Consider the following 115,343-nt stretch of genomic DNA (forward strand, 5'->3'; position numbering starts at 1 on the left):
GCGGCGTTCCCCACCAGAGAGTGCCATGCCCACGCTGTCGCGAATGTGAGTGATGTGAAATTCTTCCAGTAGTTCTTCGAGCTTCGCCTCACGATCCGCTTTGGAAAGCGCTTTGCGGGTTTCCAGGATAGCCATGATGTTGTCGCGCACGGTCAGTTTGCGAAAGACCGATGCCTCCTGTGGCAAGTAGCCGATGCCTTTTTGAGCGCGCCCGTGCATAGGCAGGGGGGTAATGTCGTTGTTGTCGATGGTGACGCGGCCGTGGTCAGCGGGAACCAGCCCGACGATCATGTAAAAACAGGTGGTTTTACCGGCACCGTTGGGGCCCAGCAATCCGACGATTTCACCGGAACGAATCTCCAGAGAAACATCCAGAACCACTTTTTTTTGCTTGTAGCTTTTGGCCAGATTGCTGGCCCTGAGAACTGCCATCAGAACTTTCCCGTTATTGACCTGAACTGCGAGGCTGAATCACCATTTCTACGCGGCCTGAGCTTGTGCCCTCAGGATTGCCGCCTTCTGCTGTAACCACTCGATTCACGGTGTCGTAGTGAATGATGTCGCCCCGGAACGTACTGCCACCTTGTTCGATCAAGGCCTCTCGTTCAAAGGTTAACTGGCTGTCTTTGGCAGACCAAGTGATGTTCAGCGCTTCGGCATTAATGACCGCCGTTTGGTCTTGGGACGGTTGGCGGTATACGGCGGGAGAGCCGCTCGCTTCAATTCGACTAAGGCCTTGTGGGCTGCGATAAAGCACAACCCGTTCCGCATCCAGTTGTACGTTACCTTGCACCAATTCCACGGCTCCGGTGTAGATGGCCGTTCCGGCACTGTCATCCAATCGCGCTGAGTTGGCGCTGACTTTGATGGGCTCGTCAGAGTTCAACGTGAAGGCGGCTGCTGGGGTGGCAACAAATGCGGCTGCCAGAACCAGCGGAAAAAGAAGTCGGTTACCTGATGGGATCATAATGCCCTTCCACTTGGGAATTGAGTTCCAGAATGCGGTCGTCCAGCCAGGCTTTCATGCCTGTAGCTTTGGTGGTTCCGTGTGGTTCAGTGATGATCACCGGTTGGTCGGTGTACACGGTACCTTCGGTGTTGTTCAGGGTCAGTTCGTCGGTTTCAAACGTGGTCTCGGAGCCTTGAAGCTGACGGTGAATCACGACGTTGCCGTTCAGGTTCACCAAGTCATCATTTTGCAGAAGGCTACCTTGATCCGCTTCAACATTCCACGGCACCGGATCGCCTTCACCGTGCAGGGTAGCGCGGGGCTGCTCCATGACAGCAAGATTTCGGCTCTCGAACTGCTCAATGCGCGGGCTGGTCATGCGGATTTTCGGGCTGCCCTCTGTGTCCCAGGTCCGGTAATCGGCCTGAATGATGAAACCGTCCGGTTCGGCCGGGCCCCGCAGTTCCTCCGCTTTTTCTTGACCGCCGGGCGGCTCGTCACTTTGCCACATCAGAAATAAGGTGGCTGCAATCGTGCCGCCCAATGCCAGTGTCCGGGCCCAGGCTTTACCTTTTCCGGGGCTGAACAGTCGGGCGATCACGATTTTACGCTCATATAAGGTTTCAGGGTTGCGGCGAGCCGGTCTTGCGACCAGAGAATCAGGTCGCAGGCTTCTCGCACCGCACCGCTGCCACCAGCCACTGTAGTGCAATAGTCCGCATGTTGTCTGACCAGCCAGTAACCGTTTGGTACGGTGATGCTAAGGCCGGCGAATTGCAGTGCCGGGAGGTCTGGTAAGTCGTCGCCCATGTAAGCGATTTGTTCTGGCGAGATGTCCATGTTGGCCACCAGCTCCTGCAGGGCAACCTTCTTGTCTTCCCGCCCTTGCATCAGGTGGCTGATGCCCAAATCGTTCATGCGTTTTTCGGTTAAAGGCGAGCGCCTGCCGGTGATGACGGCAACCGTGATGCCTGAGTTCATCAGTTGCTTCAGCCCCAAGCCATCGAGAATGTTAAAGGTTTTTAGTTCGTCCCCGCTTGCGCTGAAGTAAAGCTTTCCGTCACTCATAATGCCGTCCACATCAAACGCAATGAGCTTGATAGCAGCGGCTTTTGTAAGGATCTCGTCGCTCCAGTGCTGGCGAAGGGGTGGGGTTAGTTCTGGCATTAGATAACCCCCGCCCGCAACAAATCGTGCATGTTGATGGCGCCAACCAGGTTGCCTTCGGTGTCGGTCACCGGGAGGGCGTTGATTTTCAGCTCTTCCATGATGTTCAGCGCATCGGCTGCCAATTGGTCGGCCTGAATGGTTTTGCCGTTGCGCGTCATCACCTGATCGATGTTGGTGGTGTGCACGTCGACGGATTTATCCAGCGTTCGGCGCAGGTCGCCGTCGGTAAAGATTCCGGTTAATTCGCCAGAGCCGTTGACCACGGTGGTCATACCCAGGCCTTTGCGGGTTATCTCCAAAAGAGCGCCGCTGAGGGTGGTGTTTTCAAATACCCGTGGCACTTTGTCGCCTGCGTGCATGATGTCGGAAACGCGTAGCAGTAAACGACGCCCCAATCGGCCGCCCGGATGTGAGAAGGCAAAGTCTTCTGCGCTGAACCCGCGAGCTTCCAGCAGTGCAACGGCTAACGCATCGCCCATAACCAGAGTGGCGGTGGTGCTGGACGTGGGGGCCAGCCCAAGCGGGCAGGCTTCAATGGCAACGCTCACGTCGAGGTTGGCTGCGGCTTCTTTCGCCAATAATGAATCCGGATTGCCCGTCATGCTGATCAGAGGCGCGCCCATTCTTCGAATTAAAGGTAGAATGGTGACAACTTCGCTGGTGCTACCGCTATTGGAAATGGCGATAACCACGTCCTGCGGGGTGATCATGCCCAGATCGCCGTGACTGGCTTCGCCCGGATGTACGAAAAATGAGGGTGTGCCGGTGCTGGCCAATGTGGCAGCAATCTTGTTGCCGATGTGGCCCGATTTGCCCATGCCCGTCACCACAACACGGCCTTTGCAGGCCATAATGATGTCGCAGGCGCGGGTGAAGTCGCCGTTGATACGGTGCTCCAGTGCTTCGATGGCATCCCGTTCAATCTGGATGGCCCGAACGGCGGAGTTGCGGTAATCCCGGGAACTTGAAGTGTTTGAATCTGTCATCTCGGCTGGCTTTGCTCGGTCGGTCTGTGAACCCGGCCCTGTTATCGGGACGGACGACTATGGCAGAAAGTATATCACTGATACCCGGTAGGGCTGCCAATGTTCAGGGGATCTGAACGTTGCGATCAGTACATTTTAATAACCTGAGATTGAGGTCCGGCGACGCTTATCTTAATGTAGGCGCTCCTCGAAAAGGATCAATTATGGAGTCATCTGCATACATTTCGCTAAAGGATGTGGTGTTTTCCCGCTCCGGACGGCGCATTTTTGATGGTATTACTCTCGATATTCCGGAGGGTAAGATCACCGCCATTATGGGGCCTAGCGGGACCGGTAAGACTACGTTGCTTCGAGTTATCGGTGGCCAACTAAAGCCAGACTCGGGCCAAGTTACCGTGGCGGGGCATGAGGTTCCGAAGCTAAAGCGGAAGGCGTTATATCGTCTGCGAGAAAAGATGGGCATGCTCTTTCAGAGTGGCGCCTTGTTTACGGATATCAGTGTGTTCGAGAACGTTGCCTTCCCGTTGCGCGTGCACACCTCCTTGCCGGAAGACATGATTCGCGACATCGTATTGATGAAGTTGGAGGCGGTCGGGTTGCGTGGTGCCCGCGATTTGATGCCTTCTGAGCTTTCAGGCGGCATGACTCGGCGTGTGGCGCTGGCGCGAAGCATTGCGCTGGATCCCGAATTGATCATGTACGACGAACCCTTTGCGGGGCAGGACCCAATCGCCATGGGGGTGTTGGTCAAGTTGATCCGCGATCTTAATAGCTCAATGGGATTGACCAGCGTGCTGGTGTCCCACGATGTGCCGGAATCTCTGAGTATCTGCCACTATGCGTGCATCATTGCTGACGGCAAAGTGATTGGCACGGGCACACCTGACGAATTGCGCAATCACCCTTCTGAGCTCGTTCGGCAGTTCCTGAGCGGTCAGCCAGACGGCCCGGTACCCTTCCATTATCCGACTAGTAATCCCGTTGATGATTTTGGTATCAAGGGGGTGTCGATATGATGGATTACGTAGCGGGCTTCGGCCGAAGAAGTCTGGGAGTAGTGGGTTCTTTAGGGCGTGCGACACAGTTCCTGTTTGGCGTGCTGGTGGGGGTGCCCAAGCCTGCAACCGGCTTCCCGCTTTTGATGAAGCAACTTTATTCCGTAGGTGTGCTTTCGCTGGCGATCGTCGTGGTATCGGGCTTGTTCATAGGCATGGTGTTGGCACTGCAAGGCTACACCATCCTCAGCGACTACGGCTCAGAAGCTGCGATAGGGCAGATGATTGCATTAACCTTGGTGCGAGAGTTGGGGCCGGTGGTTACGGCGCTCTTGTTTGCGGGGCGTGCAGGTTCAGCGCTGACCGCGGAAATCGGGTTGATGAAAGCGACCGAGCAATTGTCCAGTATGGAAATGATGGGCGTTGATCCTTTGCGCCGTGTCATAGCGCCCCGTCTGTGGGCCGGATTTATTGCGATGCCAATACTGGCGATGATCTTCTCGGTGGTTGGTATTTGGGGTGGCATGCTGGTTGGCGTGGATTGGCTGGGTGTTTTTGAAGGCTCTTTCTGGGGCAACATGCAGTCATCGGTCGATTTTCTGGACGATGTGCTGAATGGCGTTATTAAAACTGTGGTGTTCGGCTTTGTGTGTGCTTGGATAGCCGTTTATCAAGGGTACGACTGTGTGCCAACGTCTGCAGGTATCAGTACTGCGACGACCAAAACAGTTGTGTATTCATCACTGGCAGTGCTCGGCCTCGATTTCGTGCTGACCGCTGTTATGTTTGGCGATTTCTAATAAGGATTCTAGGGCCCTGTTATGGTGCAAAGAACAACGGAAATAGTGGTAGGTTTCTTCATGATCGCGGGGTTGGCAGCCCTGCTGTTTTTGGCGTTGCAAGTGAGCGGATTGTCGCCCAAGTCGGCCTCTTCGACCTACACGATCTACGCTAACTTTAACGATGTCGGTGGGTTAACGCCCCGCGGTAAAGTGTCGATGGCGGGTGTGACCGTGGGTTCCATCGAGGCCATCAACCTGAATAAGGACACGTTTCAGGCGAAAGTAACCATGGCCATTCGTTCGGATGTCGATACCATTCCGGCAGACAGCGCAGCGGTTATTCGCACGTCCGGCCTGTTGGGTGAGCAGTACATCGATATTTCTATTGGTGGAGACATGGAGTCGTTGAACGCGGGTGACACATTTTATTCCACCCAGTCTGCAATGAATCTGGAACGATTGATCAGCAACTTTGCCTCTGGCCGCTGATGTCGAATAGGACAGGAGTTTAAAATGTTAATGTTCAAGCGAAAGCTGTTTGTTGTCTTTGCTCTGTTGATGATGGTTGCTGGTCAGGCATGGGCGGGTGTCGAGGAAGATCTGGAACAATATGTCAGCGATAATACCCAAATGTTGGTGCAGAAGCTGAACACTGAGAAAGGCCTGTTTGAAAGAGATCCCGACGCTTTTTACCAGAGCATGGATGATGCCCTGACGGATTTTGTGGATTTTCGCCGGATCGCAGCGCGGGTGATGGGGCGCTATGCTCGCCAGACCACTCGTGAGCAGCGTGACGAGTTTGTTACCAAGTTCAAGCGTAGCTTGTTTGATACCTATGCTAAAGCATTGGTAACCGCAGATGATTTCAAGATCGAGGTGAAGGAGGCGGAGATTCTGCCGCAAAACGAGAACCGGGCATCGGTACAGTTGTTGGTGATTACCGCATCGGGTAACCGTTACCCCGTGACTTACTCCATGTATAAAAACAACGGCGAACGTTGGTTGATGGAAAATGTCATTGTTGAGGGCGTTAACATCGGTTTGGCCTTCCGTGACCGCTTTGCCCAGGAAATGGAAGAGAGTCGCGGGCAGGTTCAGGTTGTCATTGATGGCTGGACCGACTCGGTGAAATCGTTGAAGCTGGAAGAAGACGTTAACCCCTCATGAGCAGCTCCCGCCCGGACGTTAGTCTTGATGGCTCAGTGTTGAGCGTTGCCGGCAAGGTAGATGTGAACAGTGTTCTAGAACTCCGCAAACAGGGTGAGAAGCTTGTGAGTGGTGCTCAGGGTTCATTGACGGTTAACCTTGCCCAACTGCAAACCGCTCACAGCGTGGTACTTTCCATGTTGATGTGCTGGCAACGGTTGGCGCAAACAAAGCAGGTGGCACTCTCGTTTGAGGGTGCCAGTGAACGTTTACAGTCTCTGGCGGCATTGAGTAATTTAGATGCTCATCTGCCGGGATTTTCCCCACATAGCTGACCGCCGCTCGGGAATTGGTTACAATTCCGCTCCTGATTTTAATAAAGCTGAGGATTTTCTATGGACGCCGCCCAGGTTACCGAACTTGTCAAAGAAGCCCTGCCTGATTGTGAGGTTCAGGTACAAGTCGATGGCAACCACTATATGGTCGTTGCAGTGGGTGACGTATTCGAAGGCCTGCCTACCATTAAAAGACAGCAGATGATTAACAAGGTACTGTTCCAGCACATCATGGACGGCACCATTCACGCTCTTCACCCGAAAGCCTTTACTCCAAGCGAGTGGGCTGCGCGTCAGGCCAACGGCTAAACAGAATAGGACTACTATTGTGGATAAACTTCTGATCCGAGGCCGAAAGCCTCTGGATGGCGAGATTCGGATTTCCGGCGCCAAAAACGCAGCTTTGCCGATTTTGGCATCGACGCTGTTGGCCTCTGAGCCAGTGACCGTTGGCAACTTGCCGCATTTGAACGACGTCACCACCATGATCGAGTTGCTTGGCCGAATGGGTGTCGAGCTGCTGATTGATGAGAAAATGAGTGTTGAAGTACACGCCAACACCATCGAGCACTACCACGCACCTTACGAGCTGGTAAAAACCATGCGCGCCTCGATCTTGGTGCTGGGACCGCTGGTTGCACACTTTGGCGAAGCTCAGGTGTCTTTGCCCGGTGGTTGTGCCATTGGTACGCGCCCGGTCAACCTGCACATTCACGGCCTTGAGCTGATGGGTGCAGACATCAAGGTTGAAAATGGTTACATCCACGCAAAAACCAATGGCCGCCTAAAGGGCGCGCACATCTTCATGGATACCGTCACCGTAACTGGTACGGAGAACCTGTTGATGGCGGCTACCTTGGCTGACGGAAAAACCATCCTTGAAAACGCGGCCCGCGAGCCAGAAGTCGTGGATTTGGCTGAATGCCTGATTGCTATGGGTGCAGACATCAAAGGCCACGGCACGGCAACGATTGAAATCAATGGTGTTGAGCGTCTGCACGGTTGTCACCACGATGTTCAGCCTGATCGCATCGAAACCGGCACCTATCTGGTGGCAGCTGCTGCCACTGGTGGTCGGGTGAAGCTGAAAGACACTCGCGCTGACATTCTGGAAGCGGTGCTGCTGAAGCTGGAAGAAGCGGGTGCGCACATCACCACAGGTGAAGACTGGATTGAGCTGGACATGAAGGGGAAGCGTCCGAAGGCGGTGAGTATTCGTACCGCGCCTTACCCAGCTTTTCCCACCGACATGCAGGCCCAGTTTGCGGCGATGAATGCGGTCGCGGAAGGCACCGGTACCATCGTGGAAACGGTGTTTGAAAACCGTTTTATGCACCTGCAGGAATTGATCCGCATGGGTGCCGATATCACGTTGGAAGGTAACGCGGCCATCATCAAGGGTGTGGATCATTTGACCGGCGCGCCGGTTATGGCCACTGACCTTCGTGCTTCGGCCAGCCTGGTGATTGCTGGTTTGGTTGCTGAAGGCGACACCATCGTAGATCGCATTTATCACATCGACCGCGGTTACGAATGTATTGAAGAGAAGTTGCAGCTGTTGGGCGGAAGCATTCGCCGTTTGCCAGCGTAATCAAACACCAACGGGAACCCGGAAAGACCCATGACAGATTCCATCACCATCGCCTTGTCGAAGGGACGAATTCTCGAAGAGACTCTGCCACTGTTGGCAGAAGCCGGTATTGAGCTGGTAGACGACGTGAAAAAGTCCCGCAAGCTGGTGTTCCCCACCACGGACCCCAATGTGCGTGTGCTGATCCTTCGTGCAACGGATGTGCCTACGTATGTCCAGTATGGTGGCGCAGACCTTGGCGTAACCGGCAAGGATGTGCTGATGGAACATGGCGGGGAAGGGTTGTACGAGCCGCTGGATTTGAATATTTCCCGTTGTCGGCTGATGACGGCCGGTAAGGTAGGCGAGCAGCCGCCGGCCGGGCGTATTCGTGTGGCGACGAAGTTTGTGAATATCGCTCGCCGTTATTATGCGGCGCAGGGTCGTCAGGCGGATATCATCAAGCTTTATGGTGCGATGGAGTTGGCTCCGATTTTGAATCTGGCCGATGAGATTGTGGATATCGTGGATACTGGTAATACGCTGAAGGCGAATGGCCTTGAGGCGCGGGAGTTGATTGACGATATCAGTACGCGTTTGGTGGTTAATCGGGCGTCGATGAAGATGCAGCATGGGAAGATCAATCCGATCATCGAGATGATGGCGGCTGCTGTGGATCGTCGTCGCGGTTCTTCAGAGTAAGGTTTTTTTACTTTGGGTGGGCAGCCATTGGGGCGGCCCTTCCAAAAACCGCTACGAGCACATCCATGTGCGCTTCTCTCCGGCCATCCATGGCCTACGACATTTTTGGAAGGGCCACCCCAATGGCTGCTTCCGGCTTCTGAGTAGGGATGCCTCTCTACTTAATAATTTCAATCCAAAGCAGGATTTGAGTTATGACCGATAAGATCACCAGACTTAACACCACCCAAGGCGACTTTGACCGTGCGCTGGCCAAACTGTTGGCGTGGGATGACAGTGTGGATCATCAGGTGAATGAGTCGGTACGTCATATCTTGCATGAGGTGAAAACCCGTGGCGATGCGGCGGTTTTGGAGTTTACCGAGAAGTTTGACCGTCTGAAGGTTGGTTCCATGGCTGAGCTGGAGATGGGGCAAGATCGCTTGCAGGCAGCTTTGGCGACGATTCCGCAAGACCAGCGTGAAGCGCTTGAGAAGGCGGCGGAGCGGGTTCGGGATTATCACGAACGGCAGGCTCAGCAGTCCTGGCAGTATCAGGATGAAGACGGAACGGTTCTGGGCCAGAAGGTAACGCCACTGGACCGCGCTGGTTTGTACGTGCCGGGTGGTAAGGCTGCGTATCCGTCGTCTGTATTGATGAACGCGATTCCGGCCAAGGTGGCGGGTGTCGGCGAGTTGATTATGGTGGTTCCTACACCGGATGGTGTGGTGAACGATATGGTGCTGGCCGCAGCCGCGATTGCCGGTGTTGACCGAGTTTTTGCTCTCGGTGGCGCGCAGGCAGTAGGTGCTTTGGCCTACGGCACGGAAACAGTGCCAGCGGTGGATAAAATTGTTGGGCCGGGCAATATTTTTGTTGCGACCGCCAAGCGTGAAGTGTTCGGCGTTGTCGGTATCGACATGATCGCCGGGCCGTCTGAAATTCTGGTGATCTGCGATGGTAAAACCGATCCCGATTGGATCGCGATGGATTTGTTCTCGCAAGCAGAACACGACGAGCAGGCGCAAAGCATTCTGGTTAGCCCAGATGCAGACTTCCTCGATGCCGTGGAAACGAGTATCAACAAGCTTCTGCCCACCATGGAGCGTGAAGAGATCATTCGCACATCCATGACCGGCCGGGGAGCCTTGATTCAAGTGGCCGATCTGAAAGAAGCCGCGGAAGTGTCGAACCGGATCGCTCCCGAGCATTTGGAGCTATCGGTAGATGACCCGCAAGGGATGTTGGAAGACATCCGCCACGCCGGCGCGATCTTTATGGGGCGTTTCACAGCAGAAGCCCTCGGCGACTATTGCGCCGGCCCGAACCACGTACTGCCCACAAGCGGCACTGCGCGGTTCAGCTCGCCCCTGGGCGTTTACGACTTCCAGAAACGTTCGTCGCTGATCGGTTTTACTCCGGAAGGCGCGGATCGCATGGGGCGTGTGGCCTCTGTTTTGGCGCGCGGCGAAGGGCTGACCGCTCACGCGCGGTCGGCGGAATACCGTATTAAAGACTGAGACGTTGTGCGCAGGGCGGTTTAGGGTTGGGTGCTTGAGAGCATGGCAAGAAGGCCTTTCCAAAAACCGCTCCTTCGGCACATCCCTGTGGCGCTTCTGCTCCGCCATCCATGGCTCCGCACATTTTTGGAAAGGCCTTCTTGCCACACTCTTCCAAAGCTTGTGCACCGCCGCCCTGCATCAGCGTCATCATTGAATTCTTATTACTGCACCAACTCGGAGTGCGTGAATCATGAGTAAATACTGGAGCTCACTAGTCAGCGAGTTACAGCCATATGTGCCAGGTGAGCAGCCCAAAATGGCGAACCTGGTAAAGCTGAACACCAATGAAAACCCTTTCGGGCCATCCCCAAAGGTGATCTCGGCCATTAAATCAGAGCTGAACGACAACCTTCGTCTGTACCCAGACCCCGAAGGCCACGCTCTGAAAGAGGCCATTGCTTCGTACTACACCGATTTCGGCATAGAAGAGAAGCAAGTCTTCGTTGGCAACGGCTCCGACGAAGTGCTGGCTCACATCTTCCAGGGCCTGTTGAAACAGGACAAACCAATCCTGTTCCCGGATATCACCTATAGCTTCTACCCCGTTTACTGCGGTCTGTACAAAGTTGAAAGCAACATCATCCCGTTGACGGAAAACTTTGAAATCAACCCAGAAGACTACAAACGGGACAACGGCGGAGTCATCTTCCCGAACCCGAATGCCCCCACTGGACGCTACATGGGGCTACAGCACGTAGAAGCGATTTTGGAAGCCAATCTGGACAGTGTTGTAGTGGTCGATGAAGCTTACATCGACTTCGGGGGTGAAACCGCTATTCGATTGGTTAACCAATATCCGAATTTGGTCGTATGCCAAACACTGTCTAAGGCTCGCTCGTTGGCTGGCTTACGAGTCGGTTTCGCCGTCGCCAACGCAGAGCTCATTGAAGGATTAAACCGAGTCAAAGACAGCTTCAACTCCTACCCGCTGGATCGCTTGGCGCTGGCTGGGGCCGTCGCTGCATTCGAAGATCGCCAATGGTTTGAAGACTCCTGCAACGGCGTGATTCGCGAGCGTGAGAAGGTTACCAAAGGCTTGGAAAGCCTCGGTTTCGAAGTGCTGCCCTCAAAAGCCAACTTCGTATTTGCCCGCCATCCTGAACACAAAGGCGAAGAAATCGCGGCGAAACTCCGGGAGCAGGGCATCATCGTCCGCCACTTCAACAAATCGCGGATCAGTGAGTTCCTGCGTATATCGATTGGAACCAGCGATCAAAACAACGCGTTGATCAAAGGTTTAGATTTTCTCTAAGCTCGCGAGAAACCTGACCGACAAATCGGCGCGCACCTGAGCTTGAAGTAAGGTGCAGGCGGGGCTTTCCAAAAATTTCGGAGGCCATGGATGGCCGGAGAGAAGCGCACATGGATGTGCTCGTAGCGGTTTTTGGAAAGCCCCGCCTGTTCCTTGCTCCGTACCCAAGCAAATGCGCCGATCCAATTTCAAAAGTCTGAAGGAGAGGGCTAAACAGCATGGCAACCCGCAACCAGATTCTGGCGAAAATAACCGAATGGCTCCAGCCCGAAAACTTCCAAGACTACGCCCCAAACGGCCTGCAAGTTGAAGGCAAAGAAGAGATTCGAACAATCGTCTCAGGCGTAACCGCCTCCCAAGCCCTGATCGACGCCGCTGCAAAACAAAACGCCGACATGATCCTCGTCCACCACGGCTACTTCTGGAAAGGTGAAGACCAAGCTATCCGCGGAATGAAAAAACGCCGCATCAAACAGCTCCTCGACCACGACATCAACCTGGTCGCCTACCACCTGCCACTCGACGACCACCCCGAATACGGTAACAACCGCCAATTGGCCAACGTACTCGGAATCCAAAACCCACGCCCGGTAGGCGGACTAGTCTGGCAAGGCGAACTGGCTGAGCCCATGTCATCAGAAGCTTTCAGCCAGCATATCGGAAGCGTACTAAACCGACAGCCACTCCACGTAGGCGAGGGCGTAGACCTGATCAAAACCGTTGCCTGGTGCACCGGCGGGGCACAAGGGTTCATCACCAAAGCACTCGAACTCGGTGTTGACGCCTACATCAGCGGTGAAATCTCCGAACCAACTACCCACACAGCCCGAGAATCCGGCATCCACTACTACGCCGCCGGCCACCACGCGACTGAACGTTATGGGGCGAAAGCCTTGGGTGAAGCGCTAGCGAAAGAATTTGGAATAGAGCACCAGTTCATCGATTGTGATAATCCGGTGTAGTGGCAGGCTGAGAATGAATGTGACGGGTTGGGGCGGGTAGGCTTTCCAAAAATGTGCGCAGCCATGGATGGCGGAGCAGAAGCGTCACATGGAGGTGCCGAAGGAGCGGTTTTTGGAAAGCCTACCCGCCCCAACCTAACTCCAAAAGAAGTCTTATGTCATATCAAGCAGGCCGCTTCGCATCCTTGGGTAAGCCGAAATCTTCAGCAAGCGTACCCTTCTCCTCAGGATCAGCCTTAGGCGCATAATCCCGTGGTGGCTCAGAAGAGTCAGAATCCGAGTGCTCAATCCGCCCGGACACATCCTGTCCCAACGATTCTGGCCACTCCTCATCATTACACAAGCGATTCGCCCCTCGCGCCATATGATCATTCACATCGCGATAGGCATTATTAAAACGCTCCAACAGCTGCGCCGATTCGAGAAAATGCTCATTCACCTGAGCCTGATAGCGCGTAAACTCACCCCGAAGCTCATCTATCTTCTGCTCAGCCCTCCGCTGACGCAAAGAAGCACCCTGGCCAGAGCGCCCAAAAAGAACCCCAATGATAATACCTACTACCAGCGCGACTACGGCCGCAATAATCAGGTTCGTCATATAACAATCGTCCTAGTCAGTACATGCGAGAGAGCGAAAACCTATAAAAAGAGTATACCCCTCCGAAGCACCAGCGCACATGCCGAAACACTGCGCCAATCGTCGTATTGCTCCACAGCCGAAGTGACGTGGCCAAAAAGCACGAAATAAGCGACAATACCGCGCCCAGAAATTCACCCAGATGGCAGGAAAACCCTGATGACAGAAGCCGTGTCCACCGAAACTGTTGCGAACCTGACTCCTTGGCAACGTTACCAAAAGGATCTCGAACGCCCGGATTTTCACAAGGACCCGGCGCAGGAAGATGCCGTTCGCCGCTTACAAGCACTGTACGACAAACTGGTGGAAGCTGAAAGTGACCGTAGCAAACGCCTAAAAAAATTACGGCGCAAGCTAAAAAAAGGTAAAGAAACACCGGTAAAAGGCCTGTACTTCTGGGGTGGGGTAGGTCGCGGAAAAACTTACCTGATGGACACCTTCTTTGAAGCCTTGCCCTTCGACCGAAAAATGCGTGTGCACTTCCATCGCTTCATGCAGCGAGTACACGCCGAGCTGCGAAAGCTTAAAGGCGAGAAAAACCCACTCGAGCAAGTGGCCAAAACCTTCGCGGGCGAAACCCGGGTTATCTGCTTCGACGAATTCTTTGTATCGGACATCGGTGATGCCATGATCCTGGCTACCCTGATGGAAGAATTGTTCAGTCGCGGCGTTACCCTCGTGTGTACATCGAACATCGTCCCGGACGGACTCTATAAAGATGGACTCCAGCGAGCTCGCTTCCTGCCAGCCATCGCGCTCGTCAAACAACACACCGACGTAGTCAACGTAGACGGCGGAGTGGATTACCGGTTGCGAACACTCGAACAAGCCGAGCTGTATTACTACCCCTTGGATGAAGGCGCGAATACCTGCTTGCGAGAAAGCTTCGACGCGCTGGCTGTTGAGGCCGGTAAACACAGTCACTCAATGGAAATAAACGGTCGTAAAATCCCGGCGCAAGCCCACGCAGACGATGTGGTCTGGTTCGATTTCCTGGACGTTTGCGATGGTCCCCGAAGCCAGAACGATTACATCGAAATGGCGCGTCAGTTCCACGCAATCATCGTCAGCAACGTACCTGTCATGGGCGTAGATAAAGACGACCAGGCCCGCCGCTTCATCAACATGATTGACGAATTCTACGACCGCAACGTCAAACTGATCATCTCCGCCGAAGCTCCGATCACCAAGCTTTACTCCGGTGGAAGCCTGAACTTCGAGTTTGAACGCACTGAATCTCGCTTGCTGGAAATGCAATCCCAGGAATACCTGGAAGCACCCCACAGGCCTTAGTCAAAAACTAGAAAGAACCAAAATAGAGAGGTCACAGCATGAGCCAAGACAACGTCGTAATCGTGAGTGGTGTACGTACCCCCATGGGCGGATTCATGGGCAGTCTTGCCCCGATAACAGCGCCTGAGTTGGGTGCTATCTCCATCGCAGAAGCCGTCAAACGCGCAGGCCTTCAGCCTGCTGACGTGCAAGAAGTCATCATGGGCAATGTACTGCCTGCAGGCCTTAAACAGGGCCCTGCACGCCAAGCCATGCGTAAAGCTGGCCTGCCTGACAGCACGGGCGCCACCACCATCAACAAGCTGTGCGGCTCCGGCATGAAAGCCACCATGTTCGCCCACGACTTGATCAAAGCAGGCACCAACGACATCATGGTTGCCGGCGGCATGGAAAGCATGTCCAACGCTCCACACATCCTGCAAGGTGCCCGCCAAGGCTACCGCATGGGCCCCGGCCCCGCGCCGCAGGATCATATGTTCCTGGACGGCCTCGAAGACGCTGAGACCGGTCGCCTGATGGGGTCCTTCGCACAAGAAGTTGCCGACCAAAAAGGCTACACCCGCGAAGAGATGGACGAATACGCCATCAACTCTCTGAACCGCGCTAAAAAAGCCATCGAAGATGGCGCGTTAAAGGACGAAACCGTCCCGGTCACCGTCAAAACCCGTAAAGGTGAAGTGGTTGTTGCAGACGACGAGCAGCCCCACAACGCCAACATCGAAAAAATCCCAAGCCTGCGTCCGGCCTTTGCCAAAGACGGCACCGTAACCGCCGCCAACGCCTCATCAATCTCAGACGGCGCTTCCGCTCTGGTCCTGATGCGCGAATCAGAAGCCGAAAAACGCGGCCTCAAACCCCTGGCCCGTATCGTTGGCCATACTACCCAATCGCAGCTACCGGCAGAGTTCACCTGTGCACCAGTTGGCGCTATTGAAAAACTGTTTGCCAAAACCGGTTGGAGCAAAGGCGACGTTGACCTGTTCGAAATTAACGAAGCCTTCGCCATGGTCGCCATGATGCCGATCAAAGAGCTGGATTTGGACCCTGAAAAAGTCAACGTCCACGGCGGCGCCTGCGCTCAGGGCCACCCGGTCGGCTCCACAGGCTCACGCCTGCTGGTGACGCTGATGTACGCCCTTCAACGTTACGGCAAAAAGAAAGGTGTCGCGGCCCTGTGCATCGGCGGCGGCGAAGCTACAGCGATGGCTATTGAAATGATCTAATACGCACTTAGTGTCGACTTAGTGCTTCCAGACTCCCCTAAAATAGTTTGGGCGAACAATGCGGAGCCTCCCTTCCGGAAATGTCGTAGGCCAAGGATGGCCGAAGAGAAGCGCACATGGATGTGCTCGTAGCGGTTTTCGGAAGGGAGGTTTTGTATTGTTCGCTTGCACTGTGTCTGGCTGCCTTCTTTAGCTAGTGTCTACCAACCGAATATCCCTCCCAAACTCTCTAAAGAGTTAGCCCAAAACCACCCGCCTCAAAGTGGTTGCATCCCAGAATCTTGTCTATAGTGAGGAGGTGCGAGAAAGACGGCTCACCAAGAGTGACAGCAAAATCATACTTTTGACTGATCAAAGCCGCGAGAAGGCTTAGCTATAGTGCTAGCATCACGGCAATGTCTATACGGCCGAAGAACACCAACCAACAGAATAATCGAGCAGCGACTCAGAACAACAACGGAGTAGCCTTCCAATGACAAGAAAAACTCAACCCTGGCAGCGCTGGACCAAGTTACCACTTGCCGTCGCCATCGCAGCTGGCGTATCCAGCCCGGCTTTTGCTATTTCGTACCCCTTGGGGGATGCCGGGCAAGTCCAATTCAATACCACGCTGTCAGTTGGGGCAACATGGCGTACCGAAGATGCTGACAAGCGACTGCTCGCGCCACACGATGGTCGTGGCACAGCATCCACAAACAACTACGACGACGGTAACCGTAACTTTGACAAAGGCGACATGGTTTCAAACGTCGTCAAAGGCAACAGTGAGCTGTTCCTGGATTACAGCGTAGATTCCGACTACCTCACCCGTGTAGGTGCTTTGGTACGCGGTCGTTATTGGTACGACTTTGAACTCAAAGACGGCGACCGCCGCTACGTCGAGCTGAACGATAAGGCCAAAGACAACGCCTCGGGCGGTGAAATCCTTGATGCTTATGTATTTACCGATTGGTACCTCGGTAACGTGCCCGTCAGTGCCCGCTACGGTAAACAAGTTCTGAGCTGGGGTGAGAGTACCTACATTCAAGGTGGTATCAACACCATCAACCCGGTTGATATCCCCGCTTTCCGTGCACCGGGTTCGCAATTGAAAGATGCGCTTCTGCCGGTGGAAATGTTCTACATGTCAGCCGGTGTCACTGAAAATGTGACCATCGAAGGTTTCGTACAAACCGACTGGAAAAAGATCCGTACAGACGATTGTGGAACCTTCTTCTCAAGCGTCGATTTCGTAGCTGACGGTTGTGGGCCGGTGTTTGTGACGGGTGCGCTTTCTGAAGCTCAGAACCAAGCCAGCGGCCTTGTGATCAACCGTGAAGGCGACGCAGAGCCTGATCCTGAAGATCAGTTTGGTGTGGCCGTGCGTTGGTACGTTCCCGAGTTGAACGATTCCGAGCTGGGCTTCTACTACATCAAGTATCATAGCCGACTGCCATACATTAGTGGACGGACCAATGATCCTTCAAATGGCAAACCGTTCCCGAACTATTTCATTGAATACCCTGAAGCTATTGATTTGTATGGCATCAGTATCAACACTACAACACCCGGAGGCTGGTCGCTTGGCGCGGAATACAGCTACCGCGACAAAATGCCGCTCCAGTGGAACGCATTCGAGCTAATTTACGGTGGCTTGCAGGAAGACTTCAGCCTTCTTTACGCTCGGGATAAAGACAAAATCGCAGCCGAAAATGGCGGCAATACTGACGGGGTTGCGGTATCCGGTAACGACCGTTACGGCGTATCCCAAGCTCAGATGACGCTGATCAAATTCTTCGATCAGGTTATGGGTGCCAGCCGGATGTCGTTGGTGACTGAAATTGGCGCAACTTACATCCACGATCTGCCAGGTAAGGATGAGGCGCGCTATGGCCGCTCGGGCACCTTCGGCCTGGGTGCCACGCCGGGTAGTACTGACTGCGAGAATAACAACCTCAACTCTGACAACTGCACCAACGATGGTTTCGTAACGCCATTCTCCTGGGGTTACCGTGCAAACCTCGCCTGGGAATATTCGAATGCTTTCGCAGGCATCAACTTGACGCCTTCTGTGTTCTGGGCTCATGACGTGAAGGGCTATGCTCCTCAACCGGGTGGCGCTTTCAATGAAGGAAGTAAGTCGATCGGCTTATCACTAACGGGCGTATACCAAAACTCCATCACCGGCAATATCGGCTACACCAATTACTTCGGTGGCAAGCCTTATAACGAGCGAACCGATCGCGACTTCGTAAGCGCGAGCGTTTCCTACTCATTCTGAACCGGACAGATTTTGTTCAAAGAGGTAACTTAAATGAAACTGAACAAGAAACTATTAGCTACAGGTGTTCTGGCCGCAAGCATGTTTGCGGGCCAGGCCTGGGGTGCAGTTTCTGCCGGCGAAGCAGCCAAATTGGGTGACACCTTAACCCCGATGGGTGCTGAAAAAGCTGGTAACGGCGGCGCCATTCCAGCCTGGGACGGCGGCATGACCACACCACCTGCGGGGTACAAGGGCGACGGCATTTATGTCAACCCGTTCCCGGATGAGAAACCTGAATTCGTGATTGATCAAAGCAACGTCGATCAGCACGCAGACAAGCTGTCCCCGGGCCAGGTAGCGATGATTCGTCAATACGCCGATTACAAGATTCCGGTGTACGAAACCCATCGAACGGCGACTTACCCGAAAGACGTTATGGATAAGACGGTCGACAACGCGACTAACGTAGAGCTTATTCAGGATGGTAACGGGCTTGGCAATTATGAAAGCGCCACGCCGTTCCCCATTCCACAGAATGGTGTTGAGGTTATCTGGAACCACATTACCCGCTACCGAGGTGGTTCAGTTGCGCGTAACGTAGGCCAGGCAACGCCTACCGCCGGTGGAGCCTACTCCATCGTTAGGTTCCAGGATGAGATTACCTGGAACAGCGCATTGACGGATTACAAAAAAGGTCAGGATGACAACGTTCTGTTCTACTTTAAGCAGGCTATTACCGGGCCAGCGCGATTGGCGGGTAACGTACTCCTCGTTCATGAAACCATTGACCAGGTAAAAGAGCCGCGTCGAGCTTGGGTTTACAACGCGGGTCAGCGTCGTGTTCGCCGTGCCCCTCAGGTAGCCTACGACGGGCCAGGTACCGCATCTGACGGCATGCGTACCAGTGACAACTTCGACATGTTTAACGGCGCTCCAGACCGTTACAACTGGGAGTTGCTAGGTAAGAAAGAAATGTACATCCCGTACAACTCTTACCAGCTGGTTGATCGCGACCTGAGCTACGACGAAATCATCAAGGCCGGTCACATTAACCAAGATTTGACTCGCTATGAACTGCACCGGGTATGGCACGTTCGCGCCACTCTGAAAGAAGGCGAACGCCACGTATATGCCCAGCGCGATTTCTACATCGATGAAGACACCTGGCAGGCAGCAGTGATTGATCACTACGATGGTCGTGGGGAAATGTGGCGCGTGGCGGAAGCCCACGGCATGCAGTTCTACGATAAAGACGTACCGTGGTACGCCATTGAAGTATTGTATGACTTGCTCTCTGGCCGCTACTTGGCGTTGGGCCTAACCAACGAAGAAAATAATCCGTACACCTTCGGTGCGGAGCGTCACTCACGTGATTACACGCCGGCTGCCTTGCGTAGAGCTGGTACGCGTTGATCACAGATTGATGCAGTAAAAAGGCGAGCCTCTGGCTCGCCTTTTTTTGTTATTAATATTTTCCGGAAATGTGATAGAAATCACGCGGATATATTGCAATGTCGGAAAGGGCCATTTTTTGCCAATGCCCTGCAGTTTAGTTTACCCTCTACCCATAATCTCATACTAAAGGCGACCCCCATGTCGGGCGCCAGCGCTTAAATGCTTAAGCGAATCATGGTTGTACCAGGCGTTGCAAAGTAGCCTGGTTTTGAATGGGGCAGAGCGTGAAACCTTTAAGCGACGGCTGTGCAGCTAACGACGAATTCCAAATTGCCAATGCCGGTGTTCAGCATGGAGAATTGGTTCGTGATCTTCTTGAACATCGGCTACAACTCCCTGCGATCCCAGCTGACCGCCTGCAACGGCCCGGACTGGATCAGGCCATCCGGGAAGCGTTGGCCCCGGGGCATGTGCTTAGTATCGAAGCCCCCGGTGGATACGGAAAAACCCATGCGTTGGTGAGCGCCCTGGTCGATCCTGGCCAAGCGCCTGACCGGGCGTCGATACGCTGGATCTCCTTGAGCGCCGGCGACAATGCGCCTTCTCGATTTCTCTCAGTATTGGCATCAGCGCTAAAGGTTGCTGATATGGGGCAGGGAACCAGCGAGGCCTTTGAGGATCATCTCGCTTTGATGTTGGTGTCGAAGGCCCGGCAAGCGCCTGCGCAACCGGAAGTGTTGGTTCTGGACAATCTGCAACATGTAACCAATCCTGCGGTTATTGGTTTACTTCATTATTTGGTCACGCACATTCCGGGTAATCTGGCGATTGCTTTGGTATCGCGCTTGCCGTTACCGTTTGCCAGCCATACCTTACAGCTCAATGGAACCTACCACCGAATCGGTTCGGAGCGTCTTGAGTTAACGCGAGCTGAAACGTTTGAGTTCTTCCAGAAGGACAACGCAGAAAGCCGGATCACCAGTGTCTCTATAGACCATCTCTATAACCTGACGGAAGGTTGGCTAACACCATTGGCGTTATATCGCCGGGAGCTGGAAATTGCTGAGGAACGCCGTCCTATTCAGGAAAGCCCTTATGTAGAGCGTTTTCTGAAAGATTCTGTATGCCAGCCTCTGACCACAACGCAGGTCAAATCTTTGACAGTCGTCGCAGAACTCGATAGTCACTGTGATGAGCTATTTTACGCAATCGCTGGTCAAGACAGCGGTAATACTTTAGCCCCTTCGCAGGCGGCCGAGCGTGGCTTGCCCATAAAATTGGTGCCAGGGAGGGGCCGGTGGTTCCGCTTCAACCCTTTGTTACAGGCGTTCTTGCAAAGCCATCCGGTGGCCGGGCGTTCAGCTCGTATGCTGCGTGCCAGCCAGTGGTTTGGTCAACGGGAGCAGTTCCCCGAGGCATTGAAATGCGCGGTTCTGGCCGGTGATAACGATGAAGTGGTGCGTATTGCATCGGAAGGTACGGAAGCGCTGCTATTGGGCCAAGACACGGCTTCGTTGCTCATGCTCCGGAAAAACCTGCCAGAGCATCTGCTCGAGCGCAGCGCAAGATTGAGAATTGTCTACGGTTGGGTGCACGCGATCGGCGGACAATTCCGGCAAGCTCGCCAGTTGTTGGAAGGATTTGCGCCGGAAGGTTGGAGAGATCACGAATCACGAATTTTCGCCCTGAAAGCGTTCATTCTGAGAGGCGAGGGATTTGTGCAGCCGGCTCTGGCAATGGCGGACAAAGCGCTCAGTGCCGGTGGTTTATCCGCGCAGGCGCAGTTGGTCACGCATATCGTGCGTTCCAACGCCTTGTGCGCGGCCGGTCGTTTTCAGGAAGCGCGGGAAGCGAACCGCCATGCCTCAAAGCTCGCCAGGGAAGCAGGAGATTCGGGGTCCGAAGCGTTGGCAGTGTATTCGCACGCGCGGATAGAATTGAGCAAGGGCGCATTAGGTCATGCAGAAAACCTGCTGCGCACTGGGTTAGACACCTCACTTCAGGAACTAAGCCGCCCTGCGCGCATCGGTGAAACTCGTCTGCAGTTAAGCTTGGTATTGGTTCTGTGGCACCAGGGCCGGATGAAAGAGGCGGATCGCCTTTTGGTGAATTGCGCGCGTCATGCGGAGCAAACGCGTGATTTAGGCTTGTTGCTTGCCATGGCGCTCAGGGTCTTTATGTGTCGTAGCCAAGGCATGCTGGACCAAGCGTTTGTCTGGATTGGTCGAGCGGAGCGCACCATGCACGCCTGGCAGGTCGATGAGGCACTCTATCTGCCGGTACTTGAAGCACTAAAGGCCAGTTGCTGGTTGGCTTGTGGCCAAACCGACAGCGCCAAACAGGCGATTTCGAAGCTTGAACCCTATCGCCAAGACGGCTGTGTGACAGAGTTGTTTCCTACCATGCCGGGGCTGATGGATTGTCTGCAGGTTCGGGAGGCCATCGCATCCGGTGATCTTGTGCGGGCCAGAGACAATCTCGAAAGCATTCATCAGAGGTATGGCGATTCGCTTCCAGGGGGCTTGCAGCTCCACGTAGGTTTGCTGAATTCGGTGTTGTTGTTGTCCGAAAAAGGCGTACAGGCCGCAAGAAAGCAGTTGGAAGTGGTGGTTGTACAAGCGTCGACTGAGCATTTTATTAGCCCATTCCTGGAGCTTTCCAAAGAGCTGACACCGGTAATGGATAAAGCGTTTTCGTTCTTGCCGAAAAGTGAGTTTACCAAAGCGTTAGGCGAGTTATTTGGTTGTGAGGCGGAACCCTTGGCCGGACAGCTGGCTGAACCCATCAGCGAACGAGAGCAGGGCGTGTTGGAGTTGATTGCCCAAGGGTTGTCGAATCAGGCGATTGCCGACAAGCTGCATATCTCGTTGCATACCGTGAAAACGCATGCCCGTAGAATCAATGCGAAGCTGGATGTGAAGTCCAGAACACAAGCCATCGTGCGAGCCAGAGAGCTGGGGTTGCTTTAAGACCCAGCTCTCAACTAAACGTGTGTCAGGGTTGCTTCTTCAGTTGATCAATCAGGGCATCTTTCTCGGCCCACATACCGCTGATCCAGCGCTGAAACTCCACCCGTTTCTCTCGGTCGCCCTCATAGTCCATGCCCAAGAACTGCGCCGGGACTTCGCGGGTGCGAATGTCTACGATGATTTTCGTGACCCGCCCGCACATATAGTCCCAGATACCGGGGGTGCCGCCGGGATAAACAATGGTCACGTCCAGCATGGTGTGGATCATCTCGCCCATCGCCCCAAATACAAAGGCGGTGCCCCCGGCTTTGGGTTTCAGCAGGTTCTTGTAAGGTGAGTTCTGGCGCTGGTGTTTCTCGGGGGTGAAACGGGTGCCTTCCATGAAGTTAAAAATCGTCACCGGCGTATAACGGAACTTCTCGCACGCCGCTTTGGTGGCTTCAATGTCTTTGCCTTTTAGTTCCGGGCGTTTGGCCAGTTGCGCTTTGGTGTGGCGATGCATGAAGGGAAAATCCAGGGCCCACCAGGCAATGCCCAGCAGGGGCACCCATATCAGTTCTTTTTTCAGAAAGAACTTCAGCAATGGAATTTTGCTGTTAAGTACAAATTGCATGGCAGTGATGTCTGCCCAGCTTTGGTGGTTGCAGGTCACGAAATACCAATGTTCTTTGCTGAGGGCCTGAGCGCCGCGGACATCCCATTCTACTTTGTGGAAAATCCGCACCAAAGTGTTGTTAAAACCGATCCAATACCAAGCGATGCCATTGATCACGATGGTGCAGCCCTTGCGAATCATAGTCACGGGCAAAAGCAGTTTAACGATCGCAAACAGCAGCAAAAACGGCAGAAAAATAACCGTATTCAGAACGATGAGCAGCAGTACCAGAACCCCTTTGAATGGGGCGGGCAGGAAATTAAGCATATCGCAACGTCTCTGTTGGTCCAGGTTACAGGGTTAGTGTTCGGGTGAGACAGCATCACCGGAACCAGGCAAAAGCGCTTGGGCCTTGGGTGCTGTGGCCAGCTCTAGCAGACGATCCGAAGACTGGTCTGCGAGTAGGGCTTGGAACTGTTTGTCGTAGAACCCCAGGTTGTTATAGCGGATCATCGCCCGGATTTCCTTCACGTAGTCTTCGCCGCGCTCCGAATAGCCCAGAAGGCCGGCGGCCATAGCAATTCCCGACAACGGGTGTCCGTTTTGACGCGCCTTTTGGCGCACGTCCCGAACCCGTTGGTAAGTCGGGTGGCGGTTCAGGTTGGTGATATAGGCGCGAATGGAACCATAGGGCGAAACGAACTTGGCGACCTCGTGGCTGGCTCCGGGAACTCTGCTTAGAGGCACCAATCCGCAGCCTTTCGAAAAGCACCACTGCCCAAACAGATTGTTGCCCTGAGTGGCAAAGCGGGACGTCCCCCACGCGGATTCGTTAGCAGCCTGGGCAAGAATGAGTGAGGGCGGTATCACCCCGATACGTTTCTCTAAAAGGGCAAGCTGCGCCTCACTGCCATTGGCCTCATCAATGCGAAGCCGAACTGCGTGATTGGCTAGCCATTTCAATTCCGTGTCGGAAAACTCGGCATTCCCGCGCAGAGATTCAAGATACTGGCGCTCAATTAAAATACGACTGTTGGCCAAAGCAATGCGCGGATACAAAAAGGAAAAGAATGCCGCTTTACGCTCGGTGGTGTCGCGAATGGTGGAGAAATCCGGAAGAGGGGCCGCAGCCCAAGAAGGAAGTTGGGGCAGAGAGCTGAGGGCAATGTCGGCCTCGTCGTCTGATTGCACTCCAAAAGGCGTGTAAAGCGCGCCTGCGCCGGCAAACAGAATCAGCGGAACGCAGAGCAACAATGCGCGAGAAACAGCCGTCATAAATCCCTCTCTATAATCGATATGGAAGGAATTATAACAGGTTATAAGCCTTTTTCCGGCTTAGGGGGCGTCTTGGCCTAATCCGGAATAAGCGTGGCGATCAGCAAACCCGTGCGAGGGCTGGCGGCGGATGCGTCTTTGACGGTAAGAAAAATTTGATCGGCCTCGCCGGTATAGAAGCCCTGCAGCTCAAGCCCGGAAGAGGTAGACACAAGAGCAATACTGCCTCCGGGGGTGGTGGTGTAATTAAACGCCTCAATAATGTCGGAGCCTTCCGGTCTACTGACTTGGCCATTGCTGATTTCATGACTGACATTGAGGCCGGTCGCGGTGAGTTCTGCTTCGGTATTGCTGGTGAAGGTGAGTATGCCGTCATTCACCTGTTGGAGGTCATTAGAACTGGTTGTCACCGCCAAAATAGAGCCTTGAATGCGATAGCCGATATTGGTATGAAGCCCCGTAGTGGGCGCTTTACCGGCGACCAGCAGCCCGTCACCCCAGATGCTGTCATCAAGATTGAACGCCAGCAACGAACCATCCGGTGAAGCTGCGCCTTGGCCGACATCAGGTTTTGTGTAGTCCGTGTCTGGGCAATCAGAGCATAGGCTCAAGCGGCCCATAAAACGGGGGCCGTCACTCAATTTTGAGCGGCGGTTGGCAACCGCAAGTGACGCTGATTCGACACCCGAAGCGGGAGTTGCAGAGCCGTTCGCCGAGCGAGACACGGTAAAGGTGGTGGCACTAATATTGGCGGAAAGCTCATTCTCGGCTGCCGCCCCCGTATTGAACGTCCCTACTCCCGATTCAAAGGCAACCGGGTTGCTGCCGCCGAAGCTGCCCGTGAAGTACACTGCATTAAAATTTCCCTCTGCCTTGGATACATCGAAATCGTCACTTCGCAGCAAGTGCAGCTCGAACGTAGACAGGTAGTGGTTTTCCAGAGTTCCGCTGCGCTTGAGCTGATTTCCTTGCGCGTTCAGAGAAATCGCTTTGCCCGCCGTAAAGTAACTCGCCAGTACCCGGTCAGGACCGGTTTGTGCATCGATGGGGCTCGTAGTGAAGGCGTCAAAATAATACGGGTTTCGGGTCCAGCCAATGGTTTTAGTTTCAGATGGATAGGTAATGGTTTGGTAAAGGGCCCGGCCGGCCAACAACCGAGCCGGCTTGGGGTCATCGACGGAAGACTTGGGAGTGAGTGTCGCCGCGCCGGGCGCACTGGAATGACTGTTTGGCGCCCCAATTGCGGTAATAAACTGATGATCCGGAGAGTGGCTTATGGTTTGCCGGTTATAGGGTATATCCGTTGCCAACGAGGTCACGCTTAAGCCGAACGCATCGAACGTCGTTAACGTTAACGCCGGATAAAGAAACGCGCTTTTATTGTCGGTCAGATCTACTTCCTGAGTGGTACGCAAGCCCCAAAGCCCGGCGGTAGGCGAGCCGTCAGCCTGTAGGGTGCCGCCAAGTTCCAGCCCGAAAAACACCGAATTATAGTCAGCGGAGCTGGCTTTAACGCTGCCAGAGGTGCTTTCATTCAGCAAAGCGTATTCGGCAAGATCATCCACATAGCTTGAGAAATCTACCCGTGCTCTCAGGCGATCAAGCGCCGCAGACAGGTTTGCGCCGCTGGGTATGTCGATCTCGAAATCGTGTACCTGATCGGCCAGCGTTGCCCAAACATATTTGTTCAGGCACAAGCCTCCCCCGGCATCATTCACACAATCCATCACGGTTTGGAAATCGTTGGCTTGATACTTGTCACCGAGAATTTCTTCAACCACAAAGTGCGAGAAGGGATTTACCTTCACATCCCGGTCGGAGTCGGCAGCGAGTGCCTTCATGGTGATGCCGCCGTTGCCATTCCAAGTGGTTTCGATGACAACATCAGGGCCAATAGGAAGCCCATTTTTGAAGCCCACGATGAAGTGACCGTCATCGCCGGTGTCGACGGTGTGCTCAATGTTACCCAGTTTCTGCAAGGAATGGTTGGTTTTGTAAACCTGAATGCGGTCGGGAACTACAATGCGCAGATTTCGGCGCGTGGCTTCACCGTTTGGGGCGTAATTGGCCGGCACTTCCATGGTGACCCGCACTTGGTTTTCCTTCAGGCCCTTCGCATTGCTGGAATCGCCTGTACTACCGGGGCTGAAATCGTCCAGTGCGTTAATGGTGCTACCGAATCGGTTGGGGGTATTGCGTGCGCCATCGATGGCACTGTCACCGCCGCCGCAGGCAGTTACCAATAAAGAAACGGAAAGCAGGGAAGCAAGCTTGAATCTCATGCCGGGGCCTATCCAAGTACAAGGTATTGGAAGAGCCTAACAGGTAAACGGAGGGAGGGGCGTGAAAGGGAGCACGGTTGGGCTACCCGGAGTATTTCGGATAGCCCAACAATAGCCTAAGGCTTAGAAGAAAATCTTCATGCCCGCGAGAATGCCTTCGTCCAGATTAATGTCGGGGTTGCCGGCAACATCCAGCTCGGTGTTCAGGTACCGGTAACCGGCGAACACTTCGGCGTTGCGGATCACGCGATAGCTGGCGCGCAGTTCCAGGCTTGTCATCTCATCGGAATCACCGAACGAGAGAATACTCGGTGCGTAATGCAGGCTGCCGCCAAACGACAGGCCAGGTACGTCTGGAACATTTACGGTCGCGAAGCCACCTACGCCAACGGCACCGCCGTCAAGGTGATCATCATCCCAGCCAATACCACGCAGGCCGATACCCGCAGTTGTTGGCAGGTTACCGAGTGCCGTGCGGCCTTGGGCATGAAAATCGACGTTGCCAATGTGGCGTCCGCCTTCGTGATAGGTGTATCCAGCACCAACTTGCAACTCGTCCTGAGTGCCAAAGAAGTTCACCTGGCCTTTCACCGAGTCAGACGTCAGGCTCAGGTCGAGATCAGAAGCCATAACCGGGGCAGCGGCTAAAGAAAGTGCCAAAGCAGAGATGCGGGTAATCTTCATGTATACACCTTTGTAGCTGTCGTTATTGAATGCAACGCGCCCATTAAATGCTTGCATCCGCAATATTATTGACCGAGCAGGATGTTAACACCTGTTCCAATCAGTACAACTTAAAAGCCTGTAAGCCGGCGGAAAGGCGGAAACTAGTGAAGCTGGCCGTCGTGGCCTTGATCCAGATCTTCAGGCGACACGTTTTCAGCGGGTACGCGGTATTCTTCGTTTGCCCAGGCCCCAAGATCGATTAGTTTACAGCGTTCGGAGCAAAACGGCCGCCAAGCGTTGGCTTCAGACCATTCAACGGACTTTTTACAAGTGGGGCATTCAACGTTCATGGGGATCAATCCGGGCTGTGTGTATGAGCTGCCGGTTATCAGTTATCGGCAGGGGCGTGACAGTATTGTTCCAGCACTGCCCGTAACATTTCAAGGTTGACAGGTTTGGCAACGAACACGTCCATGCCTGCGGCGCGACACAACTCTTCATCTTTTTCCATGGCACTGGCGGTGAGCGCCACCACCGGAACTCGTAACCGATTGTTTTTCTGCTCCCAGGCACGCAGCCTTTTTGTGGCTTCGAATCCGTCCATCTGGGGCATCAGGCAATCCATGAAAATCAGGTCAAACGAATTCTGTTGCCAGAGCGACATCGCCGCCTCGCCATCATTGGCGGCAGTGACCTCGCAGCCCAGTTTTTCAAGAAGCCGCTGGGTAAGAATGCGGTTCACCGGATTGTCTTCAACCAAAAGCACGTTCATGCGACCGCAAGGCAGTTCGTAGCGGGTCGCGCTTGGGTCGGTCAAACCTTTTAGTGAAAATCGCGTGAGGAAGCGCCGTTCCTTCTGTTCGATATCGCTGAATAAGTGGTTAAGAAGCGGGATCAAGTAGGATTCCCGCAAAGCCTTGCTTAAAAATGCATCGGCACCCGCTTGCCGGAAATGCTCGGCATCACCGCGCTGGGGGTTGGATGACAAAATCAAAAGGCGGGTTTCGCGCCACTGAGCGTTGCTGCGAATTTGCCGGCACAGAAGGTCGCAATCCATATCCGGTACAAATCCGTCAAGAATGATGGCATGGAATGGATCGCCGGCATCGCACGCTTGGCGTAATGAGGTAAGGGCTTCGCCGGCGGATTTCACGGCTTCAATCTGCAAATCAAAACGGGACAGCATTTCCAGTGTGATCTTGCGGGACAGCTCGTACGAGTCCACCACAAGAATACGCCGACCACGTACCATGCTCGAGTCGGGTCGGGTGCGCATGGCGCTGTCGCTGACTTCTTGCAGATTCAGTTCAATCCAAAAAGTAGAGCCTTCGCCCAGACGACTCTCAACATCCAGCGCGCCGCCCATCCGATCCACTAATTGCCGGCAAATCGTCAAGCCCAGGCCAGCACCTGGCAACTGCCGAGTAAACCGTTGGCCCAGCTGTATGTAGGGCTCGTACACCAGCGGCAGCTCTTCGGGATTAATGCCTTCGCCAGTGTCTTCGACAGCCAAGCGTAAGCGAACTTTATTATCTTTACGGCCAAGGACCTCAACGCTCACCAAAACGTGACCGGAATCGGTAAACTTGATGGCATTGGCCAACAGGTTAATCAACACCTGTCGAATCCGAACCGGATCGCCCATCACCGCCCACGGCAGGCTCTCATCCACCCGCATTTCCATCGCCAGACCTTTTTCACGGGCTCTGGCACCCAACATGTGTACAAGATCATTCAGGGTTTCGCGAAGATCGAAGGGGATTTCTTCCAGTTCCAGCTTGCCCGCTTCCATGCTGGAAATGTCGAGCAGGTCGTTGAGAATAGACGACAGATTTTCAGACGCATTAATCAGTGTGCTGACGTATTCGGTTTGTTCCTGATCCAGCGGCGTGTCAGCCAGCAAGTGGGCGTAACCGAGTACCGATTGAAGAGGGATGCGCAGCTCGTGGCTGACGTTGGCCAAAAACTGATTTTTGGCTTGGTTTGCACGTACCGCTTCGTCTCGCTCACCGCGGGTTTTTACGGAAATCTGGCGCAGGGAACGGGTGTCTTCCAGAATTTGCAGGCGCATCTTATTAAGCGCTTGCTCCAGCTCCGAAAGCTCATCGGGCTGGGCCGGTTTTTTCCGGCGTAACTCTAACGGAGCCACCAGCGCATCAAGATTGAGCTTAGCCGCATAGTCCGCCATGGTTTCCAGGTGCCGTGAAAGGGCTACTCGTACGATCAACAACAAGCCCAAGGTGCCCAGCATCACAATGATCGATTGATACAACAGATTGACCAGAGCGCTGGCGAGAATTTCCTGATAAATACTTTCAACGGACGAAACTACCGTGAGCTGGCCCACCCGTTGCGGCTCTTTCAAATGGGTGCTTTCGAAGTCTAGAGAAAAGGTTTGGGAAATCGTTCGGCCGACCGGGTTAGTGCCTGAACTGAATTCTTGGTCGGTAGAGGTTTGTATGCGTACGTATTGGATGTGAGGTACGTTGCTCAGGTCGTCGAGGTTAGCCGCAACTTCACTGTAGTTCAGCACCCACAAGTTTGAGCTTAAGGTGCCGGATATGAGATCAACCGCTCGGCTCTGGCTGGATTCCAATCGCGATTTCTGGCGCTCAAACTCGCCGATCATCTGCACGCCCGTGGCCACCAGCGATAATGCAAGGCTGTATAACAGCACCCACCCGAGTAACCTCAGGGCCAATGGGCGCACGCACCAGCGCTTAAAAAACGGGTTTGAAGGCAAGTCACGAATTCCCTGTGTTGACAGCAATTTGACCGTCGGCAGTTTAACAGATGGACAGGACTTCTACACGCGCCTTTCCGGCGTCGGTGACAAAGCGGAAACGCACGTTCAGATCGTACAAGTGCGCGCCATAAATGCGATCTTCATCCCGGCCGCGTCGGAACGAAGGGCGAGGGTCGTAGCTGACGACATCTTCGATCAGACCGCGCAGATCCGGGTAGTCATTGGGGGGCAATGAGGCAAGCTCGGTTTCGGCTGCGGGGCTGATCACCACCTCGACACGGTCCACCGGAGGCGTGTCAGCCCAGCCTAAAGAGGCATCAGGAATGGCATCGGCAAAAGGTAGGTAAGGTTTGATGTCGAGAATGGGTGTGCCATCAATCAAATCGTGATCGCGAATCTTTAACACAAGCCGGCCGTTCTTTTTTTCAAGCCCTTCGTTCCGAACCACAGATAACCCCAAACTGTTGGGCCTAAACGGCGAGCGGCTGGCGAACACGCCGATTTTTTTGTTACCGCCTAAGCGGGGAGGGCGCACCACTGGTCGCCACTCGGCACGCACCGCCTCATGAAACTGAAACGTCAGCCACAAATGGCTGGCGGTTTCTAAACCCCGAAAGGCATCTTCCCGATCAAACGGCGGCTCAATCACCAAATCCGCATGGGCATGGCGGGTGAGCCCCGGTTGGCGTGGTACTCCGAATTTATCTTTGAAGCAGGAGCGTGTGTAGGCGACAGGGGTAAGGGTTAAGGCTTCGGTTGCCGGTTTGCTTTTGTGTCTGGGTCGGGTCATGTCAGTCTCTATCAATGGTGCCGGCAAAGTACATTTCGATACGGAAGATCACAGACGCTTGATCTTTGAAGCTTTTCTCGCGGGGGAATTCTAATGCGGGAATTAGCTCGGCAAACAGCCAGTCTTCATACATCCGATAGCGCCAAGTCACATCGGCAAAGTACGATGTCGTCCGCCATACCGGCTGGCTTTCCCCGAGAATGCCGATTCTGGGCGAGATCACCGAGCGCGAACTGGTGCGCTTGCGCAAACTAAAGAGCTGCGCGGCTTCGAATTTTCGGTCGGTGTGTACCCACTCCAGTTCCGATGACGTGAAGAAGTGCCAGCCGTTCCAAGTGGGGCGATCCGCACCGAACCAAGAGCGGGAGCCCCAGCCGGAAGTGTGGTAGTAATAAACCCGTTGTTTAACCCCGATGCGCCAGTTGTCTGCGGCCCACCAGCGCTTGTCGGCCTCTAGGCGCCAGAACATTTCAGGCGGAAGCCGCAACCGGCCACCTATGTCCATCGACAAATTGATGGCATCGCCTACGTCTGTTAAATACCGCAGTGCACCGGTGGCGTCGGTATCGGTTCGCTCCGGTTCAGTCAGTTGTCGATCCCGTTCGCGCTCACCCAGCGGAACCAGTTCGTCGCTGTCGCTTTCAATAACCAGTCGCAGTTTCTTCTTTGTGGTGGGCAGGTCAAGGCGGAAGCGGACTTCTGGCTTAAATTGTGCCGGGTCGCTGTATTCGGACTCCGCCGCAAAGCCTAACCGAAGATAACTTTCATTGTTTGGCAGCCCATGTTCAGACCCGGACAAGGTGCGGTCGGCCCAGTTACCAATGCCTTGAACCTTGCTGCCGTGTAGGCGTTCCTGATGAATAACCCAGTTGCTGGCACTTAACCACCAGGAATCCACCGGCTCCGCCCAGTACTCGCTGGGCTTTACCGTATAAAATGACGCGGGTAACCGGTAAGGCGATAGCTTATCCGCTAAGGAATCTTCCTGGACGCTAATCGGGCCGGCGCTTTGGACGTGTGAAGAAACGGCCAATAGCGACGGCAGAAGAAAAGCAAAAAATGAGAGGTAACGCAGAGGAAGCCCCTTAACTGAATTCAAGCACCCACTGATTATGCAGCTCGGCAACCTGCCGCTCAACCTCAATCAAAGGCTGGTTGTTATCAATGATCGCGTCTGCCTTAGCATGCCGGTTTTCCCGAGACATCTGGGCCGCCATAATGCGTTCCACCTGCTCGCGGGAATTGCTATCCCGAGCCATAGTGCGTTCCAGCTGAACCGACTCTGGTACATCAATAACGAGGGTTTTGTTCACCAGTTCGTGTTGGTCCGTCTCCAGCAATAATGGCGAAACCAGCAAGGTGTAGGGTAGGCTGTAATCCGCAGGCTGCAGTTGGCGGATAAGTTCATCGCGAATAATCGGGTGCAGCAACGCCTCAAGCCAAGCCCGTTCCTCCGGCTCCGCAAACACCCGTTGCCGTAACCAAGCCCGATCTAGCGCGCCATCGGCCCGCAACACCTCATCGCCAAAGTGCTCAGCAATAGTTTTCAGCGCAGGCATGCCCGGCTCAACCACCTCTCGAGCCACATCATCCGCATCCACCCAGTGCACGCCCAATTCCCCAAACAGCCGCACCACCGTAGACTTCCCGGAACCTATTCCGCCGGTTAAACCAACAATCGCCAAACCTTACTCCTAAACCCCAAGAAACCCATACCAAGCCGAAACAATTTCCGTCCCAAACCACAAACAAATCACCCCGGCCACCGCCAAGTAAGGTCCAAACGGAATCGGCACCTCCCGCCCATGCTTGCGGAACACCATCAAACTGATGCCAACAATCGCCCCAACCAGAGATGACAGCAAAATCACCGCCGGCAACACCTGCCAGCCCAACCAGGCACCCAAGGCTGCAAGCAGTTTAAAATCACCATGCCCCATGCCTTCCTTGCCGGTTAGCAGCTTAAAGAGCCAATAAACCGACCAAAGCGACAAATAACCTGCGACTGCACCCCAAAAGGCGCTTTCGAAATCCGTCAACATACCGAAGTAATTTAGCATTAAGCCTAACCACATCAGCGGGAGCGTGATGCTGTCAGGCAGAAGCTGGGTATCAAAATCGATCACCGTCAGCGCAACCAAGGCCCAGATTAACAGCAGCGCCCATAACGATGCTGGCGTAGGGCCCAGCAAACAAACCGTGATCACCGAAGCGATAGCCGTGAACGCTTCAACCAAAGGGTAGCGGGCCGAGATTCGGGTTTTGCAGGAAGAGCATTTACCGCCGAGCAGCAGCCAGCTGATGACGGGGATGTTTTCCCATGCTCGGATCTTGTGGCTGCAGGATGGGCACGTGGAGGCAGGTTTAGAAAGCGTTATCTGCGTTTCGTTTTTTCGATTTTCCTCCGGTACCTCAAGAAACTCCTCGCACTGACAGTGCCAGTCCTGGTGCATCATTTTTGGCAGGCGCAGGATGACTACGTTTAGGAAGCTGCCGATGCAGAGGGAGACGACGGTGACTGTGGTGTAGAGGAGCCAGGGGGTTGCGAGGAAGGTTTCTAGTGATGGCATTAGGGGCTCTTGGGTGACGATTTTGGTTTGCGAAGAAGTGTGAGTACGGCTATCGACTGCCCTCTCCCTCGGCGGGAAAGGGCAGGCAAGCGTTACAGCGATTTACGTTAAAACGACTTTACTTACCCGACGACCTGACCCATCTGGAAGATTGGCAGGTACATGGCGATAATCAAACCACCGACTAGAACGCCGAGCACTGCCATGATCATGGGTTCCATGAGGGCAGTAAGGTTGTCTACCATGTCGTCTACTACCGCTTCGTAATGCACAGCGACTTTCTCGAGCATCCCATCCAAGTTGCCGGATTCTTCGCCAATCGCTGTTAGCTGAACAGCCATAACGGGGAATACGTTCTGTTGACGCATGGATGTTTGCAGCTGAGTGCCACTTGAAACATCATTTTTTATGGTCATGATCGCGTCCCGATAAACAGCGTTGCCTGTGGCACCTGCTACCGAGTCCAGAGCATCCACTAGGGGAACGCCAGCAGCGAAAGTAGTTGACAGTACTCGGCCAAACTTAGCGACAGCAGATTTATCCAGAATTTCGCCAATAATTGGGAGCTTAAGAACGTACTTATCGACAACGTCCGAAAATTTCTGAGAGCGGCGCTTTGCTTCTTTAAACAAAAATATACTTCCGACGATTCCTAAGAACACCACAAACCACCATGTTTGCATCCACTCCGAAAGCCGGACTACCATTTGTGTAAATACGGGTAGCTCGGCTCCAAACCCCGAGAACAAGCTTTCGAATTGGGGGACCACCTTTATCAGCAGAATAGCTGTGACTACAATCGCTACAACAATAACCGCAATCGGATAGGTCATAGCTTTTTTGACTTTTTTCTTCAAAATTTCGGTTTTTTCAAGATAGGTTGCAATCCGGTCGAGCATAGTTTCAAGAGCGCCTGCCTGCTCCCCGGATTCTACAAGGTTGCAATATAGGTCGTCGAAATATTTTGGGTGCCTGCGCAGTGCCTGAGCAAAGCCGGTGCCGGACGAAATGTCATTCCGGATAGACATCACGAGTTCTTGTAGGCCTTTGTTATCAAGACCATCAGCCACAATGTCAAAGCTTTGCACCAAAGGAACACCTGCCTTCATCATGGTTGCCAGTTGCCGCGTAAGCATAGCGATGTCAAACGGCGTAATCTTCTTGCTGCCGCCGAATAGCGGCTTTGGCTTCTTTTTAACCTTGTCTGGAATAATTCCCTGTTTGCGAAGTTGAGCTTTAACCAAAGCTAAACTAACACCGTTCAACTCGCCCTTGGTTTTGTTGCCCTTACGGTCTTTGCCTTCCCAAACGTACGCTTCCAGCTTTTGCGATTTTTCTGCCATGCTTAATCCTTCGTTACGCGGTTGGCTTCTTCAAGGCTGGTCACGCCCTGAATTACCTTCATCAGGGCAGAATGCCTTAGAGTGCGGAAGCCTTCAGCCTGCGCTTTTTTAGCTATTTGAATTGAACTGGCTTCTTCCATAATCATGCTGGCCAGCTCGTCTGTAATCTTGACCACTTCGTAAATACCGACGCGGCCTTTATACCCACCACTGCATTTATCACAGCCCTTGGGGCGGAACAACGTGAACCCTGTATCAATTTGTTCCTGTGTGAACCCTTCCGCTAAAAGCACGTCTTTCGGCACGTCTGCGGGTTGTTTGCAGCTACATAAGCGTCGGCCCAGGCGCTGAGCGATGATTAAGCTCACAGAGGTGGCGATGTTGAATGCGGGAACACCCATGTTCATCATTCGGGTGAGGGTTTCTGCCGCGCTGTTGGTGTGCAAGGTAGATAAAACCAAGTGTCCTGTTTGAGCGGCTTTGATGGCAATGTTGGCCGTTTCCAAATCCCGGATCTCGCCCACCATGATCACGTCTGGGTCTTGACGCAGGAAGGCGCGCAGCGCTTCCGCAAAGCCTAATCCAACGCGGGTGTTGACGTTAACTTGGTTTATGCCTTCTAGGTTGATCTCGGCTGGGTCTTCCGCAGTCGAAATGTTCCGTTCATTGGTGTTTAGAATATTCAAGCCGGTATACAAAGACACTGTCTTACCCGAACCGGTTGGGCCGGTGACCAAGATCATGCCTTGAGGCTGCTCAAGCGCATCGAGGTACAATTGTTTTTGATCTTCCTCGTAACCAAGCACATCGATGCCCAGCTTCGCTTGGCTCGGATCGAGTATCCGTAATACGATTTTCTCGCCCCAGAGCGTCGGCAGGGTGTTGACTCGAAAATCAATCGCCTTAGTTTTAGACAGCTTCATCTTAATCCGGCCATCCTGCGGCACTCTGCGCTCAGAAATGTCCAGCTGAGCCATGATCTTCACACGTGCAGAAATCTTGGGGGCCAGCTTGATAGATGGCCGAGAGACTTCTTTCAAAATGCCGTCAGTTCGGTAGCGAACCCGATAAGTTTTCTCGTAAGGCTCGAAGTGAATATCAGAAGCGCCGCCTCGAATCGCGTCTAGGAGCATCTTATTAACGTATTTTACGATAGGCGCATCGTCGACTTCTGCAGTCGATACGGCATTATCCTCTTCTGCGTCACCACCCTCGGTTTCAACGCCTTCTAGATCGGCATCGTCAAGATCGCCCATCGATGTGTCATGGGATTCAAGATACTTTTCGATAGCGGTGCGGAGCTTAGCGTCATCGACGAGGACGGCGTCGGTGCTCAAACCGGTGTTGAACTTGATCTCGTCCAACGCCTGGATGTTGGTCGGATCAGAAACTGCGATAAAGAGCCGGTTACCCCTCTTATACAAAGGGAGAGCGTTGTGTTTGTGGATCAGCTTTTCGTCGACCGACTTCTCCGGCATCATCTCTGGGAGGAAAGAATCCAAGTCGAGCACCGAAATGCCAAACTCCATAGCGGCAGAAAAGGCCAGCTTAGAGCTATCAGCTAGATCATTCTGAGTGAGGTAAGTGATGAGGGGAGTGCGATTCTCGGAGGCTTGGATGAAAGCATCTTTCGCGATGTCTTCGTCCATAAGCCCGTCATCAACAAATCGACGGGCCAGGCCCGTAAGCGTTACATTCCGGTTGTTGCTCGCCATAAGTGCTCTGAGGAAAGTCTCGTAAGTGGCTGAATCACGTATTTATGAACAGAGAGTTTAGATGTAGTGGGCAGATTTGGAAAGGTTGCGGGTTCTCAGGTTCGGTATTTGGTTGCGATTGAGCGAGGTGCGTTTTTAGATTGTCCAGGCTTCAATTTTGTCGGCTCGGTGACAAATAATGTCACTCGCAGCCCTTTTTTGGCTAAGGTTGCACTCCGGCCTGCGGTGTGACATGTGTCACACAGGTGCGTTAACTCATTGAGTGGGCGCCGTTTCTATATGTTATCTTGCATTTGGCACGCGCGATGCTTAACTTACTTCAAGCTCAAAGCGGTCACGGGGAATGCTCCACCGTCCCGGAGCTACTAAGAACCAAAAACGACATAGAGGTCGAATTATGCAAAAGATTCAAATGAACAAAGGCCAGCAGGGTTTTACTCTGATTGAATTGATGATCGTTGTTGCGATCATAGGTATTTTGGCTGCGGTGGCGATTCCGGCGTACCAAGACTATACGACCCGCGCAAAGGTGTCCGAGCTTATTTTGGCGGCATCTTCTGCACGCACGAACGTGTCAGAATCGGCGACAGTATTTAGCAGCTTAAGCGCGGTAACAATTGACGACCAAAGTTCAAACTATGTCAAGTCTGTGACCATTGCAAATGCGGTTGCAGATTCGCTTGATGTACAGGTGGCAGCGACAGCAGCTGTCGGTGGTGGTGTCTCTGAAAACGAGCTCATTGTATTGCATGCCGAGCGTCAGAACGGGAAGGTTATTTGGACATGTGGGGGAACAATTGCTTCCAAATATCGTCCTGCTAGCTGTCAAGATTTTGATTCTGCCGATGGCAGCTGATTGATCTGAAATAGTTACAAAGCCTGGGCTTGGATGAGTCCGGGTTTTTTTTTGCCTGACTCTTGAGTGGCCGAGTGTGGGCGCCCCATGGAAAGCTGTCAAACTTGGGTCTAAAGGGTGGTAAATAGTGATGAGTTGGTGGTGTGGGTGTTGATCGCAAATAGATTTGGTTTGATATCAAAACCAAAATTCTTGTTGCGAATCACATGGTGCAATCTAGGCTAGAAAAGGTTCGTTGTCTGAAGGATGTGAATTGCAAGGTCCAACCTGTATGGTGCGCCAGCGACAGCGTGACATTGAGCGGACAGGTATTGCTCGGTACGGTAATATTGGTTAGGCATTGGTTCTATTTGGTCGGGTAACCTTGATTTTACAGAAATCGATGTTTTCGATTAAAACGGAGTTTGTTGCAAATGAGTTCAGCACCCTCCCTATCTGGGCAAGCCCAATGTCGGAGGCTTTTGTATGAGTTTTGGGGTGCATTATGCGCGGAGCTGGAAGTTCACTTGGGGTTGAAGTTCGAGCGAATATTTTTGAGGATGTGGATGGATGATATATTCTGTTCTATTCTTTTTTTTCTTCGGTGTCGCATTTCTGCTTCCAAATCACTATTACCCTTGGGGTTCTTTTTACCTGGAGTTTTCTGCATTTCTAGCTCTTTTGGTCGCACTGTTAGAGCGTGTGCGGAACATAAAGTCAATTTCTGTGCCTTATGTTTTTTTTGTATTTTTATTGTTTTCACTGATTCCTATTGGTCAGTGGGTAGCGGGTTTGATTTTGTTCAAAGGGGATGCGCTGTTAGCTTTATTTTATATTTTTGGATTTTTTTTAGCACTAACCATTGCTGATTCCCATAATAAAAGCATTGGTTGCAAGAAGTATGTAGATGGAGTAGCGCTCGCGTTGGTTTTAATAGGGGGGGGGGGGCACTTGGATTGCTATCATTCAATGGTTATCTTTGTCGTCCAGTATATGGGTCCATAACTTGCCTGCCGGTGCAAGGCCGTATGCTAATCTAGCTCAACCAAATAATTTCTCTTCTCTAATTTGGTTATCACTATTCTCGCTTTATTATATTTATGAACGTAATCGGATTGGCTTAATTGGTCTGTTATTTGGAGGTATTTTCCTGGTTTCTGGTGCCGCTTTAGCTCAATCCCGAACGTCGTGGGTTGTATTTTCGGTTTTGATCGTTGTTGCTTTGATTCATTGGGTAATGTTTCGGCGTTATAAGTGGGAGCGCTTTGTATTTCTTTTGCTTTCGGTAGTGGCTTTCTATTTCGTCAGTTTGGCGCTGATTATTACAAAAAGTTTTTTGTTTGGAGATGGGGGGCAAGTATTGCGTACTGGGTTTGGCGATATCCGTACGGATATGTGGATGTCATTTCTTGTCGCAATCATAGAGCGCCCCTGGATTGGTTACGGTTGGGGGCAAGTCTCGCTCGCTCAGCTTGCTGTTGAAAATATGTACCCTGCTGTAGGGTTAACTCAATACAGTCATAATTTGTTCTTGGACCTATTGATATGGAATGGCATACCTTTAGGATTAACTTTATTTGTGTTGCTAAATCTATTGTGGGGAAAGCTGTTTTTTGTTGCGAGCAGCTCTAAAGGGTTTTATAGTCTTTGTTGTTTTTCAGTTATACTTATACACGGATTGTTGGAATACCCTCACGCATATAGTTACTTTCTGCTTTTGGCTGGTTTTTTTATAGGCATTTCAGCACGTGATAGGATTGACTCTGGTCAACTTAGATTTGCTGATAGAAGATGGCATGCGTTGATTTCCTGCCTTAATGGCTGGGTTGAGAAATGTTTTAAAGTGCCAAAGCATGTCTCGGGTGTTTTTGTGTTTTTGTTTTCAGGCATCCTAGCGATCTCATGGTGGGACTATAGAGTGCTTGAAGAGGATCACCGCCTATTGCGGTTTGAAATAGCGTCAATCGGTACGCTCAAAGCGGAACGAAAAGCTCCCGACGTCGTTATATTTGACCAGTTGCAGAGTTTTATCTGGGTTGCTCGGACGCAAAGCTTTAATGCATTAACGGCAAATGAGCGGGGGAAAATCGAAAATGTAGCGCGGCGCTATGCTCTTCCTATGCCGCTATATAAGTTGGCTAAGCTGAGCATGGCCGAAAACGACCCGGAAAAAGCAGCTAAAGCACTTAAAACGATAAGCTACTTGCACGGAGGGGAAGCCTATAGTTCTGCAGTCAACGCTTTTTATGAAGTTAAAGTGGATTCTGCAGCTGGTCGTTGACGCCTGTGACATATTCAACGAAGCGGCAAATGGTTTCTCGCGGATGATTGCGGTTCGCTCAACCAAACTCCCGCCCCAACCAATCATTAATATCCCCAGACTCATACATCCACCGCTCTTCACCCTGCTCATCCACAATCAACAAACAAGGAACCTTAACCGCTCCACCACCTTTCAACAGTGCCTCGCGGTTTTTCTCATCATGCTGGGCATCCCGCCGTTCAATGTTCAGTCCCAGTCGTGCCATCTCCTTCCGAACCTTGATGCAAAACGGGCAAGCACGGAACTCGTAAAGCGCCAAGTTTTCGGTGGCCTTGTCGACTATAGCTTGTTGCTCGGCCGAGCGTTCGATCGCCTTGGGCGTGCTGAGCTTCTCTGAAAGCAGCATGAACGGCGTTAGAGCCAAGCGGAGAAGGCGGAAAAAAGCTCGGATAATCATTCGCATAATAAAACCTAAACTGTTTGAAATAAGCGTGGTCACGGAAAATAAGGCGGCAAGGATACCACGGCCGTGAAATAAATTGGCGTCAGACCTCTGTCACGTCAAACCTCACCTCGACCATTTTTCTCCAGATAAGCCGATCCAGTGCCGCCTTCGCCTTCCATCTGCACGCTGATCCGCGGCGCTGCCACTTCAATGTAGCGTTCTTCCATCTTCCGCTTCAGCAGCAAGTTGAACGCGCGGGATACATCCCACTGAAACTCGGGCTTGGTGCGCATGCGCATACGTAATACCGGGCAACCTTCTTCGAATGCGTGGATGCCCTGCATTTCCAGTGGCGACCAGATTAGCCAGCGCATATCAGGCTGCAGGCGAAGTTCGTCGGCTGTTTCGTTCATCAGCTGTATGGCATCGTCGATTGGCAATTCCCGGGGGATACGGATCTTAAGCAGCGCAATGCCAAACTGGCGGGACATGTTGTGAATGGAGCTGATTTTGCTAAAGGTAATGTGATGCACCACGCCTTCAAGGTCCCGCAGGCGCACGGTGCGCAAGTTGAAGCCTTCGACGGTGCCCATAAAGCCGTTGATCTGCACGAAATCACCGACCGACATCGAATCTTCCACCACAATAAACAGCCCGGTGATCAAATCCTGAACTAGGGTTTGCGCGCCAAAACCTACCGCAAGGCCGATAATACCGGCACCGGCAAGAAGGGGTGTCACGTCAACGCCGAGGGTAGACAGGCTGACTAAAGTCGCGATGATCAGGATGGTGATCAACAAAGTGTTTCGGGCAATGGGTAGGATGGTCTGTGCCCGGGCGGCGTTGATTCGTTTTTTGCGATCGCCCACGCCTAGGGTGCGTTCTAGCAGTTCGTCGATGAAAATCCACGTTAGTTTCGTGACCAGTAGAACAACGGCTACGCCAAACAGGCTGCTGGTAATGTTTTTGCTGACCGGAGGTTTGCCAGCCAGGCCAAACAACGATAAATCCCAGATTTGCAGAGTCAGTTCGAAAAACACAAACCACGCCGCCGCTTGGCTCAGATTGTACCCAAAACGGACCAGTCTGCGGCTGAAGGTACTTAAAGATCGGTGCTTGGGGCGGTTTTGTTGAATGCCGAGCAGTCCTTGTAAGGCAAGCGTAAGAGCCAGAAGCAGGGCGCAAATCATGGCTTTGCCCAGGGCGGCATCGGCCTCGCCCCCATTGATGAACACTGCGACCACCGAGGCGCTTATCGCGACCAGCAAGGGGATATGCCAGAGCCGGGCCAATAGGGCAATAACTTCCCGTGACACACCTTCGTTTTTGCGTTGGTTGTAGGGGCGGTTACGAATTAGGTGGGTAACGGGGCGCCGGTTACGCACAATCAGGTAGAAACTCATTAACGCCGCAACAACGCTGAATACGAGCGCCAATGCACTGGCCAATTCTGATCCAAGTTGTGCCGTCAGTTCGGTAGTGCTTAAGGCATCTTCAAGGGCGAAAAGTGCGCCAATGATAAACAGCGGCAATAACATACGTCGGCGTAGGATGATGACTGCAGATAGTCGATGGCCATTGGAGAACACGGAAATCATCACGTCGAATAAAGAAGTCAGAATGCGCGCGCAAAGGCCGGTATATGCAAGGATTCTTACCGTGGTTTGTGCGGCCTCAGATAGGCCGAAGGTTGGCAGCCCAGCCAGTAGTGCAATAAAGGTTAGTAACCAGGGTAAAATACGCCGGATAAAATGCACCGCCAGAAGCCAAGGCTTCGGGTTGCGTGGCATTTGCAGGGGCCAATCTCTCCAGACAAAAAACGCTTGGAAAACCCGTGAAAGCCCCCACAATACGGCCAGCCACACGGCCAGTCCTGCTGTTGTTTCTGCCAGCGCGCGAGGAGATGCACTGTTCAGTAATGTTAGGGCGGCGGTGTAGGCATTTTTGAAGTGCGTTTCCCAAATCGAAAGGTAGCTAGGCGGGGTATCGTCTGCGCTGTGTCCCTCATCAAACAAGACGGCAATCGCGCCAAGCAGTCCCTCGTTTTCGAAGGCTTCGTTTTCGTCGGACGCGGATTTTGCTTTCAGTCCTTCTTGAAGGGTCTTGAGCTGTTGCACCAGCGCCGTGCGTTCTTCGTCGTTTTCCAGTGCCTCAATGGTCACATTTAAAGAGGCTTCAAGCTCTTTTGGCGATGCCTCTTCCTTCTTTTCTTGCCCGGAAAAGCCCGGAATGCCAGGCAGAGAAAAAGGGTTTGCCTGGGCCGAAGCGCCAGAAAACAGGAAGCACAGGCTCAGTAAGACAACGAGTAGCCGCAAGTTTTTACCCCTTCAAAATCAGAAAAATGGTTCATCTGGCTGTTTTGGGGTATTACCGTACCACACTGCTTTAAACGCTCCCCCATCTACCTCGCTTTGAAATAAACTCCCGCGGTCTTAAAAACTAGAAACTCAATATCCGGAACCCGTTCTCCTTGTCGTCAAATAGGCGGCAAGCGATTCAATATCCCCGTCAGACAACGCCGTAGCAATCCCAATCATCGGTGTACTGTGCTGCATCGGGTTCATTTGTTTGAACCGATTAAGTGCAATGCCCAGATACTCCGCAGGCTGCCCAGCCAACCTTGGCATATTCTGAAAACCCTGAGCCTTCTGCCCATGACACCCCGCACAACGTGTTTTGAATAAGGATTCACCGGCGTCGATAAGGGCTGGATTCGGGCTTGTGCGGGCTTTTGCCTTCTGCTGGCTGAAATAAACCGCGATATTGATTTGCTCGTCTACGGACAGAGTTTTCGCGAGCTTAGACATGACGTAGTCTTCGCGCGTGCCATTCCCGAATTTTTCAAATTGATCGAAGAGGTACTGCGGGTGTTGCGCCGCTAGATTCGGGATGTAATCGCGTTTGCTATTACCGTCTTTCCCGTGGCAGTAACCGCAAAACCGGATCCGCTCCTGGCCAGCTTCGTAGGCGGCTTGCCGCCCTTGATCATCGGCCATAATAGCTCGTAACTCCGACATGACATCGGTGCTTTCCGCCTGAACCATCGCCGAGAAGCTCATGCCTGCCACAACCAAGAAGTGTCTAATCCGAAGACCAAATATCATACTGCACCCTTTAGCTCGGACTGTAGTCCGGAAAACGATGCAGGTTAGCGTCGACATGAGAGTGGGGTCTTGAGAAAGGTCAATAAAAACGGAATCTAGGACAGGGGCCAAACGCCCTGAGCATCTCGTCACAGAAAATGCACGGGGGTCTGGTTTGGCAAAGTTTGGTAACATGGGCGAATGCTAAGCAGGGAGCGACTGATCATGCACTACAGTTCAATACTACCGGATGTCATCAAAATCGCAGATGAAGCCAGTGAGCGGGTTCTGCACATCTATCAATCCGATTTCAAAGTGCAGTATAAAGAAGATCATTCGCCCATCACGGCGGCAGACATGGCCAGCCATGAAACGATCGTGAAAGGGCTGCGAAGCATCAGTCGCGACATCCCGATTCTTTCGGAAGAAGGCGAGCAAGTGCCTTGGGAAGAACGCAAACACTGGCGTCGGTTCTGGTTGATAGACCCTATCGACGGCACTAAAGAATTCACGCAGCGTAGCAGCGAGTTCACGGTCAACATTGCCTTGATTGAAGACGGCCAGCCCATCATGGGCGTGGTAACGGCCCCTGCATTAAAGGAGACTTATTGGGGTATAAATGGTGAGGGCGCTTTTAAGCGCGACAGAACCGGCCGCACCCATCGCATCCATGTGGCCGAGCCAAAGGGCATCAAGCGAGTGGTAGCCAGCAAAAACCATCTCACCGATGAAACCCGCGCCTTTATCGAAACCCTGGGTGAACACGAAACCGTTCAGGCCGGCAGTTCTCTTAAATTCTGCCGTATCGCCGAAGGCCACGCCGACATCTATCCCCGTATGGGCCTTACCTGCGAATGGGACACCGCCGCTGCACACGCCGTGCTATTGGCTGCCGGCGGCAAAGTACAAACGCTGCATAACACTCCACTGCAGTACGGCAAAGAAGACATCCTCAACCCGCACTTCATCGCGGCAGGTAGTTGGTACTTTTAAAGATTGGATTTTTTATGACTTGGTATGCGCTTCAGCACAAGCCGGCACAGGGTGATCGGGCGGTTCAGCATTTGCAGAATCAAGAGATTGCCTGTTTTTACCCGAAGATCGAGGTGGAGAAAATTAAGGCGGGTAAGCGCGCTAGGAGACTAGAGTCGCTGTTTCCCGGGTATATCTTTGTGAGGTTGGAACAAACCGACCCGATGTGGGCAAAGCTACGCTCCACTCGCGGTGTGCTGCGCATGGTCAGTTTCGCCAACAAGCCGGCGGCGATTGCCGATGAGGTGATCGAGCACATCAAGGCCGGTATGGGCAAGGTTGCAGAGCAGGGCGGTATTAAAGCGGGACAAGCAATAGAGCTAGACGATGGCCCGTTCAAAGGCCTGGGGGCCATCTTTCAGGCTTATGATGGTGAAGAGAGGGCTATCGTGCTGATCAGCTTTATGCAGAAACAGCAGCGGGTGAGTGTGCCGGTGTCGGCGATTCGGTCTTAAGCTACACGTGGCCTAGGGTGCATTTTGAACTCTCAAATATATCGAGGGTCTGACCCCATTTTAGGCCTTTTACAAAAGTTTACGTTGGTAATCCGTTGATAGTTGATAAACAAAAGTAATTGTCACTTGTTTGTTACGCCGCTTCTAGTAGAATTCCCAACCACTTCGGAATAGTATTTTTTCCAGAAACCCGACAGGGATCACGTTAGGGCCTTCCTTTTTGTTTGGCTTTCTTCCCTGCACTGAGAAAGTAAATTTTATGCCCTTAACGCACTGGACTCGGGTCGGTGGGGCGGTAGCGTGCCTGGTCGGCATTGTTACCTCCACCGCCACTTATGCCTCCCCTTGGATCGAACCCGGCGACGCTCGTGCCCGCTTTGCGTTGCAAAAGCTGGCGGACCGCGGCCATTTCGACCGAACTGTATCTACCTGGCCGGTGATGTGGAGCAGTGTAGCGAAAGGCATCAACAGCAGTGTCACCTCCGATGCCACCGCAACAGCCGGTGCCATGGCGTATTTGAACGCCGAACAACAGGCGCAGTTTTCCGGTGGCACCCGGGCCGAAATTACCTTGGCAGGCAGTTCCGGGCAGTCGTTAGTTCAGGGATTTGGCGACAGCCGGCAAGAAGAGGGGCAAGCAACGTTAGATGTTGAATGGCAGGGCGAATACTGGGCCCTCGGCCTATCGCCTTCGGTTGTTGCTAACCCGGCAGACGATGAAGAGCACCGTTACGATGGTAGCTATCTAGCTGCAGCCTTTGGTAACTGGGTGTTTGGCGCCGGCGCTATAGACCGCTGGTGGGGGCCGGGTTGGCAGTCTAGTTTAATTCTTTCTAATAATGCCCGACCGATGCCTGGGGTCTGGCTTAATCGAAAGCGGGATCTCGCGCCCACGACATCGTGGCTGAGCTGGGTTGGCCCTTGGAATGTTACAGTGTTTGCGGGGGAGTTTCAGGATGACCGCACTATCGATAGTGCGAAGCTCATCGGAATGCGGTTTACGTTCCGCCCGGTGCAGGGGTTCGATATTGGTCTTTCCCGGGCCATTATGTTTGGGGGAGAAGGGCGGCCGCAAAACTCGTCTACATTATGGAATGCACTGATTGGCAAAGATAATGGTCAACTAGGTCCCGATAAAGAACCTGGGAATCAGCTGGGAAGCATTGATGTTCGTTATGGATTGCCGGTTGGTGAGCAAGCGTTGGGGGTATACGCCCAGTTGATGGGGGAGGATGAGGCGGGTGCGTTCCCCGCTAGAAAGTCTTGGCTGGTGGGTTCGGATTGGACTACAGGTTTTTTTCAGGCCGATCAGCAATGGTTCTTAGAATACAGTAACACCACCGCAGATGATCTGTTTGGCAGTGCTATGCCAAGCGTAAGCTATGAGCACAGTATATATACAACAGGTTATCGACAGTTCGGCCGTAACTTGGCGAGTAGTTTTGATAGTGATGCCGAATCCGTTACTTTTGGTCTACATCAATTCTTCAGTACTGGCACAAACCTGACAGTTTCCTTAAGCTACGCAAAACTAAACGGGGACGGCGTTGCGCGCGCGGCCTTAAAGGAGAATAAAACTCATTACTTTGTGCCAGCAACAAATCAAGAGGTCGGTATTGTCAATGTCGGCTATGGAGTTGGGTTGTTGGGGGGGACTCTACAGCTGGGTGCAAAGGGCACAACCGAAAAAATAGAGCTGCTGTCAGGTGAGCAAGACCAATGGTCTGCCAGCGCAAGCTGGAAATATCGATTCTAACGTACTAAAAACGGAAGTTGTCCATCGGATGAAATCGTTAATCGTATTCGCATTTGTAGTGAGTCTTGGTGGTTGTGCCATGATTCCAGGGTCTCATATTCCCTCTGGCAATTCGGGTTGGATGGGAGATGAGAAAGATGAGTCTTATGACCTGGACGACATGGTGAACATCTACACCATCACCCCCAAGCTCCTCCAGGAACGAATGGCCAAGCCGGAAACCACCCCCATGTTCAATCACCAGCTGGACATGGAAATCCAAGATTACGACTACACCGTTAACCGGGGCGACATACTCAGCATCACCGTATGGGACCACCCGGAACTCACCATTCCCGCCGGTTCAGACAGAAGCCCGTCTGAAGCAGGCAATTGGGTGCACAGCGATGGCACCATCTTTTACCCCTACGTAGGTGAAATCAAAGTCGCCGGTTTAAAAGTCACCGAAATCCGCGACATCCTGCGTAAAGAACTCGCCAAATACATTGCCTCGCCACAGGTAGACGTTACTGTGGCCTCGTTCCGTTCCAAGCGCGTGTACATGACCGGCGAACTCAAGCAGCCTGGCACCCAGCCCATCACCAACGTACCGCTGACCTTGCTCGAAGCCGTCAGCAACGCCGGCGGCCTGACGGAAGTCGCCGACTGGACCAACGTCACCCTGACTCGCAACGGCGAAACCAATCGTTACTCCCTACGTGATCTGTACCGCCAAGGCGACACCCGCGAAAACATTCTGCTGCGCCCAAACGACATCGTCCACGTGTCCCGCAACGATGCCGCCAAAGTGTTTGTGTTGGGCGAAGTCACCAAACCCACCAGCCTGAACATCGGCCGTTCCGACATTACGCTGGCGGAAGCGCTGGCAGATGCAGGCGGGTTTGCGCAAGCGACGGCCGATGCCAGTGGCGTATTCGTGGTTCGTAAAGCAGCCGAAGACAGCGGCAAAATCGCCGACGTATTCCAGCTGCACGCCCGCAATGCCACCGCCTTGGTGCTGGCCGACCAGTTCACCTTGCAGCCGCGGGACATCGTGTACGTAACCGCAGCGCCGATTGCCCGCTGGAACCGCCTGATCGCGCAAATTGTGCCCACCGCACAGGCTGTCTACTTCTTCTCGCGGGCAGAAGACGAAGTTACTAACAACTAACGCATTATGTTTAATAATATTCTCATCGTATGTGTAGGCAACATATGCCGCAGCCCCATGGCAGAATATCTGCTGCGGGCCAGGCTGCCTGAAGGAAGCAGCAAGCACGTACATTCGGCGGGCATTGGCGCATTGGTCGATAAACCGGCCGACGACACGGCCTTAGAATTGATGCAAGAGCAGGGCATAGACGCCAGCAGTCATCGCGCGCGGCAAGTCACGCAAGACATGCTGGCCAGTGCGGACCTGATAATGGCTATGGAAGAAGGCCACCTGGAACGTGTGCACGAAATCGCCCCGCAAATTCGCGGCCGCGCTTTTCTGTTGTGTAAATGGCAAAACAACCAACCGGTACCAGATCCCTACCGGCAACAGCGCCCCGCCTTCGAACACGCCTACAAACTGATCGACCAAGCCACCGAAAGCTGGCTTAAATACCTGGGTAACTAAATTCAATGACCGACAGCAACAACGCAATCCCGCAAGACGACGAAATAGACCTGCTGGCGCTTATCGGCACCCTGTGGGACGGCAAATGGTGGATCGCCGCCGTCACCCTGGTGTTCACCGCCGTTGGTGTGTTCTACGCATTGATACAGTCCCCGGTCTACCGCGCCAACGCCCTGATTCAGGTAGAAGAAAAACAGGGCGGCTTGCCCGGTATGGAAGATTTAGGCGGGCTTCTGGAAAGCAAATCCAACGCCGAAACTGAAATTCAGCTCATCAAAAGTCGCCGGGTACTAGGCCAAGTTGTTGATAACCTGAATTTGGATATCACCGCCAAACCGGATCACTTCCCCGTGGTAGGTGCCACCTTGGCGCGTCGATTCAACGGAGAACCGGGCGAGCTTGCTGAGCCCAAATGGGGCGAAGGTTATGCCTGGGGCGGTGAGGCCGTCACCATCACCCGTATGGACGTTCCCGGTGGTTCCGGAAGCTTCACCTTGGTCGCAGGAAGTAACAACAACTGGCAACTGTTCAATGAAAACGAAGAATGGGTGTTGGAAGGCCAAGTAGACACACCTGTGGATGCAAACGGCTACGGCCTGATGGTGGCCGAGCTGAATGCACGCCCCGGTACCCGTTTTAACGTGACGAAACGCAGCCAGTACGTGGCCACTATGGACCTGCAACGGGGTGTGTCAGCCTCCGAGAAAGGCAAAGGCTCCGGTATTATCGAGTTGGCCTACGAACACACCAACCCAGCATTGGCTGAGTGGGTATTGGCAAAAGTCGGGCAGAACTACGTGCGCCAAAACGTTGAGCGCGCCAGCGCCGAAGCGGCCCAATCTCTCGAGTTCCTGCGCCGTTCCCTGCCGGAAGTAAAGCGTGAGCTGGAAGTCGCCGAGCAAAAGCTGAACCAATACCAGGTGCAAGAAGAAACCATCGACATCAGCGCCGAAGGCTCCGCGGTATTGGAACAAATCGTCAACCTGGAAACCCAAATCTCCCAACTGGAGTTCCAGCGGGCCGAAATTGAACAACGTTTCCAGCCCACTCACCCACGCTACAAAGCCTGGGCCTCGCAAATGTCCGAACTCAAAGGCCGCCGCGCCGAACTGGACTCCCGAATCGGCCGCCTGCCAGAAACCCAGCAAGAACTGGTGCGCCTGCGCCGAGATGTAGAAGTCGGCAACAAAATCTACCTGCAAATGCTTTCGAACATCCAACAATTGGACATTGCTCGGGCCGGTACCGTAGGCAACGTACGAGTAGTGGATGATGCTGTAGTCAACACCCGAGCCCCGGTTAAACCGAAGCGCGCCTTAATCGCCGCCGTGGCCATGCTGCTAGGCGGCATGATCGGCACCGGTATTGTGCTGGTGCGAGCGATGATCAACCGAGGCATTGAAAACCCGGAAGACATCGAAAAGCTTGGCCTACCTGTATACGCTACAGTGCCTTTGTCTGACACCCAGGACGAAATGGCCAAAAAGAAACGGGGCCGCAAGGAGCATACCTCCGGCTTGCTGGCCGTCGTTAACCCAGCAGACCTGGCCGTCGAAAGCCTACGCAGCCTGCGCACCAGCCTCCACTTCGGCATGATGGACGCACCCAATAACATCCTGATGATCTCGGGCCCCAGCCCCGGTGTGGGCAAAACTTTCGTGTCGGTCAACCTCGCTGCTGTGATGGCCATGGCCAACCAACGGGTATTGCTGGTAGACAGCGACATGCGCCGCGGCTTCTCCCACGATGTGTTCAAGGTAAGCAACCAAAAAGGCCTGTCGGATATGTTGGCCGGCAAAGCCAGCGTAGAAGAAGCCACCGAACACAGCGGCGTAGAAGGCCTGGACTTCGTGAGCCGCGGCACCGTGCCGCCCAACCCGTCTGAACTGCTGATGAGCAAGCGTTTTGACGAATTCCTGAAACAAGCCAGCGCCAATTACGATCTGGTCATCGTAGATACCCCGCCCATCCTGGCCGTAACCGACCCCGCCATCGTCGGCAAACACGCCGGCACCACTATGTTGGTCGCAAGATTTGCAACCAACCCAGCGAAAGAGCTTGAGCTGACCAAGCGGCGGTTTGAGCAAAACGGTATAGAAGTGAAGGGTGTGATCTTTAACGCGGTAGAAAAGAAAGCTTCTAACTACGGCTATGGCGGCTACGGATACTACAACTACGCTTATAAATCCGCGAAGTAAGCGATCCGTTAAGCGGCCCTTATCAGGTTTTATGGCCCTAATATCAAGGGGTTAGCGTTTCGGTTTGCCAGGTTAGGTAATAGCTTTTCCAGCCCTTCTACTGAATTTTCAGTTGAAAACTGTTTCCAGCTTTGGAAATGAAAAGTACACGTTTCCAACATTGGAGAGACCTTTTCCAAGGAATGTGGCTGAATCAGAACAAATGTACGCTGCCAGATTATGAAAGCCGTTTTCGATACTCGGTAATTAAAGCATTAACAAGCACTCAAGCCTTCACCTCAAAAAATTAAACTTGTTTAAAATTGCTTCGAAATGGTTAGTGAAACGTGGATTCACGTTTCACTAACGCCAATGCCATTTCAGCAACCTCATGACGCGCAGTTTGCCCAAGTTGGATCTAGAAAGGCATAGGTTAGTTGCTGCTTGTTAAAGGGGCTGCGGGGCTAGTCAACTGCCTATATGTCGATGGACATTTTTTTGACCCATCTTTCGGCGATTTTCAACCCAGCTCATCGATGATCAACAGGTCATATTTGGACAAGGGGCTGACTCGCTTTTTCAGCTCAACCTTCATCTCGGCCAGCAGGCTTGTTAATTCATCGGCGGCTGCGCCGCTTCCAGGTAGCTTTGCAGTCGTGTGGCGGTCATGCCGGGCCGTTCTGCCACCGTCGTGATTAATGCCAGATCCAAGGGTTCGTGGCGCTTGAGCAGGTTACGGACAGCGGCGAGCTGATCCTTGTAGATCTTGGTCTCGGACCGTTTAAGCTGCTGGCATAACTGATACCCGATCTCATTACCGATCAAGGCATCGATATCGGATTCCAGCATGCTCACGCGCTGGGCATGGTCTCGGTAATGATGAGTGTTCCTGACCACCTTACCCATGTCGGAACACAGCGCATGACTGGCGATGACATCGCCTGTGTTCAGGTCGCTGATGTGGAGTTGGCCGCCAGACTCCAGAAAGCCCACCCGGGCCTGCTGCCAAGCCATGGGTACAGAGTACTTGTCGGCCCGACGTGTCTCTTGGGCCACAGGCTGCACGCAAGCGAGTGACAGGTAAGCTGCCAGGTGCTTTCGCACGTCCTGTTCGAAGCGCTCCCGGGGCCGTTCACCAGTAGTGCCATTGGGGGCGGACATTAGCCACGCTCTCCACATTTTTTACCCTTGCTCTCCGGGTCATAGCCTCCACAGGCATGGCTCCGGAAACCGGCTGTGCTGGCATACTCGTGGAAGCGCTGGTTGAGGGGCAGTTTCCATTACTGCTCGTTAATCACCACCAACTTGGTCTGATCGTAAACGTACTCTTCTGACAGGCCACCGAAGTAACGCAGGGCTTCATCGTGGAACTGGATAAAGGTCTGAGTATCCAGAGGGCGAAAGGCTAGCCCCACGTACATCAACCGCTAGTACGACAGCACGAATACTACAAAATGCAGCGTGCGATCTTCGCCACCGATCAGCACACCGCGTAATTCATCGGGGGCCACCTGGCACTGAACACCTAGCACTGAACACCTAGCACTGAACACCAGGCACGTAGTCCAGAATGGGCTCGTAGTAGCGTTTCTGAGCCGAGGCCAATTCCTTCTTTAGTATCCGCACATAGCTGCAGATGGACTGATCCGAAGCTGGCAATTCGTCAACCTTCGCTTGCTGCTTGCGGGCAATCTTGACGGCGCTGGGCCTGGGAAGCTTCTTGAGCAGGCGCACTAGGTAATCCCGGCGATCGTCGAGGCGCTTAGTGCGTGAGGGATCTTCAATCTGTTCCGAAATCGCGTTCTCATCCATTCGAAGATACTTGCGAGCGGTATTGCGGGACAACCCCGGTTCCTGACTGATGGCGCGGATCGACGATCCTCTACCGTTATCGTGCAGTGCTGTGATCTTGTGTATCACAACCCACTCCTTCACAGACATGCTCCCGGCCATCGATAAAAGCGGGGGACAGTAGCGGGTTCTGTGGCCTGACGGCCACTCGGAGGTGGGTCAAAATTAATGGCCAGTACTAGGTCACTTTAATTGGCGATTAACAAATTCCTCCGCGAACCACCTCAGAAACAACTGAGCTTATGGCGTGAATTCAGATAATAACTGCAGCACTTTGGCGTAACCAGGTAGAGATTGGAGGGCCGTTGCCGGAACCCCCACGGAATTTACCGACCAAAGTGAAGCAGTGATGAAATACCGACAACTAACCCAGACACAACGATATCAGATTTCGGCCTTGCGTGTGGCCAGCAAAAGCCAACGACAAATTGCCGCCACAATCGGTTGCCACAGCAGTACTGTCAGCCGTGAGTTGAGGCGAAACAGTGCGTTAGACTACGATACTGGGTGCGCGCAGCAACAGTCGAATGCCAGGCGCAGGCAAGCTTTTAAATGGCATAGAAGGTTGCAGTGGCTGACTGAGTGAGTCCGCACACAATTAAAGCACTACTGGAGCCCTGAACAGATCTCAGGCTTCATGAACCGCATGAAGACGCCGGTTCGTGACAGTCACCAGTGGATCTATGATCTGATCCATCGTGACCAGCTACGCGGCGGCAACCTCTGGCGCTATTGCCGACACAGAAATAGTCGCGGCCGTAGACGCAAAGCCAAGGATGCCGGCTTAGGCAAAATACCTCATCGCACGGGTATTGAGCACCGCCCGTATGAGCGGCACTCTGGGGCGCTGGGAAGGCGACACAGTGCTTCAGGGTCACAAGCAATCTGGCTTAGTAACTCAGGTCGAGCGCCGGAGTGGCTGCTTACTTGCAGGACGTCTAAGCGAGTTCACAGCCAAGCAAACAGCGCGAACCGTGATTCGTCGTCTGCAGCCGGTTCGGGGCGCGGCTCAAACTTTGACTCTGGATAACGGCAGTGAGTTCTCAGAGCATGAAAACATGGCCCAAACGCTGAACTTGTTCGCCTATTTTTGTGATCCGTATTGTTCGGGTCAGCGAGGCACCAACGAGAACACGAATGGGTTGCTGCGCCAGTACTGCCCGAAAGGGACGAACTTCGCCAAACGGTCACAAACACACATCAATCGAGTGGCTGAGCAGCTGAATAACCGACCCAGGAAACGGCTGGGTTACCGAACAACGGCAGAGGTGTTCTGGGGTGAATATTCCGGGGCACTATAACGGAGCAGTGCAGCGGTTATTGGTTGGATCCACGGGTCTTCAGGACGAGAAACCCACCAAAAAAAATCAAAAACATGACTACAAAAACCCAATATCAACAACTGCTCGAACAACTCCCCCTACAACCCAAAACCTGGCTTATCACCGGGGTTGCGGGCTTCATTGGCTCTAATCTGCTAGAAACCTTATTAAAGCTAAACCAAACCGTCATGGGCCTAGACAACTTCGCCAGCGGCCACCAACACAACCTAGACGAAGTACAAAGCATAGTAAGCACAGAACAATGGAACAACTTTCACTTTATTAAAGGCGACATCCGCCAGCTTGAAGATTGCCAACGTGCCTGTGAAAGCGTGGACTACGTATTACACCAAGCTGCGTTAGGCTCGGTATCACGCTCCATTAACGACCCCATCACCACCAACAGCGCCAACAGCGCCAATATCGACGGCTTTTTAATATGTTAGTGGCCGCCCGCGACGCCAAGGTACAAAGCTTTACCTACGCCGGCAACAGCTCCACCTGCGGCGACCCCCCCTCCCGACCCAAACTCGAAGACAACATCGGCAAACCGCTTTCACCTTATGCGGTAACCAAATACGTGAACGAACTGTACGCCGACGTATCCGCCAGAACCTACGACTTTAACTGCATTGGACCGCGCTACTTTAATGTGCTTGGCAAACGCCAAGACCTACACGGCGCCTATGCGGCCGTTATACCCAAATGGGCACCAGCGATGATGCAAGGCGAGCAAGTATTCATTAATGGCGATGGCGAAACTAGCCGCGACTTCTGCTACATCGCCAACACCTTACAAATGAACCTGATAGCCGCCACCACCAACCCAGACGAAAAAAACCAGGTATACAACTGCGCCGTAGGCAACCGAACGACACTCAATGATTTATACCAAGCCATTAAAGCCGCATTAGAAAACTGGGACGTAAGCGTAACCCCAGAACACGCCGAATACCGAGACTTTAGAGCAGGCGACGTACGCCACAGCCAAGCGGATGTAAGCTACGCACAAGAATTATTAGGCTACGAACCCAGCCATAGAATTAGCCAAGGGATTGATGAAGCGATGTCGTGGTATAAAGACTTTTTGAGTTAGGACAATGGAAGTTCTAATTCCCGGCGGTGCTGGTTTTATTGTTTTTGAAGTTTGGAGTCTTATCAATCGTAATGTTAAATAAAATAACACTAAAATTAAAAGGCAATAGCGATAAGTCTCAGTTGTTAAGAGGCGGCATAGGCGTGTTATCTATTAAAATTACTAGCACAGGTCTAGGCTTGATAAGCTCGATTATATTAACAAGGGCTTTAGGTGTTGAGCAGTTTGGTGTTTACACATATATTTTTGCTCTAATAGCACTTTTAGTTGTACCAGCTCAGTTTGGAATGACAACGCTTATTATTAGGGAAACAGCCAAAGCTGAAGCAAGCAGAGCATGGGGTTTAATGAAAGGCCTTTGGGCATGGACAAATTTAGCATCGGTTGCTATATCAGCAATCATAATAATTTTTTGTATTGCCTATATTAATTTTGCACCTACTTCTAGCGCCTTAGACAAAAATTCTTATCTACTGGCACTCATTTCTATTCCATTTATTGCTTTGAGTAATTTGCGTGGCGCGGCTTTGCAAGGGCTTCGAAAAATTATAAAGGGGCAATTGCCAGAGAATATTATTAGACCGCTGTTTATGATTGCAATGGTGGGTGCTGCTTGGTATTACAGCGATACTGATTTGCAAGCCTTTGATGCTGTTTTATATAGTGTAATTGCTACTGTTATTGCTTTTATAATAGGTGCTGGTTTGCTCATAAAAGAAAAACCCAAAGAAGTCAATCGCCTACAAAGTATGAAATATAAAGCACCAGAATGGTTTAAAAGCATTATTCCATTAAGCCTGCTTGAAGGTGTTTTAATCATTAACAGCCAAACTGACCTTATAATGCTTGGCATGTTTGCAAATCAAACTGAAGTCGGATTATACGTAGTTGCATTCCAAGGGGCGGCTTTAACAACTTTAGGGCTTACAGCGGTAGCATCTATGGCGATGCCATATATGGCAAGGTACCACTCACAAAATAGAATAGACAAACTAGCTTACCTTTCAGTACTGAGCGCCAGAGCTAGCATGCTTTGGGCTTTACCAATATTACTTCTGTTTGTGTTTTTTGGAAAAGAAATACTGCTACTATTTTTCGGGGAAAGCTTTACTGACAGTTATATTATTCTCTTGATACTGACCGGTTCTCAGTTTTTGAATGCTTTTTTTGGAGCGTCTGGCCGAATACTTAATATGGCAGGGTTAGAAAAACTCTCTTTAAAAGCTATGGTTTTAGCAACTGTTATTAACTTGGCATTAAATGCGATCCTCATACCAACCTATGGTGCTACTGGTGCGGCTCTAGCAACTGCAATCTCAATTTTAATTCGCAATATTATATTATGGGCTGTTGTATATAAAATTTTCGGCATTGATTGTACAGCATTTGGTTTGCTGCATAGCAAATCTATATACAGCAATATTGATGATAAGAAGAGTTAAATGAGCATCTAATGAACGAATCAATTATTCAAGAATTTAACAATAAGAGTAAAACTCTATATGTGTTTTTTGGAGGCATTAATGCACGGATTGGCATGCCTCCTTTTGAGTTTTACAATTCTGCTAAGATTATTGAAGAAAGTAAAATGTTTGTTCGAGACTTTTCTCAATCTTGGTATCAAAGCGGCTTAAAAGGCATATCTAACAATGTTTTATCAACAGCAAAGTACATTAAAGCTGTAATTGATGAGTTGCAACCAGAAAATGTTTGCTTTGTAGGTAATAGCATGGGCGGATTTGCAGCAATTATGTTTTCTGAATTAATAGCTTTAAAAGAAAAAAATGTTTCAGTAGTTGCCTTTTCTCCGCAAACATTTATTGCTCCAAAACTAAGGAAGTTACATAGTGACCGTAGATGGCAAAAACAAATAGTTAAAATGCAAATAAAAAACTTACTTAATAAAGAAATGTATTTGGATTTAAATGCACTCCTAAGCATTAACAGAGCACAAAGAGATATTAATATTTACATCGGAAAGGACGATGCATTAGATGTTATTCACGCTAATCATATTGCTAACCACAAAGGTGTAACAGTGCACACTATAGGAGGTGGCGGGCATAATGTTATAAAACAATTAAGAGATACTAATCAGCTACATCAAATAATGGGTATTAATAGGTAATAATTAAATGTATCAAAGCATGTATGGGAAGGTTCAAAACTTTGACGCAGTGGCTGAATTTGATTATTCATTATTTATAGTTTGGGAAGATGCTAAAGAATTCATCGACGACATCAGAGAAAAGTTAAACGAAAGATTTAACCTTTTGCTTGATGCAAGTGTTGAATGGAGCGATAAATATTTCATAGAAAATGCTTGTAGGCTTTATGAAATACCCATTAACGACACCGATAAAGTAAATGTCGACATTTTGAATAAAATTGGAACACCCAAATTCCACCTATTTATGATACAAGACGTGGAGCCACACTATACCTACCTGCCTTCAGTTTCTGGAAAAGTAGAATTATCTAACACGGCTGTAGTAGCAGCAAAATACGAGTTCCGTGAATGGGTCAAAGCAAAGACAGGTAAAAGCTTCTCGATACATTCAACCAACAATATTTCTGAGTTTCACTTCCAAGCTCCCTTACTACTTGGGTTGAACCTCTATGAAAAAATAATAAATAATGAGAAACAGTTAGTTAAAACTCTTCAGAAAGATTTAGAAGGAGCTGGAAGTTGGAATAGCTATAAAGAGTTATTCGATATATTGAATGTGACTACCAACTACCTTGTACAAAGAAGTTTTGAAACCTTACCGTTCAAAAATGAAGAATTGGACATCGACTTTTTAACGGATAGCTACCAGCGTTTAGCATCAGCTATAGGTTGCAAACAAGATAAAAAGCACCCGTATAAAGGAGTCGCTAATATTGAAAATAATCGTATTTCTATTGATATGCGTTATGTAGGTGATAATTACTACAATACGATTTGGTCTGAAAGAATGTTAAGAAGAAAGATAAACTGTAATGGCGTTTTTACTCCTAGAATAGACGATTTCTTTTTTTCCTTACTATTTCACTGCAAAGTACAAAAAGCAAGCGTAAAAGAAAAATATATTACTCAATTGAATGATATTGCCAAGATACTAGACTTTGATTGGTTTAATAAAGGCCTACTTAAGGATGACTTGCAGATTGCAAAATTATTAAACGGTTATTATCGCTCTGAAGGATATTTTTTTGAGCTACCCATTGACCGCGAAGTTTATACTAATAAAAAAATAGCTGTACACCTTCCACAACGTCACCATGGTAAAAAATTATTTAGTTTCAAAAACACGCTTAAATCTATTTTGGTAAAATTTGCACGTAAGGTGTTATCTAATAGTGCCTATAAAAAACTAGTCAGCACATACAAAAAATTTTAATTATTTCTCTCTAAACTAAAATCCCTACTTTAACTATATGAAAAAATCATTGTAACACCACCTTTTTTAAAGTCTATACGCCTTGTCGCACACACGCACGCAAGGTTTAAAATATTTAGGGCTTTAGATAGGAAAGGGTATGTAAGTATTATATGTATCTGAGAATTTTAGAAAATTATATCATGTATAATAATAATGAATAATCAATTAGACCATTTGTTGAGATAGATTTTAGAAATAGATTTACTGGATTAAATTCCAACAAAAAGAAATGAATGATAATGTGAAGTTGTTTTAATTTAAATGGATTTAAGCCCTTAATTATTTGGTAGGAAGTGATGTGAGGAATCTAATTATTAAATTTAAAAGAAATATGCTATTAATTTTTAATAAGGTTGGGCTTGATCTAGCTACGTTTTCTGAAGATTTTATTTATGAAAAATGGCGGTCACCAATAGAGCTGATTTATAAAAGCAATAAAAGAAGGATTTTAATACAGGTTCCGGTTCGCGATATTCGTTTTTTAGGGCCTCATGGCTTTAATGCAGGAGTAAATAGTAATGCGCCGTTTGTCTCAACAGTTAAAGAATATGTAGATGGTACAGCAAAAGATTATAAAAAATCTAGTCTATGTAGCTTTTATTCTACTTTTCAGCCTAAATCAATTTCAAAATATTTATATTTGGATGAGGCAAAAAACGATATACTTAATAAGCTTCCAGCATCTGGGGTTTTTTTACCTTGGGAAGATGAGGATCCAGTTATTAAAATTGATAAAAGAGCCAGACAGGTTGAGGATGATAATAAAGAACATAAAGCAGATTTGATGATTAGTGAGGGAGATCCTTTTTATGGTCCAGTAAGTTTTGAGAAAGGAAAGCTTGAGTATAATAGATTGATTAATGTGTATAAGTCTATTGCTGAGAATGGTTTTAAGGTTGATTTAAAAGGCAACAATAATATCTCTGCAATAATATTAGAAAATAATAATAGATATCGTTATTTTATAACGGCTGGACAGCATAGAATTGCAGCGTTATCTGTATTGAACTATGACTTTATTCCTTTGCAGGTTTTTACAGGGTTAATAGTGCGGCGCAGTGAAGTTAAATTTTGGCCTGGAGTAATAAAAGAATATTTTACTGAATCCGAAGCGTTAACAGTGTTTGATGATATATTCACAGGAAGAGATAGATAGGATTGTAGTTCAAAATTTCGCATTGATAATGCTCTATTTTTATACCAAATAATACTGCGACTACTTAAATTTTTTTAGATTTGTTTTTGAGATTAAGTATGAATGCAAAAAAACATTGTAAAAAAGTGCCTCGTGTACTGCATGTTGTGCCTGGCTTTCGCTCTGGTGGTATTGAATCATTACTTATGAGTTTGTATAGCTGTCTAGATAAAAAAAAACTTCAGTTCGATTTTATGGTCGATACTTATGAAGAGTTACCTGAGTTTGATGAGATTAGGGCGTCGGGTGGGCGAGTATTTCAGATGGGGCGCTATCTTGATTCTCTAGTTGGTTATCATTGTAATCTAAACAAGGTATTTAAAAAATATGGAAATGAATATGTCGCGTTGCATATACATGCTATTGATCGAGCTTTTCCAGTAATATGGGCTGCCCGAAAATATAATATCTCTCAGAAAATATTGCACGCTCATACTGACAGCTTGCAAGGAGATAGATTTGTGTTAATAAAGGCATTTATAGCTAGAGTAACAGTCTTGCTCGCAACTGATTATTGGGCTTGCTCTGAAGCTGCTGGCCGTTTCTTTTTTGGACGTAGAGCATGCAAAGTATCCAAAAATACTATTCAGACCGAGCGATTTGCATTTAATCCGAACGATGGTGCTAGCGTGCGTGAATTGTTAGGTATTAAACAAAACGCTTTGGTGATTGGTCACACTGGACGTTTCACTTATCAAAAAAATCACGCGTGGATAATAAAAGTATTTTCAGAATTACATCGATTTCGCTCGGATGCAAGATTATTGTTGGTAGGTGATGGACCGTTACAGCCTGAGATACAGGACCTCGTTGTAGAGTTAGGTCTGAAAAAAGTGGTTTTTTTTGTAGGATTGAAAAAAGATGTCGCCCCATATTTATCTGCGATGGATGTTTTTTTATTACCATCACATAATGAAGGTTTCTGTATTTCTCTTTTAGAAGCCCAAGCTAATGGATTGCGCAGTCTTGCTTATGATGTAATACCAGATGAAGTACAAGTAACATCTTCAATTATTACTTGTGCCGCTGACGCTTCTGTATCTGAATTTGTCAAAAGTTTGCTACATCTTCATCAATTAGGCAGGGCTGACAGTGCATCTAATATAGCTTTAATCCGAGAGGCTGGTTGTGATTCTAAATTACAGGCGGATAGTTTGCCTGCTCTCTATAATATAAAACAGCTCTAATCGATATACACTGATAATATTTTATAAGTATTTAATGACTCTACGTTTTATAGTTTTACAAACTAGATTAAAATATATTCCTAGCTATAATCGGTCTCACCATGTTCAGTGCCGAAAACCAAGCCGTCAGCGTGACAGAAAAATTAACGCACCGTGACCACAAGGTAACTTTAGAGGGTTAGCTATTCCGTCCAGCCCATTGTCACTCAATATTTTGGGTTTAAACCTTGAGCCATATTGTCATTCATAATACGTTTAGGAACATTCTTTGAAAATCCTCCTCACCATCACGGGCCTCTCCATGGGCGGTGCCGAGCACGTAGTCGTCAACCTTGCAGACGCTTTATCCGCACGCGGCCACCAAATTAAAATAGCTTATTTAACCGGTGAGGCTTTAGTCTTACCTAAAAACACAAGTATTGACGTCATTGCCATTGGCATGAAAGGTAAGGCAGGTGCTTTATCGGCGTATTTTAAACTTCGCAAGCTCGTAAAAGAGTTTAAGCCCGATGTTGTACATAGCCATATGGTGCACGCTAATTTACTTTCAAGGCTATTACGCTTAACGGTTAAAATCCCCAAGCTTGTGTGCACTGCTCACAACACTAATGAAGGTGGTCAGCTGCGTATGCTGGCTTACCGTATTACTGATAAGTTGGCTGATATCTCAACCAATGTAAGTCAAGAAGCCGTGGATATATTTATTGCTAAAGGCGCAGCTAAGCCCGGCAGAATGCTGGCACTGCCCAATGGAATTGATGTAAATATATTTACTTTTAATCCTGATGCCCGAGCAGCTCTGCGTGCTGAGCTGGGTATGACTGGTCAAAAGATGATTTTAGCGGTTGGTAGGTTAGATACACAAAAAGATTATCCGAACTTATTAAAAAGCGTCCAGTTATTAGCACAGCAACGTGATGATTTTAAAGTTTTTATTGCTGGAGATGGGCCGCTTAAGAGTGAATTGAACTTGCAGGTCAAGGCATTACAGGTAGAAGGCTTCGTAGAGTTTTTGGGGATACGCAGGGATGTTCCTGCTTTAGTGTCTGCTACTGACTTATTTGTGTTGCCATCAGCATGGGAAGGGTTTGGTTTGGTAGTCGCTGAAGCCATGGCTTGTGAACGGGTGGTAGTCGCTACAGATTGTGGTGGGGTAAAGGAAGTGGTTGGCTCGAACGGGTTCCTTGTAAAACCAAGAGACAGTATTTTATTAACCGAATCGTTAAAAAATGCTTTAGATTTAAGTGAAGAAGCAGGCTCTGCAATCGGGCGACAAGCACGGCGGCGTATTATTGATAAGTTTTCGTTGGATGCTAATTTGAATCAATTTTTGAAATTATATGCGTGATTAATTTTTCGATCTTCTTCTTTAAGTGTAATAATGTTGAGTTGATATGTTTAAATACAAGTTAAATACTAGGTCTCTTCATATATCAATATTCTTAATTTTCATGTTCAAAATATTGATGTATATGTATTTTGTTATATCTGGCTCTGGTGTGGAGACCGGTGGTGCTAGTGATGCTGACTACTATCATGCTTACGCCATAGGGAATGTAAATAATGTAGTTAATTTTTGGCCTGTTATACTGAGGTTCTTGAATGATATTGGCCTGTATGATCGTCAAAATATAGCCATCATTACATTCCTGTTGAGTCTCACGTTAATTCCAATTCTACTTTATAAAATAATTCTGCAGGAGGGGTTTCTTTTTAAAAGTAAATTGTTTTTATATGTTTACTTTGTTTTTTCTCTGTATCCAACACTCTATATTTTTACATTGGATGTTTATAGAGATATCGCAATGTTTACTGTATTGCTAATCAGCTGGTATTTTTTGCGTCGCTACTATAATAACAAGGTGTTAGGGTTTTATAATTTAGTGGCTTTTTTTGCGCTTGGTTATTTGTGCTATTTATTGAGGCCTTATTTAGGGTTTTCTGTTGTAGTTTCTTTTTTTATTTATAATCTTTACTCAAAAACCGCACGTTATACTCGGCTTTGGGTGATTTTTTACTTTATAAGTTTAATGGTTTTTCAGAGTTTAGGCTTGTTTAACGAAATTACGGAATACCGTGGTCTTGATGGTTTTACTGGTGGAGGAAGCACGCTTGGTATTGGTTTGCATGGTCGTTCGCCTGTTGTTTTTGCTGGGTTGTATGTTTTAAGCTTTTTGGGGCAGGTTTTTGGGCTTTTTATAGTTAATGCGTATGCTGTTGCGCTTTTTATAATTGAAACGATACCTTTTATCTTAGCTTTACGTTATGTTATTAAAAACAAAAAAAATAGTACACCATTTTGTCATTATCTACTTGTATTTTTTGTTATATATACAACAGTTTGGGTGGTTGGTAATGATAACTTAGGTACAGCGGTACGCTTACGCTTCCATAGTTACATGGCGATATTTATATGCTTTTTTATTGTTTATCAAAATAAGCTCATGCACACATTACTACCCTCAAATAAAAGGAATTTAGCATGAGCAAAAAAATCGTCATTATAGGTACCACTGCAAGTGGCATTCTTGGCTTTAGAAAGGACTTGATTCGATCACTTTTTGCTCAAGGTCATCAGCTATATACCTTTGCAACGAACTATACCGATAGGCAAAAAGAGCAGGTTAAAAGGCTGGGTGCCATTCCTCTGGATTACACGCTCAGTCGCTCAGGTATGAATCCAATTGCTGATTTAAAAACGCTCATCCAGCTGCGCAATTTGCTTAAAGAAATTCAGCCCGATGTGGTTTTTTCGTACTTTTCTAAGCCAGCTATCTACGGAACTTTAGCTGCTGCATGGGCTAGGGTGCCGCGCCGTGTTGCCATGCTTGAAGGCTTGGGCTTCACATTTACCGAGCAGCCTACGAAGCTGATTTTTAAAACTAAGCTGATTCGTCGTGTTCAGGTGATGCTATACAGTGTCGCGTTTCGCTTTGCTGATCGAGTGATATTTCTCAATCCTGATGATCCAGTTGATTTGATTGAACGCTATAAGGTTAAGACGCGCAATGTCAGTGTATTGGGTGGTATCGGTTTGAGTTTAGCAGATTACCCCTACAGCCCTGCACCTATTGAGCCTGTATGTTTTATTTTTATCGGGCGTTTATTGGCAGAAAAAGGGGTAAGCGAATATATCGTTGCAGCGCAAGTGGTCAAACAGCTCCATCCAGAGACTGAATTTGTGATGCTGGGTAGTTTAGATGAAGGCAATCCGGGTGGTTTAACCCGTGTGCAGTTAGATGCATTGATTACTCAAGGCGCAGTAATTTATCCCGGCCAAGTGGATAACGTAGATGAGTGGTTGACACGTTCTAGTGTGTTTGTGTTGCCTTCGTATCGTGAAGGCGTGCCGCGCAGTACTCAGGAGGCGATGGCGATAGGTCGTGCAGTGATTACTACTGATGTGCCAGGTTGTCGGGAAACGGTTGTTGAAGGAGTCAATGGCTTCTTTGTGCCGCCTTGGTCGCCGCAAGAGCTTGCACAAAGCATGATCAAATTTATCGAGCAGCCTGAATTGATCGAGCAAATGGGCAAGGAGAGCTACCGTATTGCGCAAGAGAAGTTTGATGCGCAGGAAGTAAATGAGCGGTTAGTAGCTATGCTTTTAAAGTAGTGTCTGATGTATGTATGCCGATTTTTCCGCTAGGAGTGTAGCGGCTTGGCAATCCACAGATACTCGTCTCTCCGAGGCAGTAGGCCGCGGCAGTCCATGGCTCTAGCGCCGCGTGGTTTGCACGATGGATTGCTTCGCTGCGCTCGCAATGAAAGATTTCAGGCTTGAGGCAAGCAGCCTAAAGTAATTAATATCGTGATAGCACATAAGCTACTTCGACAAATATTTGCAGTAGCGACAAAAAAACAGCTTATTCACCAGAGTTTGCTTGAAATAAAGCACAGTTCATTGCAAAGAACGTAGTGACGCGGCAATCCACAGGCTGTCACGGCGTAGTTTGCGGGATAAATTGCTTCGCTGCTCCACTGATCAGGTTTGGCTGGCTTTGATGGTAAAACGTTACCTCGTACTCCGGCTGCTTTTCGCCAATTGTACAGAGTTGCAGTGCTAATGCCGTCTTGGTTAGCCAGTTCGGCTACGTTCATGTTGTGTGGTGGTGCTATCTTTTAAGAGTCGCTTCTTTACGTTCTGGTGAGTAATGGGCCATGATAGTCCTCTGAAATATTCAGGCGACAACTAGGCTGACACATAGGGATTTGGCCGCTATGCTTAAACCTCCCTCCCATCCCCTGTACGAACCAGCTTGCCTGGTGAGGTTCCTCACGAGATGGTTTCGTTCGTACAGGGAGCAACCCGTTTCCATACGAGCCACCCTATGTGTCTGCTAAGTTGTCGATTGCTGTGATGTGGTACAAAAGTTTTATGTCTTAATATCGGTCATTTTCATATTTTCTAAAGAAATCAACTAAGTTACCAAGCGGTTGATAGAAAAAAATGACGCAGATCTTTATAATCTAACTTTTTAGTATTTGCTGAATGCTAAGCCTTCTTAACCATGCAGATGGTTGCTTTTTCTGCTACGGTCTCTCCTTACTTATACGGATTGACTCCATATGCTTAAACGCCTTTTCGATATCGTCGCTTCTTTCTTTGGCTTACTTACCCTCAGCCCCGTCATTGCCATCGTTGTATGGCTAGTGCGCCGCAAGCTCGGCTCACCTGTTTTCTTCCGCCAAGTGCGCCCCGGTAAAGATGGCAAACCTTTTGAGATGATTAAGTTCCGCACTATGTTGGATGTCGTGGATGTTAATGGTGAGCCATTGCCTGATGCCGAGCGCATGACGCCCTTTGGTAGCTTTTTACGCTCTAGCAGTTTGGATGAGCTACCCGGCCTATGGAATGTGCTTAAAGGCGATATGAGTTTGGTGGGCCCACGGCCATTATTAATGAAGTATTTGCCGCTGTATTCTGCCGAACAAAGCCGCCGCCACGAAGTGCGCCCAGGGTTATCGGGTTGGGCACAAGTAAATGGCCGCAACGCCATTAGCTGGGAAGATAGATTTAAACTAGATGTGTGGTACGTGGATAATCGTACTTTTTGGCTAGATATTAAAATTATCTTTTTAACCATCAAAAAAGTGTTTGTACGTGATGGTATCAGCGCTGAAGGCGAGGCCACCATGAGTAAGTTTAAAGGTAGTAAAGAGTGAAACGTTTAGCCATATTAGGTGCCAGTGGCCATGGCAAAGTAGTAGCCGAAGCAGCTGAGTTATCAGACTGGGATGAAGTCGTGTTTTTTGATGATGCTTGGCCTAAAATTTCCGCTAATTCTGTTTGGCCTGTACTAGGCAACACTGAAGACTTATTAAATTCTTTAAATGAATTTTCTGGAGTGGCTGTCGCCATTGGCAACAACAGTATTCGTTTAAAAAAACTCAATTTATTATGCGAACAAGGCGTTGCTTTACCTGCCATCATTCACCCCAATGCAGTAATTAGCCGTTATGCCACCATTGGTGATGGCAGTGTTGTGTGTGCTGGTGTTGTTGTAAGTGCTGATACTAAGATTGGTGCAGGTGCCATTCTCAATACGGGCTGCAGCATTGACCATGATTGTTTATTAGCTGAGGCTGTACATATTAGCCCTGGCGCACGTTTAGCGGGCGGTACCAAAGTTGAAGTCTGTGCTTGGGTTGGCATTGGTGCTGTTGTTCGTCAACTTATTTCTATTGGCGCTTACTCGGTTGTAGGCGCAGGAGCGGCTGTTGTAAAAGACGTTCCTGAACGTACCACTGTTGTTGGTATACCTGCTCAATAATTTTATAGGTAACTATTGTGTTAAACACCCCCTTCTCTCCCTGGCCTTCTTTCACTGAAGAAGAAGCCAATGCTGTTCGTGATGTCGTTTTATCGAACAAAGTAAACTATTGGACAGGTCAAGAAAGCCGTGAGTTTGAGCGCGATTTCGCGGCTTGGTCTGGCACTGAGCACGCCATTGCGGTAATGAACGGTACCGTGGCGTTAGACGTGGCTATGCTGGCGTTGGGTGTGGGTAAAGGCGATGAGGTTATTGTTACCCCGCGTACGTTTTTAGCGTCTGTATCGAGTATTGTGAATACTGGTGCTGTGCCTGTGTTTGCTGATGTGTGTGCCGACACACAAAACATCACCGCTGAAAGCATTAGCGCTGTGTTAACACCACGCACACGTGCCATTATCGCTGTTCATTTGGCGGGTTGGCCCTGCGATATGGATCCAATTATGCAATTGGCCGACGAGCATAATTTATTTGTCATTGAAGACTGTGCTCAAGCGCATGGTGCTTTGTATAAAGGCAAGCCAGTGGGTTCTATCGGCCATGTGGGTGCTTGGTCGTTCTGCCAAGATAAAATCATGACCACCGGTGGTGAAGGTGGCATGGTGACGACTAACGACACCGCACTTTGGAAGAAAATGTGGGCATTAAAAGACCACGGTAAAAGCTGGGATGCCGTTTACGAACGTGAGCACGCGCCGGGTTTCCGGTGGTTGCATGAAAGTTTTGGCACCAACTGGCGCATGACAGAGATGCAAGCCGCCATTGGGCGCATTCAGTTAAAGCGCATGCCTAAGTGGAACGAGCAACGGTTACAAAACGCTAATAAGATATGGGATGCCGCTCGCCAGCTTAAAGGTTTGCGTGTGCCTACGGTGCCTGCCGATATTCAGCATGCGGCGTATAGGTGCTATGTGTTTGCAGAGCCCAGTGTGTTAAAAGCCGATTGGAACAGAGACCGTATTATTAATGCCATCGTCGAAAACGGCGTGCCTTGTTTCAGTGGTTCTTGTTCTGAAGTGTATTTAGAGAAAGCCTTTGATGGCACAGATCTTCGTCCTAAAAAACGGTTGGAAGTTGCATGTGAACTGGGGGAGATTAGTTTGATGTTTTTGGTGCATCCCACCTTGACCGAAGCTGAGATCGAGAAAACCTGCTCGATGTTGCAGCAGGTAATGACGGCGGCGACAGCTTAATAACCGATAAAGGGTTTCGGGCAGGCATCATGTACAAAATCTTCAAGACCACCCGGGAAGCATCACTCTAAACGCTGCGCTATATCCTGTGCAGCTATGGAGCGGGAACTTCAGAGAAAGCATACTATGGAGAAGGTCTCGAGCTATGGAGTGGTAAACATCAACGGTTCGAAACTCGCGCAGACTCACTGGCGCTGGCGTGCCGTTGCGCCTGCCAGCCCGCTTTTACGACCGACGCTTATGGCCTCCATTGCGTACAAATGAAAACTCTCGGTAATAGAGCTTTTCGTTTATAATGCTCGCAAATTCTGTTTGTTCTTTTCCCGTTTTGATCAGGAAGTTTTCATGTTCAAGGAACGATTAATTCGCCTTAGCTATGCCAAGAAGCGTTCGCTTCAAATTGTCGCTGACATTGTCCTGCTCTGGCTGGCGCTATATTTGTCGTTGTATTTGCGCTTGGGCGGTGAAGGCTGGTTATGGCCGCAGGGTAATCAGTTGTGGTTGTTTGTACTGGCGCCGATGTTTGCCTTGCCGTTTTACATTGTTGCGGGCATGTACCGGGCGGTTATGCGGCATTTCGGTGGGCAGGGACTGTTTACCATGTTCAAGGCCGTAACCTTGGGGTTCGGTGCTTTGTGCATGTTTGTATTTTTTACCCATACTGCAGGGTGGGATTTACTGTTTCCGCGTTCCTCGCTGATTTCCTATTGGTGGTTGAGCCTGCTGTTAATCGGCGGTTTGCGCTTGGCGGTTCGGCAGTATTTTATGGGCGATTGGTTTTTGGCCGGCCGGCGCGCGAGCGACCAGATGCAAGTGGGCGAGCAAGGTGGCATGCCGGTGGCTATCTACGGTGCAGGTGCGTCTGGTAATCAGTTGTTGGCGTCTTTATGGGTGGGGCGGTTGTACCGGCCGGTGGCGTTTATTGACGACGACCCCAGTTTCATTGGCCGTAGCATTGCGGGGTTGCGGGTGTTTTCGTCCCGCGAGGTGCCCAAGATGATGGATAGAACCGGTGCCAAGGAAGTGTTCCTGGCTATTCCATCCGCTACCCGGGCTGAGCGGCAAGCTATTTTGAATAATCTGGCCCGTTTCCCTCTTCATGTGCGCTCAATTCCTGGGTTGATGGACATTGCCAGCGGTAAAGTGAAAGTGGATGACATCCAGGACGTGGATGTGGCGGATTTGCTGGGGCGTGATCCGGTGCCACCGGTGGATGATTTGTTGGGTGGCTGCATCCAGAATCAGGTGGTGATGGTAACGGGCGCGGGTGGTTCAATTGGTAGCGAACTGTGCAGGCAGATTGTCAATAATGGCCCGACCACATTGGTGTTGTACGAGCACAACGAATACGGGCTGTACGCCATTCATAAGGAATTGGAAGGCTGGGTGCGTTCACAGAAGCTGAATGTCCAGTTGGTGCCGATTCTCGGTTCTATTCGAAACGGTGGCCGTCTGAGGGACATTATGTCGGTGTGGGGGGTTGATACGGTTTACCACGCTGCCGCCTACAAGCATGTGCCCATGGTGGAGCACAACATTGCTGAAGGCATTTTGAATAATGTGTTTGGTACCAAGAAGGTCGCGCAAGCGGCCATCGCCTGTGGCGTGACGAATTTTGTGCTGATTTCTACAGACAAAGCCGTACGGCCCACCAATGTAATGGGGGCGACCAAGCGCTTGGCGGAGATGGTGTTGCAGGCCTTAAGCGCCGAGCCGGCACCGGAGCTGATCGGGGATTTTGCCGGTGTGAGCAGTGTGAACCGAACACGCTTTACCATGGTACGGTTCGGGAATGTACTGGGGTCTTCCGGCTCGGTGATTCCGCTGTTTCGTGATCAGATTCGCCGCGGCGGACCGGTGACGGTCACCCACCAAGACATTACTCGTTATTTCATGACCATTCCTGAGGCTTCCCAGTTGGTGATCCAGGCCGGTTGTATGGGCCAGGGCGGGGACGTGTTTGTGTTGGATATGGGCGAGCCGGTGCGGATCTCGGAGTTGGCGCGCAAGATGATCATGCTCTCTGGTTTGACGGTGCGTGATGAGGTGACTCCGAACGGCGATATCCCGATCGGCTTCACTGGCCTGCGCCCCGGTGAGAAGTTGTACGAAGAATTGCTGATCGGGGATAACCCCCAGCCCACCGAGCACCCGAAAATTCACCGCGCCGATGAGGAGTTTATCCCATGGATAGAGCTGCGGGCGATTTTGATGGCGATGAAAGAGGCCGTTAAGGCGGATGCCTATGAGGATGTGCGGGAATTGTTGCTGAGCACAGTGCAGGGGTACCAGCCGAGTAATGGCATTGTAGATTTGATTTATGAAAAGCGGAATTTGGGGTGATTAAGCAATCTGTAACAAGTTAAGGGCTTGCTGAAACATTTCGGAAAGATTTTCATGGTATAATCCCGCAAATTTTTCGGGTTATGTCATGATTAATTCATCAATCATTCTCGCTTTTGTCATGTTCTCCGTGGTGGCTGGTGCTGCCGGGTTGACAGTAGCCGTTCGTTCTTGGGCAGTGCGCCGCGATGCGCTTGTTCTGCCAAGTGACCGGTGCTCACACACAATTCCTACGCCTCATGGCGGCGGTATCGCCATCGGGGCCATCTCCATTATTTTGGGCGTGCTGTTTTCGGTACTCGATTGGGTACCAGATTCCTCTATGGTCGCTTTCATGTGCCTGGGTTTCGTTATGTTGGCCCTGGGTGTGTGGGATGATTTTGGCGACATTTCTTCTAAACTCCGGTTGTTCGCGCACTTTGTGGTGGTGGCCATTGGCATGTGGTCTATCCCTAAGCTGCCTGTGTTTTCTGTATTTGGGGTGCAGGTGGATAGTTCTGTCGCGTTTCTGCTTTGGCCGATGCTTGCCTTCGCATGGGTGTGGTTGATCAATCTGTATAATTTCATGGATGGTATCGATGGCCTTGCGGCCATTCAGGCCTTGCTGTTGTTTGGCGGTATGGCCCTAAACTTCTGGTACGTTGGCTACGATCAGTGGGCGTGGATTTGTGTTTTTCTGCTGGGGGCGGTACTGGGCTTTACGATACTGAATTGGCCACCTGCGAAGATTTTTATGGGCGATGGCGGCAGTGGTTTTTTGGGTTTTATCATTGGTTTTATGATGCTGCTGTCGGCGGCGCAAACCAAAGTGAGTATGTGGAGCTGGATTATTCTACTGACGTTGTTCATTGCTGATGCAACTACCACTCTGCTTGTTCGTTTCTTTACCGGCCAGAACATACTTCAGGCTCACCGGTTACATGCCTACCAGAAACTGGCTCAGCGAGCTGGGCGCCACGCGCCTGTGACGTTGGGTTATGGGGCGTTGATGCTGACGGTGCTGTTGCCTGCGTCTATGTTGGCTAATAAGTTTCCGTATTCGGGACCTTTGGTGTTTGCGGCCTTGTTTGCTTTGGCCTCGGCTTCTGCAATTTGGCTGGGGGCTGGGCGTTTGAAAAAGCCCGACGCCCAATGATCAAAATCTTTCCATTGTAAACCGGCTTTGGCCGGTTTTTGTCGTTAATGTCCTAGGGTAGTGAGCAGATTGAGAGTAAATCATGCAGTTTAATAAAAGCTATCAGTTATTGAGATACCTGAATCGAAGGCACTCTTTTTTGTCTCGCCATTTATTGGGCGGGATCGCATGGTTAGGCATACTGATGTTCACGCAATCATTCTCATTAGCTCGGCTTATGCGCCGTGAGTTTGTTGCTGATGACTTTCGTTTAGCATTTCGGCGTGCAGCATGGTTTGCGCGCCATATCTTTCCAAAATTGGATTTCTTTGAAGATCCGTTTTTCGATTTTACGATGGAAACCGACGCGCACCAGAGAAGGGCGCTCGAAAAGTTTATTAAGAAATACCGTCGGGCACTGAGTGAATCCATGTATCTAACGGACATGCTTTATATCCGTGCGGCCAATATTCACGGTGAGCTTGAGAATTATCAGGCCGGTATCTACCCCCACGATGATGTCGTGGCTTTTTATGACAATGCCGATCGGGCTTTAGGGGCATTAGGCACGCCGCCCCCATCGGCGGGCGGTAAAGAGAAGCCTCGGGAAGATGATTTCTCAAAACGTGATGCCGTCAGAGCGCTGCAGGATTTAGCTGAGGCGCTACCGCTGGCAGTTTGGCCATGGTATGTCATTTCAGGGACGTTTTTAGGCTTACATCGGGAAGGTGGTTTCTTGGCCCATGACTACGATATTGACGTCGGGATTCATGGAGAAAGTATTTCGGTTGATGAGTTGGTTAAAACGTTAGCGAATCGACTTGAATTCGCCACAAAAAAGGTCGATCTCCATGTCGAAATTACCCAAGACGATCATGGCAAGCTTCATTTGATCAAAGTGCCGGCCCTAGTAAAATTGGTTCATGAGAACGGGTTGAATTTAGATGTGTTTATACATTACACCGAGAATGCTAGTTGCTGGCATGGATCGATAATTCATCGCTGGGAAAACTCGCCATTTACGTTGGTTCGTCGCGAACTGGAAGGAGTGCCTGTTAATGCACCAGAAGACGCAGACAGATATCTTACGGAAAATTACGGTGACTGGAAAACTCCGGTGAAAGAATTTGACTGTACCACGGGTACGCCCAATCTCGTCGTTTCTCGAAACTTTCTATCAGTCGCGCTGTTTTTGAAGCGGCTGGCGGTTTTTTCAGCCACGGATGCCAAGCAGGCAGAGAAACTCAAGAGGACGTTGTTGGCTTCGGACGTTGTGCAAGAAGAGAGCGACCGTTTGTTTGTGGTACGCGGCTTTGAGCTTGATGCTAGCTCGCATGGAGCCCACTGAGGTTAGTTTATGCTTGCTCTCAACAGCTATTTGCGGAAGGTTATTGGGACGGTGCTGGAGTTTTGTTCGGTATCAGGCGCAGCTTTTGTTGTGGGTTGTGGGGCCTTGGCCGTTTCCCGGGTTTGCCAAGTGATGGCGTTCTTTCTGCCATTGAAGATTTTTATCGTGCTTAGCTCGGGTGAGGTGCCGGTTTACTTTGACTTTTTCCCTGAGGAGATGGAGTTCCAGGAAATCGTACTGTTGCTAGCTGGAATGGTTCCAGTTGTTTATGGCTTATTTATCGTTCTTGGAATTTTGCATCGATGGTTGATAGACAGGCATCTCACTCGATTTGGTAGCAGGGAGCTAAATATAGAAGGAACAAAAATTCCAGAGAAGAAAATGAAAAGGATACACAATCACGTATCCAAAGCATTCTCTGAAGTTGGACTGGTGGTTGTTTCTGTGCTTTTCGGGTTTATTCTAGATCCGATGGTTGCGGTTGCCTGGATAGTGATTCTATATGTGAATTTGTGGATTTTTTATTCAAAGGTTTTTCATGTTGAAGACCATCATAGGGTCACCTTTTTGAAACTTCACCGCCGACAATTCATCGAGTATATCTCGTCATCAAATTTTTTGATTGTCTTTGCTGTCTTGACAATTGAGATGGCCTATTTTGATATGGGTGTATATACGGGGATATTCCTGTTGTTGGTTTCGAGAATGGTTTTCCAGGCTTTGAACCGATTCTCAGTAGAGAGTCTCTATATTCTTAAATTATTTCCTTAATATGGCGAAGGTATAACATGGAAAAGACCGTAATTACGTATGGAACTTTTGATATGTTTCATATCGGCCATCTTAAGCTCCTTAAACGTTTGGATGCGATGGGAGCCAAACTGATCGTAGGCGTATCAACCGACGAGTTTAACGATGTTAAAGGCAAAAAAACGTTAATCCCATATGACCAACGCGCCGCCATTGTTGAAGCGATTGATTGCGTTGATATGGTTATACCAGAGCATTCCTGGGACCAAAAGCTTTCTGATGTAGAGCAGTACAGTGTTGATGTTTTCGCGATCGGTGATGATTGGTCTGGAAAGTTCGACTTTCTCAAGGACTACTGTGAAGTGGTTTATTTGGAGAGAACCAAAGATATCTCTACTTCCGGTCTTAAAAAGTCATTAACTCGGCTTTTGTCTGTTTCTAGCGAGGATTTGACGAACGCCTTTAATGTCTTGGATATATTGAGAAAAGAGTTACGATAAAAATCGGTTTATTTAAGTAAAGGTGTTTTATTGTGGGTTCGGTTTCTGTGGTTTTTGGTCGTGATATTTATAAGAAGGTTTTCAATAAATACCGAAGTGCAATGTTGAACCTGTTGTTAGCTTCTTTTAGCTGGCTATCTCTGATGCTCATCGTTGCCGAATTCTCTGTTGGTTTATCCGTGCTTCCTGCGCTGATAGTTTATGGGGTTTTAATTCGAAGGGTCTACCAAAGAAGGTTCAGGGGGACAGGAAAATATCGTGTGAACGGCGAACTCAGTGCACGAATATTCCTATCTTTGCTTCCAGTGTTTCTTTATACGATAGGCGGCAAAGGCTCTGTCTTAGGGGTTTTTTTGTGCTCTGTCTTTGCGGTTATGCCTATCGTTGAGCCGATACTCTCTAACCTGGTAGATAGGAGTAAAGTTAGAAGTGTCAACTTGCCCAACTCGAATTTGGAAGATAAGTCAATAATTACTTCTGAAGTTATCAGCGATTTCCACCTGTTCGCTGTGTTCGTAGCCTCGGTTGCTATGCTTATTAATATTTCAGTCTTATTTTTATTGCTTCTTATTGTTTTCGAAGTTTTCTTGATGGTGTTGGCTGCGAACTCTATTCATAAAAATTTTAAAAGACATATTTCCAACGATGAAAGAACTCGCAATGCGATAGAAGCCTATTGTCCAAAATTCGTTTTGTATTACTCAGCCCCTGCGGGTTCAGTATACCAAATTGGAATGTGGCTTAATTATTTGGAAAGAATTGGAGAATCTTTCATTATTGTGATGAGGGAAGATAAAGATTTTAATGATATAAAGCGTCTAACATCGCGGCCGGTTATCATCTGTCCACGGATTATAGATCTCGATGATATTTTGGTGCCCTGTATAAAAGCTGCGTTTTACGTGAACAACGGTATGCGTAATACACACTTAGTGAGAAACACTTCTATTACGCATGTTCAGCTGTTGCACGGTGATAGCGATAAGGCACCGAGTTATAACCCGGTTGCAGCTATGTTCGATAAAATTTTTGTAGCAGGCCAGGCTGGAGTCGATCGTTACCATGATCATGGGGTTTCAATTCCCAACGAAAAGTTTGAAATCGTTGGTCGTCCCCAGGTTGAGAACGTGGTGCGGCAATCTGATAGCGAACAAAAGGTCACTAAGGTATTGTACGCTCCGACATGGCGAGGTAACTACAACGACACGAACTACTGTTCTTTACCTGTAGGTTTAGACATTGTCTCAAGTCTGTTAGAGCGAGAAGTCGCCGTTGTTTTTAGGCCACATCCTTATAGCTACAAAGATGCAGCTCACTGTGCTGTCATTCGCAATATTCAACGCTTATTGAAGGCGGATTCAGAGAAAACCGGTCGCGAGCATAAATGGGGGCACTCGGCTGAAACGGGAATGTCAGTATTCGAGTGTTTCAATAGTGTTGATGCCATGGTCTCGGATGTTTCCTCGGTTGTACCCGATTTTTTGTTTTCAGAAAAGCCATTTTCAATTGTCGCTATGCTCGGTTCTGGGCAGGACTTTGTTCAGGAATTCCCCTTGTCTAGGGTGGGCTATGTTATTGAGAAGGATTTATCGAACCTAGAGGAAATGCTGAATAAGCTGATTTCTTCTGACTTGAAAAGGGTAGACAGAATTGAGGCTCGTAAACATTATTTAGGAGATTTCGAAGAAGCGGGCTATGCCGATAACTTTTTGAACGCTGCTAGAAAAGTCATAAATGATGAGTAAATTGTTATTTTTGCAATTCTTACACCCATGAAATGAGGATTTTTTATGTACTCTCTTCTGTTACTAAATGGTGGGGTTGGAGCACGCGTTGGCGCTGATCAGCCCAAGCAACTGCTTAAGGTGAATGGCATACCAATTATTGTCTACTCTTTAGTTGCAGTAGATAAAATTGATGAAATTGATCAAATCGTCCTTAACTATCCGACGGGTTGGCGCGATGCCGTTGAGGAGATCTTGCGATCTTACTCAATTAAAACACCGGTGGTATTGGTGGAGGCTGGGAGCACTCGTCATTCCTCTGTGTCTGCTATGTTACCTCATGTAAAAAACAAGAATGTGGTCGTTCACGAGTCTGCACGTCCCTTGGTTACAAAGCGTGAATTTGAGGATTTGATTGCCGACGAGAATGTTAATGTTTCCTACATGTTGCCCATTCCTTTTACCGTCGCTCCCGTCACTCCAGAGACCAAGGAAGTGACCGGATATCTGGACCGCGATCAGCTCCGTAACGTTCAGTTGCCACAAAAGTTCGATAAAGACGTATTGCAAGAAGCTCATCGTTTTGCTGAAAGAGAGCAAATTGAATTTACTGAAGATGCTACGTTAATCGCGACTGCCGGTTTTCCTGTCTTTTTCAAGGATGGTAGCGATCGAAATTTCAAGATCACAAATTCTTTAGATGTTGCTATCGCAACGAGCTTGTTGCATAAGGAAGATAATAATGAGTAAGTCTGTTTTAATCACCGGGGCGTCTCGTGGGATTGGTTTGGAAACGGCGAAAAAATTTCTGTTCCCTGATAATGACTACTCTACAATCGTGTTATTTGCTCGCAAATCCGATGACTTTGTGAGTGCAGTCCAGTGGCTTGAAGAGCACAATGCTCACGGTAAAAGTATAGTGGTTCGTGAAGTCGATGTAGGAGAGCGCGAGGCGCTTAGAACTGCTATCGTGTCAGTTTATCAGGAAGTCGGCAATGTTGACCTTCTCGTAAACAATGCTGGATATACGAACCCCGTCCCTTTGCAGCAGGTGGATTTTGAGGATTTCGAACGTACTATTGCAGTGAATTTGTATGCACCATTCACCTTAGTGCAGGAACTGCTGCATTTAGGTAATAAATTTGATTGTATTGTGAATATTGCTTCCACCGCGGGGATAAATGGTCGGTCGGGTTGGCTGACCTATTCTGCATCAAAAGCTGCGGTTATTAATATGAGCAGTGTTATGCGGGAGGAGTTAGAAATTTACGGAACTAGAGTCATTTGTATTTCTCCAGGGCGTACCGCAACTGCGCTGCGACGTGTTTTAGCGCCAGAAGAAGATCCTAGTACCATAATGCAGCCTGGACATGTCGCGGAGGTTATAGAGATGCTCTCGTCTCCCGTAGGGCGATTTGTAGATTCCGAGAATCTCGTGATACGACAGTAAATAAACTCCTTTTATTTTGTTGGAGGTTCTGGGGCGAGAGGGTGTTTTAGCTATGGCAAATGCGGTGCAGGTGGTTGGCTTTTCCGGCTTCATTGGTAACCAAGTGTTTGAAGCTTTGGCCTCCGAAGGAGGTAGAGTGGTTGGAAACTCTCGCACCAGTGTTTGTTTTAGAGGCTTCGGTTCGATCGATGAGCGCTTGGAGCCGGTTTATCGGCAAAAAAGAATCGACGACGTTTTCATCGCTAAAGACGTGAACGTGATCGTTTTTTGTGCTGGTCTGGCCCACCTGAATACGCCAGAGGATACACGATTAAATGACTTCGTTTCTGTAAACTGTGATCTGCCGATGGGGTATGCCGAAGCGGCAATCAGATCGGGTGTATCGCGGTTTGTTTATTTGAGTTCCATTGGTGTTCATGGTGAGGGCTCGGTGCAGCCCTATAATGAACTTTCCTCTTATGCCTCTTCGGACGCTTATTCTGGCTCTAAGGTTCTTGCAGAGAAGAAACTGATTGAACTGTTTAAAAAGAGCGAGTGTGAGCTGGTTATTATCCGGCCACCGATGGTTTATGGCCCGGAAGCGCCCGGAAATTTCTCCCGTCTTGCTTCGCTAGTTCAGAAGAGGATTCCTCTCCCTCTTGGTGGACTTAATAATCAACGATCATTTTTGTTTGTTGGCAATTTGGTTAGTTTTATACTGCGTTGCATTGAACATCCGAATGCGGCCGGGCAGGTATTTGTTGTCAGTGACGATGATGACGTCAGCACGCGGGATTTTGTTGCGAGAATTGCGAAAGCTCAGGAACTTCGCTGTATTCTACTGCCGCTCCCCGCTGTGTTATTTAAAGCAGTCATGACTCTGGTTGGCCAAGGTAGAGCTGCCGGCAAGTTAGCGGCGCCTTTGACTGTTGATTGTTCTCACGCCAAACGTTCATTGGGGTGGGTGCCGCCGTATTCACTTGCCGAAGGTATACGGTTGAGTTTTCCAGATTAGCTGTTAAGGCAGTTCAACAAGGATTGTTGCATGATTGAGATTAGTCACCGTGGCGCTGCGAATGGCGTCACCGGCTCCTGCCACGAGCTCTCGTTATCAACGGTAGGCGAACCTGCTAAAGCCGGACTTTTCATTGACTGCGGCCTGTTTCAAGGCAGCGAATCCAAAGACCGATCGACCGCTGAAAACCTGGCCATAGATTTCCCCATCGATCACATCCGCGCCTTGGTGGTCACCCACGTTCATATTGACCACGTTGGTCGCATTCCCTATCTTTTAGCCGCCGGGTTTGCAGGCGGTATTGGAACAAACATCCGTGAAATCAGGCCGCCACCCTCTGTCGTTCGAGCAATTAAGGGTGATCAACTCTCACGATGATCACTTGAATGCCGTAGAATACCTCACCAAATCTCATCGCCCGTGAGTGGTGATGGCAGGCTCCGGTATGTGCGCCGGTGGCCGGGTTGAGCTTAATGGTGAGCGTTACGACATCCGCACCAAAGTGCACCAGGTAAGCGGCTATTCCGCGCATACTGGGCAAGAAGATTTATTGCGCTTTATCGAAGGTATCCCTTTACCGCCGAAAGAGATTCGAATTGTGCACGGCGATAGCCACGCTAAACAAGAATTCGCCACTATACTGAAGACAAGGTTGCCTAACAGCAAGGTCTGCATTCCAAAAGGAACTGGTTCATGAAAAAGATTGCGGTGATTGGTTTGGGTTATGTGGGGTTACCATTGGCTGCCGCGATTGGAGAGCAGCGGGAAGTGGTTGGCTTCGATATTAACTCTGAGCGTATTGGAGAGCTCAAAGATGGTATCGACTTCACCTTAGAGTTGTCTCGCGAAGAGCTGGCGGCGGCAAAGCACTTGTCGTTTACGGATTCCGTGCATGGAATTGCTGAATGCCACATCTATATTGTTACGGTGCCGACTCCCATCGATGAGTTTAAAAAACCTGACCTAACCCCGCTCGTTAAAGCCAGCGAAACCGTAGGCAAGGTACTGAAGCCGGGCGACATCGTTATTTACGAATCCACGGTATACCCGGGGGCTACGGAAGAAGTATGTGTGCCGGTATTAGAAAAAATATCTGGCCAAACCTTCAATAAAGACTTCTTTGCGGGTTATAGCCCAGAGCGCATTAACCCGGGCGATAAAGCGCACCGTGTTACCACCATTATGAAAGTAACGTCTGGCTCTACGCCGGAAATTGCTGACGAAGTGGATGCCTTGTACGCGGATATTATTACTGCCGGTACTCATAAGGCCAGTTCTATTAAAGTTGCTGAAGCGGCAAAAGTGATTGAAAACACTCAGCGCGATTTAAACATTGCGTTGATGAATGAGCTTTCTATGATTTTCGCCAAGCTGGGCATTGATACTCATGAAGTATTGGCCGCAGCAGGAACTAAATGGAACTTTTTACCGTTTAAACCGGGCTTGGTGGGTGGCCATTGTATAGGTGTAGACCCGTATTATTTAACTCATAAAGCGCAGGCTATTGGCTATCATCCGGAAATCATTCTGGCGGGCCGCCGTGTTAACGACAATATGGGGCCTTATGCGGCGTCTGAGTTGGTTAAAGCGATGATTAAAAATGGCCAAGCGGTTTCCGGCGCGAAAGTATTGGTAATGGGGCTGACGTTTAAAGAAAACTGCCCGGATTTGCGGAACACTCGTGTTGTTGATGTGATCAGTGAACTAAAAGACTATAACTGCGAAGTACACGTAACCGATTGCTGGGCAGACAATGCCGAAGCGGAAGAAGAATATGGGATTTCGCTGGTGGATAAGCCTGAAAGCGAATATTACGATGCTGTATTCTTGGCTGTGCCTCACAATGAGTATGCCGCAATGAGTGCTCAACAATTGCGAGCGTTCGCAAAAGATAAGGGTATTCTTTTTGATCTGAAGGGAGTGCTGCCTCTGGGAGAGGCAGATATTCGATTGTAATCATCACAATCGACTTGTTTTTAGAAGCCGGCCAATGCGTCGGCTTTTTTTATGAGCTTTAATTAATCTGCTTTACGAATGCCTGATTTATTTATTATTATGCAGCCTGACTTTCCGGTCATGTTTTTTTTGTTTAAATCATCCGATATAAGGCCTTACTTTCATGGCGAAGATCAACGATTACTATCAGAAAAAACAGCTTATGGAAAAGCTTGCGGCAGAGCTGGAGCAGCTCGAAAACGATCAAGCGCTTAAGCGCGAGTTGGAATTTGAAAATAAAGTTCGTGAATTGATGACTGAATACGACAAGTCACCAAAGCACGTATTGCAGATTCTGGCAGCGATTGATCCTTCCATTGCCGGTGCTAAAGCGGAAGCTTCAACAGGTACGCGTGCCAAGCGCCCGATGAAAACCTATAAGAACCCGCATACCGGCGAAGTGGTGAAAACCCGCGGCGGCAACCACAAAACTCTGAACGAGTGGCGTGAGAAGCACGGCAAAGACGCGGTTCAGAGCTGGCAACAGCAAGACTAAATCGCTCTAATAAACCCCTTTCCCTTAATGGGGAAGGGGTTATGAATAAATCACCACCTTGTTACGCCCCCCTTCCTTAGCCCCATACAAAGCCTTATCCGCCTCTTGCATCCACTGCATATAATTCTCTGGCCCACCTGTTAATTGCGCGATACCCATGCTGATGGTGTATCGAATATCACCCGCAATGGTGTTGACCGTACTTTGAGCAATGGCATCCCGGATGCGTTCGCACAATATGCGCGCGTTCTCTGCATCGGTTTCCGGCAGGATAAGGCCGAACTCTTCTCCACCGTAACGCCCTGCGGAATCCGATTGGCGAATGCTGTCGCGGGTGACTTGTGCGGAGTGGCGAATCACATCATCTCCGGCCAGGTGCCCGTAGGTATCGTTCACCGATTTGAAGTGGTCGATATCGAACATGACCAAGGTGGTGGCTTGACCGTAGCGCCCGTAGCGTTCGAATTCTGCATCCACCAGGTTTTCCCAGGTGCCTCGGTTAAGCAAACCGGTTAGTCGGTCGGTCATGCTTAATTTCGCCAGTTGCTCGTTGGCCCGTTCTAGTGCTTGTTTGCTGCTCGCGAACTCGGTCACGTCGTAAATGAGCAGGCAGACCTTGTCTACTTTGCCACGGGAGTTGGTGAGCGGGCTGATCGTCAGGTTTTGAAACATGAACTCTTCGGTACCCGTGATGGGGCGGGAGTTTCGAAACTTGAATAGGTAAGGGCGCTGTTCCCAGGAGGTGAAGGCTCGGGTGTTGAGTGTGGTGACGGAATCCACTTTCCGCGTAAGCCAGGCTTTGGGAATGTCAGGAAAGGCGTTGAATATCTGTTGGCCACGAATTTGGGTGGCGGTGATGCCGCTGTGATTTTCCATAAAGCCGTTCCAGGCTTGCACTCGGAAATCGAGATCCAGCACCACCAGGCCGACCTCTACGGTTTCGATCATGTCGGCCAGCCAATGGAAGGGGTCTACGTGCTCTGAGTCAAAAGCCATGGTCAATCCACCAGATATTCGAGACGTTTTTCCAGGAAGGGCACAGAGTCTTCGGTAAACAAAACTAGCATGTCACAGCGAATGTCCCTGTTTTCGATGGTGTAGCAGATTTCCAGGCACAGTAGCTGTTCTTCGCGACTGCTGTGGTGCTCCAGCAATTCGTTAATAGGGCGGTGCTGGCCCAGTACGGTTGGGTGCCCAAGCCCCAGTTTAATGTCGAGCTGATCACTCACGCCGTTCAGGAAGGCGCCAAACAGTATGCTGGACATGTCCATCAGCACTTCAACATCGATGGCATCGCCTTCTACGCCTTCGTAATGAAGCAGTTCTGCCATTTCTTCAAAGCTGGCATCGTCGAATAACAGCAGTGCTTCACCAGCGACACCCGAGCCCGTGAAGCCTTGGCATACCGCAGAAAAGGTGTTGCCGGCTCCGGCTGAGGAAATCGCCATGTGAAGTTCAGAGCTGGCGATGAAAGCGACTTTCGGAATAGGCTGTTTAACGAACACCCGAAGCAGTCGGGCCAGTAAGTCCGATGAACGACCCATGGCGACGTTGGCGGTTTCTTGCAGGTATTCCGTGAGGCTGACGGATATTTCTGGCGTGCGGCTTGGCTCTGAGAAAGCACTATTCTTGGCCGCTAGCGCCGAAAGTTCTTCCGGCCGAAAAAAGCCGTACTCCTGCAGCAAGTCTGCCACAAGCTCTGTACTTGTCGGCTTTTTAATGAAATCGATGGCGCCCAGTTTGCGCACCCGTTCCCGGGCTTCGGGCTGTATGTCACCGGAAACGACAATGGTGAGCACCGGCAGGTCTTCTTTGCGGATGTGTTCCAGCACTTGGTAGCCGTCTAAACCCGGCATGTTGAGGTCCAGAAACAGCAGTTCCGCTTGGCCTTTGCGCAGAGCAGTGAGCGCTTCTTCGCCATCTTGTGCAAATAGCACGCTGTCTGCCAGGCCAAGGGGCAGCGCACGGGCCATTTGTTTGCGGGCGAGTGCGGAGTCGTCGCAGATCAGAATTTTGGTGCTCATGGAGTGTATTTTGGTGCCCGAACCGTAAAGTAACAAGAGTAGCCTAATGGAATGTGTATCTGTGCGCTACTCTTTTGGTCGGTGGCGTTTACCAAGCTTGGCAACTATCCACTAACCGGAACGACTGATTGTGAAGTGGCTCACTCAATGTTGAATCGGCTCTCGGATATAGTGGTTGCGTGCTAAAAAAACAAATAGAGACACAATCTATGATCAAGCGAGCGTACGGATACGCTGCCCTTACTGTTTTTTGCTTAGGTATTTTGCCCGTTGCCCAAGCGGAATTGGCACCCATTTCTGATGACGCGATGGGTGATGTGACGGGGCAGGCGTTTATGCAGGTTGAAAACATTGTCGGCCAAAATCACAACGTTACCCGGATGTCGCTAGGTATGGATGTGGAAACCCGGGTGAATGTAGATGACGTAAAGGTTGGTGAAATAGATGCGGGCGTGGATTTCGCGGCCAGCCATCTCGCCCTTGGTCATATTGCACGGGTTAATGGTGAAGTCTATAACGGTGTGACTTATAACGAAGGCGACGTCGTTCCCTTCGAAGCTCGCCGCCCTTACATCGAACTGGCAGAGGATGCCGCTGGTTTGGCCGGCTTTCGTATGGGCTTTCACGAGGCCCGCGGATCGGTTTCCTCCAATACCACCAGTTTTAGCGGCAATATAGGAATGCAGATTGAGTCCGGTGGGCAGGTGTATGATACTCAGCTTTTTGATGGCGCGGGCGGTGCCGCAACGGATGACCGTGCTACGCACATCGGCTTGAAGCCCAATGACCCGAATGCCGTGGCTAATTGCGATGTGGCAACCAATTGTGCGCCGTTAACCCAGCTCCGCTCGATCGATATCGGTGAAGACTCCGGGCAAGCCGGTGTGGCGGGTTTTACAGATGGTTTCTTTATTGGTTTTCAGCGAGACGACAATGTGGCTTGGCAAACGCTGGATGGCATGAGCTCTATTGATGTTGGCAAAGGGGTGTATCTCAACCTGCCGACGAATATGACCGTTGATGTTCAGCAGTTGATCGGTCCCGGTATCGATCGTCGGCGAACCCATCAGGTGGATATGGGGACTAAGTTGTTTTGATTTTGTTAGACTCCTGCTACTAATTCACAAGGTGGGAGTCTTCCTTTGATCCGCTCTTTTTACTGGCACGATTACGAAACCTTTGGTGTAGACCCGCTGCACGACCGGCCCTCCCAGTTTGCCGGGGTTCGGACCGATGCGGATTTGAACGTGATCGAAGATCCGTTGGTGATTTACTGCAAACCGACGGACGACTACCTGCCTTCCCCTGAAGCCTGTTTGATTACCGGTATCACCCCGCAAAAAGCTCTGGAAGATGGCTTCCCAGAAGCGGAATTCATTGCGCAGATCAACGAAGCCTTCAGTCAGCCCGGCACTTGTGTGGTGGGCTACAACAGCCTCCGCTTTGATGACGAAGTCACCCGTAATACTTTGTACCGAAATCTGCGCGACCCCTACGCCCGGGAATGGCAGAACGGCAACTCCAGGTGGGACATCATCGACATGGTGCGGCTGACCTACGCCCTGCGACCGGAAGGCATCAACTGGCCGCGCAAAGAAGACGGCAGCCCCAGCTTCCGCTTGGAGGAACTCACCGCGGCCAACGGCATTGCCCACGAAGCGGCCCACGATGCGATGTCCGATGTTTGGGCGACGATTGCCGTGGCCAAGCTGATTAAAGATAAACAACCCAAACTGTTTGATTTTGTCCTGAAGAACAAAGACAAACACGCGGCCCGCCAGATGCTGGACGCCGGCACTATGAAACCGGTTTTCCACATCTCCGCCAAATTTCCAGCCAGCCGTGGTTGCTGTGCATTGGTTGCGCCCTTGGCGGAACACCCCACTAATAAGAACCAGGTCATCGTTTACGACCTGCGGGAAGACCCAACGGAACTCATCAACGCCACGCCGGAACAGATTCAGGAGCGAGTGTTTACTTCACAGGCCGAGCTAGGTGAGGGCGTACAGCGCTTCCCCCTGAAAGGTATTCAGGTAAACAAGTGCCCGGTACTGGCGCCGGCGAACATGCTGTCTACGCTCTCCAAAGAACGCTTGTCTGAGCTGGAGTTGGATGGTGATGTACTGCGCGCGAATCTGGCCAAACTGCGGAACGCCCCGGACTTGTCGGCACGCATTGCCCAAGCCTTTGATCGCAGCTTTGAAGGCAGTGACCTCACCGACCCAGACGAGCAAATTTATGCTGGCGGCTTCATCAGCAACGCCGACCGTGAGCGGCTTAAAGATCTGATCGCCCAGCCGGTAGAGACGTTAGGTGAGCAAGAAGTGAGGTTTGATGACGAGCGTTTAAGCGAGATGCTCTTCCGCTACCGCGCCCGAAACTATCCGAACACCCTAAGCGGCGAGGAAATGGAACGCTGGGAAACCTTCAGAACGGAGCGCCTGATGAAGCCGAAGAAAGGCTGGCGGTCACTGGAAGCCTACGGGCTGGAGTTGCAACGCCTCGCGAGCGATCCGGAGTTGTCGCCCAGAAACCAGCAGATCTTGGAGGATTTACATTTGTATGGGGAGTCTTTGATTCCTTATATGTAAAAAACGAGGGGCCAAGATTGGCCCCTCGTTTCGTTTATCTCCGCTTCTGAAAATAAACACTCAAACTCTGCCCCACCAAGCTCTGCACTTCACTCCCCAGTGCCTCCGCCTGAATCTGCTTCTGCACCGGCGCAGTCGCCAAGCTGTGACCATCTTCATCGCGGGCTTTGACGAGTTTCCATTCCACTTCGTTGCTGACAAGCGCCAGTAGATCTTTCAGCTGACTGGCATCTTGCGGGCGGAACCAGCGGTCGCGGCAGCCGCCTAGGCTGTAGAAAGCTTGGTCTTTCAGTAGGTCGACCCAGGTGGAGTCCTGCTTGTTTGCCAGTACCATGCGCCGCAGTTGGCGCAAAGCGGTGCGCGTGGGTTGCAGGGTGTGCTCATCAATCAAGCGGCGGATGTGCTTGTCGCCGACGGTTTGTTCGGCCATGTTGGTATGCATGTGAACCACGGCTCCGCTGGTGGAAGCGCTATTGATCAGTGCAGCAACAGAAAGCTCTGTCATGGCCGGTGAAGGCAAGCGGCCGACTTCTACCCAATGAACTTGATGGCCATCCGCCACGAATCGCTGGGCGATGGACCACGGCCAGAACACGATATTGTTGATGTTCAGGATGCTGGCCATACGCGTGGCCTTGGCGATGTTGGCGAGGGATTCGTCAACCGCGATAACTTCCACATCATCCAGATACTGCGCCAACTCCATCGCCCGCTGACCAGACTGTGCGCCGCAGACCATGATGCGCAGGGTGGCGGGAAGGTGTTTGGTGCTTAAACCCAGCTCCTGCACCATCACCGCTTTCAGGCTGGTTTCGGCACGGTAAGCCACCTGGCTCCACGCGGGCCAGGCTTGCTGCACATCCGTTTTCGCTAGGCAGAGTTCGTCGGCTTTCTCATCAAAGTTTTGTTTGATGGCTTCTTCTTCTGCCCGATTGTAGTAGCTGGCGGCCATCATGGGCTGCATGGCAACGGGCCAGTCAACCAAGTTCCACTGGCCAAGGTTCATCGCAAAACTTTGATGGAATAGGGCGCCGTACAGGGCGCTGATCATCAGGCTGCCAATCAGCGCTTCTTGCGGCTCGCCCATCGCAAACTGGGCGACGATGCTGTCGTTAATTGTGGTGATCAGTCGCTCTTCGTCATCGTCCGCCGCTAAAACGTAACCGGTTCGGTCGGCGTATTCGGCAATGGCCAGGCATAAAGACTGAAGCTCGTCCCGCAAGCCAACGGTTTGCGCGACTTCCGCCAGAATGCTGCGGCGAAGCATAGTAACCAGCTCTTCGACTTCAGCGCTGGGCATTAAGGTTTTCTTGAGCGCGAGAATCAGCAATTCATCTTCCGCGGCTGCATCCAGAAAGATCTCAGCTTTGGGGTTGTTCAAATCGTACTGCTGCTGAACGACGGCACCCACAAACCGGCCGATCTCTTGATGCGGCAAGCCGTCTTGACGGAGTAGGGCAATGGCGTCTTGTGTCAGTTCCGCGTCTGCGTGGTGGACTTCCAGGTTTTGCGCGCAGGTCAGCATGCCGGAATAGACAGAATCCCACTCGGAACCGGTTTGCAGCAGTTTGCGGTAATGTAAGAAGGCAACATCGAACTGGCCTTGCAGGCGTTTGGCATGGGCAACCCCGCAGAAAGCGGCGGCAGATTGCCGCTCGGATTCCAGTGCTTCAAGGAAATACTCTTCCGCCAGAGCTGGCCGCTCAGTCTTCAGGGCCCAATAGCCCAGATTACAATACTGCTGCGCCTGCCCCGGCTGACTGTTCAAGCTGGCATTGAATAAGGCTTGGGCTTTATCCAGCTCGCCATCGTCCATCTCCACCCGGCCCGACAAACCCAGTGCTGCGGCGTTGCCTGCCTCAATCGCCAAGGCGGCGGCCAGATACGCACGGCACTCCTCACGCGCCTTCAGCCTTTGGGTGTAGGAAAGCCCATTAGTGTTGGACTCGCCATAGGCCAAATTCGCCTGCAAAACCAAGCGAGCGACTTGCGCCTGAACCGAACGGGAAAAATGAGCGTTGTTTTCTTGTACGTGCATGGAACACCTCGTTACCAGCCATAATCCGATGCGGCAAAGGTCTGCAGTTTTTTGCGGATTGCCGTGCTTTGAGGAAGGTATTGCGAAAGGTGTGCCAGTTTTGAGTGGTTTCGGTGGTTTAGCGGGCTCTAAATAAAAACGGCCAGGTAATTAGCCTGGCCGTTTTAGTTCGCTGTTTTGGTTTAGCCTTGCAGCAACTGTAGCACCTGCTGCGGCCTAGCGTTGGCCTGTGCCAGAACAGACAAGCCAGCAGACTGAAGCACCTGGGTACGAGCCAATTCTGCGGTTTCCGCAGCGAAGTCCGCATCGCGGATTCGACTATTGGAGGCCGATAGATTTTCTGAGGTAGTGCTCAGGTTCGCGATGGTGGACTCGAAGCGGTTTTGGACGGCACCGAGTTCAGCGCGGTAGCCATTGATAGTATCGATGGCGTAGTCGACGGCGATCATGGCTAGATCGGCGCCTTCCCGAGTCGAGATGTCGATCTCGTTCATCGAAACGGTATCGCTGTCGGCTGTCCCGAAAACTTTAAAGTCAATGTTGTTCGTAGCATCACCGTTTGTATCCGCGGTAATTCCGATGGTGAACGGTTCGCCAAACTGTGACGAGAACACGATGTTGTCGTTAGTTGAATCGAGGTTGGCTTTAATCCCGGTTTCATTCGTACGGGCGTTTACCTTGGCAACAATGTCGTTTAGAGAGGTTGCGCCCTCGACTGGAATTTTTGCTCCATCGATGTCTACTTCGAAGTCGATGGTTTTGCCGTCTTTAAAGTGTTCATGAACGGTTGTCGCAACATTAGCCGAGAATGGGCCAGTGTTTGCACCAGTATTCCCAGTTCCGTCGGTTAAGCTTCCTGCGATGCTTAGGCCGACTGATGTATTGTTAACGAACCGGAAGCCAGTGTCATCCTGCTCAACGGATAGACCTTCGAGTTCTTGATTTTGGCTAATTTGGGTTTGAAGCTGGGCAACTGCTTCGTCTATATTTTTTGCGCCTTTAATTTCTAAGGTTGCAAGGCTAGGGTTGGTGGCGCTCGAAATGGTTAGCCCTGTCCCGTTAGTGGATACGCCCGAGCTAGAATCAAAGTCTAGCGTCGATGTATTTACGCTAAACACGCCCGGATCAAGCGCCCGATTCCCAAAAACACTGGTTTGTTCAACAGTTCCACCAATTTGGCTCCCCCGCGAGTCCAAACCACTAACAGAAATAGTCTCGCCAGTGTTAGCGCCAACCTGGAACGTTTGGGTATCAAACGTGCCGTCGAGAACTTTTAGGCCGTTAAAGGAAGTCTGGCTAGCAATCCGATTTATCTCTTCAATTCGCTGCTGCACTTCCTGATTCAGAGCTTGGCGGTCTGAAACGCTGTTTGTGGCGTTAGCGGACTGAACGGCCAGTTCCCGGATCCGCTGCAGGTTGTTGGTAATCTCATCCATCGCGCCTTCCGCGGTCTGGGCCAAAGAAATGCCATCGTTGGCATTCCGCTGGGCGATATTTAAGCCTGAGATTTGAGATTGGAAGCGTTCAGATATCGCAAGCCCCGCGGCATCGTCCTTAGCGGAGTTAATGCGCAAACCTGAGGATAAACGCTCCAGCGCAGTATTGGCCTGGCTTTGTGAGGCGTTGAGGTTCCGCTGGGCGTTCAGCGACGCCATGTTGGTGTTAATTACCTGAGGCATATCGTTCTCCCTGCTCAGAGATGCCGGAAGCTCAGAGCCTGAAAGTCAGGGCGCTGCGCCGGCAGAAAAGTTGTTTATTTACCGTGTTGATGGGAGTTAAGCGAAGGGTGTGCCAAGATCTTAGATCTGGTTTTATCTTCTTGTTATTAAAGTAATTGGTGTCGGATTGGTTCTTTCGGATGCATGCTCTTTGCCAACTTGCCGTCAGCAAAATCGGAAGTTGCTTGCCGCTTTTACATTCTTTTACAAAGAAAATTCCATTTTTCCTAAAGCAACCCGATCAGGTGCCGTTAAGTGAAGTAACAGGGCGGCGCTCCTAACCAAAAAAAGAGAACGCCTGACCTTAACCATGAAATAACGACATCTGTCGAAGGGGAAGCATAATGGCTCTCGGAATTAACACTAACGTCGCTTCATTGAACGCTCAGAACCAGTTGGGTAAGTCCCAAAACATGAACGATCAGGCGCTTCAGCGTTTGTCTTCTGGCCTGCGCATCAACTCAGCTAAAGATGATGCTGCGGGTATGGCGATCTCTACTCGCTTTCAGTCCCAGATCTCTGGTTTGAATGTTGCCACTCGTAACGCTAACGACGGTATTTCTTTGGCGCAGACGGCTGAAGGCGCGCTGGATGAGATTACCAATAACCTGCAGCGGATTCGTGAGTTGGCAGTTCAGTCGGCTAACGCGACCAACAGTACTTCCGATCGTGAAGCGCTTGACGCCGAAGTTCAGCAGCGTATCCAAGAAATTGATCGCATTTCCTCCCAAACCGCTTTTAATGGGTTGAAAGTGCTGGATGGCTCATTCGCTGAAAAGCAATTTCAGGTTGGTGCAAATGCGGGAGAAACGATTGGTATCGACTTGGGCCAAGGTACGCGCAAAAACCAGATCGGTGCTATTAGTGAGTTGGCGGATTTGCAGGTAACTTCTGGGGCGGGTGGAACCTTCAGTATTGCATTGGGTGAGAGGGATCCGGTGGACATTACTGTGGGGGCCACTGATTCTGCTGCAGATGTTGCTGCAAGCATTAGTTCTGCAGGCATCTCAGGTCTTTCTGCGACGGCAACGAACGTTCAAGTTCTCGACTTTGGTGACGTCGAGGCAGGAGCCTCGGGCGGTGGCGATTACACTTTCAATATTCAAATTGGAAGTGGCAACGCAACAACCGTAAGCGCAACAATAAATGACGGTGCTACGCTTACAGCTAATGACTTAATGGCTGAAATCAAAGCCGCGGGAATTTCGGGACTTACAGTATCGGAAGAAACAACAGGCGAGCTTACGTTTACTGCTGCGAGCGGTGAAAACATCACCATCTCAGGTCAGAACTTCGATGGAACTTTGGCTTCGGGCACCATGGGGAATAGCATCGGCTTTACCACTGCTGCCGTTGCAAATCCCCTCGAAGGTCAGGTAACCATCAATGCAGGCGAGAACTTTACAGTTACTGATGCAAGTGGTTTCGTTGAAAATGGTGGTCAGGGTACTGCGAGCGGTGCACTTGAGAACATAGATATCAGTGATGTTGCTGGTGCAAATGACGCTATTCGTAGAGTAGATTCAGCGCTTGATACAGTGAATACACTTCGCGGTGATCTAGGTGCGATCCAAAACCGCTTCGAGTCCACCATCGCCAACCTGAGCACCTCTGTAGAAAACCTCAGCGCCTCCAACAGCCGTATCCTGGACGCTGACTTCGCGGCAGAAACTGCCAACCTGGCCAAGTCTCAGGTGCTGCAGCAGGCTGGTATCTCGGTGCTGGCACAGGCTAACGCCCGTCCGCAGCAGGTACTGTCCCTCCTGCAGTAAGGGATTAACGGTAATAGCCGGAGCCTTCGGGTTCCGGCTTTACGCCGTTTGAGTCTAGCGAGGTAAAGCTATGAATGACGTTAACCTGAATAACCCGGAGCTGAAGTTAGTGCGCTCTGGTGCCACGGCTCCGGCTAAGGCAATGTCGTCATCTCAGGCCGAGGGTGGAAATGCTCCCGACCTTGTTTCACCTATTGCCGGAAATCGTCAGATTCAAAATGTTGGCGTTGCTAACGAAGCCTCGAAAGCTGAAAAGCTGAAGCAGGCAAATGACGAGCAGCAACAAGACTTGGGTCAAGCGGTTAGTCAGCTGAATGATTTTGTTCAGAATGTGCAGCGGGATCTTCAGTTTGAGGTGGATAACGAATCCGGTCAGACCATCGTGAAGGTGGTTGACCAGTCTACCCAAGAAGTGATCCGCCAGATGCCAAACGAAGTTGCATTGAGGTTGGCAGAAAAATTGCAGCAGGATGAACCGCTGACGTTGTTCAACATAAAAGTGTAAAAACTTGCCGCTTTTGCGGACGTGTTGAACACGGTATTTCAGCACCGCCACCCCGAAAGGGGCTGGCGGTGTTCTGGTTTATGGGTTACCAAAATTAGCGGTAAAGTTTTGCCGCTCGTAGCCGATAAATTATACAGTAGAGACATTCGCTCCCATGAGGATGCAGGATTATGGCAGGTATATCATCGTTAGGCGTTGGGTCCGGTGTTCTTACATCCGATCTTGTTGATCAGTTGGTGGCGGCGGAACGTAAGCCCACCGAGGTTCGGCTGGATCAGAAAACGGCACGTACCGAGGCTCTGATTTCTGCCTATGGGCAGCTTCGCAGTGCGGTAACGGAACTTCGGTTGCCGATGCGACAGCTTGGCTCTGCAGACGCGATGAAGTCATTTTCTGCGACATCGTCGGGTAGCAATATCGACGTGTCGGTAGATGCCGGAAAGGCGGCCCGAGGTTCTTACAGCCTTGATGTGGTTGCTCTTGCGGAAGCCCAAGCGTTGGCTAGTACTGAGAGCTTCGCTGACCGAGATGCCACCAGTGTTGGTCGTGGCACGATTACATTGCAGGTGGGCGATAAAACTACCGAAATCACCATTGATTCCAGTAACGACACTTTGCAGGGTTTGGCGAATGCGATTAATGACGCTGACGCCGGTGTATCTGCAGGTGTAATTGATACCGGTAGCGGATTTCGCCTGACGTTATCGGCGGACGAAACCGGTACGGCCAATTCGGTTAAAATTACTGCGACTGAAGAAGCCGGCGCGGAAGGATTGGCGGGGTTTGCGTTTGATCCAGCGGATGCTGCAGGCAATCCAAAGATGGAGCAAACCATTACTGCCGCCGATGCGCAGATGAAGATTAATGGTGTGCTGATTACCCGTTCCACCAATACTGTTGAGAATGTGGTAGATGGGCTGACGTTCAATCTGACGGATGTGGGTAAATCCACCGTTAAGGTTGAGCAAGACACCGGTGAGGTTGCCGAACGTGTTCAGGTCTTCGTGGATAAGTTCAACGAACTACAGGGCACGATTCGGGAGCTTTCAACGTTCAACAGCGAAACCGGCCAAGGCAGTATCCTGACCGGCGACTCGACCGTTCGTAATATCCAAAACCAACTGAAAAGCGTTCTAACGGATATTATTCCGGGTCTGGAAAATGCCAGTGTGCGCAGTTTGGCGGATGTGGGTATTGGTACCGATTTCAGTACCGGTGAGTTGCAGTTTGATAGCCAGAAGTTCCAGCAGAAATTGTTAGAAAATCCAGATGATGTCACAGCGTTGTTTGCCGAGCAGGGCAGAACCACAGACTCTCAGGTGGAGTTTGTTCGGAGTGGTACGAACACTGTTCCGGGCGGCTACGATATTAATGTGACCCAAATGGCGACCCGAGGTAGCTTGAACTATAGCGTTCCGAACACTGCGAATGCTATCCAGGTTCAAGCGGATAACAGTTTTACGTTTCAGGTGGATGGTGAAACGAGTGCAACGGTTTCCATCGCTGCAGGTGACTACTCCGGTGCTGATTTTGCTGCGGCCATTCAGTCTGCGCTGGCAGACAATCAGGCGCTGAGCGCGGCTGACCGTTCTGTTCAGGTGGCATATGACCCTGCAGAAGGGCTTACGTTTACATCGAACCGCTTTGGTAGTGATTCCAATGTTAACCTGACTGCACTTGCTAACGTAACAGGGTTAAGCACCAATACCGGTGTTGCCGGGCAAGATGTTGAAGGCACGATCAATGGACAGGCCGCACAGGGCGACGGACAGGTGCTGTATCTTGCGAACGATGCCAACAATAAGGCCGCCGGCTTGCAGGTTCGTATTACCGGTGGCGAAGTGGGTAGTCGTGGGGAGGTTAATTTTATTGAGGGTGTGAGTGAGCGGGCGGTAGATGCCATCACCAATATCCTGGGTGCCGAGGGCGCGTTAAGCTCCCGTACCGAATCGCTAAACCGGGATTTAGAACGTATCCAGGAAGACCGCATTAAGCTGGATTTGAAGATTGAAAGCTATCAAGCAAGGCTTGTTGCCCAGTTCAGCGCTGCCGACTCATTGATTGCACAGCTTAACAACACTCGAGATTATGTAACGCAGCAGTTGGCCGCTTTAGCGCCCAATCAATCCGAGTAAATATACGATATTCAGAAAAGGGCCTTCTGATATGGGGCCAACCGGTTAACGGTTAAACGAGGTTTTTATGAACGGTTTACAAGCGTACCAACGTGTTAATACCCAAACCAGCATCACCGATGCAGATCCCCATAAGCTGATTCACCTGCTGTACAACGGTGCCATCGAGCGCATCAATATGGCCAAGGCCCGGATGCAGGCCAACGATTACGCCGGTAAAGGCCAGCTAATCGGCAAAGCCATAGAAATCATAGGTGGGCTAAAAAGCTTCCTGGACTTCGAAAAGGGCGGTGAACTGGCAACTCGTCTTGAAGCGCTGTACGACTACATGGAGCGAACGCTTCTGGAAGCCAGCGCCAAGAACGACATGGCCAAACTGGATGAAGTTATTAGCCTTCTGCGCTCGATCAAAGAAGGCTGGGACGGCATCCGAGAAGAAGCTGTTACCCAGGCCGCGCAGGTTGGCTAAGCTCTAAATTCCGCTTCACCCCTCCCTTTGTGGGAGAGGGTGAGTGCACCTCCCAATAGCCAACTCCCCCGCCATCCCGTACAATATGCCCCTTCTTTTTGTTACATCCATTCTGTTCAGTCTGGAGCACAGACATGTCTGATATTAAAAAGGTGGTTCTGGCCTATTCCGGCGGCCTGGATACTTCCGTTATTGTTCGGTGGTTGCAGGATACTTATAACTGTGAGGTGGTTACCTTTACCGCCGACATCGGCCAAGGCGAGGAAGTAGAGCCGGCGCGTGCGAAGGCGGAAGCCTTGGGCGTGAAGGAAATTTACATCGAGGACCTGCGCGAAGAGTTTGTGCGCGATTACGTGTTCCCGATGTTCCGCGCGAACACCATCTATGAAGGCGAGTACCTGCTGGGTACCTCCATTGCCCGCCCGCTGATCTCTCGTCGTTTGATCGAGATTGCCAACGAAACCGGCGCCGATGCTATTTCTCACGGCGCGACCGGTAAGGGCAACGACCAGGTACGTTTCGAGCTGGGTGCTTATGCACTGAAGCCGGGTGTGAAGGTAATTGCACCGTGGCGCGAGTGGGATCTGAACTCCCGCGAGAAGCTGCTGAAGTATTGTGAAGAGCGCAACATTCCGGTTGAGATGAAGAAGGGCAAGAGCCCGTACTCCATGGATGCCAACCTGCTGCACATCTCTTACGAAGGCATGAATCTGGAAGATCCTTGGGCGGAAGCCGAGGAAGATATGTGGCGCTGGAGTGTGTCTCCGGAAGAGGCTCCGAACGAGCCGACTTACGTTGAGCTGACCTACCGCAAGGGCGACATTGTTGCCATCGATGGTCAGGAGCTGAAGGCTCACGAAGTTCTGGAAAACCTGAACAAGATGGCAGGTGCCAACGGCATTGGTCGTTTGGATATCGTAGAGAACCGCTATGTGGGCATGAAGTCTCGTGGCTGCTACGAAACACCGGGCGGCACCATCATGCTGCGTGCACACCGTGCGATTGAGTCCATCACTCTGGACCGCGAAGTGGCGCACCTGAAAGACAGCATCATGCCGCGCTATGCCGAGGTGATCTATAACGGTTACTGGTGGTCGCCTGAGCGTGAAGCCCTGCAGGCGCTGATCGATCAGACTCAGGAATACGTGAACGGTACCGTTCGCCTGAAGTTGTACAAAGGCAACGTAGACGTTGTGGGCCGTAAGTCTGACGACTCTCTGTTCGACGAAACCATCGCGACCTTCGAAGAAGATCACGGTGCTTACGATCAGAAAGACGCGGAAGGCTTCATCAAGCTGAACGCGCTGCGGTTGCGTATTGCAGCCGGTAAAGGCCGCTCGCTCTGAGAGCAGTCTGATTGAATCAAAAACGCCCGGCACAATGCTGGGCGTTTTTGATTATACTCTACTGAAAACTCTAACAACCAAAGTCTGCGCCATGACCCAGTTGGGAACCGCTTCTGTAGCTGCACTTCGTCAATACGTTCGCTTCGCCGATGCCAGTTCGATGGCCGTGGCGGATTTGTTGCGCCAGTCTGGGCTGTCTGAAGATATTTTAGAGAGTGATGACGGGCGCATCGACGGTGAGCAGTTTCAAACCTTCCTGCGCTTGCTGGCGGAGCGTTCGAATAACCCCGTTCTTGGCTTGGAAACCGGCGATTTCGTGCAGCCGGGTTCTTACAGTGTGCTCGGTTACATCACAATGAGCTGCGCTACTTTAGGTGAGGCGATCACTCGCATCGCGCCCTATGAAAAACTGGTGGGTGATATGGGTACCACTCGCATGCAAATGGCGGGAGATAGGGTAACTTTGGTGTGGCACTGCAATTACACCGACCCGCTGGTTCAGCCTCATGTGGTGGATAACGTGTTTGCTTCTTGGGTGAATTACGCCCGCTGGATGGCGGATACCAGCGAGGCTGCGCCGCTGCTCGTGACGTTGCAGCGGCAATCACCCGGGCCGGCGCTCGAAGGCGAGTACCGAAAGCGTTGGGGCTGCCCGGTGGAATTCGGGGCGGAAGAAAACACGCTGTCGCTGAGTAAAGAGTTGTTGTCTGCGCGGTTGCGCCAGCCAGACCCCTTGCTCCGTAAAACGCTGGAAGCGCATGCGTTATCGCAATTGGCGGAACTGGAAACCGACACCGACCTGACGACGAAGGTAAAGCAGGGAATTCAGCGGCAATTGGCGCGAGGCATCACCCGCCAGGATATGATTGCCGAAGATCTGGGGATGACCAGTCGAACCTTGCAGCGCAAGTTAAGCCAGGAAGGGGCTTCGTATCAGAAGTTGTTGGACGAGGTGCGCCAGCAGATGGCGGAAGATTATTTGCGCGACACGCAGATGAGCATACCGGATATTGCGTTGCGCCTTGGGTATAACGAAACCACGTCGTTTCATCGGAAGTTCAAGGCGGCTGCAGGGAAAACACCGGGGGAATATCGAAAAGGTGTAACCCAATAAAGAAAGCCAGCTCATCGGAGCTGGCTAAAATATTCGGAAAGAACGAAAGTGCCTGAAAAATTCGTTTATCCTGAGGGAGAGCACCCATACGGCGGCGGAGGTACTACACGGCTCCTCCGCCATGGGTGGGTACTACTTGATCCCACAACTTTAGAATAGGGCTTTTCGGACGTTCGGTCTGTTTGTGATGTGTGTCGCAGTGTTACTGAATGTATTTGCTACACACTTTCCCGTAATTCCGGTTTGGTTTCGGTAAAGCGGCGGGTTTCGTAGGCGTCTACCAAGCCTTGTACCGCTGCCCGTTCGACATCTTGAACTGTCGGCGTGCCTTCTTCGGCACTGGCTCGGCAAAGCACCATGCCGGCCTCCACCGAAATATAACCCGCCGAGGTTTTCAGCGCTTTGTGGTTGATGCCGTCGAAAATTCGACGAAAGGCCGTTGTGGTGCAGTGATCGCTGTTCGAGAAGTAAGACACGGTAGCAAACTGGTTGTCACCTACGCGGCACAAGGCGTCGATCGGGCGTATCAAGGTGCTCAATCGGCGGGCGATGCCCAGGCACAGTTCGCTCATGATGCTGGGTGGGTGCTTGCGTTTCAGTTCCTGCCAGTTGCGGATGCCGCACATCACGTAAGCGGTGGAGCCGCCTCGGGATTCCGCATGGCGCAGCGTTTTCTCCAAACACTGGCGAGCGTATTTGGCGTTGCACAGGCCGGTTTCCAGATCAATGATGTTGTTATCTTCCAATTCCTGGTTGTTTTCGACGAGCAAGGCGTTGGCGCGCAGCAGGGTATTCTGGCGGTCGGCCATGCGGTCGGCCGCAAAGATTCGGGGGATAAGCTGCTTGGTCATGTCTGACTTGTAGATGAAGTCGTCCACGCCTCGGTCAAAGGCTTCTGATAGCGCTTCTACGCTTTCTTTGGCGGTTAACAGCATGATGTAGGTGTAGTGGTTGTCGTGCTCATCTTGCTGGCGCACGCGGTCGGCCAGTTCCAGACCGTCCATTTCTGGCATGAGCCAGTCGGCAATGAGCACGCTCACGGCACGTTCTTCCATAAGCTTCAGAGCGGCGGGCGCGTTGTTGGCTACGCGTATGTCGCGGTAACCGGCATTTCGCAAGGTGCGGCCGACCACCATACTGCTGAATTTTGCGTCATCTACTACGAGAATGGGTAGGTCGAGATTGGGCATCGTGTATCTACTTGTTACCAGGCCATTGTCAGATGCGATTAGTCGCCGCTCTTGGTATGCTTTGGCGGTTTCTATCATCCGGAATTTAAAATGTCGCCCTAGTATACCCTCGGCGGCCTTTGGAGAATAACGACTATGCCATCTTTTGATATTGTTTCAGAAATTGAAATGCACGAAGTCACCAACGCGGTGGATCAAGCCAAGCGTGATTTGGGTAACCGTTGGGACTTTAAAAATGTAGAAGCCGGGATTGAGCTGGAAGACAAGCGCCTGACACTGAGCGCCGAGCAGGAGTTTCAGTTGGAGCAGCTGGTGGAAATGATGCGAATGGCGTTCGCCAAGCGCAACATTGATAGCCGTGCGCTGTCGGAAGACGGCGAGAGCAAAGCCGGTAAACTGGTGAAGCAGCACTTCGCGCTGAAGCAGGGCATCGAAACGGATATGGCCAAGAAGATCGTGAAGATGATCAAGGATAAGAAAATGAAGGTGCAGGCCAGCATCCAGGGTGACAAGGTGCGGGTAACCGGCAAGAAGCGTGACGACTTGCAGGAAGCCATTGCCATGCTGCGTGAGGCAGAGCTGGATATTCCACTGCAGTTTAATAACTTCCGCGATTAATGAGTGCAGGGGCCGGGTCTTCGCTACTCGGCCTTTGTTTTGTGACCCAGGAGATTAACTTATCCAACTCGGCTCCCTTCTGATTCTGCTTCGGGAATCTGTCTACACTTATACCCGCTGGCAGTCGATTGTCATGCTGTTTCTCGGGTTTTCCGCCGGGCTGCCTTTCCTGCTGGTGTTTTCTACGTTGAACGCGCGCCTTGCCGATGTGGGAGTGGAAACAGCCACCATCGGTTTCTTCAGTTGGCTGGGCATTACCTATTCCATCAAGGTGATTTGGGCGCCGGTGGTGGATCGTCTGAAATTGCCGCTGTTGGATAAGCTGTTCGGCAAACGGCGAAGTTGGATTTTATTGGCGCAGGCGGGTATTGCGCTGGGTTTGTTCCTGATGGCTACCGTAGACCCCGTCAAGGCGCCGGAGCTAATGGCGCTTTGCGGTTTGTTGGTGGCATTTTCCTCCGCTACCCAAGACGTGGCGATTGATGCCTACCGCATTGAGATTGCGGAAGAACGGTTGCAAGCGGCGCTAGCTGGGACCTATATATTCGGTTATCGGCTGGCGCTGCTGGTCGCTGGTGCCGGGGCTCTGTATCTGGCGGCGTTCTGGTCTTGGGAAGTGTCGTATCTGGTAATGGCAGCGCTGGTGGGTGTGGGTGCGTTAACGGTGCTGTTAGCGCGAGAGCCTGAAATAAACCACTACGCTGCGGCACAGGATATTGCCCACAAAATTGAAGAAGAAGCGAGTAAACGGACCCATTTGCCACCGCGGGTGGCTCGTTTCGTCGGTTGGTTTTATGCCGCCATTGCCGGGCCTTTTGTGGATTTCTTTCGCCGCTATAAGGAACTGGCGATTGCCATTTTGGTGTTGGTGGCGGTTTACAGGATATCCGACATTGCCATGGGCGTAATGGCCAATCCGTTCTATCTGAATTTTATGGGCTTCAGTAAAACCGAAGTGGCCGATGTAACCAAAGTATTTGGTTTTTTGATGACGATTGTCGGTTCACTGGTGGGTGGCGTGCTGGTGATGCGCTACGGCGTTCGGCGGATATTGCTGGCGGGTGCGGTGCTGACAGCGGCGACCAACTTGCTGTTCGTCTGGCTGGCGCAAAACCCGCCGGATTTGACGACCTTGGCGGTGGTGGTCAGTGCCGATAACCTAAGTGGCGGCATCGCTAATGTGGCGTTGATCGCCTGGCTTTCCAGCATGACCAGTGCTTCGTTCACGGCGACTCAATACGCGCTGTTCAGCTCGCTGATGACCTTGCCGGGCAAGTTCCTTGGCGGCTTCTCCGGCATCGTAGTGGCCAACTTCGGCTACGCCGAGTTCTTCGCCGTGGCCGCAGCCATGGGGGTTCCGGCGATCCTTCTGGTGCTCTACCTCTTCAAATATGCCGCCCGCCTGGATGCTTTAGCCCCCGCCAAATCGTAAGCCGGGGTCAGGATGAGCAGCTGATGTTCATGTGCTTGCCCCAATCCGGGGGTGCGGCGGCAAAGCGTTCGTAACTGAGATGTTCGTCGAACGGCTTTTCCAACACGTTCAACAGTTCTTTCAGGGGTGCGTAGTCGCCGTTTTGGGCTTCCAGTATCACTTGCTGGGCCAGGTAGTTGCGCAGGATGTACTTCGGGTTTACGTGGCGCATGGCGTATTCCCGCTCATCGTGGGCGCGGGTTTCTTTTTGTAGGCGCGCTTGGTAGCGCTCCAGCCATTCGTCTGCGATGCTGCGGTCTACAAATAGGTCCCGAACTGGCCCATGGCCGTGACGATTCAGGTTAGACAGGCCGCGGAAAAAGTGGGTGTAGTCCACTTTGTGTTCGTGCAGCATGCTGAAGGTTTCCATGATCAGACTTAGATCGCCTTCATCGGTTTCTTCCAACCCGAGTTTGCCGCACATGGTGTGTTTGAAACGTTCGTTGTAGGCGCTTTCGTAATGGCTTAGGCATTGGCGAATGGTGCCTTCGTCCATGATCGGTAAGAGTGCGCTGGCCAGGTACTGACAGTTGGTGAAGCCCATTTGTGGCTGGCGGTTGTAGGCGTATCGGCCGCCCTGGTCGGTGTGGTTGCAAATATAGCCAGCGTCGAAATCGTCCAGGAAGGCGTAGGGGCCGTAATCGAAGGTGTCACCGATGATCGACATGTTGTCACTGTTCATCACGCCGTGACAGAAACCGACGGCTTGCCAATCGGCGATGAGCCGAGCCGTGCTTTCGACCACTTCTTCCAGCCATCGGGCGTGACGTTGCTCTTCGGGGAGGTTGATCAGGTGCGGGAAGTGCAGGCTGATGACGTGCTCCAACAGCGTTTTCACCGCTTCCGGGCCTTCGTGATGTGCGGCGAATTCGAAGTGGCCGAAGCGAATGTGGCTTTGGGCCACGCGCATTAGGCTGGCGGCGGTTTCTATGGATTCTCTGCGCACAGGGTCTTTTGCACTCACCATAAACAGCGCGCGGGTGGTGGGAATGCCCAGTCCGTGCATGGCTTCCGAGCACAGGTATTCCCGAATGGTGGAGCGCAATACCGCACGGCCATCTCCAAAGCGGGAGTAGGGGGTGTTGCCCGCGCCTTTCAAGTGCCAGTCCCAGCGTGTGCCATCGGGCGCAACGGTTTCCCAGAGCAGCAAACCACGCCCGTCGCCCAGTTCGGGGTTGTAGACGCCGAACTGGTGGCCGGTGTACTTCATGGCAACAGGGTCCATACCTTCCAGTAACTCTGCTCCCGCGCCGATTCCGGCCCAGTCGTGCTCATTCTGCACATGAAAGCCCAGCCGTGCGGCAAGCTTGTGGTTGAAGCACACCACTTCGGGTTTTGATAAAGGCGTGGGCTGCACCCTGCTGTAAAAGCTGTTTGGCAGATCGAGGTAGCGGTGTTCCACTTGGAAGGCGTTGTTGCTCATACATTGGCCCGGTTTTTGAATCGATAAACTTTAAGCGGCCCAGCTCCGGCTACACAGTTATAGATGAAGTGCCACCGGGCTAAGACTCAACAACAGAGTGCAGAGTGGGGGTGTCGAATGCAACCGCGACTGGTTGTTTTTACGGATTTGGATGGCACTTTGCTGGATCACCATAGTTACAGCTGGCGTGCGGCCTTACCTGCGCTGGAGCGTCTGGCAGCGAACGGGATTCCTCTGGTGCTGAATTCCAGTAAAACCTCAGTGGAGATGCGCGTACTGCAGTGTGCCATGAGGGTCAGGGCTCCATATATTGCAGAGAACGGAGCGGTGGTGGTGATTCCCGCGGGGTGCCTGGAAAGCCGCGAAGAGGAGATCGTGCATTTCGGAGTACCCCATCACGAGTTAATGTGCACGCTTTTGGTGCAGAGGAATGCGGGTGCACGGTTCAGGGGCTTTTCTGACTTGTCTGTTCATGAGGTAGCAAAGCTTTCGGGACTCAAAGAAGACGAGGCGGAGCGAGCCAAACAGCGCCTGGGCACTGAACCGCTGCTATGGGATGGAACCGATGCCGAGTTGGCGCAATTCCGCGCGGCGCTTGAGCTTGAGGGCTTGCGACTGGTGCAGGGCGGGCGCTTTTGGCATGCCATGGGCACCTTTGATAAGGCAAAGGGGGCCCGGTTCTTGCTGAAGCGTTATCAGGAGTGCTTCGGTAACGAAACGGTGATCAGCATTGCTCTGGGCGACAGCCCGAATGATCAGAGGATGCTGGAAGAAGCCGATATTCCGGTGGTGATTCGAGGGGTGAACAGTGACCAACTGCAGTTTTCGCCCGCCCGGCACGCCATGCGCTCTCTGAACCCCGGCCCTGAGGGTTGGAACGCCTGCGTACTTAACTTGCTACTCGAGTACGGTTATCAGTAAAGGAGAGCCGCCATGGGCGACTTTTACCAGAACGGTATAGTGACCACCCTGCACAACCTCGTTCGCCGGCCGGTGGAAGACATCGAGGCAGACCTGATGCGCTTTCGCGAAACCCGGCCCATGTCGCTGGTGCTGCCGTCTCTGTATTCGGAACTTGAAGGGCCGGCTCTGAAGAATATTGTGCAGGAACTCTGCAAAGTCCCCTATCTGGATGAGGTGGTGATTGGTCTGGACCGGGCCAACGAGGAGCAATATCGGCACGCTCTGGAGTATTTTTCAGAACTGCCGCAGCCGTTCAAAGTGCTGTGGAATGATGGCCCGAGACTGCAGGCACTGGATTTGAAACTGCGGGAGCAAAATCTGGCGCCGACCGAGATGGGCAAGGGGCGGAACGTTTGGTACTGCTTTGGCTATGTGCTGGCGTCCGGCGTGGGTGAATCGGTGGCGCTGCACGACTGCGACGTTCTGACCTACTCCCGAGACTTGCTGGCACGGCTGATTTACCCGGTTGCTAATCCCGGCTTCAATTATATGTTCTGCAAGGGCTACTACGCCCGAGTGGCGGACAGCAAAATGAATGGTCGGGTGAGTCGGTTGCTGGTAACGCCGTTGATTCGCGCGCTGAAAAAAGTCTGCGGGCACAGTGATTTTCTTGATTATCTGGACAGCTATCGCTATCCGCTGGCCGGTGAGTTTTCCTTTCGGACGGATGTCATTAACGATCTGCGCATCCCCAGTGATTGGGGGCTGGAAATCGGTGTGTTATCTGAAATGAAGCGAAACTACGCCACCAACCGTTTGTGCCAGGTGGATATCGCAGATGTCTATGATCACAAACACCAGGAACTGTCGCCGGAAGATGCCAGCCGCGGATTGTCGAAGATGAGCATGGACATCTCCAAAGCCCTGTTCCGAAAGTTGGCCACCAACGGTGAGATATTTTCGAGCGAGAAGTTCCGTACCATCAAAGCCAGTTATTTCCGCATTGCCCTAGATTTCGTTGAAACTTATCAGAACGATGCAGTGATTAACGGCTTGAGTTTTGATCGCCATAAGGAAGAAAAGGCCGTAGAGCTGTTTGCTCAGAATGTTATGCACGCCGGTGCCCATTTTCTGGACCACCCTATGGATACGCCGTTCATCCCGAGTTGGAACCGGGTCACCAGTGCGATACCGGACATTCGGGAGCAGCTGCTGGAAGCGGTAGAGCTGGACAATCAGGAGTTCCGACCGTGACACAAACGCTTGAAAGCCGTTTGGTGGCCATGCTGGAGGTCGTCTATCCAAGTTTGGATTGCGAGTTTCTGGCGGATCAGCTGCTAGCGGCAATGGGCCTGCAGCCGGATGTTGAAGCACTGTCTCCGGAGCAACAGCGTTGGAGTGAATCCGATGTGGCGTTGATCACTTATGCTGATACCGTTCAATGCCCAGATGAGAAACCCTTGGAAACTCTGAAACGGTTTTTGGATGGCTACCTGAAGGATGTGGTAACGGCAGTGCACATTCTGCCCTTTTTCCCCTACAGTTCGGATGATGGTTTTGCGGTGATGGATTACCAGGCCGTGAATGAATCCCATGGTTGTTGGGGGGACGTGGAAGCGATTGCCGGGGATTACAAGCTTATGGCGGATCTGGTGATTAATCACATGTCTGTTCGAAGTCGGTGGTTTGAGAACTTTCGCAAGCGTGTGGGGCCAGGTAAGGATTACTTTGTTGAAGGGAATCCGAAAGACGATCTGAGTCAGGTGGTCCGGCCTCGGACCTCGCCCTTGCTGAATCCGGTTCAGACCGACGATGGGGTACGTTATGTATGGTGTACCTTCAGTGAAGACCAGGCAGACCTTAACTTTGCCAACCCGGAGGTGTTGATCGAGTTTGCTGGCATTATCCGCAACTACCTTGAGCGGGGGGTGATAATTTTTCGGCTGGATGCCGTAGCGTTTTTATGGAAAGAGCCGGGCACACCGTGTATTCATCTGCAGCAGACTCATGAGCTGATCAAGATTCTTCGGTTATTGATCGAGCATCACACAACGGATGCCGTTGTGATCACCGAAACGAACGTGCCGAATCGGGAGAACCTGACCTACTTCGGCAACGCTAACGAAGCTCACGCCATTTATAATTTTTCGTTGCCACCGCTGTTGATCAACACGTTAGTGACCGGTAACTGCCGGCATCTAAAAACCTGGTTGATGAGCATGCCGCCAGCACAGTTGGGCACCACTTATCTGAATTTTATTGCTTCCCACGATGGTATTGGGCTGCGCCCGACCGATGGGCTTTTGGAGGAAGAAGAAAAACAGCGCCTGATCAATACTCTGGAATCGTTCGGGGGCCGAGTCTCTTACCGGCGCACCGCCGACGGCCGTAACCAGCCGTATGAATTAAATATTGCCTTGTGGGATGCCCTGAAAGGGACGGCCGAGGGCGGCGCAGACCACCGGCAGCTCCAGCGTTTTCTGTGTGCTCACACGGTTATGCTGGCACTGGAAGGTATTCCTGCTTTTTACATTCACAGTGTGCTGGCCACCGGTAACGATTATGAGCGAGTAGAGCATACCGGCCGGCTGCGTTCCATTAACCGGGGACAATGCCAGCTGGACGAGCTCGAGGCGATTCTCGCCGACCCCCTCAGCCATGAAAGCAAGGTTTACCGAGAACTTAGGCGTCTGATCGATATTCGCCGAGCGCAACCAGCGTTCCACCCCAATGCCACTCAGTTTACCCTCCATTTAGGTTTGAAGTTGTTTGGTTTTTGGCGACAGAGTCAGTATCGGGAGCAGTCTATCTTCTGTATCCACAATATCAGTGCCGATGTGCAACAGGTTTCCCTTAGCGAAATTAATTTGATTGGCACTGATCACTGGACCGACTTGCTGTCGGGGCAGCCCATTGATGACTTGAGTGGCGCGATCACGCTTAAACCCTATGAATGTGTTTGGTTGTCGAATTGTTAGCGTGTTGAACCGGTGTGAACCATCGCACGCGGGGCGGCCCTGGTAGTTTGTAATCCCGACACTGGTCGTTATAATCGGCGCAGACTCAGGAGGAGTCGGTTTTCACTTTTAAACTTCAGGGATCGAAGTTATGCCCCAAGCAAGCGGATTGCAGTTCACCGCCCGTGTTGGCGAATTCCCCTCAGACCACTTCGTGGTCGCCAGCTTTGTGCTCACCGAAGGTTTATCTACGCTCTCCCATGGCCGCTTGAAACTGGCCAGCACCGACCCCGATGTGCAAGCAGCGGATGTGCTGGAGCAGCCGGTTGATCTGGTGGTGTGGCAAGACGGCCAGCCCCTGCGCCGATTCACCGGCGTGGTGAACGAATTCGTACGAGGCAACACTGGCCACCGCCGCACCCATTACGAAGTCGTGATCCAACCTCCGGTCTGGCGATTGAGCTTGATGCACAACAGCCGTATTTTCCAGGCCCAGACCACTGATGCCATTGTGCGCACGCTGCTGGAAGAGTGGGGCATTGTGGATACGCTGTTCGATCTGAAACGCGCCCCGGAAGAGCGGGAATACTGCGTCCAGCACCGTGAAAGCGACCTGAAATTCGTAGAACGACTGGCTGCTGAAGAAGGCTGGCACTACCGCTACCAACACGGCAGTGTGGACGGCGAAGAACAACCGGCGCTAGTCATCGCCGACCATCACGGTGATGCGCCCAAATTAGACCCGGTAGAATGCAACACCAAAGCCGGCGGCAGCACCCAGCGCGCCTGCGTATTCAGCTTCGCTTACGAAGAGCGGGTGCGAGCTTCATCGGTGGCGATGAAAGATTACACTTTCAAGAATCCTGCCTATGCCCTACTGCACGAGCAGAGCACCGAAGCGAATCATCGCGACGACTACCAACACTACGATTACCCCGGTCGCTACAAAGCCGACGCCGGCGGCCAGCCGTTTTCCCAAACCCGGTTAGACGCATTGAGAAACGATGCTTCCGTTGCCAAGGGCAAAAGTAATCGTCCGGATTTTTCAGCCGGAGCCAAAGTGGAACTGCAAGACCACGACAGCCAAAGTCTGAACCGCGAATGGTTGCTCACCGCCATCACCCACACCGGTAAACAACCGCAAGCGCTGGAAGAAGAGGGCGGTAGCGAACCCACCAGCTATGCCAACGAATTCACCGCCATTCCCGCCGATAAAACTTGGCGCGCCCTCTGTGAGCACAAACCCATGATGGACGGCCCCCAGATAGCCATCGTGACCGGCCCTGAAGGCGAAGAGATTCATTGCGACCAATACGGCCGCGTAAAAGCGCGATTCCCGTGGGACCGCTATTCAAAGAATGACGAACACAGCAGTGCCTGGTTGCGAGTGTCCCAAGGCTGGGCTGGCGGCCAGTATGGTTTTATGGCTCTGCCAAGAATTGGCAACGAAGTGATTGTCAGCTTTCTCGATGGCGACCCGGACCAGCCGATCATCACCGGCCGCACTTACCACGCTACGAATACGCCACCCTACGCGCTGCCGGAATACAAAACCCGCACCACCCTGAAAACCAAAACCCACAAGGGTGAAGGCAGCAACGAACTGCGGTTTGAGGATGAAGCCGGCGAAGAACAGATCTACGTTCATGCCCAGAAAGATCTGGACCTGCTTACGGAAAACAACCGTATCGAAGTGATCAAAAACGACAGCCACCTAACGGTGGAGACTAACCAGTTCAACCACGTAAAAGCGGGTGACAACTGCACTACCGATGGCGAAAGCCGGCTGTCCGTTGGCGCTGATTGTAGCCAGAGCGTTGGCGGTACTTTTCATCAGAAGACTGCTCGAACCATGGCCGCAGAAGCCGGCACCGAAGTGCACCACAAAGCCGGTGCCAAAGTGGTGCTGGATGCAGGCGCTGAACTCACAATTTCCGGTGGCGGGAGTTTTATCAAACTGGACCCCAGTGGGGTTACGTTGAGCGGGCCGGGGATAAAGATTAATTCGGGTGGGGCGCCGGGGAGTGGGAGCGGGCAAAGCGTAGCGGCTCCGGAACTGCCCCAGTTGCTTGGGAAAGGTGGAGCAGCAATGCCGCAGCCACCTACATTGGCAAATGTGGCGCAGCGTAAATCAGCCGTTCCTGACCAGATGGATGCTGAGCCGTTACCGGGAGCTGACCGAAAGCTGATTATTGATGTGATTGGAGGGAATCTCGAGCGGGATTCAGTTGAGGCTGTTGTTGGAACCGAAAGGGAGGAAAGCGCATGACCGACACAGTGGAATTTGTGGATGAGTCCCGGGATCGCTCGGTTTTGAGAAAGGCGGAATATGACGACACTGATCCGAAGGATTTGGTGTTGACGGTCCCCAAGCGAGATGGCGGCAAGATTGCCATTCCTCTTCTGGAAAATGCACATTCCAATATTGAGCGCGAGGATTATCAGGAAAATACCCTGCTCAGGGTGAAACCATTGGCAGAAATAGCCAGTAATCTGCCGGTCAACAGTGGCGGTGTTACCGTCTATCAGGGCAAAGGTGTGGCATTGCTTCGTCCCGGGTATTTGTACATTTTTCGCAAAGGCCGACTGTGGCGTGAGCTAGAGATCGACGAGCAATCTCGCTTTAGTGACGTGGATCTTGAGGCAGTCCGCGCTGAAGTGCTGGACCCGCGCTCTGGACTTCGGGTTATCAGACCATCCAGCGGCGACTGGCTCGACGATCTATTGATACCGGTTTTCCTCCAGGGGCAGGCAGTCATGCACGACTTCCGCATGGCGTACAGCGAAGTACAGTGGGATTGGTCCTATATCGAGCAGCTTGAACAGAACGAGCCCGCCCGCAACGCTAGAACAACGGGTATAGGTCCTGCCTGGGCGACCGCTGGTGTGGAGGGTTTGAGCTTTAGTGGTGGCTTTTTTGCCTCACGGGTCGAGGATGTGGAAGAGCTCTGCGAAAGGGATCTGGGCATCGAGTTGATGCTGGAGAACCCTAGTGACTTCGCAATGGGGTTTGAGAGGCCAGGTGAGGATGAGCTATGCGTCAAGCTCAGCCGTTTGCTCGAGACTCCCTTTGATGTGAGTTGTGAGCTAGGTGAGGATCAGCTCAAAGATCTGCGGCAGAAGAAGGGGGTGGCATGCCTGGCGCTGCCAGACCCTTTGTTCAAGGTCCGGCATTCCATGTCGCAGCTTCATCTTGCCCTGCATTATCTGGATGCCGTGGATGCCTCCATTCGGGACAATCCGATGGCGCACTCTGCAATGCTCATCCGCCAGGCGATTTTCGACCCTCGACCGAATGGTCAAAACCCCTTCGCCCAATATGCATCGGCCGTTGATCGCTCCAAACTGGATCAGACCCTTAAAACTGATGAAAAGCAGCATGCCATTGCTGTGATTGACCGGCACCTCGACACGCTCCGCCGACTGCTTAGCAGCGGCGATTATGATGCAGTGCTCGAGGATTACCGGACCTGTCAGGATGTGGCAATTTGCGAGGGATACTTGCTGGTTGCGGATAATCTTAACCTGCTTCAGCAAATTTCAGGCGTGCTCCAGGCCCAGGGCCTTGTCGGTAGGGACTGGGTTCTGCAGGAGCTCCGCCGCTGGGTTCTTGAGGGCGCATTTTTGAGTAAGTGGGCTCCTGAAACCGCAGAACATGGTGCCGAGCCTTTGATGCAAAGCCTTGAAAAGCTGGTTCAGGACACTGCAGACATCGACGAAGAACGGTTGAATCGGCTGAATGTGCAGTCTCTGGTTTACTTGGAGAAGCAGTTAAACGAGCAGAACAGTGAGACCGAGTCCGGGATCAGAGGCGTCGCTAACGCGGGTAAAGTTAGCGGTATGATCGCAGGCTCACTCAACGAGTGGAGCTCGGCACTGCTTGCCGTTGGCAAGCGCTTGATGGAAGGTGGGCACATTCAGGAGGTTGAACTCCCAAGAATCATGCAGGGAGCCCACTCAAACTTCGCACTCGGGGATCCTAGCCTGAGACGCATCGATGTAATGACGCGGGAGGGCGCGACTCTTTCCGGCTCGATCATCGGTGTTAACGGCAACGGAATGAAACGCGGCCTGACCGACTTTGATCGAACCGAGGGTGTTCTCACAAGAGCCAAGGATTACCTGTACGCCGACTTGATGGATGATTCTGGCCGGATGGTAGCGACCACAAGCCCCGTGCGGATGTCTGACGAGATCGAGGAGGTGATCCAAAGGGTCGCTGGCACCAGCTCGGTATTCGTCGCTCTAGATGATCATCCAGAGGCTCGAAAGTTGAGCTTGTTGAAGGTTGATCTTGCGAAGCACGCAAATGAAGTGGTTGACGGGCCTGCAGTGTCTAGGGGGCTAGTGGCACTGGCAGCGTTTAATATCTTTATCGAGTTGAACAACTTGATGAAGACTTCTCGGCAAGGTGATAGCGCGATTAATCTGAACAGAGGCAAATTAGCCGGGGCGACAGCCGATTTGATTGCTGCATCTCTTAAGCTGAGCGAGGTGTTGGGGAGAGCAGAGTCTGGCGCTCAAGGTAACAATACTAGAATTTACAAAGTGTCGACGCGCCCAGTGTTTGATATGAAAAACTGGGTCCTGATCGGTGAACGGTTAAAAGCAGTAGGGTCAGCAACTTTGGTTAAGGTTGCAGGATTGGCAACGTTCGTCGCTGGAGCTGTTGGCGCTGGGTTGAGTTATTGGGAGATGCGTATCAGCCTGGCGAACAAGGATTTTGACGCGGCGATTGGGCACGCAGTGGCAATGACCGGTAGTTTAATTGTGCTCGCTTCTCCCCTTATGCATACGCTCTTGGCGATCCCGGGTTGGGGATGGGCAATTTTTGGTTTGGCGTTGGCCGTTGGCGGTGGGCTTTATGCGGCATCCGTTACCGACGATACTTTCGAACAACTGATCAAGCGCGGTCCTTGGGGAACTTTCTCCGACAGTTCTCTGCTGGGAATGAATGACAAGGCATACTACAGCCAACTGCTCACAATGCTCTCTCCCGTGCAAGTCACCGTTCAGCGATATGTCGACATAGAACCCGACCCCGCGTTAGTACACCCCGATTTTCCTCCCGCACCGGATGACTACGTGATCACAGTTCAACTAATGTTGGTAAGTCGCATTAAATTGCACCATGAGTGCGAGAGAGATCTTCCAGCAAGTCCGTTTAGATTGGTGGTCCAGGAGGTGGCATATCAAACGACGACCACCAACGTTCCCTCGAAAGGCGTAATGGGGGAAAGCACTAGCACACAGATGTACAAAGCGACACCACTCACTAAGGTCACCGCTAGGCAGTCTCTACCTCAGCAATCCGGAGTTCGCTTTTTGGTTAAGCGGGAGATTGACGAGCATGTATATGAGACCCCTCATTACCGGGAATCTTTGACTAAACAAATTCGAGTTGGGTTGCAGGCTACCATTGGCTCAGATCTAGGACCGTTGGTGTTTCCCACTCCCGTATTTGAGGACTATGAACCTTTTGATTTGTCTAAACACGACAATCCTCCGCCAAAGGAAAGAAACTTCTTTAACCCCTTTGCACAGCCGGAATCACCATACTGGTTCTTCATTGAGGTCGGCGTATGAATGAAAAGCAGTATGGACCCGATGTTACAGACACTGCATTTCGGGCAACTGACATTGGGCCCTTGCCAAAATCACCCAAAGAGCGAGCAAGGGTTGGAGAGGAACTCCAGCCTGTTGGTAACTATGCAGGCACGATCCCCTACCTCGGGACGATTCACGACGTTGAAGCCCTTCAGGGTCATGAAGGGTCCGACCCCGAATTTACATCCAAGGATTGGTGGTGGGATCACCAAAAAATCAGGTTTCTGAACGACAAATTGGGTTTTAAATTTCTGATACTGGTTTTACCAATGACTTGGGTGATTACATTATGGATTGGGGGGCCAGCATTAATGATCTGGGCCTTGGGGGAGATGCAGTTTGTTGCTGAACTTCCGGCCCTCGTGGTCGGAGTGTTTATCATTTTCTTTATATTGGCATGGTTTGCTTTCGCAGTCTGGGCGACACCCATCACAACAAACTGGCTAATGAGTACCGGCATGGGCTTTGTTCTTAATCCCTTCGAGAAAGCCATCAACAAAAGGCTGGACAAGACCCTTGAAGACGGCTGCAGCGAATTTAACCGAATCACTGGCCAAGTGCGCTTAGCCATGGGGGGAGGGCGCTTTTTCCAGGCGCCATTCGTGGAGTTTGATGCCTATGTTGACCGTGTTATCCAGCAAAGCGGTGTCTTCTACCGACTGATTCTGGTGCATCGCTACACCCAGAAGTCCTTTCATAAGATGGCGTTCAGCGCCATCGAGTCCAGCAAATCAGAGGTGCTGGCCACCTGGGACATGCTGCAGACCTACATGGATGTGACGCAACCCTTGCCCGACACCCCTCGCCTGGAGCCTTTTAGGCACTTGGACCCAGTAACCGTAGAGTTCGACAAGAAAACCGAGCGCAATCCCAGGTACTGGCGTGATCTCGATCTGGAAGCCTGGAAGAACGGTGAGGGCTGGAATGAGGTCCATCGGCGGCAGGAGAATTATCCTTGGGGCGAGAGAACCTGCAAGCTCACTCCGAAACTGGGAAAAATATCGATGGAAGAATATCGTAAGCAACGGCCTGAGAGTGCTTGGCCAATTTAACGTTACAAGGAGAGTAAACAATGGACTATCAAATCAAAGAACTTATAAAGCAGGGCTTAAGCCGAAACGAAATCTTCGAGCAGCTCAAAAAGCAGTCGGGCAATCAAATGCGTTTGGCCAATAAGATCGCAACTTTCGAGCATGGCTCACCGGCTATACAAACCATCCTGCTCAATCGGATCCTGCTGACGCTCTGCCTGCTTCAGGCGTTTTTTGGGGTTTGGGTGATATACTCCAACGTGGTCCCGATGGATGAGGAGTTCGGCTGGCAAGGCATCGTTGCAACATTCATTTTGACGATTTTCTATTTTGTCGGCCTGTTCAGGAAGTCTTTCACCGGATATGCATCATATATTCTGCTCTGTATTACCGTTGCTGCCGGCTATGTCTATTTCTTCAACCATTTCCCGGTCGTCTCGATCTTGGGCGTTTTGCTGGCCGTTGCCGGGGGCGCTCTCTCGTATACGATCAAGGTTCGACTTTTTCCTCACATGGGTTTTATGGATGTGAGGAAAGATGAAAACGGAATGTATATTTTTGAATAACCGCCTGCAGACCACCTTTGAAACTATGCGGGCGAAGCCGGTCGGCTTCGCCCGCGGATTCAAGGTCTTAGCTTTCAACCGCTAACTGAGCGCTGTCGCGCTCCTCAGGCTGCCGCCGGGACCAGTAGCCCGCCAGAATAGAGCCGGATATGTTGTGCCAAACGGAGAATAGCGTACCCGGAATGGCGGCCACCGGGGTAAAGAATTTCATCGCCAGTGCAGTGGCCAGGCCGGAATTTTGCAGACCAACTTCGAAGGCGATGGTGCGACACACTGTCGGCTCGAAGCCAAACAGTCTTGCCAGCCCATAACCGAGCGCCAGCCCAAGCCCGTTGTGCAGGATGACCGCCACTGCGATTGCCATACCCTGAACGGCGAGGTTATCTTTGTTCAGTGCCACCACAATCGCTACGATGATTACAATAGCCGCCATGGACACCAGCGGTAGTATGTTTTCGATACGTTTTATTGCGGGACGAGCGAGAGTGTTGATGGCCACGCCGATACCCACTGGAAGAAGGACAATCTTGACCAGACTGAGCAGCATGGCGGCAACGGGTACGTCTACAGTCTTGCCCGCAAGGAATCCTGTCAACAAGGGGGTCAGCACAACTCCGAGGAGGGTTGAGATTGCGGTCATCGAAATAGACAGCGCGACATCGCCCTTGGCCAGATAGGCCATGACGTTGGATGAGGTGCCACCTGCAACACTGCCAACCAGAACCATACCAACCGTTTGTTCAGGGCTGAATCCCATCACCAGGCTAATGACCAGTGCCAGGATGGGCATGACTGAGAACTGCAGAATAACTCCTAGGGTAATGGCACCTTTGCTCCGCGCAACATTGCCGAAGTCGGTAGGTGTCAGTGTCAGGCCCATGGCTAGCATGATTATGGTAAGAAGAGGCACAATTGTGCTTTTCAGATCGACAAACAGCGTTGGCTGAACGTAAGCGAGTACAGAAAAAGCGATGGCCCAGAGGGGAAATAGCTGGGTGATTCTGGCAATCATGAAGGTGATCCTGGCAAGAGAGATGTAGGTTTTTTGTCCCGTAAAGCTTTAAGAGCACTGGATCACAGCGACTCCCAGAACGGGTTCTAGATACTTAACACCAGTGCTTTTGGCTCTGCCGTTATCCGCAATGAGAACCTATGTTATCTTTCATGCCAGTAATTCACCAATTAGACGTTGGGGTCAGACCCCAGGGGGCGAATATCTCCCAACCCCTCACCAACTTCCCACATTCTCCATACTCGCCCAAGGCTCCCGAGCCGGCAGCGCCTCGCCTTTCTGCAACAACTCAATAGAAATCCCGTCCGGCGTGCGAATAAATGCCATATAACCGTCTCTCGGCGGGCGGTTGATGGTAATGCCGTTGGCTTGAAGCTTCTCGCACAGAGCGTAAATGTCGTCCACCCGAAATGCGAGGTGCCCGAAGTTGCGGCCGCCGGTGTATTCCTCCGGGTCCCAGTTGTGGGTGAGTTCGATGGTTGGGGCTTTGTCTTCCCGTGCTCGCGCTTCGTCTTCGGGGGCTGCCAGGAACACCAGTGTAAAGCGGCCTTTCTCGCTGTCTTTTCGGCTGATTTCGACCAAGCCGAGCAGGTCGCAGAAGAAGTGAAGGGTCTCGTCCAGGTTGCTGACCCGGATCATGGTGTGCAGGTATTTCATGATGATCTCCTGTGTTGATGTTGTGCTAGCGACGACTTTGGGGCCAGCTGCTGGGAACTACAAACCAGCGATCTGTTTCTACCCAGCAAGATAGCTCGGTTTGCCAAGCCATTTCCGCAAACAGTGCCGGTATACTTTCTGCTTCAACCCACTGGATGGTTGCCCGGGCTGCACTAGCATCTGGTTGGTCGTGCTGGTTCCAGGGGCCTATCCAATGGGGCTTGTTCAGACGAACCCAATGGCGGGTGTCTTCTGTATTGAGGTTCGCGGCATAGCGCCATTTCCCGGTTAGGTGGTCGTCGGGAAACGTATCCGGCAGTTCGGCGAATTCGTCGTCAGGGTAGAACAGATACCCGGGCATGAATATCCGTGGTTTGACGGGGTCGTGAATGCCGAGTTCCGCTAGCACGTTTCGGGTTTCAGGCCGCTGGGTCATTTGGCTTTGGTGAGATAGCATGTGGTTGGTTTTGAGATCCAGCCGGTCACGCGCGTTGGGCCCATACCATAAGGTTGGCCCATTGACAGCGGGTACGCCCAGATAGTACTTGATGGCGATTTCATGGTGTTCCAAGTCGCCGGAAGCCGGGTTTCGTAGCAAGAAATCCAGCTCTCCCAGCGTTTGTTTCTCGGTTCGTATTTGTTGGTTTTTCAACACAACTTCCCAGCCCATGAGGTCGCTTAGCATCACTTCGTAAAGCCTTTCAAAGTAGTGCCCGAGCCGTTTTTCGATAGGGGCCAGCAAACGAGCGGGTGCGCCCTTTGGGTGGCGGTCCCAGTGTATGAGCGTGGATAGATAATCCGAGGGAAGAAACTCGGAGGGCCGAAAGCTGATGGGAGATGCCACCAATTGAGGCGCTTCACACAGCCAAGCCAGATGACGTATTGCCGGAGTTTTGAAGCGATGTAGGGAAAGCGGTTCTGAAACTGTATTCATACGGTCAGGATACCTGAAACCTAAAGCGGGTGAGAGTTCGAAAATGGATCCTCAATGTCGATAGCTTTCAGAAGTTTAATTCAATGACATAAGCGCCGTGTGACCTTTACCGCCATCGCACGGGGTGGAGTTTGTTAAAATTCGGGGCTGTTTTATCCCCGATGGAGAGCCTAAATGGAAGATTGGCAAGGATGCTTAGAGCCTCAATGTCAGCAAGCACTGCTGGTGGCCCGAGACAAGGTCGGGAAGCGCGGCGGATCGGTGATTACCGTGGAAGACTTTCTGTTGGCGATGCTGGATGAGGTTGAGGCGGTGGCTCCGTTTCTCAAGCGGCGGGGCGTGGATTTTGATGAGCTGATTCGGACGATTCAGGGCGAACAGCCGATTGTTGCGGAGGTTCACGGGGATGGCGATTTGTCGTCGCAGCTCATCTATTGGATCTCCGCCACCCGCGAGGTTATTGACAGCCCTTGGTTGAACTGGTCACAGCTTTTACGTGGCCTGGTGAACTGCGCTGAGCGCCTGCAAGATAAAGCTTATGTTGCGGTGTTGGAATTGGTAAGTGTCTGGCCGGATGAAGGCGTAAGCGCGTACCGGGAACGAGATGCGAACGCGTTGGTGCATACTCCATTAACCATGGTGGAGCCGAGTTGGCTGACGCTGGCAGAAGACGTTGCCGTTTCTTTGGCGGCGAACAAAACCGGGCTCATGTGGGTTCAAGGTGAACGGGGCAGCGGCAAAACGGCGTGGCTTCAGTCACTTCTGGACACTCCGGGGCTCTATTGGGTGCAGGTTGATTTGCGTCGGCAAGCAGAGGTTATGGCTTTGGAACAACCTGCCGTGCCCTCACAAAGCGAGGAGGCATGTGGTTGGCCGGTTTTAGTGCTCGATAACGTATCCCCGCTTGAATTGCTGGAGTTAATGGCGCAGCCAAACGGTGTCGCCCGAGAACTGGTGTCTAGCTGGTGTGGGCCCATTTTATTGCTCGCGCCCTGCGCGGGGAGCGACGCAGGCGGTGAGCAGCGGCTAAACCATTTGCTCGGAAGAACGCTGGAGATCGTTCCATTGCCGTCTGTCAGCACCGCGCAACGGCGTGCGATTCTCACGGCGCATCAACCGTTGATCGAGAAACGATTTGGCGTTGAAATCGCGCTTTCCGCCGTGGAATATGCGGCCACCCGCCAAAGCCGATGTGTGGCCTCACCAGGCGGTATGCTCGAATGGGTAGGAAGAGCGGCTGCTCGTCTGCAGATGTTTGCCAACCGCGGACCACTAGAATCCATTGCGCTCGAGGGTAGGCAGGAGATTGCCCGCAGGCAGTCGTTAGTATCAGTAGCGCGGGGGGAGAGTTATAGCCATGAGGATCCGGAAGTGCAAGACCTAGAGCTTTCGAGGGCGGCCTCCGAAGTGCTGTGGCACGAACGTCAGCGTTTCGGCACGTTGCGCCGGTTAACCGTGGACGATCTTCGGCAGGAATTAGAGCGATGGCTTGCAGCCGCGCCAGAGCCGGTTCACTATGTGCGACAGTATGAGCAACAGCATGGAGATACCTTGGGTGCAGGATCTGGAAATATACATTCGTGACCTTGAGCCGGGTGCCGTATCCCGGTGGCTTGAAGGGCAACTTGATAATGTTCGGTTGGACGATGCAGATGTCGCCTCCGTTTCAAAAGGAACGGCCCTGTTCAACGGGATAACACTGCGCATTACGTTGTATCCGGGAGCATTTGG

At 51.3% G+C, this 115,343-nt stretch carries 100 protein-coding genes and 2 pseudogenes (2 of these 102 running past the window's edge); 71 read left to right on the plus strand and 31 right to left on the minus strand.

Annotation, left to right across the window (positions count from 1 at the left end; translation table 11 throughout):
- The 5 genes in view from lptB to K5L82_RS03110 are tightly spaced (at most 13 nt apart) and all read right to left on the minus strand, a layout consistent with a single transcriptional unit that may run on beyond the window.
- Positions 1-432, minus strand: the 5' portion of a protein-coding gene (gene lptB / locus K5L82_RS03090) for an LPS export ABC transporter ATP-binding protein (protein ID WP_223133119.1). Its footprint begins 294 nt before the window's first position; the window shows 432 of its 726 coding nt (coding positions 1-432); its start codon is at positions 430-432; the stop codon falls past the left edge of the window.
- A 13-nt stretch (positions 433-445) separates the two neighbouring features.
- On the minus strand, positions 446-967 hold the full coding sequence (gene lptA, locus K5L82_RS03095; RefSeq protein ID WP_223133120.1) for a lipopolysaccharide transport periplasmic protein LptA: 522 nt from the start codon (positions 965-967) through the stop codon (positions 446-448).
- On the minus strand, positions 951-1,550 hold the full coding sequence (gene lptC, locus K5L82_RS03100) for an LPS export ABC transporter periplasmic protein LptC (RefSeq protein ID WP_316933358.1): 600 nt from the start codon (positions 1,548-1,550) through the stop codon (positions 951-953). Before lptC ends, lptA begins: the two co-directional genes overlap by 17 nt.
- Positions 1,547-2,116 (minus strand): 3-deoxy-manno-octulosonate-8-phosphatase KdsC, encoded by a 570-nt coding sequence (gene kdsC, locus K5L82_RS03105; protein ID WP_223133121.1) that lies wholly within the window; start codon positions 2,114-2,116, stop codon positions 1,547-1,549. The genes lptC and kdsC overlap by 4 nt, the downstream gene beginning before the upstream one ends.
- The gene (locus K5L82_RS03110) at positions 2,116-3,105 is read right to left on the minus strand and encodes a KpsF/GutQ family sugar-phosphate isomerase (protein WP_133004922.1); all 990 of its coding nucleotides are present in this window, start codon (positions 3,103-3,105) and stop codon (positions 2,116-2,118) included. The genes kdsC and K5L82_RS03110 overlap by 1 nt, the downstream gene beginning before the upstream one ends.
- 203 nt (positions 3,106-3,308) lie before the next feature.
- On the opposite strand from K5L82_RS03110, the gene K5L82_RS03115 reads away from it, so the two are divergent.
- The 11 genes from K5L82_RS03115 (at position 3,309) to K5L82_RS03165 (ending at position 12,390) form a co-directional block, all read left to right on the plus strand.
- Positions 3,309-4,121 carry an ABC transporter ATP-binding protein gene (locus K5L82_RS03115; protein ID WP_223133122.1) on the plus strand — a complete coding sequence of 271 codons (813 nt, stop codon included), beginning with the start codon at positions 3,309-3,311 and terminating at the stop codon, positions 4,119-4,121.
- Positions 4,118-4,900, plus strand: a complete 783-nt coding sequence (gene mlaE / locus K5L82_RS03120; protein ID WP_133004924.1) for a lipid asymmetry maintenance ABC transporter permease subunit MlaE — start codon at positions 4,118-4,120, stop codon at positions 4,898-4,900. The genes K5L82_RS03115 and mlaE overlap by 4 nt, the downstream gene beginning before the upstream one ends.
- Positions 4,901-4,921: 21 nt before the next feature.
- The gene (mlaD, locus tag K5L82_RS03125) at positions 4,922-5,371 is read left to right on the plus strand and encodes an outer membrane lipid asymmetry maintenance protein MlaD (protein ID WP_133004925.1); all 450 of its coding nucleotides are present in this window, start codon (positions 4,922-4,924) and stop codon (positions 5,369-5,371) included.
- Positions 5,372-5,395: 24 nt separating this feature from the next.
- A complete protein-coding gene (locus K5L82_RS03130) occupies positions 5,396-6,049 on the plus strand; it encodes a phospholipid-binding protein MlaC (RefSeq protein WP_223133123.1) in 654 nt (217 codons plus the stop codon).
- The gene (locus K5L82_RS03135) at positions 6,046-6,363 is read left to right on the plus strand and encodes a lipid asymmetry maintenance protein MlaB (protein ID WP_223133124.1); all 318 of its coding nucleotides are present in this window, start codon (positions 6,046-6,048) and stop codon (positions 6,361-6,363) included. Before K5L82_RS03130 ends, K5L82_RS03135 begins: the two co-directional genes overlap by 4 nt.
- Before the next feature lie 60 nt (positions 6,364-6,423).
- Entirely contained in the window at positions 6,424-6,672 is a 249-nt protein-coding gene (locus K5L82_RS03140) for a BolA family protein (protein WP_114334096.1), read from the plus strand.
- A 19-nt stretch (positions 6,673-6,691) separates the two neighbouring features.
- The gene (murA, locus tag K5L82_RS03145; RefSeq protein ID WP_223133125.1) at positions 6,692-7,954 is read left to right on the plus strand and encodes a UDP-N-acetylglucosamine 1-carboxyvinyltransferase; all 1,263 of its coding nucleotides are present in this window, start codon (positions 6,692-6,694) and stop codon (positions 7,952-7,954) included.
- Positions 7,955-7,984: 30 nt separating this feature from the next.
- Entirely contained in the window at positions 7,985-8,635 is a 651-nt protein-coding gene (hisG, locus tag K5L82_RS03150; RefSeq protein ID WP_133004929.1) for an ATP phosphoribosyltransferase, read from the plus strand.
- Positions 8,636-8,829: 194 nt separating this feature from the next.
- Entirely contained in the window at positions 8,830-10,134 is a 1,305-nt protein-coding gene (gene hisD, locus K5L82_RS03155; protein WP_223133126.1) for a histidinol dehydrogenase, read from the plus strand.
- 232 nt (positions 10,135-10,366) lie between these two features.
- Positions 10,367-11,428, plus strand: a complete 1,062-nt coding sequence (hisC, locus tag K5L82_RS03160; protein ID WP_223133127.1) for a histidinol-phosphate transaminase — start codon at positions 10,367-10,369, stop codon at positions 11,426-11,428.
- 218 nt (positions 11,429-11,646) lie between these two features.
- Positions 11,647-12,390 carry a Nif3-like dinuclear metal center hexameric protein gene (locus tag K5L82_RS03165; RefSeq protein WP_223133128.1) on the plus strand — a complete coding sequence of 248 codons (744 nt, stop codon included), beginning with the start codon at positions 11,647-11,649 and terminating at the stop codon, positions 12,388-12,390.
- A 163-nt stretch (positions 12,391-12,553) separates the two neighbouring features.
- Here the strand turns inward: K5L82_RS03165 and K5L82_RS03170 are convergent, their stop codons facing one another.
- On the minus strand, positions 12,554-12,988 hold the full coding sequence (locus K5L82_RS03170) for a YhcB family protein (RefSeq protein ID WP_133004933.1): 435 nt from the start codon (positions 12,986-12,988) through the stop codon (positions 12,554-12,556).
- A 234-nt stretch (positions 12,989-13,222) separates the two neighbouring features.
- Here K5L82_RS03170 and zapE point away from each other — a divergent pair, with 234 nt between their 5' ends.
- From zapE to K5L82_RS03195, 5 genes are all read left to right on the plus strand, one after another.
- Positions 13,223-14,320: a cell division protein ZapE gene (gene zapE, locus K5L82_RS03175; protein WP_207924360.1), complete on the plus strand. Its 1,098-nt coding sequence runs from the start codon at positions 13,223-13,225 to the stop codon at positions 14,318-14,320.
- A gap of 38 nt (positions 14,321-14,358) precedes the next feature.
- On the plus strand, positions 14,359-15,543 hold the full coding sequence (locus K5L82_RS03180; protein ID WP_223133129.1) for a thiolase family protein: 1,185 nt from the start codon (positions 14,359-14,361) through the stop codon (positions 15,541-15,543).
- A gap of 472 nt (positions 15,544-16,015) precedes the next feature.
- Positions 16,016-17,803, plus strand: a complete 1,788-nt coding sequence (locus tag K5L82_RS03185; RefSeq protein WP_223133130.1) for a DUF1302 domain-containing protein — start codon at positions 16,016-16,018, stop codon at positions 17,801-17,803.
- 33 nt (positions 17,804-17,836) lie between these two features.
- Entirely contained in the window at positions 17,837-19,198 is a 1,362-nt protein-coding gene (locus K5L82_RS03190; protein WP_133004937.1) for a DUF1329 domain-containing protein, read from the plus strand.
- 266 nt (positions 19,199-19,464) lie between these two features.
- Positions 19,465-22,149 (plus strand): LuxR C-terminal-related transcriptional regulator, encoded by a 2,685-nt coding sequence (locus K5L82_RS03195; RefSeq protein WP_316933359.1) that lies wholly within the window; start codon positions 19,465-19,467, stop codon positions 22,147-22,149.
- Between the two features lie 25 nt (positions 22,150-22,174).
- Here the strand turns inward: K5L82_RS03195 and K5L82_RS03200 are convergent, their stop codons facing one another.
- From K5L82_RS03200 to pilB, 12 genes are all read right to left on the minus strand, one after another.
- Positions 22,175-23,071, minus strand: a complete 897-nt coding sequence (locus tag K5L82_RS03200; protein WP_223133132.1) for an acyltransferase — start codon at positions 23,069-23,071, stop codon at positions 22,175-22,177.
- 33 nt (positions 23,072-23,104) lie between these two features.
- On the minus strand, positions 23,105-24,019 hold the full coding sequence (locus K5L82_RS03205) for a glucosaminidase domain-containing protein (protein ID WP_223133133.1): 915 nt from the start codon (positions 24,017-24,019) through the stop codon (positions 23,105-23,107).
- Between the two features lie 77 nt (positions 24,020-24,096).
- Positions 24,097-26,301 (minus strand): hypothetical protein, encoded by a 2,205-nt coding sequence (locus K5L82_RS03210; protein ID WP_223133134.1) that lies wholly within the window; start codon positions 26,299-26,301, stop codon positions 24,097-24,099.
- Positions 26,302-26,424: 123 nt separating this feature from the next.
- Positions 26,425-26,985, minus strand: coding sequence for a YfaZ family outer membrane protein (locus K5L82_RS03215; protein WP_133004942.1), 561 nt, complete (start codon positions 26,983-26,985; stop codon positions 26,425-26,427).
- 143 nt (positions 26,986-27,128) lie between these two features.
- Positions 27,129-27,317 carry a DNA gyrase inhibitor YacG gene (gene yacG / locus K5L82_RS03220; RefSeq protein ID WP_133004943.1) on the minus strand — a complete coding sequence of 63 codons (189 nt, stop codon included), beginning with the start codon at positions 27,315-27,317 and terminating at the stop codon, positions 27,129-27,131.
- A gap of 38 nt (positions 27,318-27,355) precedes the next feature.
- A complete protein-coding gene (locus K5L82_RS03225) occupies positions 27,356-29,644 on the minus strand; it encodes a response regulator (protein WP_316933360.1) in 2,289 nt (762 codons plus the stop codon).
- A 109-nt stretch (positions 29,645-29,753) separates the two neighbouring features.
- The gene (gene tsaA / locus K5L82_RS03230; RefSeq protein WP_223133136.1) at positions 29,754-30,503 is read right to left on the minus strand and encodes a tRNA (N6-threonylcarbamoyladenosine(37)-N6)-methyltransferase TrmO; all 750 of its coding nucleotides are present in this window, start codon (positions 30,501-30,503) and stop codon (positions 29,754-29,756) included.
- Between the two features lies 1 nt (position 30,504).
- The gene (locus K5L82_RS03235) at positions 30,505-31,602 is read right to left on the minus strand and encodes a hypothetical protein (RefSeq protein ID WP_262492485.1); all 1,098 of its coding nucleotides are present in this window, start codon (positions 31,600-31,602) and stop codon (positions 30,505-30,507) included.
- Positions 31,589-32,188 (minus strand): dephospho-CoA kinase, encoded by a 600-nt coding sequence (gene coaE / locus K5L82_RS03240; RefSeq protein WP_223133137.1) that lies wholly within the window; start codon positions 32,186-32,188, stop codon positions 31,589-31,591. The genes K5L82_RS03235 and coaE overlap by 14 nt, the downstream gene beginning before the upstream one ends.
- Before the next feature lie 9 nt (positions 32,189-32,197).
- Entirely contained in the window at positions 32,198-33,073 is an 876-nt protein-coding gene (locus K5L82_RS03245) for a prepilin peptidase (RefSeq protein WP_223133138.1), read from the minus strand.
- A 122-nt stretch (positions 33,074-33,195) separates the two neighbouring features.
- Positions 33,196-34,416, minus strand: a complete 1,221-nt coding sequence (locus K5L82_RS03250; RefSeq protein ID WP_223133139.1) for a type II secretion system F family protein — start codon at positions 34,414-34,416, stop codon at positions 33,196-33,198.
- A 2-nt stretch (positions 34,417-34,418) separates the two neighbouring features.
- Positions 34,419-36,131 carry a type IV-A pilus assembly ATPase PilB gene (gene pilB, locus K5L82_RS03255; protein WP_223133140.1) on the minus strand — a complete coding sequence of 571 codons (1,713 nt, stop codon included), beginning with the start codon at positions 36,129-36,131 and terminating at the stop codon, positions 34,419-34,421.
- 397 nt (positions 36,132-36,528) lie between these two features.
- On the opposite strand from pilB, the gene K5L82_RS03260 reads away from it, so the two are divergent.
- From K5L82_RS03260 to K5L82_RS03270, 3 genes are all read left to right on the plus strand, one after another.
- Positions 36,529-36,987, plus strand: coding sequence for a pilin (locus K5L82_RS03260; RefSeq protein WP_410505843.1), 459 nt, complete (start codon positions 36,529-36,531; stop codon positions 36,985-36,987).
- Between the two features lie 549 nt (positions 36,988-37,536).
- Entirely contained in the window at positions 37,537-37,971 is a 435-nt protein-coding gene (locus K5L82_RS03265) for a hypothetical protein (RefSeq protein WP_223133141.1), read from the plus strand.
- A gap of 1 nt (position 37,972) precedes the next feature.
- On the plus strand, positions 37,973-39,247 hold the full coding sequence (locus tag K5L82_RS03270; RefSeq protein WP_223133142.1) for a PglL family O-oligosaccharyltransferase: 1,275 nt from the start codon (positions 37,973-37,975) through the stop codon (positions 39,245-39,247).
- 58 nt (positions 39,248-39,305) lie between these two features.
- On the opposite strand, the gene K5L82_RS03275 is transcribed toward K5L82_RS03270, so the two are convergent.
- From K5L82_RS03275 to K5L82_RS03285, 3 genes are all read right to left on the minus strand, one after another.
- Positions 39,306-39,692 (minus strand): glutaredoxin family protein, encoded by a 387-nt coding sequence (locus tag K5L82_RS03275; protein ID WP_223133143.1) that lies wholly within the window; start codon positions 39,690-39,692, stop codon positions 39,306-39,308.
- A gap of 98 nt (positions 39,693-39,790) precedes the next feature.
- Positions 39,791-41,989: a mechanosensitive ion channel family protein gene (locus K5L82_RS03280; protein ID WP_223133144.1), complete on the minus strand. Its 2,199-nt coding sequence runs from the start codon at positions 41,987-41,989 to the stop codon at positions 39,791-39,793.
- A gap of 132 nt (positions 41,990-42,121) precedes the next feature.
- On the minus strand, positions 42,122-42,778 hold the full coding sequence (locus tag K5L82_RS03285) for a c-type cytochrome (RefSeq protein ID WP_223133145.1): 657 nt from the start codon (positions 42,776-42,778) through the stop codon (positions 42,122-42,124).
- 204 nt (positions 42,779-42,982) lie between these two features.
- Between K5L82_RS03285 and cysQ the strand changes: the two genes are divergently transcribed.
- The 6 genes from cysQ to K5L82_RS03315 all read left to right on the plus strand — a co-directional run bounded on the left by cysQ (position 42,983) and on the right by K5L82_RS03315 (position 49,798).
- On the plus strand, positions 42,983-43,750 hold the full coding sequence (cysQ, locus tag K5L82_RS03290; protein WP_223133146.1) for a 3'(2'),5'-bisphosphate nucleotidase CysQ: 768 nt from the start codon (positions 42,983-42,985) through the stop codon (positions 43,748-43,750).
- Between the two features lie 14 nt (positions 43,751-43,764).
- Positions 43,765-44,244: a transcription/translation regulatory transformer protein RfaH gene (gene rfaH / locus K5L82_RS03295; RefSeq protein WP_223133147.1), complete on the plus strand. Its 480-nt coding sequence runs from the start codon at positions 43,765-43,767 to the stop codon at positions 44,242-44,244.
- 259 nt (positions 44,245-44,503) lie between these two features.
- Positions 44,504-46,000 (plus strand): capsule assembly Wzi family protein, encoded by a 1,497-nt coding sequence (locus tag K5L82_RS03300; RefSeq protein WP_223133148.1) that lies wholly within the window; start codon positions 44,504-44,506, stop codon positions 45,998-46,000.
- 28 nt (positions 46,001-46,028) lie between these two features.
- A complete protein-coding gene (locus tag K5L82_RS03305) occupies positions 46,029-47,150 on the plus strand; it encodes a polysaccharide export protein (RefSeq protein WP_223133149.1) in 1,122 nt (373 codons plus the stop codon).
- Positions 47,151-47,156: 6 nt separating this feature from the next.
- Positions 47,157-47,600: a low molecular weight protein-tyrosine-phosphatase gene (locus K5L82_RS03310; RefSeq protein ID WP_223133150.1), complete on the plus strand. Its 444-nt coding sequence runs from the start codon at positions 47,157-47,159 to the stop codon at positions 47,598-47,600.
- Between the two features lie 5 nt (positions 47,601-47,605).
- Positions 47,606-49,798 (plus strand): polysaccharide biosynthesis tyrosine autokinase, encoded by a 2,193-nt coding sequence (locus K5L82_RS03315; RefSeq protein ID WP_223133151.1) that lies wholly within the window; start codon positions 47,606-47,608, stop codon positions 49,796-49,798.
- A 606-nt stretch (positions 49,799-50,404) separates the two neighbouring features.
- Here K5L82_RS03315 and K5L82_RS16775 read toward each other — a convergent pair.
- A pseudogene (locus K5L82_RS16775) lies at positions 50,405-51,697 on the minus strand (IS21 family transposase); the annotation flags it as partial.
- 280 nt (positions 51,698-51,977) lie between these two features.
- Between K5L82_RS16775 and K5L82_RS16780 the strand changes: the two are divergent.
- The 27 genes and pseudogenes from K5L82_RS16780 to K5L82_RS03450 all read left to right on the plus strand — a co-directional run bounded on the left by K5L82_RS16780 (position 51,978) and on the right by K5L82_RS03450 (position 79,531).
- Positions 51,978-52,214 carry a helix-turn-helix domain-containing protein gene (locus K5L82_RS16780; RefSeq protein ID WP_223133152.1) on the plus strand — a complete coding sequence of 79 codons (237 nt, stop codon included), beginning with the start codon at positions 51,978-51,980 and terminating at the stop codon, positions 52,212-52,214.
- A gap of 241 nt (positions 52,215-52,455) precedes the next feature.
- Positions 52,456-52,929: an IS30 family transposase gene (locus tag K5L82_RS03330; protein ID WP_223133153.1), complete on the plus strand. Its 474-nt coding sequence runs from the start codon at positions 52,456-52,458 to the stop codon at positions 52,927-52,929.
- Positions 52,930-53,003: 74 nt separating this feature from the next.
- Positions 53,004-54,046 (plus strand): annotated as a pseudogene (locus tag K5L82_RS03335) (NAD-dependent epimerase/dehydratase family protein).
- A gap of 71 nt (positions 54,047-54,117) precedes the next feature.
- On the plus strand, positions 54,118-55,488 hold the full coding sequence (locus K5L82_RS03340) for a flippase (protein ID WP_223133154.1): 1,371 nt from the start codon (positions 54,118-54,120) through the stop codon (positions 55,486-55,488).
- An 11-nt stretch (positions 55,489-55,499) separates the two neighbouring features.
- On the plus strand, positions 55,500-56,174 hold the full coding sequence (locus K5L82_RS03345) for an alpha/beta fold hydrolase (RefSeq protein ID WP_223133155.1): 675 nt from the start codon (positions 55,500-55,502) through the stop codon (positions 56,172-56,174).
- Positions 56,175-56,181: 7 nt separating this feature from the next.
- On the plus strand, positions 56,182-57,429 hold the full coding sequence (locus K5L82_RS03350) for a hypothetical protein (protein WP_223133156.1): 1,248 nt from the start codon (positions 56,182-56,184) through the stop codon (positions 57,427-57,429).
- A 340-nt stretch (positions 57,430-57,769) separates the two neighbouring features.
- On the plus strand, positions 57,770-58,627 hold the full coding sequence (locus K5L82_RS03355; protein ID WP_223133157.1) for a hypothetical protein: 858 nt from the start codon (positions 57,770-57,772) through the stop codon (positions 58,625-58,627).
- A gap of 98 nt (positions 58,628-58,725) precedes the next feature.
- Positions 58,726-59,853, plus strand: coding sequence for a glycosyltransferase (locus K5L82_RS03360; protein WP_223133158.1), 1,128 nt, complete (start codon positions 58,726-58,728; stop codon positions 59,851-59,853).
- Between the two features lie 268 nt (positions 59,854-60,121).
- Complete coding sequence (locus tag K5L82_RS03365; RefSeq protein ID WP_223133159.1) at positions 60,122-61,201, plus strand: glycosyltransferase; 1,080 nt, start codon at positions 60,122-60,124, stop codon at positions 61,199-61,201.
- Between the two features lie 124 nt (positions 61,202-61,325).
- Positions 61,326-62,339 (plus strand): hypothetical protein, encoded by a 1,014-nt coding sequence (locus K5L82_RS03370; RefSeq protein ID WP_223133160.1) that lies wholly within the window; start codon positions 61,326-61,328, stop codon positions 62,337-62,339.
- Complete coding sequence (locus K5L82_RS03375) at positions 62,336-63,466, plus strand: glycosyltransferase family 4 protein (RefSeq protein ID WP_223133161.1); 1,131 nt, start codon at positions 62,336-62,338, stop codon at positions 63,464-63,466. Before K5L82_RS03370 ends, K5L82_RS03375 begins: the two co-directional genes overlap by 4 nt.
- Before the next feature lie 953 nt (positions 63,467-64,419).
- Complete coding sequence (locus K5L82_RS03380; RefSeq protein ID WP_223133162.1) at positions 64,420-65,016, plus strand: sugar transferase; 597 nt, start codon at positions 64,420-64,422, stop codon at positions 65,014-65,016.
- On the plus strand, positions 65,013-65,624 hold the full coding sequence (locus K5L82_RS03385) for an acetyltransferase (RefSeq protein ID WP_223133163.1): 612 nt from the start codon (positions 65,013-65,015) through the stop codon (positions 65,622-65,624). The genes K5L82_RS03380 and K5L82_RS03385 overlap by 4 nt, the downstream gene beginning before the upstream one ends.
- A 17-nt stretch (positions 65,625-65,641) precedes the next feature.
- Positions 65,642-66,817 carry a DegT/DnrJ/EryC1/StrS family aminotransferase gene (locus K5L82_RS03390; RefSeq protein ID WP_223133164.1) on the plus strand — a complete coding sequence of 392 codons (1,176 nt, stop codon included), beginning with the start codon at positions 65,642-65,644 and terminating at the stop codon, positions 66,815-66,817.
- Positions 66,818-67,162: 345 nt separating this feature from the next.
- Positions 67,163-69,160, plus strand: a complete 1,998-nt coding sequence (locus K5L82_RS03395; protein WP_223133165.1) for a polysaccharide biosynthesis protein — start codon at positions 67,163-67,165, stop codon at positions 69,158-69,160.
- 88 nt (positions 69,161-69,248) lie between these two features.
- Positions 69,249-70,295, plus strand: coding sequence for an MraY family glycosyltransferase (locus tag K5L82_RS03400; RefSeq protein ID WP_223133166.1), 1,047 nt, complete (start codon positions 69,249-69,251; stop codon positions 70,293-70,295).
- A gap of 82 nt (positions 70,296-70,377) precedes the next feature.
- On the plus strand, positions 70,378-71,622 hold the full coding sequence (locus K5L82_RS03405; RefSeq protein WP_223133167.1) for a hypothetical protein: 1,245 nt from the start codon (positions 70,378-70,380) through the stop codon (positions 71,620-71,622).
- Positions 71,623-71,631: 9 nt separating this feature from the next.
- The gene (locus K5L82_RS03410; protein WP_223133168.1) at positions 71,632-72,393 is read left to right on the plus strand and encodes a hypothetical protein; all 762 of its coding nucleotides are present in this window, start codon (positions 71,632-71,634) and stop codon (positions 72,391-72,393) included.
- Positions 72,394-72,410: 17 nt separating this feature from the next.
- Positions 72,411-72,872 carry an adenylyltransferase/cytidyltransferase family protein gene (locus tag K5L82_RS03415; protein ID WP_223133169.1) on the plus strand — a complete coding sequence of 154 codons (462 nt, stop codon included), beginning with the start codon at positions 72,411-72,413 and terminating at the stop codon, positions 72,870-72,872.
- Between the two features lie 32 nt (positions 72,873-72,904).
- On the plus strand, positions 72,905-74,617 hold the full coding sequence (locus tag K5L82_RS16710; protein WP_223133170.1) for a CDP-glycerol glycerophosphotransferase family protein: 1,713 nt from the start codon (positions 72,905-72,907) through the stop codon (positions 74,615-74,617).
- 45 nt (positions 74,618-74,662) lie between these two features.
- Complete coding sequence (locus K5L82_RS03425; protein ID WP_223133171.1) at positions 74,663-75,346, plus strand: 2-C-methyl-D-erythritol 4-phosphate cytidylyltransferase; 684 nt, start codon at positions 74,663-74,665, stop codon at positions 75,344-75,346.
- Positions 75,339-76,046 (plus strand): SDR family NAD(P)-dependent oxidoreductase, encoded by a 708-nt coding sequence (locus tag K5L82_RS03430; protein WP_223133172.1) that lies wholly within the window; start codon positions 75,339-75,341, stop codon positions 76,044-76,046. The genes K5L82_RS03425 and K5L82_RS03430 overlap by 8 nt, the downstream gene beginning before the upstream one ends.
- A gap of 52 nt (positions 76,047-76,098) precedes the next feature.
- Positions 76,099-77,040 (plus strand): NAD-dependent epimerase/dehydratase family protein, encoded by a 942-nt coding sequence (locus K5L82_RS03435; RefSeq protein WP_223133173.1) that lies wholly within the window; start codon positions 76,099-76,101, stop codon positions 77,038-77,040.
- Between the two features lie 30 nt (positions 77,041-77,070).
- A complete protein-coding gene (locus K5L82_RS16785) occupies positions 77,071-77,418 on the plus strand; it encodes an MBL fold metallo-hydrolase (protein ID WP_410505844.1) in 348 nt (115 codons plus the stop codon).
- Between the two features lie 52 nt (positions 77,419-77,470).
- Complete coding sequence (locus tag K5L82_RS16790; protein ID WP_410505845.1) at positions 77,471-77,737, plus strand: MBL fold metallo-hydrolase RNA specificity domain-containing protein; 267 nt, start codon at positions 77,471-77,473, stop codon at positions 77,735-77,737.
- Positions 77,734-78,996: a Vi polysaccharide biosynthesis UDP-N-acetylglucosamine C-6 dehydrogenase TviB gene (tviB, locus tag K5L82_RS03445; protein WP_223133174.1), complete on the plus strand. Its 1,263-nt coding sequence runs from the start codon at positions 77,734-77,736 to the stop codon at positions 78,994-78,996. The genes K5L82_RS16790 and tviB overlap by 4 nt, the downstream gene beginning before the upstream one ends.
- A 163-nt stretch (positions 78,997-79,159) precedes the next feature.
- Positions 79,160-79,531 carry a histone-like nucleoid-structuring protein, MvaT/MvaU family gene (locus K5L82_RS03450; protein WP_133004997.1) on the plus strand — a complete coding sequence of 124 codons (372 nt, stop codon included), beginning with the start codon at positions 79,160-79,162 and terminating at the stop codon, positions 79,529-79,531.
- A 39-nt stretch (positions 79,532-79,570) separates the two neighbouring features.
- On the opposite strand, the gene K5L82_RS03455 is transcribed toward K5L82_RS03450, so the two are convergent.
- Positions 79,571-80,527 carry a sensor domain-containing diguanylate cyclase gene (locus K5L82_RS03455; RefSeq protein ID WP_223133175.1) on the minus strand — a complete coding sequence of 319 codons (957 nt, stop codon included), beginning with the start codon at positions 80,525-80,527 and terminating at the stop codon, positions 79,571-79,573.
- A 2-nt stretch (positions 80,528-80,529) separates the two neighbouring features.
- Positions 80,530-81,555, minus strand: a complete 1,026-nt coding sequence (locus K5L82_RS03460) for a response regulator (RefSeq protein WP_223133176.1) — start codon at positions 81,553-81,555, stop codon at positions 80,530-80,532.
- Positions 81,556-81,764: 209 nt separating this feature from the next.
- Between K5L82_RS03460 and K5L82_RS03465 the strand changes: the two genes are divergently transcribed.
- Both K5L82_RS03465 and sbcB read left to right on the plus strand, forming a co-directional pair.
- Positions 81,765-82,652 (plus strand): hypothetical protein, encoded by an 888-nt coding sequence (locus K5L82_RS03465; protein WP_223133177.1) that lies wholly within the window; start codon positions 81,765-81,767, stop codon positions 82,650-82,652.
- Positions 82,653-82,697: 45 nt separating this feature from the next.
- A complete protein-coding gene (gene sbcB / locus K5L82_RS03470) occupies positions 82,698-84,146 on the plus strand; it encodes an exodeoxyribonuclease I (protein ID WP_223133178.1) in 1,449 nt (482 codons plus the stop codon).
- A gap of 34 nt (positions 84,147-84,180) precedes the next feature.
- Here sbcB and K5L82_RS03475 read toward each other — a convergent pair whose 3' ends face one another.
- Complete coding sequence (locus K5L82_RS03475) at positions 84,181-86,184, minus strand: hypothetical protein (protein WP_223133179.1); 2,004 nt, start codon at positions 86,182-86,184, stop codon at positions 84,181-84,183.
- A gap of 182 nt (positions 86,185-86,366) precedes the next feature.
- The gene (locus K5L82_RS03480; protein ID WP_223133180.1) at positions 86,367-87,863 is read right to left on the minus strand and encodes a flagellin; all 1,497 of its coding nucleotides are present in this window, start codon (positions 87,861-87,863) and stop codon (positions 86,367-86,369) included.
- A gap of 383 nt (positions 87,864-88,246) precedes the next feature.
- Between K5L82_RS03480 and K5L82_RS16715 the strand changes: the two genes are divergently transcribed.
- The 6 genes from K5L82_RS16715 to K5L82_RS03510 all read left to right on the plus strand — a co-directional run bounded on the left by K5L82_RS16715 (position 88,247) and on the right by K5L82_RS03510 (position 95,243).
- Positions 88,247-89,674, plus strand: coding sequence for a flagellin (locus tag K5L82_RS16715; protein WP_223133181.1), 1,428 nt, complete (start codon positions 88,247-88,249; stop codon positions 89,672-89,674).
- 70 nt (positions 89,675-89,744) lie between these two features.
- On the plus strand, positions 89,745-90,179 hold the full coding sequence (locus tag K5L82_RS03490; protein WP_223133182.1) for a flagellar protein FlaG: 435 nt from the start codon (positions 89,745-89,747) through the stop codon (positions 90,177-90,179).
- Between the two features lie 170 nt (positions 90,180-90,349).
- A complete protein-coding gene (gene fliD / locus K5L82_RS03495) occupies positions 90,350-92,314 on the plus strand; it encodes a flagellar filament capping protein FliD (protein ID WP_223133183.1) in 1,965 nt (654 codons plus the stop codon).
- 67 nt (positions 92,315-92,381) lie between these two features.
- Positions 92,382-92,783, plus strand: a complete 402-nt coding sequence (gene fliS / locus K5L82_RS03500) for a flagellar export chaperone FliS (RefSeq protein WP_223133184.1) — start codon at positions 92,382-92,384, stop codon at positions 92,781-92,783.
- A gap of 134 nt (positions 92,784-92,917) precedes the next feature.
- On the plus strand, positions 92,918-94,129 hold the full coding sequence (locus tag K5L82_RS03505; RefSeq protein WP_133005010.1) for an argininosuccinate synthase: 1,212 nt from the start codon (positions 92,918-92,920) through the stop codon (positions 94,127-94,129).
- Between the two features lie 91 nt (positions 94,130-94,220).
- Positions 94,221-95,243: an AraC family transcriptional regulator gene (locus tag K5L82_RS03510; protein ID WP_223133185.1), complete on the plus strand. Its 1,023-nt coding sequence runs from the start codon at positions 94,221-94,223 to the stop codon at positions 95,241-95,243.
- Between the two features lie 218 nt (positions 95,244-95,461).
- Here the strand turns inward: K5L82_RS03510 and K5L82_RS03515 are convergent, their stop codons facing one another.
- Entirely contained in the window at positions 95,462-96,433 is a 972-nt protein-coding gene (locus K5L82_RS03515) for a response regulator (RefSeq protein ID WP_223133186.1), read from the minus strand.
- Between the two features lie 135 nt (positions 96,434-96,568).
- Between K5L82_RS03515 and K5L82_RS03520 the strand changes: the two genes are divergently transcribed.
- Complete coding sequence (locus K5L82_RS03520; protein WP_114334024.1) at positions 96,569-97,051, plus strand: YajQ family cyclic di-GMP-binding protein; 483 nt, start codon at positions 96,569-96,571, stop codon at positions 97,049-97,051.
- An 85-nt stretch (positions 97,052-97,136) separates the two neighbouring features.
- Complete coding sequence (locus tag K5L82_RS03525) at positions 97,137-98,483, plus strand: AmpG family muropeptide MFS transporter (RefSeq protein ID WP_410505848.1); 1,347 nt, start codon at positions 97,137-97,139, stop codon at positions 98,481-98,483.
- Between the two features lie 7 nt (positions 98,484-98,490).
- On the opposite strand, the gene K5L82_RS03530 is transcribed toward K5L82_RS03525, so the two are convergent.
- The gene (locus K5L82_RS03530; protein WP_223133188.1) at positions 98,491-99,945 is read right to left on the minus strand and encodes a protein adenylyltransferase SelO; all 1,455 of its coding nucleotides are present in this window, start codon (positions 99,943-99,945) and stop codon (positions 98,491-98,493) included.
- A 117-nt stretch (positions 99,946-100,062) separates the two neighbouring features.
- On the opposite strand from K5L82_RS03530, the gene K5L82_RS03535 reads away from it, so the two are divergent.
- The 7 genes from K5L82_RS03535 to K5L82_RS03565 all read left to right on the plus strand — a co-directional run bounded on the left by K5L82_RS03535 (position 100,063) and on the right by K5L82_RS03565 (position 111,009).
- Complete coding sequence (locus K5L82_RS03535; RefSeq protein ID WP_223133189.1) at positions 100,063-100,866, plus strand: HAD-IIB family hydrolase; 804 nt, start codon at positions 100,063-100,065, stop codon at positions 100,864-100,866.
- 12 nt (positions 100,867-100,878) lie between these two features.
- Positions 100,879-102,102: a glycosyl transferase gene (locus tag K5L82_RS03540; protein WP_223133190.1), complete on the plus strand. Its 1,224-nt coding sequence runs from the start codon at positions 100,879-100,881 to the stop codon at positions 102,100-102,102.
- On the plus strand, positions 102,099-103,826 hold the full coding sequence (locus K5L82_RS03545) for an alpha-amylase family glycosyl hydrolase (RefSeq protein WP_223133191.1): 1,728 nt from the start codon (positions 102,099-102,101) through the stop codon (positions 103,824-103,826). The genes K5L82_RS03540 and K5L82_RS03545 overlap by 4 nt, the downstream gene beginning before the upstream one ends.
- Before the next feature lie 130 nt (positions 103,827-103,956).
- Positions 103,957-106,074 carry a type VI secretion system Vgr family protein gene (locus K5L82_RS03550; RefSeq protein WP_223133192.1) on the plus strand — a complete coding sequence of 706 codons (2,118 nt, stop codon included), beginning with the start codon at positions 103,957-103,959 and terminating at the stop codon, positions 106,072-106,074.
- Positions 106,071-109,391 carry a toxin VasX gene (locus tag K5L82_RS03555; RefSeq protein WP_223133193.1) on the plus strand — a complete coding sequence of 1,107 codons (3,321 nt, stop codon included), beginning with the start codon at positions 106,071-106,073 and terminating at the stop codon, positions 109,389-109,391. The genes K5L82_RS03550 and K5L82_RS03555 overlap by 4 nt, the downstream gene beginning before the upstream one ends.
- On the plus strand, positions 109,388-110,464 hold the full coding sequence (locus K5L82_RS03560) for a hypothetical protein (protein ID WP_223133194.1): 1,077 nt from the start codon (positions 109,388-109,390) through the stop codon (positions 110,462-110,464). Before K5L82_RS03555 ends, K5L82_RS03560 begins: the two co-directional genes overlap by 4 nt.
- A gap of 20 nt (positions 110,465-110,484) precedes the next feature.
- On the plus strand, positions 110,485-111,009 hold the full coding sequence (locus tag K5L82_RS03565) for a hypothetical protein (protein WP_223133195.1): 525 nt from the start codon (positions 110,485-110,487) through the stop codon (positions 111,007-111,009).
- Positions 111,010-111,076: 67 nt separating this feature from the next.
- On the opposite strand, the gene K5L82_RS03570 is transcribed toward K5L82_RS03565, so the two are convergent.
- The 3 genes from K5L82_RS03570 to K5L82_RS03580 all read right to left on the minus strand — a co-directional run bounded on the left by K5L82_RS03570 (position 111,077) and on the right by K5L82_RS03580 (position 113,612).
- On the minus strand, positions 111,077-112,021 hold the full coding sequence (locus K5L82_RS03570; RefSeq protein ID WP_223133196.1) for a bile acid:sodium symporter family protein: 945 nt from the start codon (positions 112,019-112,021) through the stop codon (positions 111,077-111,079).
- 216 nt (positions 112,022-112,237) lie between these two features.
- Positions 112,238-112,678, minus strand: coding sequence for a VOC family protein (locus tag K5L82_RS03575; RefSeq protein WP_223133197.1), 441 nt, complete (start codon positions 112,676-112,678; stop codon positions 112,238-112,240).
- A gap of 25 nt (positions 112,679-112,703) precedes the next feature.
- Positions 112,704-113,612, minus strand: a complete 909-nt coding sequence (locus K5L82_RS03580; RefSeq protein ID WP_223133198.1) for a DUF1853 family protein — start codon at positions 113,610-113,612, stop codon at positions 112,704-112,706.
- Positions 113,613-113,786: 174 nt separating this feature from the next.
- Here K5L82_RS03580 and K5L82_RS03585 point away from each other — a divergent pair, with 174 nt between their 5' ends.
- Together K5L82_RS03585 and K5L82_RS03590 are read left to right on the plus strand one after the other, a co-directional pair.
- Positions 113,787-115,196, plus strand: a complete 1,410-nt coding sequence (locus K5L82_RS03585; RefSeq protein ID WP_223133199.1) for a hypothetical protein — start codon at positions 113,787-113,789, stop codon at positions 115,194-115,196.
- Positions 115,168-115,343 carry the beginning of a hypothetical protein gene (locus tag K5L82_RS03590; RefSeq protein ID WP_223133291.1) on the plus strand. 199 nt of this gene lie beyond the right edge of the window, so 176 of the gene's 375 nt are visible here — the first part of the coding sequence; the start codon lies at positions 115,168-115,170; the stop codon falls past the right edge of the window. Before K5L82_RS03585 ends, K5L82_RS03590 begins: the two co-directional genes overlap by 29 nt.

The sequence above is a fragment of the Marinobacter sp. AL4B genome, assembly GCF_019916045.1.
GTDB lineage: Bacteria > Pseudomonadota > Gammaproteobacteria > Pseudomonadales > Oleiphilaceae > Marinobacter.

What these genes read in the sequence shown, in the direction of transcription:
- lptA (WP_223133120.1), bottom strand. Translation starts at nt 967, where the DNA reads ATGATCCCATCAGGTAACCGACTTCTTTTTCCGCTGGTTCTGGCAGCC.
- kdsC (WP_223133121.1), bottom strand. Translation starts at nt 2,116, where the DNA reads ATGCCAGAACTAACCCCACCCCTTCGCCAGCACTGGAGCGACGAGATC.
- K5L82_RS03110 (WP_133004922.1), bottom strand. Translation starts at nt 3,105, where the DNA reads ATGACAGATTCAAACACTTCAAGTTCCCGGGATTACCGCAACTCCGCC.
- K5L82_RS03115 (WP_223133122.1), top strand. Translation starts at nt 3,309, where the DNA reads ATGGAGTCATCTGCATACATTTCGCTAAAGGATGTGGTGTTTTCCCGC.
- mlaE (WP_133004924.1), top strand. Translation starts at nt 4,118, where the DNA reads ATGATGGATTACGTAGCGGGCTTCGGCCGAAGAAGTCTGGGAGTAGTG.
- mlaD (WP_133004925.1), top strand. Translation starts at nt 4,922, where the DNA reads ATGGTGCAAAGAACAACGGAAATAGTGGTAGGTTTCTTCATGATCGCG.
- K5L82_RS03130 (WP_223133123.1), top strand. Translation starts at nt 5,396, where the DNA reads ATGTTAATGTTCAAGCGAAAGCTGTTTGTTGTCTTTGCTCTGTTGATG.
- K5L82_RS03135 (WP_223133124.1), top strand. Translation starts at nt 6,046, where the DNA reads ATGAGCAGCTCCCGCCCGGACGTTAGTCTTGATGGCTCAGTGTTGAGC.
- K5L82_RS03140 (WP_114334096.1), top strand. Translation starts at nt 6,424, where the DNA reads ATGGACGCCGCCCAGGTTACCGAACTTGTCAAAGAAGCCCTGCCTGAT.
- hisG (WP_133004929.1), top strand. Translation starts at nt 7,985, where the DNA reads ATGACAGATTCCATCACCATCGCCTTGTCGAAGGGACGAATTCTCGAA.
- hisD (WP_223133126.1), top strand. Translation starts at nt 8,830, where the DNA reads ATGACCGATAAGATCACCAGACTTAACACCACCCAAGGCGACTTTGAC.
- hisC (WP_223133127.1), top strand. Translation starts at nt 10,367, where the DNA reads ATGAGTAAATACTGGAGCTCACTAGTCAGCGAGTTACAGCCATATGTG.
- K5L82_RS03165 (WP_223133128.1), top strand. Translation starts at nt 11,647, where the DNA reads ATGGCAACCCGCAACCAGATTCTGGCGAAAATAACCGAATGGCTCCAG.
- K5L82_RS03170 (WP_133004933.1), bottom strand. Translation starts at nt 12,988, where the DNA reads ATGACGAACCTGATTATTGCGGCCGTAGTCGCGCTGGTAGTAGGTATT.
- K5L82_RS03180 (WP_223133129.1), top strand. Translation starts at nt 14,359, where the DNA reads ATGAGCCAAGACAACGTCGTAATCGTGAGTGGTGTACGTACCCCCATG.
- K5L82_RS03185 (WP_223133130.1), top strand. Translation starts at nt 16,016, where the DNA reads ATGACAAGAAAAACTCAACCCTGGCAGCGCTGGACCAAGTTACCACTT.
- K5L82_RS03190 (WP_133004937.1), top strand. Translation starts at nt 17,837, where the DNA reads ATGAAACTGAACAAGAAACTATTAGCTACAGGTGTTCTGGCCGCAAGC.
- K5L82_RS03200 (WP_223133132.1), bottom strand. Translation starts at nt 23,071, where the DNA reads ATGCTTAATTTCCTGCCCGCCCCATTCAAAGGGGTTCTGGTACTGCTG.
- K5L82_RS03205 (WP_223133133.1), bottom strand. Translation starts at nt 24,019, where the DNA reads ATGACGGCTGTTTCTCGCGCATTGTTGCTCTGCGTTCCGCTGATTCTG.
- K5L82_RS03210 (WP_223133134.1), bottom strand. Translation starts at nt 26,301, where the DNA reads ATGAGATTCAAGCTTGCTTCCCTGCTTTCCGTTTCTTTATTGGTAACT.
- K5L82_RS03215 (WP_133004942.1), bottom strand. Translation starts at nt 26,985, where the DNA reads ATGAAGATTACCCGCATCTCTGCTTTGGCACTTTCTTTAGCCGCTGCC.
- yacG (WP_133004943.1), bottom strand. Translation starts at nt 27,317, where the DNA reads ATGAACGTTGAATGCCCCACTTGTAAAAAGTCCGTTGAATGGTCTGAA.
- tsaA (WP_223133136.1), bottom strand. Translation starts at nt 30,503, where the DNA reads ATGACCCGACCCAGACACAAAAGCAAACCGGCAACCGAAGCCTTAACC.
- K5L82_RS03245 (WP_223133138.1), bottom strand. Translation starts at nt 33,073, where the DNA reads ATGCCATCACTAGAAACCTTCCTCGCAACCCCCTGGCTCCTCTACACC.
- K5L82_RS03250 (WP_223133139.1), bottom strand. Translation starts at nt 34,416, where the DNA reads ATGGCAGAAAAATCGCAAAAGCTGGAAGCGTACGTTTGGGAAGGCAAA.
- pilB (WP_223133140.1), bottom strand. Translation starts at nt 36,131, where the DNA reads ATGGCGAGCAACAACCGGAATGTAACGCTTACGGGCCTGGCCCGTCGA.
- K5L82_RS03260 (WP_410505843.1), top strand. Translation starts at nt 36,529, where the DNA reads ATGCAAAAGATTCAAATGAACAAAGGCCAGCAGGGTTTTACTCTGATT.
- K5L82_RS03265 (WP_223133141.1), top strand. Translation starts at nt 37,537, where the DNA reads ATGATATATTCTGTTCTATTCTTTTTTTTCTTCGGTGTCGCATTTCTG.
- K5L82_RS03275 (WP_223133143.1), bottom strand. Translation starts at nt 39,692, where the DNA reads ATGCGAATGATTATCCGAGCTTTTTTCCGCCTTCTCCGCTTGGCTCTA.
- K5L82_RS03285 (WP_223133145.1), bottom strand. Translation starts at nt 42,778, where the DNA reads ATGATATTTGGTCTTCGGATTAGACACTTCTTGGTTGTGGCAGGCATG.
- cysQ (WP_223133146.1), top strand. Translation starts at nt 42,983, where the DNA reads ATGCACTACAGTTCAATACTACCGGATGTCATCAAAATCGCAGATGAA.
- rfaH (WP_223133147.1), top strand. Translation starts at nt 43,765, where the DNA reads ATGACTTGGTATGCGCTTCAGCACAAGCCGGCACAGGGTGATCGGGCG.
- K5L82_RS03300 (WP_223133148.1), top strand. Translation starts at nt 44,504, where the DNA reads ATGCCCTTAACGCACTGGACTCGGGTCGGTGGGGCGGTAGCGTGCCTG.
- K5L82_RS03305 (WP_223133149.1), top strand. Translation starts at nt 46,029, where the DNA reads ATGAAATCGTTAATCGTATTCGCATTTGTAGTGAGTCTTGGTGGTTGT.
- K5L82_RS03310 (WP_223133150.1), top strand. Translation starts at nt 47,157, where the DNA reads ATGTTTAATAATATTCTCATCGTATGTGTAGGCAACATATGCCGCAGC.
- K5L82_RS03315 (WP_223133151.1), top strand. Translation starts at nt 47,606, where the DNA reads ATGACCGACAGCAACAACGCAATCCCGCAAGACGACGAAATAGACCTG.
- K5L82_RS16780 (WP_223133152.1), top strand. Translation starts at nt 51,978, where the DNA reads ATGAAATACCGACAACTAACCCAGACACAACGATATCAGATTTCGGCC.
- K5L82_RS03330 (WP_223133153.1), top strand. Translation starts at nt 52,456, where the DNA reads ATGAGCGGCACTCTGGGGCGCTGGGAAGGCGACACAGTGCTTCAGGGT.
- K5L82_RS03340 (WP_223133154.1), top strand. Translation starts at nt 54,118, where the DNA reads ATGTTAAATAAAATAACACTAAAATTAAAAGGCAATAGCGATAAGTCT.
- K5L82_RS03345 (WP_223133155.1), top strand. Translation starts at nt 55,500, where the DNA reads ATGAACGAATCAATTATTCAAGAATTTAACAATAAGAGTAAAACTCTA.
- K5L82_RS03350 (WP_223133156.1), top strand. Translation starts at nt 56,182, where the DNA reads ATGTATCAAAGCATGTATGGGAAGGTTCAAAACTTTGACGCAGTGGCT.
- K5L82_RS03360 (WP_223133158.1), top strand. Translation starts at nt 58,726, where the DNA reads ATGAATGCAAAAAAACATTGTAAAAAAGTGCCTCGTGTACTGCATGTT.
- K5L82_RS03370 (WP_223133160.1), top strand. Translation starts at nt 61,326, where the DNA reads ATGTATTTTGTTATATCTGGCTCTGGTGTGGAGACCGGTGGTGCTAGT.
- K5L82_RS03375 (WP_223133161.1), top strand. Translation starts at nt 62,336, where the DNA reads ATGAGCAAAAAAATCGTCATTATAGGTACCACTGCAAGTGGCATTCTT.
- K5L82_RS03380 (WP_223133162.1), top strand. Translation starts at nt 64,420, where the DNA reads ATGCTTAAACGCCTTTTCGATATCGTCGCTTCTTTCTTTGGCTTACTT.
- K5L82_RS03395 (WP_223133165.1), top strand. Translation starts at nt 67,163, where the DNA reads ATGTTCAAGGAACGATTAATTCGCCTTAGCTATGCCAAGAAGCGTTCG.
- K5L82_RS03400 (WP_223133166.1), top strand. Translation starts at nt 69,249, where the DNA reads ATGATTAATTCATCAATCATTCTCGCTTTTGTCATGTTCTCCGTGGTG.
- K5L82_RS03405 (WP_223133167.1), top strand. Translation starts at nt 70,378, where the DNA reads ATGCAGTTTAATAAAAGCTATCAGTTATTGAGATACCTGAATCGAAGG.
- K5L82_RS03410 (WP_223133168.1), top strand. Translation starts at nt 71,632, where the DNA reads ATGCTTGCTCTCAACAGCTATTTGCGGAAGGTTATTGGGACGGTGCTG.
- K5L82_RS03415 (WP_223133169.1), top strand. Translation starts at nt 72,411, where the DNA reads ATGGAAAAGACCGTAATTACGTATGGAACTTTTGATATGTTTCATATC.
- K5L82_RS03425 (WP_223133171.1), top strand. Translation starts at nt 74,663, where the DNA reads ATGTACTCTCTTCTGTTACTAAATGGTGGGGTTGGAGCACGCGTTGGC.
- K5L82_RS03430 (WP_223133172.1), top strand. Translation starts at nt 75,339, where the DNA reads ATGAGTAAGTCTGTTTTAATCACCGGGGCGTCTCGTGGGATTGGTTTG.
- K5L82_RS03435 (WP_223133173.1), top strand. Translation starts at nt 76,099, where the DNA reads ATGGCAAATGCGGTGCAGGTGGTTGGCTTTTCCGGCTTCATTGGTAAC.
- K5L82_RS16785 (WP_410505844.1), top strand. Translation starts at nt 77,071, where the DNA reads ATGATTGAGATTAGTCACCGTGGCGCTGCGAATGGCGTCACCGGCTCC.
- K5L82_RS16790 (WP_410505845.1), top strand. Translation starts at nt 77,471, where the DNA reads ATGGCAGGCTCCGGTATGTGCGCCGGTGGCCGGGTTGAGCTTAATGGT.
- tviB (WP_223133174.1), top strand. Translation starts at nt 77,734, where the DNA reads ATGAAAAAGATTGCGGTGATTGGTTTGGGTTATGTGGGGTTACCATTG.
- K5L82_RS03450 (WP_133004997.1), top strand. Translation starts at nt 79,160, where the DNA reads ATGGCGAAGATCAACGATTACTATCAGAAAAAACAGCTTATGGAAAAG.
- K5L82_RS03455 (WP_223133175.1), bottom strand. Translation starts at nt 80,527, where the DNA reads ATGGCTTTTGACTCAGAGCACGTAGACCCCTTCCATTGGCTGGCCGAC.
- K5L82_RS03460 (WP_223133176.1), bottom strand. Translation starts at nt 81,555, where the DNA reads ATGAGCACCAAAATTCTGATCTGCGACGACTCCGCACTCGCCCGCAAA.
- K5L82_RS03465 (WP_223133177.1), top strand. Translation starts at nt 81,765, where the DNA reads ATGATCAAGCGAGCGTACGGATACGCTGCCCTTACTGTTTTTTGCTTA.
- K5L82_RS03475 (WP_223133179.1), bottom strand. Translation starts at nt 86,184, where the DNA reads ATGCACGTACAAGAAAACAACGCTCATTTTTCCCGTTCGGTTCAGGCG.
- K5L82_RS03480 (WP_223133180.1), bottom strand. Translation starts at nt 87,863, where the DNA reads ATGCCTCAGGTAATTAACACCAACATGGCGTCGCTGAACGCCCAGCGG.
- K5L82_RS16715 (WP_223133181.1), top strand. Translation starts at nt 88,247, where the DNA reads ATGGCTCTCGGAATTAACACTAACGTCGCTTCATTGAACGCTCAGAAC.
- K5L82_RS03490 (WP_223133182.1), top strand. Translation starts at nt 89,745, where the DNA reads ATGAATGACGTTAACCTGAATAACCCGGAGCTGAAGTTAGTGCGCTCT.
- fliD (WP_223133183.1), top strand. Translation starts at nt 90,350, where the DNA reads ATGGCAGGTATATCATCGTTAGGCGTTGGGTCCGGTGTTCTTACATCC.
- fliS (WP_223133184.1), top strand. Translation starts at nt 92,382, where the DNA reads ATGAACGGTTTACAAGCGTACCAACGTGTTAATACCCAAACCAGCATC.
- K5L82_RS03505 (WP_133005010.1), top strand. Translation starts at nt 92,918, where the DNA reads ATGTCTGATATTAAAAAGGTGGTTCTGGCCTATTCCGGCGGCCTGGAT.
- K5L82_RS03510 (WP_223133185.1), top strand. Translation starts at nt 94,221, where the DNA reads ATGACCCAGTTGGGAACCGCTTCTGTAGCTGCACTTCGTCAATACGTT.
- K5L82_RS03515 (WP_223133186.1), bottom strand. Translation starts at nt 96,433, where the DNA reads ATGCCCAATCTCGACCTACCCATTCTCGTAGTAGATGACGCAAAATTC.
- K5L82_RS03520 (WP_114334024.1), top strand. Translation starts at nt 96,569, where the DNA reads ATGCCATCTTTTGATATTGTTTCAGAAATTGAAATGCACGAAGTCACC.
- K5L82_RS03530 (WP_223133188.1), bottom strand. Translation starts at nt 99,945, where the DNA reads ATGAGCAACAACGCCTTCCAAGTGGAACACCGCTACCTCGATCTGCCA.
- K5L82_RS03535 (WP_223133189.1), top strand. Translation starts at nt 100,063, where the DNA reads ATGCAACCGCGACTGGTTGTTTTTACGGATTTGGATGGCACTTTGCTG.
- K5L82_RS03540 (WP_223133190.1), top strand. Translation starts at nt 100,879, where the DNA reads ATGGGCGACTTTTACCAGAACGGTATAGTGACCACCCTGCACAACCTC.
- K5L82_RS03550 (WP_223133192.1), top strand. Translation starts at nt 103,957, where the DNA reads ATGCCCCAAGCAAGCGGATTGCAGTTCACCGCCCGTGTTGGCGAATTC.
- K5L82_RS03555 (WP_223133193.1), top strand. Translation starts at nt 106,071, where the DNA reads ATGACCGACACAGTGGAATTTGTGGATGAGTCCCGGGATCGCTCGGTT.
- K5L82_RS03560 (WP_223133194.1), top strand. Translation starts at nt 109,388, where the DNA reads ATGAATGAAAAGCAGTATGGACCCGATGTTACAGACACTGCATTTCGG.
- K5L82_RS03565 (WP_223133195.1), top strand. Translation starts at nt 110,485, where the DNA reads ATGGACTATCAAATCAAAGAACTTATAAAGCAGGGCTTAAGCCGAAAC.
- K5L82_RS03570 (WP_223133196.1), bottom strand. Translation starts at nt 112,021, where the DNA reads ATGATTGCCAGAATCACCCAGCTATTTCCCCTCTGGGCCATCGCTTTT.
- K5L82_RS03575 (WP_223133197.1), bottom strand. Translation starts at nt 112,678, where the DNA reads ATGAAATACCTGCACACCATGATCCGGGTCAGCAACCTGGACGAGACC.
- K5L82_RS03580 (WP_223133198.1), bottom strand. Translation starts at nt 113,612, where the DNA reads ATGAATACAGTTTCAGAACCGCTTTCCCTACATCGCTTCAAAACTCCG.
- K5L82_RS03585 (WP_223133199.1), top strand. Translation starts at nt 113,787, where the DNA reads ATGGAAGATTGGCAAGGATGCTTAGAGCCTCAATGTCAGCAAGCACTG.